We start from the raw sequence: 108,315 nt of genomic DNA, 5'->3' as shown, positions 1-108,315 counted from the left end.
TGCTCGCCGAGCGCCTCCGGCGGGAGTACGACGCCACCGGCGACCAGGCGCTGCGCGAGCTCCTCGAGGACGTCGGCGGGCAGGTCGACCGGCCGCGGGGCACGGCGGCGCTCGTCGTACCGCTCCAGCTGCGCGCCGGTGACGACACGGTGCTGTCGTTCATCTCCACGACGACGGTCTTCGGCACGCCGCGGGAGGTGACCCTCTCCGAGCTCGCGATCGAGGCGTTCTACCCGGCCGACGAGGCGACGCGCAAGATCCTCAACGGCTACGCCTGATCGTCGGCGGGCCAGCGCCCGTCGGCCTTGGCCGCGTCGACCGCCGCGCGGCCGGCGTCGGTCATCAGGCCGTCGGCCTCCAGCAGCGCGACCCGCTGCACGTTGGAAGCCGACCACTTGCTGCGCGGACCCCGCGGCGTGAACCGGATGAAGGTGCTCTCGGAGTCACGGCCGCGGGCCTGTCCGTCGATCCAGCCGAAGCAGAGCGCCTCGAGGACGGCGTCCTCGTAGGTGAGGGCGGTGACCGTGCCGCCCTTCTTGGTGAGCACCACCCAGGCGGCCGGCTCGGTGGCGTGGTGCTTCGCGAGCCACGCCCGCCACGCCGCCCGGTCAGGGAGGAGCAGCTCCTCGCCGCTCAGTCGGTGGGCCATGCTCAGCGGGCGCGGCGCGACATCCGCTCCATGTCGAGGATCACGACGGAGCGGGGCTCCAGCCGCAGCCAGCCACGGGAGGCGAAGTCGGCGAGCGCCTTGTTGACCGTCTCGCGGGAGGCGCCGACCAGCTGGGCGAGCTCCTCCTGGGTCAGGTCGTGGTGCACGTGGACGCCGTCGTCGGCGGTGCGCCCGAACCGGTCGGCGAGGTCGAGCAGTGCCTTCGCGACCCGGCCGGGGACGTCGGAGAAGACCAGGTCCGCGACGACGTCGTTGGCCTTGCGGAGCCGGCCGGCGAGCTGGGCCAGCAGGCCGCGCGCGACCGCGGGGCGGCCCTCGAGCCAGCGCAGCAGGTCCTCGTGGGAGAGCGACGCGAACTCCGCGTCGGTCACCGCCGTCACCGTCGCCGACCGCGGGCCGGGGTCGAACAGCGAGAGCTCGCCGAACATCTGGCCGGGGCCCATGATCGCCAGGAGGTTCTCGCGTCCGTCGGACGAGGTGCGGCCGAGCTTGACCTTGCCCTCGAGCACGACGTACAGCTTGTCGCCGCTGTCGCCCTCGTGGAACAGCACCTCGCCGCGGCGCAGGCGGCTCGTCGCCAGCGACGAGCGCAGGGCGGCCATCGCCTCGTCGTCGAGGGCGCTGAACAGCGGCGCCTGACGAAGTACGTCGTTGTCCACGCTTCCTCCAAGTCCGGTGGTCGCGGCCCGCCTCCGGATGGTGCCCGGGCCGACGACACGCGTCGGCGAGCATCCTAGCCAGTGGGCGATCTCACACCTAGTCGCCGCCCGGCCCGGCGCGGGTCGTCGCGCGGATGTGTGCTGTCGGCGACCGCCCGTAGGCTGTGCGCGTGCGGGAGACGAAGGCGGCCGTCCGGGTCGGTGAGGAGACCCCCACCCAGCTGGTCCGACGGGCGCGCAAGATCGACCGCGTCCTCGCCGAGACCTATCCGGACGCACGGGCGGAGCTCGACTTCGACAACGCCTTCGAGTGCCTGGTCGTGACCGTGCTGTCGGCGCAGACGACCGACAAGCGGGTCAATGCCGTCCGGCCGTCCCTGTTCGCCGCCTACCCGGACCCGGCGGCCATGGCGGCCGCCGACCGCACCCATCTCGAGCAGCTCGTGGGCCCGCTCGGCTTCTTCCGCGCCAAGACCGAGTCGCTGCTCAAGCTCAGCTCCGCCCTCGTCGAGCGGTACGACGGCCAGGTGCCCGACCGGCTCGAGGACCTGGTGACGCTGCCGGGTGTCGGTCGCAAGACGGCCAACGTGGTGCTCGGCAACGCCTTCGGCAAGCCGGGCATCACCGTCGACACCCACTTCGGCCGGCTCGCCCGCCGGCTCGGGTGGACCGACGAGACCGACCCGGTCAAGGTCGAGCACGCCGTCGGCGCGCTGTTCCCCAAGCGCGACTGGACGATGCTCTCCCACCACCTGATCTGGCACGGCCGCCGGCGGTGCCACGCCAAGAAGCCGGCGTGCGGCGCGTGCCCGGTGGCGCGGTGGTGCCCGTCGTACGGCACCGGACCGACCGACCCTGTGGAGGCGCAGAAGCTCGTCCGCACCGAGGGGCCCAACTGATGGGCGGAGCCGCCTGGGCCCGCGCCGTCGGCGTGGTCGCGGTCGCCGTGCTGCTGACCGGCTGCGACCAGGCCGAGCCGGCGCTGGCGTGCAAGGTGGAGGTCGACACCCCCGACCTGGTGGCCGACCGGCAGGCCGCCGGGATCGCCGACTGCACCGACCTGCCCACCGCCGAGGGCGCCGCCGAGCTGCCCGAGCTCGAGCTCAGCTGCCTCGGCAGCACCGAGAAGCTGTCGCTGGCCGACGTGAAGGGGCCGGCGGTGATCAACTTCTGGGCCACGACGTGCGGCCCCTGCCGCAAGGAGATGCCGGCGCTGCAGGAGTTCCACGAGCAGTACGGCGACCAGGTGGCTCTGCTGGGCGTGAACTACCTCGACACCTATCCCGGCGCCGCCATCGAGTTCGCCGAGCTGAAGGGGGTCACCTACCCCTCCGCGGCCGACGCGTGCGGCGACCTGCAGCAGACCGAGCTGGTCGTCCAGGGCCTCCCGCAGTTCGTGTTCGTCCGGGCCGACGGCACCGTCGAGCAGGTGGCCGGCGGCAAGGACGACGTCGACGAGCTGGTCGCGCTCGCCGAGGACAAGCTCGGGATCGAGCTGGAGCCGGCCGGCGGGCCTCGGGAGGGGGCGACCCGATGACCACGGAGATGCCGCCCGAGGTGCGGGCCCGGCTCGCCGATCGCGTGCCCGACGAGCTGCCACCCGACCTGCCGGACTGGCTGCGGCCCGTCGCCGAGGGCGCCCGCCGCATCGTGGGCAGCGACCTGACCCAGTTCCTCCCGCCGGAGGGCGCCGACGTGCGCCGCGGCGCGGTGCTCATGCTGTTCGGCGACGGCGACGTGCTGCTCACCGAGCGGGCCCACCACATGCGCTCCCACCCCGGCCAGGTGTCGTTCCCCGGCGGCTCAATCGATCCCGGCGAGACCGTCGTCCAGGCCGCGCTGCGCGAGGCGTGGGAGGAGATCGGCGTCGATCCCGGCGGGGTCGAGATCTTCGGCTCGCTGCCGGAGCTGTGGCTGCCGCCGTCGAACTTCGCGGTCACGCCGATCATGGGCTGGTGGCGCGAGCCCGGCCCGGTGCGGGTGGCCTCGCCAGACGAGGTGCACGAGATCCACCGGGTGGAGCTCCAGGAGCTGTTCGCCCCGGAGCACCGCATCCAGGTCCGGCACCCCGGTGGCTGGACCGGACCCGGCTTCCTCATCGGCGACGACAAGGACGTCATCGTGTGGGGGTTCACGGGCGGGATCCTCACCCGGTTCTTCTCGTTCCTCGGGTGGCTGCCGCCCGTCGACGACCCTCCGGTGCATGATCTTCCGGACTACATGCTCGCCGAGTACGCGCGTCGCGTCTCCCGAGCGCCGAGCGAGGAGGGCGACGGCATGGACCTGCTGGAGCCCGAGGACGAGGACCGACCCACGTGAACATCCTCGACTGGCTGCTGCTCGTCCTCGTCGCCGCCTACGCACTGTCCGGCTACTGGCAGGGCTTCGTGACGGGCGCGTTCGCGACGGTCGGACTGCTGGGCGGCGGCCTGCTCGGCATCTGGCTCGCGCCGACCGTGCTCAGCGGGATGGACCCCTCGCTGGCCGTCTCGCTCGGCGCCCTGTTCATCGTGATCCTCGCCGCCTCGCTCGGCCAGGCGGTCCTGCAGTACGCCGGCGCCCGGGTGCGTGAGCGGATCACCTGGCAGCCGGCGCGGGCCGTCGACGCGGTCGGCGGCGCGCTGCTCAGCGCGCTCGCGGTGCTGCTCGTCGCCTGGGCGCTCGGGGTGGCGATCTCCGGCACCAGGATCGGGCCGGTCACCTCGATGGTCCGCAGCTCCGCCGTACTGGCGAAGGTGAACGAGGCCCTGCCCGCCGCCGCCCCCCAGGCCCTGCAGGCGTTCAACAGCGTCGTCGGCACGGGGTTCTTCCCGCGCTACCTCGAGCCGTTCGCCCCCGAGAGGATCGTCGAGGTGCAGCCCGGCCCCAACCGGCTGCTGAAGGACCCCGAGGTGGTCGCGACCCGGCCGAGCGTGGTGAAGATCCGCGGCGCCAACCGCTGCGGCCGTGGCGTCGAGGGCACCGGCTTCGTCTTCGCCGAGGACCGCGTGATGACCAACGCCCACGTGGTGGCGGGCGTGGAGGACCCGGAGGTCAGCGTCGGCGGCGACACCGAGCTGGCGAGGGTGGTGCTCTACGACCGTGAGCTCGACATCGCGGTGCTGGCCGTCGACACCCGCGACGTGCCCGTCCTCGACTTCGACACCGAGGCCGGCAAGCGCTCCGGGCCGGAGGACCCGGTGGCGATCGTCGGCTACCCGCAGGACGGGCCGTTCGACATCCAGACCGGCCGGATCCGGGCCGAGCAGAACCTGCGCTCGCCCGACATCTACGGCGGCGGCGAGGTCGTCCGGGAGGTCTACTCGCTGCGCGGACTGGTCCGCCCCGGCAACTCGGGCGGCCCGATCGTCACCCCAGGCGGCCGGGTCGCCGGCGTGGTCTTCGCCGCCTCGGTCACCGACCCCGAGACCGGCTACGCCCTCACCTCCGAGCAGGTCGCCGAGAGCGCCAGCCGTGGTGAGTCGGCCGACGCCGAGGTCTCCACCGGCGACTGCGCCGCCTGACCCGCCCCCGCACCAGCGGTACGACGGGGGCGAGTCCCCGGTTGCGGTCCGGCGGCTCGCGGGTCGCGGGTGGGGCGGGGAAGGGTCCAGCAGTCGAGGGCGGTGCGGCTGGCTGGCGGTGCTACGGCATATTGGCCTCCATGACAGGGTCCGCGATGTATCCCGCCTACCCAGCGCCGAGCGAGCAGGCGGTCCGTCTCTTCGAGGAGATGAAGAGGTTCCTCGCCGAGGACGTGCTGCCGGCGGAGGAGGCCTACGACCGCTACCGGGAGGAGGTCGGCCCGGAGGACAGCACGGTGCCGCCGGTCGTGGAGGAGCTGAAGGTCAAGGCGCGCGAGCGCGGCCTGTGGAACCTCTTCCTTCCGAGCGAGTCGGGGCTGACCCAGCTCGAGTACGCCACCATCGCGGAGCTCTCCGGCTGGAGCGTGGAGATCGCGCCGGAGGCGATCAACTGCGCCGCACCCGACACCGGCAACATGGAGCTGCTCCACCTCGTCGGCACGCCCGAACAGCAGGACCGGTGGCTGAAGCCGCTGCTGGCGGGCGAGATCCGCTCGGCGTTCGCGATGACCGAGCCGGCCGTCGCCTCCTCGGACGCGACCAACATCGAGACCCGCATCGAGCGCGACGGCGACGAGTACGTCATCAACGGCCGCAAGTGGTGGATCACGGGTGCGGCCGACCCGCGGTGCAAGGTGCTCATCGTGATGGGCAAGACGGACCCCGAGGCGGCGATCCACCGGCAGCAGTCGATGGTGATCGTGCCGGTCGACACCCCCGGCGTGGAGATCAGGCGGAACTACCCGGTCTTCGGCCACCACGACCAGCACGGCCACTGCGTCATCGAGTTCACCGACGCCCGGGTGCCGGTGGGCAACCTGCTCGGCGAGGAGGGTGGCGGCTTCGCCGCCGCCCAGATGCGCCTGGGCCCCGGCCGGATCCACCACGTGATGCGCGCCCTCGGCGCCGGCGAGCGTGCCCTCGCGCTGATGGTCGACCGGGCCCGCACCCGCTCCGCCTTCGGCAAGCTCCTCGCCGAGCAGTCCTCGGTGCGGGAGAAGATCGCCGAGTCCCGGATCGAGCTCGAGCAGGCGCGAGCCCTCTGCCACCGCGCGGCGTTCGTCGTCGACTCCGAGGGCAACAAGGCGGCCCGGCACCTGATCGGCGCGGCGAAGGTCGCGGTCCCGCGCGCGGTGCTCTCGGTGATCGACCGCGCCATCCAGGTGCACGGCGCGGCGGGCATCAGCGACGCCACCCCGCTGGCCAAGCTGTACGGCTGGCACCGGGCGATGCGGATCTTCGACGGACCCGACGAGGCCCACCTGGCCACGCTCGGCCGCGCCGAGCTCATGAAGGAGCCGGCCTTCGACCTGCCGCCCACGCTCCACAGCCAGTTCCGGTGACGGGGGAGGACGCGATGACGCTCGTCCGCTACGAGCACGCCGACGGCGCCGCACGGATCACGCTGGCCGACGGCGACCGCGGCAACCCGCTCAACCCCGCCATCGTCGCCGAGCTGCTCGACGCCGTCCGCCGCGCCGGCCGCGACCGGGCGCGGGTGATCGTGCTCGCCGCCGAGGGCCGGTTCTTCTCCGTCGGAGGCGACCTCGCCGCCTTCGCCGAGGCCGACGACCGGCCGCTGCTGATCGACGACCTCGCCGAGGCGCTGCACCGGCTGGTCAGCGAGCTGCTGCGCTCCGACGCGATCGTGGTGAGCGTCGTGCACGGCACCGCCGCCGGGGCCGGCTTCCCGCTCGCCACCGCCGCGGACGTCGTGCTGGCGGCCGAGGAGGCGCGGTTCAGCCTCGCCTACACCAAGGTGGGCCTCTCGCCCGACGGCGGCAGCTCGCTGCTGGTCCAGACCCTGGGCCTGCACCGGATGCTCCGGCTGGCGTTGCTCGGCGACCTGCTCACCGCCCGCGAGGCGTACGACGCCGGGCTGGTCGCCCGGGTCGCCCCCGCCACGGAGTTGCCGGCCGTCGCCGACCAGGTCGTCGCCGCGCTCCTCGCCGGCCCCGCCGAGGCGCAGGCCGCGGCGAAGCGGCTGCTCCGCGACGCCGCGACCCCGGCGCCGGAGACCGCCCTGCGCCGGGAGACGCTGGCGATCCGGCGGCTCGTGGGCACCGCCGACGGTGCCGAGGGCATCGCGGCGTTCCTGGAGAAGCGCGCCGCGAGGTTCGGCCAGGGCTGACGCCCGCGCCGTCGGACGGACGGCGCCGTCAGACGGCTGGGGCGGTGGTCGCCGGCGGCTCCTCGCCCTGAGCGACGGCGACCAGTCGGTCGGCGGCGATCTTGGCGTACTCCACGTGCGACGCGGCGTTCTCGTCGAGCGCCGTGGTCGCCACGGTCGCGACGTTCGGGCCCAGCCGCAGGAACGTCAGGTGCAGGTGGATCGGCGAGGTCTGGCCGTCGGGGAGGGTGATCGTCCCCGCGGCGGTGAAGCCGTTCTGGTCGTCGACGCCGTCGACCGCGATGTCGGTGTCCGGCTGGAGGGTCAGGGAGTAGGCGTAGCCGTCCTCGGTCCAGGTCACGGCGTCGCAGGCCTCGATCGCCTGCTCCACGGCGTCGAACCCCTCGACGACCGCCGCCTCGTCGGGATAGGCCGAGACGCCGGCCTCGACGCTCGGGAGCCCGTCGTCCCCGTAGGCGTAGTGCGCCTCGTGCTTCGCCGACTCCTCCAGGTCCGCGGTGGCGGCGTCGATCGTGGCGAGGCAGCCGGGCCCCGGCTCCTCGTCCTCGGGTGTCACCGGCTGCTGGGCCCAGCCGGCGCCGAGGTTGTCGACCGAGAGCGTCGCCTTCTCGACCTGCGCGGCGTCCAGCGCGACCACGGGCTGAGCCTCCGTCGGGCCGTCCTCGCCGCCGCCACCACCACCCCCGCCGCCGGTGCCGCCGTCGTCGCTGCAGGCGCCGGCGAGCGCGGCGACGGTGGCGAGCGTGGCGACGCTGCCGAGCAGGGAGCGGCGAAGGGATGCGGGGCGCACGGGGCGGGACATGGGTTCCTCTCGAAGACGGGGTGGATCCGCGCCGCCGAGCCGTGCGCGGCCCACCACCTGCCCGTGCCGCCCGCCGGTCAAACCTCGCCCAGCGACCCGGCGAGGCGCTCCCGCGTCACGACGCGGCGTGCTCCGTCACGCCGCCGTCCTGGCGCAGGGCCGACACCGGGCAGCCGGCGGGCGGCTTGAAGGTGCCGAGCTCGGTGAGCAGGTAGCCGCCCGGATAGCTCTTGATGCGCGGCAGGTCCTCGGCGAAGGTCGGCCGCCGCTTCGACGGGGTGTGGCGCAGCAGCCGGGCGCGGGCCTTCATGCCGGCGAGGGTGAGCCTGCGGGCCAGCGGGCCCGGGTCGTCGTACCGGAAGGCCTCCAGCAGCGGGGCGTCCATCATCGCCCGGCTGAAGACGTCGATCGGCTTGCGCAGCGCCCGCGGGTAGAAGGTGGTGAGCAGGTCGAGCGTGGCGTCCGCGACCCGGCGGCCGCCCTCGTCGTAGGCGAAGTGGCGGCGCTCGTAGTCGTCCATGAGGTGCATGAACTCGTCGTAGGTCTCGGGGATGTCCTGGATCGCCATGTGCCGCCCCAGGGTGCGGAAGTAGTTCACGCTGGCGCGGAGCTCCTTGTCGGTGAGCTGCCGCCAGCCGTAGGCGTCGATCCAGCGCTTGGGCACGACGACGAACGTGGCCAGCACGTAGCGCATGTCGTCGTTGCTGATGTCGTACATCCGGTGCATCTGGTTGATGCGGCGGATCGCGGTCCGGCCCTCCTCGCTCTCGAACCCGTGCACGAACGGCGCCTCGAGGAGCAGCACCGTGTCGTCGTACCGCTTCTGGCAGGCGCCGGTGAACTGGCCGGTCTGGTCGAGCAGCCGGCCGATGCTCGGCACGGCGTAGGTGCGGAAGAGGGCGAAGCTCAGCGCCTGGGTGATGTCCCAGGTGAACTCGTAGAGCGAGAGGTTCTGGTAGATCTCGACGTAGTCCCGCTCGGGGTCGAGTGCCTCGTTGCGGTCCCTCCAGAGCGTCTTGGCCATGACCTGACGATAGGCCAACCGACGCACGTGTCGGTAGAGGCCCGGAGGGTGGAGGGAAGGTAGAACACGTTCCACCTTCCGGCTAGGGTGCCTCCGTGACCGCTCCGGACGTCTTCAGTCCCTTCCAGCTCGGCCCGGTGGGGCTGCGCAACCGGACGGTCAAGGCCGCGACCTTCGAGGGGCGCACTCCGCACGGCGAGGTCACCGACGAGCTGATCGACTACCACCTCGCGCCGGCGCGGGGCGGCGTCGGCCTGACCACGGTGGCCTACCTCGCGGTGGCGCCCGAGGGCCGCACCCACCGCGAGGTGATCGTGGTCGGCGACCGGACCCTGCCCGGCCTGCAGCGGATGGCCGAGGCGGTCCACGAGACCGGAGCGAAGATCGCCGGCCAGGTCGGCCACGCCGGCCCCGTCGCCAACGGGCGGTCCAACGGCGTCCGCGCGATCGCGGCGAGCCCGATGCCCAGCCCGCTGTCGATGCAGATGGTGCGTGCGGCCACCGAGGCCGACCTGGCCCGGGTGACCAGGGCGTACGCCGCCGCGGCCCGCACCCTCGTGCGGGCCGGCTTCGACGTGCTCGAGCTGCACATGGCGCACTCCTACCTGATCTCCTCGTTCCTCGCGCCGGGTCTCAACCGCCGCAAGGACCGTTGGGGCGGCCCGCTCGAGCGGCGTGCCCGGCTCGCCCGGCAGGTGGCCCGGGTGGTCCGCGAGGAGGTGGGCGACGAGGCCGCCGTCACGGCCAAGGTCTCGGTGTCCGACGGCTTCAAGGGCGGCGTGACGACGGAGGCCGGGATCGAGCTGGCCCGGCTGCTGGAGGCCGACGGCCACCTCGACGCGCTCCAGCTCTCCGGCGGCTCGTCGCTGATGAACCCGATGTACCTGTTCCGGGGCGGCGCTCCGGTGGCCGAGTTCGCGGCCGCGATGCCGCCGCTGGTCCGGTGGGGGATGCGGACGCCGGTGGGGCGGGGCTTCATGAAGGAGTACCCCTTCGAGGAGGGCTACTTCCGCGACAAGGCGCTGCAGTTCCGGTCGGCGGTGTCGATGCCGCTGATGCTGCTCGGCGGCATCAACCGGCTGGACACGATGCAGCGGGCGATGAGCGAGGGGTTCGAGCTGGTCGCGATGGGCCGTGCCCTGCTGCGCGAGCCCGACCTGGTCGCGCGGCTGCAGCAGGGCGCCGCGGAGGCGGGCGTCTGCGACCACCGCAACCGCTGCATGCCCACGATCTACTCCGGCACCTGGTGCCCGGCCTGGCGCCCGGGGCAGGAGATCCCCCTGCCGGCGAGCATGACGGCGAACGCGCCGGCGAGCATGCGGACGACCTGAGCGGGCCGCTGCGCCGGGAATCCGGGCGAGCCCTTCCCGAGAACTAGAACCTGTTCTAGGTTGTCCCCATGTCGCAGGTCATCCCGCAGAAGCCCCTCCGCGTCGTCGTCTGGTCCACCGGCACCATCGGGCGGCACGCCATCGCCGGCGTGGACGCCCACCCCGATCTCGAGCTGGTCGGCGTGTGGACGTCGACGCCGGAGAAGCACGGCAAGGACGCCGGGGAGCTGGCCGGCCTGGGCCGCGAGCTCGGGGTGCGGGCGACCACCGACCGCGACGAGCTGGTCGCGCTGCGGCCGGACTGCGTCGTGCACGGCGCGATGACCGACGACCGAGTGTTCGAGTCGATCGAGGACCTCACCGGCCTGATCCGCGACGGGGTCAACGTCGTCTCCTCCGGACCGGTCATCCTGCTCCACCGCGACGGCATCCTCCCGCCGGAGATGATCGAGGCGATCGACGACGCCGGCCGGCAGGGCGACGCCAGCCTCCACGTCAACGGCATCGACCCGGGTTTCGCCAACGACGTGCTGCCGCTGGTGATGACCTCGCTCAGCCAGCGGATCGACCACGTGAAGGTCAGCGAGATCGCCGACTACTCGACCTACTACCAGCCGGTGATCAACAAGGACTTCTTCGGCTTCGGGCAGCCGCTGGACTTCAAGGCGGTGCTCTGGGAGCCGGGCATCCTGTCCACCGGCTGGGGCCCCGTCGTCCGGGTGATCGCCGCGGGCCTGGGCGTGACCCTCGACGAGCCGCTGGTCGAGGAGGTCGAGCGCCGGCCGGCGCCCCGCTCCGTCGACACCGTCTCCGGGCCCGTCCCGGAGGGGAGCATGGGCTCGGTCCGGTTCCGCGTCGTCGGCACCGTCGACGGGGTGCCGCGGGTGACCCTGGAGCACGTGACCCGCACCGACGCGAGCACCGACCCCGACTGGCCCGTCCCCCACGAGGGCGACGGGTGCTACCGGGTCGAGATCACCGGCGAGCCGTGCATGAAGGTGGAGTTCACCCACCACGGCGAGCACGGCGACCACAACGACTCCGGGATGATCATCACCGCCCAGCGGCTGGTCAACGCCGTCCCCGCCGTCGTCGCCGCGGAGCCGGGCCTGCGCACCGCGCTCGACCTGCCGCTGGTGACCGGGCGCGGGCTGGTCACCGGCACGAGCGGAGCCGGCCGATGACCGGCGCGTCGATCCTCGACCGGTTCCGGCTGACCGACCACGTCGCCGTCGTCACCGGCGCCGGCCGCGGCATCGGCGCCGCCACCGCGCTCGCGCTCGCCGAGGCGGGTGCCGACGTCGTCATCTCCTCGCGGACCGAGGCCCAGCTCGAGGAGGTCGCTCGCCGGGTCGAGGCGGTCGGCCGCCGGGCCCTGGTCGTGCCGGCCAACCTCGCCCACACCGACGAGGTCGCCGGCCTCGCCCAGGCGGCGTACGACGAGTTCGGCCGGCTCGACGTCGTCGTCAACAACGTCGGGGGCACCATCCCCAACGCCTTCCTTGACACCGACGTGGCCTACCTGGAGGAGGCGTTCCACTTCAACGTCGCCACCGCCCACGCGCTCAGCCGGGCCGCCGTACCGCTGATGCTGAGGTCGGCGGGCACGCCGGAGCAGCCCCGGCAGAAGTCGATCACCTCGATCTCCTCGGCGATGGGCCGGCTGGCGGGGCGCGGCTACCTCGCCTACGGCACCGCCAAGGCCGCTCTCGCGCACTGGTCCAAGCTCGCCGCCACCGACCTCAACCCGCACATCCGGGTCAACGGCATCTACGTCGGCTCGGTGCTCACCAGCGCCCTGGAGTTCGTGGCCGGCGTCCCGGAGATGAAGGCCGAGCTCGAGGGCGCCACGCCGCTGGGCCGGATCGGCGAGGCCGAGGACATCGCCGCCGCGGTGGTCTACCTGGCGTCGGCGGCGGGCAAGTACGTGACCGGCAAGATGCTCGAGGTCGACGGCGGCATCCAGGAGCCGAACCTCGACCTCAAGCTGCCGGACCTGGTGCCCGGCGACGGGTCGGCCGCGACGCCCTCCTAGGGTGTCGCGGGTGAGCAGGGGAGGGGTCGAAACCGGGCACGCCGTCTCGCCGGACTCCGGCGAGCACTGGGCCGCCGAGGGAGCCTGGCAGGTCGCCGACGGGATCCACCGGATCCCGCTCCCGCTCCCGATGGACGGCCTCAAGGCGATCAACGTCTACGTCGTCGAGGGTGACGACGGGCTCACCCTGATCGACGGCGGCTGGGCCATCCCCGTCGCCCGCGACCTGCTCGACCGGTGCCTGCGCTCGATCGGCTCCGGGTTCGGCGACATCAAGCGGTTCCTGGTCACCCACGTCCACCGCGACCACTTCACGATGGCGACCGTCCTCGGCCACGAGTACGGCGCCGAGGTGGCGCTCGGCCTCGACGAGCGGCCGGCGCTGGAGCTGATGCACGGCGCGGCCGACCTGGCGGAGAGCCCGTTCCTGCCGGTGCTGCGCACCGCCGGCGCGGCGGAGATCGCCGAGCTCTGGGCGGCCGGCAACGACGGCGAGCTGCCCGACCCGAAGGACTGGGCGTTCCCGGACCTGTGGCTGGAGGGCGACCGCTCGTTCGAGATCGGCCCCCGCGTGATCGACGCCGTGCACACCCCCGGCCACACGCCGGGCCACTACGTCTTCGCCGAGCAGGAGGAGGGTGTGCTCTTCGCCGGCGACCACGTGCTGCCGACGATCACCCCGTCCATCGGGTTCACCGTGCCGCCCGCCGACCAGCCGCTCGGCCAGTTCCTCGAGTCGCTGGCCAAGGTGCGCAAGCTCCCGGACCTCCGGGTCCTGCCCGCCCACGGCCCCGTCGCGCCGTCCACCCACGCCCGGGTCGACGAGCTGCTCACCCACCACGAGACCCGGCTCGACCTCTGCCTCGAGTCGTTGCGGGCGCGCGGCCCGGTGACGGCCATCGTGGTCGCCCGCGACCTCGGCTGGACCCGCCACGAGCACGCCTTCGACGACCTCGACGTGTTCAACCGCGGGATGGCCGCGATGGAGACCAAGGCCCACCTCGAGCTGCTCGTCGCGCGGGGCCTGGCGAGCGGCACCGACCACCCCGACGGCGTGGTGTACGCCGTCTCCTGACCGCCGGGCGACCTCCTCGACCGGCGCAGCGGCGGGCGGGCTAGAGTCGGGGAACGCAAGACAGGGGAGCACCACTGACTGGGTGCTGAGAGTGCGGGCCTGGATTTCCAGCAGCCGCAGACCCTCCGAACCTGCTCCGGTTAGCACCGGCGAAGGGAGTCACCACAGATGCGCGCGCGCAGCCACCGACCGACCGCCCACCTCCTGACCGGCCTCACCGCGGCGGCCCTCCTGGCGAGCGGCTGCTCGCTGGTGGGCACCGAGGACGAGGCCTCCGACCGCAGCACCGGCGCGGCCGACCGCTCCGTCACGCTGGTGACCCACGAGTCGTTCGCGCTCCCCGAGGAGCTCGTCGCGTCCTTCGAGGAGGAGAGCGGCTACCAGCTGGAGATCAGCAAGCTGGAGGACGCCGGAGCGCTCACCAACCAGCTGGTCCTCACCAAGGACAACCCCGTCGGCGACGTCGTCTTCGGCGTCGACAACACCTTCGCCACCCGCGCCGTGGAGGAGGGCGTGTTCGCGTCGTACGACCCGGAGCTGCCGGACGGCGCCGAGCGCTACGAGCTCGCCGGTGACGACGACGACGCGCTGACGCCGGTGGACACCGGCAACGTGTGCGTCAACGTCGACGACGCCTGGTTCGAGCGGGAGGGCATCCCCGCGCCCGAGTCCATCGACCAGCTCACCGACCCCGCCTACCGCGACCTCTTCGTGATCCCCGGCGCGAGCACCAGCTCCCCCGGCCTGGCCTTCCTGCTCGCCACGATCGGCGAGTACGGCGACGGGTGGCAGGCCTACTGGGAGGGCCTGATGGGCAACGGGGCCAAGGTGGTCAAGGGCTGGTCGGACGCCTACTTCACCGACTTCACCCACTCCGGCGGCGACCGGCCGATCGTGGTCTCCTACGACTCCTCCCCGGCCTTCACGCTGAGCAAGGACAAGTCGCGGTCGACCACCAGCGCGCTCCTCGACGCGTGCTTCGAGCAGGTGGAGTACGCCGGCGTCCTCGCCGGCGAGGAGACCAACGAGCCCGGCGCCGAGGCCGTGATCGACTGGCTGCTCTCGCCGGAGGTCCAGGCCGCGCTCCCGGAGGCGATGTACGTCTTCCCCGTGGCCGCCGACGCCGAGCTCCCTGCGGACTGGGCGAAGTTCGCCGAGCGGCCGGACGAGACGGTGGAGGTCGACCCCGCCGAGATCACCGACAACCGCGCGGACTGGCTGGAGCAGTGGACGGAGATCGTGTCGCGCTGATGCACCGCGTGCCCCGCTCCACCGCGCCGGCCCGGGCCGGCGGTGCCGACGGGGCCGCCCGCGGTGGCGTGCTGGCGCGCCGCGTGGCGTACGCCGCCCTGGCCACGGTGCCGGTCGCGGTGTTCGCGGTCTTCTTCGTGGTGCCCGTCTGGGCGATGCTCGAGCGCGGCCTCCTTCCCGACGGGCGGTTCGAGCCGGGCGCCGTGCTCGAGGTGCTGGCGCGTCCGCGCACCGGCCGGGTGGTGTGGTTCACCGTCTGGACGAGCAGCGTCGCCACCGTGATCGCGGTGCTGCTCGGGGTGCCCGCCGCCTACGTCCTGCACCGGCTGCGGTTCCCGGGCCGGGGCGTCGTACGCGCGGCGCTGCTGGTGCCGTTCGTGCTGCCGACGGTCGTCGTCGGCCTCGCCGTGCGTGAGCTGATCTCGACCTCGGGACCGCTGGGCTTCCTCGGGCTCGACGGCACCCCCGCCGCGATCGTCATCGGCCTGGTGTTCTTCAACGTCGCCGTGGTGATCCGCACCGTCGGCGTCGCCTGGGAGAGCCTCGACCGCCGACCCGGCGAGGCCGCCGCCACGCTGGGCGCGTCTCCCGGCCGGGTGTTCCGCACGGTCACCCTCCCGGCGCTGCGGCCGGCGATCGTCTCCGCCGCCAGCGTGGTCTTCCTGTTCTGCGCGACCGCGTTCGGCGTGGTGCTGGTGCTCGGCGGCGTGCGGTACTCCTCGGTCGAGACCGAGATCTACCTGCTCACCGCCGACCTCCTCGACCTGCAGGCCGCGGCCGCGCTCTCCCTGGTGCAGATGCTGGCCGTCGTCGCGCTGCTCGTCGTGGTGGGCCGGCTGCGCGCCGTACCGGACCCGACCGTCCGGCGGGCCGTCGCCATCCCCGCCCGACCGCAGGTGCGCGACCTGCCCGTCGTGGCGCTGACCGCGCTGACCCTCGGGGCGGTCGCGCTGCCCGTGCTCACGCTGGTGACCGCCTCCCTCCGGCACGACGGCGCATGGAGCCTGGCCAACTACCGGGCGATGGCCGCCTCGGCCGACGGCCTGCTGCAGGTCTCGGTGGTGGACGCCCTCCTCGCGTCGCTGCGGATCGCCGTCGACGCGACCTGGATGTCGCTCGCACTGGGCCTGATCGTCGCGTTCGTCGTCACTCGTCGCACTCGCACCCGGACCGGCCGGCGGCTGCGGTCGGTGCTCGACGGGTTCTTCATGCTGCCCCTGGGCGTCTCGGCGGTGACGCTCGGCTTCGGCTTCCTCATCGCGCTCGACGAGCCGCCGCTCGACCTCCGGGCGAGCCCGCTGCTGGTGCCGGTCGCGCAGGCCCTGGTGGCGCTCCCGCTCGTGGTCCGCACCCTGGTGCCGGTGCTCGCCGGCATCGACGATCGGCAGCGGCAGGCCGCCGCCTCGCTGGGCGCCGGGCCGCTGCGGACGGTCCTGACCGTCGACCTCGCCGTCGTCTGGCGTCCGCTGCTGGCGGCCGCCGGCTTCGCCTTCGCCGTGTCGCTGGGGGAGTTCGGCGCCACCTCGTTCATCGTGCGGCCCGAGCAGCCGACGCTGCCCGTGGTCATCTACCGGCTGCTCGGCCATCCGGGTGCCCTCAACTACGGCACCGCGATGGCCGCCGCCGTCGTCCTCGCCACCGTCACGGCCGCCGTGATCTTGGTCGTCGAGCGGCTGCGCGTGCCCGGAACCGGAGCCTGGTGATGCTCGAGCTGCGCGACGTCTCGGTGACGTTCGACGGCCAGGCCGCGGTGGACCGCGTCGACCTCACGGTCACGGACGGCTCGGTGCTCGCCGTGCTCGGCCCCTCCGGCTGCGGCAAGTCCACCCTGCTGCGCGCGGTCGCGGGCCTGGAGCCGCTGTCCACCGGCAGCCTCCGGTGGGACGGCGCCGACCTCGGCGGCACCCCCACCCACAAGCGCGGCTTCGCGCTGATGTTCCAGGACGGCCAGCTCTTCGACCACCTGACCGTGGCGCGCAACGTCGGCTACGCGCTGCGTCTCCGGGGCCTCTCCCGCTCCGAGACCCGGTCGGAGGTGGCCGACCTGCTCGACCTCGTCGGGCTCGGCCGGTACGGCGACCGGCTCCCCCGCACCCTGTCCGGCGGCGAGCGGCAGCGGGTCGCCCTGGCGCGCTCGCTGGCCGCGAGACCGCGGCTGCTGCTGCTCGACGAGCCGCTCAGCGCCCTCGATGCCGGGATGCGCGAGCGCCTCGCTGGCGACCTGCGCCGGATCCTCGTGGAGTCCCGCACGACGGCGCTGCTGGTCACGCACGACCAGGCCGAGGCGTTCACCGTCGCCGACCGGCTCGCGGTGATGCGCGCGGGCCGGGTGGTGCAGGAGGGGCCGACCGAGGAGGTGTGGCGTGGGCCGGCCGACGCGGAGACCGCCCTGTTCCTCGGCTACACCCGGGTCGTGTCGGGGCCGGCGGCCGCCGCGCTGCTCGCGATGGCCGGGGGGCACGGAGGTGCCGCCGACGGGGCGTCCGGCGCGGCCGCCGCGGGGGCGCCCGGTGGGGCCGCTGTCGCGGTCCGGCCGTCCGCGGTCAGGGTCGGCCCCCCGCCCGCCGGGAGCGGCGCCGGACCCGAGCGCGGTGCGGCGGGCGTCGTACGGGCGTTCCGGCTGGCGCCGGACGCCGGGCGGGCGGTGGTGGCGGTCGACGGCGTCGGCGACCTCGACGCGCTCGCCGCACCCGGCTGGTCGGCCGAGCCGGGCGACCGGGTGGCGGTCCGGGTGGACCGTCGCGGTCTGGTGATCCTTCCCTGACCCCTAGACTCCCTCGGGTGTACCGCCGCGCCTATACCCTCCTGATCGCCACGGCGCTGGTCATGGGCGTGCTCACCGTCATCATCGCGTTCCGCTACGACCGGCCGATCCTCGACCCGGAGGGCAGCTTCCTCGGACCGTCGTACATCCGGCTGCCGCTGCTGCTGATCGGAGCGCTGCTGCTCGACCTGCTGCCGCTCACCCTGTGGCGCGCGCACGGCCGGCCGAGCCGGATCGTGCCGATCGCCCGCGAGCGGCTGCGGACGCACTGGACCCGCGAGCGGTTCACCCTCGTCGGCATCGGCGTGATCAGCTTCTACATCACCTACGTCGGCTACCGGAACATCAAGTCCTACCTGCCGTTCGTGCGCTCGGACCCCAACGCGGCCCCCGGCGAGGTCAAGGCCCTGTCCTACGATCGCGAGCTGCACATCATGGACAAGGTCATGTTCTTCGGCCACGACCCGAGCGACGTGCTGCACGCCGTCTTCGGCACCAACGTCGCCGCCCACGTGCTGTCCCCGATCTACCTCGCCTTCCTCCCGCTGGTGCCGCTCGGCGTCACCGCGTGGCTGGTGTGGTCGCGCAACCTGTCGTTCGGCTACTGGTTCGTCACCTCGCAGTGCCTGGCCTGGTCGCTGGGCACCCTGTCGTACTACCTGCTGCCGTCCCTGGGCCCCGGCATCGCCTACTGGCCGGAGTACACCGGCCTCGCCCACACCGGCACCACCGACCTGATGAACTCGATCGTCAGTGCCCGGGGCAACGTGCTCTACGGCGGCGTGACGGGATCGGTGAACTCCGTCGCCGGCTTCGCCAGCCTGCACACCGCGATCACCCTGCTCTTCGCACTGATCGTGCAGTACACGCTGCGCTCGAAGGTGCTCAAGTGGATCTTCTGGGTGAACTTCGGGCTGACCATCATCGCCACCCTGTACTTCGGCTGGCACTACGTCGCCGACGACATCGCCGGCGTGGCGATCGCGGTCGTGGCCTTCTACCTCGGCGGCATCGCCAGCGGGCAGAAGTTCGACCGCCACCTGCACTCCCACCCCACCACGACCACGTCGAAGGTGCCGATCGACGCCGACTGACGGCCCTGCAGTCAGCGTCCGGGGCGACCGACCCTTCCGGGTCGATCGCGGACGACACGCCGGCGCCCCGACCCCTACGGCAGCCGCACAGCTCGCGCCGCGCGTGGCGGGAGCGCTCTCGGCCCGGGAGGGTCGGTCGCACGGGACGCGGAGCCGCTCGGCACGGCACCTGGCGCCGGGCGCGGCCACCGAGCTCGAAAGTTACACCGCTGTAGTTCGTCAAGCCGACACGCCGGTGTCTTGTGAGAAATCTGAGATTCCTGTTCCTTCTGTGACGAATGATCACTACGGTGACGCGAGTGCTCACCTCTCGGCTCGGGACCGGCCTGCTCGCACTCGCGCTCGGCGCCGCCGCGTTGGCGCCCAGCGCCCAGGCCGAGCCGAGTGACCCGGACGCGCCGTCGGCGGGCGAGGTGCGCGCGGCGCGGGAGCGCGCGGACGCGGCGGTGTCTGACGTCGAGCGGGTGCAGCAGCTGCTCGACCGCGCCGCGGCCGAGGTGGAGGCGGCGTACGTCGCGGCCGGCAAGGCGGCCGAGGCCTACAACGGCGCGCGGTGGCGGGCTGCCGAGGCACGGCGGGACGAACGGCGGGCGGTCCGCCGCTCCGCCCGCGCCGACCGGGTCCTCGCGGCCGAGGAGGAGAGCTATCGCGACGTCGTGATCCGGACGCTCGGGCCGGGCGTCGAGCTCGGCGCGCTGGATGCCCTGATCACGGCCGACGGGGTGGGCACGCTTCTGGAGCGGTCGTCGGCCGGCGGCCACGTGCAGGCGCTGCTCGACCAGCGCCACGACGACTACGCCGCCGCCGCGGCGGAGGCGGCCGACGCGGAGAGCGCCGCCACCGAGGCCGCCGCGGACGCGGACGCCGCGCTCGACGAGGCGGCGGTCGCCAAGGAGGCGGCGGAGGTGGCCGCCGCCGAGGCGACGGCCAGCGCTGACCGGATCGAGCGCCGGCGCGAGCGGCTGGTGCGCCGGCTCGCGCGCCTTGAGGGGATCAGCGTCGAGCTCGCCCAGGAGCGGCAGGTCGCACTCGGGGCGGACCGCGACCGGGATGCCACGGCTCAGCCCGCGCAGGGGAGCGGCGGAACGCCCGGCGGTGATCCGACGTCCGACCCGACACCCGACCCGCCGGCCGGGGCGTCGACCGGGCCGGAGCCTGCCCCCGACCGGGGCAACGGGGAGCCCGAGCCGGACCCCGTCGTACCGGACGAGCCGCCGGTGAGCGACGGCGACGGCGCCGCGCGGGCGGTCGCCTACGCGCGTGACCAGCTCGGCGAGCCCTACGTGTGGGGGGCGGCCGGGCCGCGGGCGTGGGACTGCTCCGGGCTCACGTCGCGAGCGTGGGCGGCCGGCGGCAAGCAGCTGCCGCACTACTCGGTCGCGCAGTACGAGCAGGCGACGCCGATCACGGCCGGCCGGCTGCGTCCGGGCGACCTGGTCTTCTGGAGCGACGGTGGCCCGGGCGAGATCTTCCACGTCGCGCTCTACACCGGCGGCGGCCGGATCATCCACGCGCCGCGGACCGGCCGCCCGGTGACCGAGGAGTCGATGTACTACTGGCGCGCGCCGGACTTCTTCGCCCGCCCCTGACACCGCTGCCTGACCTGCTGCCTCTCCTGCCGCCTGACCCGCTGCCGCGGGCCGCGGGTCGGGACGACGGATCGGTGGGTTCGCTAGGTTCGGGACCATGCCAGACCTGAACTCCGCCGAGGAGTGGCCGACCCCCAAGGTCGACGTCGACGAGCTCACCCGCGTCCTCGACGGGAGGTACGCCGAGGTCCGCGCCGCCGTGCGCGAGGCGCTGCCGGGCTACGCCTCGGTGCTCGAGGACGCCGAGACGATGACGCAGGCGGAGTTCCGCGAGCGGGTCAAGGACGTCGTGCTCGAGCTCGCGTCGACCGGTGCGACCGGCATGGGCTTCCCCAAGGAGTACGGCGGCGGCGGCGACATCGGCGCCTCGGTCGCCGCCTTCGAGTCGCTGGCCTACGGCGACCTCTCGGTGCTGGTGAAGGTCGGCGTGCAGTTCGGCCTGTTCGGCGGCGCGATCCTCCAGCTCGGCACGCAACGCCACCACGACGCCTACCTGGCGGACCTGGTCTCCGGCAGGCTGCTCGGCTGCTTCGCGATGACCGAGACCGGCCATGGCAGCAACGTGCAGGCGCTCGGCACCGTCGCGACCTACGACCCGGAGACCGCGGAGTTCGTGATCACCACGACCGAGCCGGACGCCTGCAAGGACTACATCGGCAACGCGGCCGAGCACGCTCGGGTGGCCGTGGTGTTCGCCCAGCTCGAGGTGGCGGGGGAGCGGCACGGGGTGCACGCGCTCGTCGTACCGCTGCGCGACGAGGCGGGCGCCGTCCTGCCGGGCATCCGGATCGAGGACGACGGCCCCAAGATGGGCCTCAACGGCGTCGACAACGGGCGGATCTGGTTCGACCCCGACGGCACGGTGCGGGTGCCGCGGGAGAACCTGCTCAACCAGTTCGCCGACGTCACCGAGGACGGCACCTACGTCAGCGACATCGAGAGCCCCGGCCGCCGGTTCTTCACCATGCTCGGGACGCTCGTCCAGGGTCGGGTGTCGGTGAGCGCGGCCGGCATCTCCGCCGCCAAGGTCGCGCTCACCATCGCGGTCCACTACGGGCTGCGTCGCCGCCAGTTCGAGGCGACCAGCGAGGACACCGAGGAGCTGCTCCTCGACTACGGGCTCCACCAGCGTCGGCTCCTCCCGCTGCTGGCTCGCACCTATGCGCTGCACTTCGCCCAGGAGGTGCTCATCGACGACCTCCACGCCGTGTTCTCCGGCCACGTCACCGACGACGAGTCCCGGCGGCTGCTGGAGTCGCGCGCGGCCGGCACGAAGGCGCTGGCCACTTGGCTGGCGACCGGCACCATCCAGGAGTGCCGGGAGGCGTGCGGCGGCGCGGGCTACCTCTCGGAGAACCGCTTCGCCGCCCTGAAGGCCGACACCGACGTGTTCGCCACCTTCGAGGGCGACAACCACGTGCTGCTCCAGCTGGTGGCCAAGGGCCTGCTCACCGACTACGCGAGCGACTTCGAGGACCTCGACCAGCTGGGCATGGTCCGGTTCGTGGCCGGGCTCGCGGTGGAGACGGTGCTCGAGCGGACCCGCGCCCACCAGCTCCTGGAGGGCATCCGCGACCTGCTGCCCGGCGGTGGCGGCGGTGGCGACTGGGACACCGACGCCGGCCTGCTCGACCCCGACTACCACCTGGCGATGTACCGCTTCCGGGAGGAGCACATGATCGGCGGCGTCGCCCGCCGGCTCAAGCGGGGCGTGGACGAGGGGATGAACCCCGGCGAGGTCTTCTCCCGGGTGCAGGACCACGTGATCGCCGCGGCGCGCGCCCACGTCGAGCGCCTGGTCCTGGAGGCGTTCGTCGAGAAGGTCGCCTCGCTCGAGGACGGCGACCTCAAGCTGGCGCTGAACCTGCTGTGCGACCTCCACGCGCTGTCGGGCATCGAGGCCGACCGTGCGTGGTTCATGGAGCACGGCCGGCTCACCGTCCAGCGCTCCAAGGCGATCAGCCGCGAGGTCGGCGACCTGTGCCGCCGGGTGCGGCCGATCGCCGCCGACCTGGTCGACGGCTTCGCCATCCCGCGCGAGATGCTGCGTGCCGAAGCCCTGATCGGCGAGGGGCCGGGTGCCTGACGTGCTCGGAGGGCTGGTGTCGAAGGTGCCGGGCCTCGGCGGCTGGGCCGACGACCCGCTGTGGGCGAGCTTCTACGACTGGACCGTCGAGCACCCACGGGCCGGCGGCCTGGTGTGGCGGGTGGGCATCGACAGCGACCTCCGGTGCCTCTACCGCGCGGCCGCCGAGATCGGGCGGCAGCCGCCGGGCGCGCGGATCCTCGACATCCCGTGCGGCGGCGGCGTGGCCCTGCGCGGGCTCAAGCCCGGCCAAGGCGTCGAGTACGTCGCCGCCGACATCGCCCCCACGATGCTGGACCGGACGATGCGGTCGGCGGAGCGGCGCGGAGTCGCCGACCAGGTGCACCCGCAGGTCGCCGACGCCGGCGACCTGCCCTTCGCCGACTCCTCCTTCGACCTGGTGGTCTCCTTCACCGGGCTGCACTGCTTCCCCGACCCCGCCCGCGCCGTGGTGGAGATGGCCCGGGTGCTCAAGCCCGGCGGCGTGGTCACCGGCAGCGCCGTGCTCAACGACTCCGGGCTGCGGCACCGTCCGGTCCGCCTGGTCGGCCGCGCCGCCGGCCTCCTCGGCCCCGGCTGCACCAGCGAGGACCTCGACCTGTGGCTCGGCGCCCAGGGCATCGCCGACATCATGATCGAGATGAGCGGCGCCATCGGCTACTTCCGCGGCGTCAAGCGCGCCTGACCCCCACCGCCGACGTGGGGCTCGCGCCCCGCGAGCTGTGGCTTGCGTCCCCCGAGTTGGGCCTTACGTACGTCGACTTGGGGTTTGCGTCCGTCGAGTCCGCAGCTCGCGGGGCGGAAACCCCAGCTCGCGGGGCGGAAACCCCAACTCGCGCAGAGGGGAGGGGAAGCGAGGGGTCAGTGACCGTTGGTCTTGAAGCGCTCGAAGGAGGCCTGGACCTCGGCCTCGGCCTCGACCCGGCCGACCCAGTCGGCGCCCTCGACGGACTTGCCGGGCTCGAGGTCCTTGTAGACCTCGAAGAAGTGCTGGATCTCCAGGCGGTCGAAGTTGGGCACGTGGTTGATGTCGCGCAGGTGCTCCATGCGGGGGTCGCCGGCCGGGACGCAGAGGACCTTGTCGTCGCCGCCGGCCTCGTCGGTCATCCGGAACATGCCGATGGCGCGGCACTTGATCAGGCAGCCGGGGAACGTGGGCTCCTGGAGGAGCACGAGCGCGTCGAGCGGGTCGCCGTCGAGGCCGAGGGTGTCCTCGATGTAGCCGTAGTCGGCGGGGTACATCGTCGAGGTGAACAGGAAGCGGTCCAGGCGCATCCGGCCGCTCTCGTGGTCGACCTCGTACTTGTTGCGGCTCCCCTTGGGGATCTCCACGAGCACGTCGAACTCCAGCACTGGCTTCCTCCACTTCATGGCCTGGCACGGGGGTCCACCACGCGCGTGCAACCGGCCCCGGTCCTCTGATCGCGTCATTGTCCCGCACAATGGCCCCGGACACGCAGTCGGGGAGACTGCGAGACGCACGCACGCGAGGGGACCGTGGCCGACAAGGACGACGAGCGTCGCTCGGGGCGCCTGAGGACCGCGCTCGCGGCACTGCTCGTGGTCGCGCTCGTCGCGGCCGGTGGCCTCGCCTGGCGGACCGGGTGGGCGGGCGACGCGTGGGACCGGCTGCGTGGGCACGGCGAGCCCTCCGCCGACCCGGCCGCGATCGCGCCGCCTCCGGAGCTGGACCTGCCGGGCGTCGTACGGCCGCGGCGGCTGGCGCGCGCCGCCGACGGGTCCGGCCCGCTCGACCGCGCGGCGCTGGACCGGGCGCTCGCCCCCCTCCAGGACCCCGACCTGGGGCGGCACGTGATCGCCGCGGTCGGGCCGCTCGACGGCGACGGTGTCGCGTGGCGGGCGGCGGAGGGCGCGCGGGTGGCCGTGCCGGCGTCCACGACGAAGATCGTGACCTCGGCCGCCGCGCTGTTCCTGCTCGGCCCCGACCGCAGGTTCGAGACGACGACGGTGCTCGACACCACCGGCGCGACGCCCAGGCTGGTCCTGGTCGGCGGCGGCGACCCCTACCTCGCCCGCGAGCCCGACGACCGGGGGCGGCCGTCCGGACCGACGTTCCAGCCCGACCGGGCCGACGTACGCACGCTGGCGCGGCGCACGGCCCGGGCGCTGAAGGCCGAGGGGGTGCGGCGGGTGGAGCTGGCCTACGACGACACGCTCTTCACCGGTCCGCAGGTGCACCCCACGTGGGAGCCCGACTACATCCCCGACGACGTGGTGTCCCCGATCAGCTCGCTGTGGGTCGACCAGGGGCGCGAGGCGGACAGCTTCGACCGGGTCGCCGACCCGGCGGCCACGGCGGCGGCGGAGTTCGGCCGGGCGCTGCAGCGGTACGGCGTCGAGGTCGCCGGCGAGCCGGTCCGTGGCACGGCCCCGCCCTCGGCTGCTCCCGTCGGCAAGGTCCGCGGGCCCGACGTCGCCGCGATCGTGCAGCGGGTGCTCGAGGCGAGCGACAACGAGGCCGCGGAGGTGCTGCTGCGCCATGTCGGGCTCGCCGACCAGGGCAGCGGCTCCTTCGACGCGGGCCAGGCCGCGGTCGAGCGGGTGCTGACCGCCAACGGCATCGACGTCGCCGGCACCGTGCTGTACGACGGCAGCGGCCTCTCCCGTGCCAGCCGGATCGCCCCGTCGGTGCTCCTGGACGTGCTGCGGCTCGCCGCGTCCGAGGAGCACCCCGACCTGCGGCCGGTGCTCACCGGCCTGCCGGTCGCCGCGTTCACGGGGTCGCTCAGCGAGCGGATGGACCGGGCGCCGGCCGCGGGCCGGGGGCGGGTGCGGGCGAAGACCGGCACGCTGACCGGCGTCACCTCGCTGGCGGGGATCGCGGTCGACCTCGACGGCAACCTGATGGTCTTCGCGCTGCTGGCCGACCGGGTGCGCAAGCCGAAGGAGGGGCTGGCCCGGATCGCGATGGACAACGCCGCCGCGGGTCTGGGGGCGTGCCGGTGCGGGCGCTGAGCCGGCCCCGCAGGGTGGCGCGCCCTCACCGCCCCCGGCCTAGGCTTCCCGCATGACCGGACCGTCCGCAGAGCTGCCCTCCGTGATCGACTGGGGGTTCGCGGTGGCGCTCGGCTCCCGGATCGCCGGCGAGGGCCCGTCGGTGTCGCGGGCGGAGGCGGCCGACGCCGTCGACGAGCTGCGGGCCGGCGCCCACCGGTCGACCGGGCTGGTCCGGGAGTTCACCGGTCTGGACGCGCCCGACGGGACCGCGCCGATCCTGGTCGTCGACCGGCCGGGCTGGGTCCAGGCCAACGCCGAGGGCTTCGAGGTCGCGACCCGGCCGATGGTCCGCAAGATGCTCGAGGACAAGCAGCCGAGCGGGATCGGCCTGCGGATCGGCGCCAAGGTGACCGGCGCCGAGGTCGGCGGGCTGCTCGGCTTCCTCGCCGGCAAGGTGCTCGGCCAGTTCGACCCGTTCGGCCAGCCGGAGGCCGCACCCCACGGCCGCCTGCTGCTCGTCGCGCCCAACATCGTCCACGTGGAGCGCGAGCTCGAGGTGGACCCCCACGACTTCCGGCTGTGGGTCTGCCTCCACGAGGAGACCCACCGGGTCCAGTTCACGGCGGTGCCGTGGATGCGCGACCACCTCTTCTCCGAGATCGAGGCCATCAGCGCGACCGTCGAGCCGGCCAGCCTGCTCGAGGGCGGCCTCGAGCGGATCATCGACGCGGTGAAGGAGGGCCGCCGGGGCGGCAGCATCATCGACATGGTGAGCACGCCCGAGCAGCGCGAGGTGATCGACCGGGTGACCGGCATGATGTCGCTGCTGGAGGGCCACGCCGACGTGGTGATGGACGACGTCGGGCCGACGGTGATCCCGAGCGTCGTGGAGATCCGCAAGAAGTTCACCAAGCGCCGCCAGGGCGTCGGCACCCTCGACCGGATCCTCCGCCGCCTGCTGGGGCTGGACGCCAAGATGGCGCAGTACCGCGACGGCGCCCACTTCGTCCGCTCGGTCGTCGACAAGGTCGGCATGGAGGAGTTCAACGCCGTCTGGGCGGGCCCGCAGAACCTGCCCAGCAAGGCCGAGCTCGGCGACCCCGAGGGCTGGGTCCGCCGGGTCCTCAGCTAGCCGGTCGGGACCGTGGGTCTCCACCCCGCCGTCGCCGCCGTGCGCCAGGGAGTACGACGCTCGCTGGCGCCCCTGCCGCCCGGCAGCTCGGTGGTGGTCGCCTGCTCCGGCGGCCCCGACTCGCTGGCGCTGCTGAGCGCGGCGGTCTTCGAGGCCCGCGGCCCCGGGGTCCGGGTCATCGGCGCGACCGTCGACCACGGCCTCCAGGACGGCTCCGCCGAGCATGCCGCGCGGGTGGTGCGGCAGATGGCGGACCTCGGCGCCGACGAGACGGCCGCGACCCGGGTCCGGGTCGACCCGGCCGGGCTCGGCCCGGAGGCGGCCGCGCGGCGCGCCCGGTACGCCGTCCTCGAGCAGCTTCGTGAGCACTTCGGTGCCGCTCGGGTGCTGCTCGGGCACACGCGCGACGACCAGGCCGAGACGGTGCTGCTCGGCCTGACCCGCGGCTCCGGCGCGCGCAGCCTGGCGGGCATGCGCCGCTCGTTCGACCACTACGACCGCCCGCTGCTCGACGTGGCCCGGGCCGACACCGTCGCGGCCTGCCTCGCGGAGGGCATCGGGTTCTGGGACGACCCGCACAACAGCGACCCGGGCTTCACCCGGGTGCGGGTGCGCCAGCGGGTGCTGCCCGTGCTGGAGGAGGAGCTCGGACCGGGGATCGCCGCGACCCTCGCCCGCACCGCCGACCAGGTGCGCGCCGACGTGGAGGCCCTCGACCAGATCGCCGGGCAGGCGCACGAGGAGCTCGCGGGGCCGGCGGGCCTCCCGGTGGCGTCGCTCGCCGGACTGGCGCCGGCCGTCGCCACGCGGGTGCTGCGGCTCGCCTCGCTGGCGGCCGGGGCCCGTGACGCCGAGCTGTTCCACGTGCACGTGACCGCGCTCCACGCGCTGGTCGCCGGCGCCGGCCGCGGCGAGGTGCAGCTGCCCGGCCACGTCACCGGCGTCGTGGAGGACGGCCACCTGCGGTTCCGCCCGACCGCTGTGCCATCCTGACGCCATGGACGCATCAGACGTCGCGGACGACCTGGTCGAGGTGCTGTTCACCGAGGAGCAGATCCTCGAGCGGATCGGCCAGCTGGCCAAGGAGATCGAGCGCGACTACGACGGGCTCGACCTCGTCCTGGTCGGCGTGCTCCGCGGCGCGGTGATGGTCATGGCCGACCTCTCCCGCGCCCTCGACAAGCACGTCGAGATGGACTGGATGGCGGTGTCGTCGTACGGCTCCGGCACCAAGTCCTCGGGCGTGGTGCGGATCCTCAAGGACCTCGACGCCGACATCACCGGCCGCCACGTGCTGATCGTCGACGAGATTATCGACACCGGCCTGACGCTCTCCTGGCTCACCTCCAACCTGAGCTCCCGGGGCCCGGCGAGCGTGGAGATCGCCACGCTCCTGCGGAAGCCGGAGGCGCTGCAGATGCCGGTGGAGGCCAAGTACGTCGGCTGGGACATCCCCAACGAGTTCGTCGTCGGCTACGGCCTGGACTACCGCGAGCGCTACCGCAACCTGCGCGACATCGCGACGCTCTCGCCGTCGGTCTACTCCTGACCCGCCCGGCGCGGAACCAGGAGACGTCGCGGGACGTTGGTCCTGAGTACGGCTGCCGGCTCCGGCTGCGGGTTCACCATGGACCGGACAGAATGATGGAGTGCGACGGCGTGTACCGTCGTCTGTCCTCATCCAACTGTGGGAGCGGGTAAGTCTGTGAAGCGCGTGTTCAGGGGGCCCTGGCTCTGGATCGTCGTGGCGGTCCTGGCCGTGCTCCTCGCCCTGGAGTTCGTGGCGCCCGGCGGCGGCCACGACGAGATCCCGACCTCCCAGCTGGCGAAGTACATCGAGCAGGGCGAGGTCGACGAGATCACGTTCATCGACGGTGACCAGAAGATCGAGGCGACCCTCGACGAGGGCACCCGCGACGCGGGCGACCAGGTCATGTCCTACTACATCCAGGGCCAGCAGGAAGGGCTCATCCAGGCGGTCGACCGGCAGATCGAGGCCGGCGAGATCGAGGAGTCCGACTCCAAGAACCCCCAGCCCGGCTTCCTGAGCTCGCTGCTGGTCACGCTGCTGCCGATCGCCCTCATCATCTTGGTGTTCATCTTCCTGATGAACAGCATGCAGGGCGGTGGCCGGGGCGTGATGCAGTTCGGCAAGTCCAAGGCCAAGATGATCACCAAGGACATGCCGAAGACCACGTTCAGCGACGTGGCCGGCTGTGACGAGGCGATCGAGGAGCTCGGCGAGATCAAGGAGTTCCTCTCCGAGCCCGCCAAGTTCCAGGCGGTCGGCGCCAAGATCCCCAAGGGTGTGCTGCTCTACGGCCCGCCCGGCACCGGCAAGACGCTGCTGGCGCGTGCGGTCGCGGGCGAGGCCGGCGTGCCGTTCTACTCGATCTCCGGCTCGGACTTCGTCGAGATGTTCGTCGGCGTCGGCGCCTCCCGGGTCCGCGACCTGTTCGAGCAGGCGAAGGAGAACGCCCCGGCGATCGTCTTCATCGACGAGATCGACGCCGTCGGCCGCCACCGCGGCGCCGGCATGGGCGGCGGCCACGACGAGCGGGAGCAGACCCTCAACCAGCTCCTCGTCGAGATGGACGGCTTCGACGTGCGCGGCGGCGTGATCCTGATCGCCGCCACCAACCGTCCCGACGTGCTCGACCCCGCACTGCTGCGACCGGGCCGGTTCGACCGCCAGATCGGGGTCGACGCCCCCGACCTCGCCGGCCGCACCCGGATCCTGCAGGTCCACGCCCGCGGCAAGCCGCTCGCGCCCGACGTCGACCTGGTCGCCGTGGGCCGCCGCACCCCGGGCTTCTCCGGCGCCGACCTGGCCAACGTGCTCAACGAGGCGGCGCTGCTCACCGCGCGCAGCAACGAGAAGCTGATCACCTCCTCCGCCCTCGACGAGGCGATCGACCGGGTGATCGCCGGCCCGCAGCGTCGTACTCGCCTGATGAGCGAGAAGGAGAAGCTGATCACCGCCTACCACGAGGGCGGTCACGCGCTCGTGGCCGCGGCGCTGCCGGGCACCGACCCGGTCCACAAGATCACCATCCTCCCGCGGGGCCGGGCGCTGGGCTACACCATGGTGCTGCCCGACGAGGACAAGTACTCCCAGCCGCGGTCGGCGATGCTCGACCAGCTCGCCTACATGCTCGGCGGCCGGGCCGCCGAGGAGCTGGTGTTCCACGACCCGACCACGGGTGCCGGCAACGACATCGAGAAGGCCACCAACCTGGCCCGGGCGATGGTGACGCAGTACGGCATGACCGAGCGGCTCGGTGCGATCAAGCTCGGGGAGTCCAACTCCGAGCCGTTCCTCGGCCGCGACCTGGGCCACTCGCGGAACTACTCCGAGGCAGTCGCCGCGGTGGTCGACGAGGAGACCAAGAAGCTGCTCGTCGCCGCCCACCAGGAGGCGTTCGACATCCTCCACGAGAACCGCGACGTCCTCGACGCGCTGGTGCTGGCCCTGCTCGACAAGGAGACGCTCGACAAGGAGGAGGTCGCGGCGGTCTTCGAGCCGCTGCGCCGCCGTCCCGAGCGGCCGGCCTGGACCGGCTCCGACACCCGGGTGCCCTCGCAGGTGCCGCCGGTGGAGATCCCCGAGGAGATCCGCAGGCGCGCCCAGCAGAACGGCAACCCGGTCAACGGCGCGGAGCCGGAGTCCGACAGCGGCCAGATCCTCACCCCGCCCGGACCCGGCGGCGACGTGTACGGCGGCTCGCCGGTCGCTCCTCCGAACGACCCGAAGCCCCCGCAGCCGCCGGTCGGCAGCTGACCCGTGGCCGACCCGATCTTCGCTCCCGAGGTGGAGCCCGACGACGTCCCGCCGTTCGACCACGAGCGGGCGGAGGCGGCCGTGCGCGAGCTGCTCATCGCGATCGGCGAGGACCCCGACCGCGAGGGGCTCCTCGAGACGCCGGCGCGGGTCGCCCGCGCCTACGCCGAGCTCACGCAGGGCATCCGGATGCGGCCGGAGGACGTGCTCACCACGACCTTCGACATCGGGCACGACGAGATGGTGCTGGTGCGCGACATCGAGCTGTGGTCGATGTGCGAGCACCACCTGGTGCCGTTCACCGGCGTGGCGCACGTCGGCTACATCCCCGCCGACACGGGCAAGATCACCGGTCTCTCCAAGCTGGCGCGGCTGGTCGACCTCTACGCCCGGCGCCCGCAGGTCCAGGAGCGCCTCACCACCCAGGTGGCCGACTCGCTGATGGAGATCCTCGAGGCCCGCGGCGTGATCGTGGTGATCGAGGCCGAGCACCTCTGCATGACGATGCGCGGGGTCCGCAAGGCCGGCGCCCGCACGATCACCTCCGCGGTGCGCGGCAGCTTCCTCACCGAGCCCGCGACCCGCGCCGAGGCGATGGCCCTGATCCACAGCCCGCGAGGCTGAGCGACCGCCGCAAGACCTTTCCTGACGCGCCGCTGCCCGCCGCGAGCCGTCCGTCTCGTCTACCGCCGGGCCCCGCGCGCGGCACGAGGATCTCCAACTGACCCCTATCGGTGCGGATCAGTCGCCTGCCGCGGATCGAACGCCAACCTAGACCCAACCTCATGAGAGAACTCGTCCGTCCAGAGCCGTCAGGTTGGCGATCTCAGCATGAATCGAAGTCGTGCACCTTATGCTGGGCAGCATTGAGTGCTGTCCGTTACGTGCTTAGCGAGCCAATCTTGGGGGGAACTTCGCCGTGCGCGACCTAGATCGTCTGAACACCATGCTCCGACGCCATCGAGTGGGTGTGCTGGTCAGCACGGATGTCCTCTCCCTTGGAGCGGCCTTTGCTGGACTGTTGTACGTCCGCTACTCGGAGCCAGGGGCGGCCCCGCGAGCGTCGGCCGTCATGCTTTGCGGCGTCGCCATCGGCGCCCACCTCGGACTGGGGTGGCTGGCGAAGATCTACCGGGGCAGATCGCTCGTTGGAAATGCCGAAGAGACCGTCGCGCTTGGGACGGTAGCACTCGCAGTAGGGGCGCTGACGTACCTCGCCAACCACCTGGTTCAGCCGCAAATGGTTGCCAGAACAGTGGCGTTCGGTGCTCCGTTGGTTGGCGTGGCGCTCATGGTTCTCGCGCGGGCGGGCTGGCGTGCCTACGCGCTTCAGGCCGGTTGGGTCCGGAGCGAACAGAGCCGGCGGACGGTCATCGTGGGAGCTGGCGAAGGTGGACGGCAGCTGGTCAGCTCGATGGTCAGCACCGCCAACTCGCCGTTCCTTCCCGTGGCGTTCCTCGACGACGATCCATGGCGTCGCCACTTCCGATTCAAGGGTGTGGCCGTGAGAGGCACACTGGGCGATCTCGAATCTGTGGTTGCTCGGGACGCGATCGACACGGTGGTGGTTGCCATCCCGTCCGCTGACAGCGAACTGATAGCGGCCATCTCGGACAGGTGCGCGCGACTCGACGTCGATCTCAAGGTCTTGCCGCCCGTGGAGGACCTCTTCGAGGGCAAGGTAAGCATTCGCGACGTCCGTGACATCGATATCGCCGATATTCTGGGCCGGAGTGCCATCGAGACGGACCTAGACTCGATCGCCCATTTCTTGAACGGCAAGCGCGTGCTGGTTACCGGTGCCGGCGGGTCCATCGGGTCGGAACTGTCGCGCCAGATCTCTCGGTGGCACCCGGCTGAGCTGATGATGCTCGATCGTGACGAGTCTGGTCTCCATGGCGTCCAGTTGTCGCTTCACGGGCGTGCATTGCTCGACTCGCCGGACGTGATCCTTTGCGACATCCGCGACGCCGCGGCCCTCCAAGCGGTATTCGAGGCACGACGACCGGAGGTTGTCCTCCACGCCGCCGCGCTCAAGCACCTTCCGATGTTGGAGCAGTACCCGCTCGAGGCGGTCAAGACCAACGTGATGGGGACGGCCAACGTCCTCATGGCCGCGGAGCGCGCGGGCGTCGAAAGGTTCGTCAACATCTCCACTGACAAGGCAGCCGACCCGGTCAGTGTCCTTGGCTTCTCAAAGCGGATCGCCGAGCGGCTGACGGCCGACTTCGCGGCGCGCGCACAGGGCACCTACATCAGTGTCCGGTTCGGCAACGTGCTGGGCAGTCGAGGGTCGGTCCTGACTACGTTCGCGGCCCAAATCGCAAACGGCGGACCCGTGACCGTCACCCACCCCGACGTCACCCGCTACTTCATGACCGTCGGCGAAGCGGTGCAGCTAGTGCTTCAGGCCGGCGCGGTCGGCAGGGACGGCGAAGTGCTCATCCTGGACATGGGGGAGCCTGTCCGCATCGACGATGTGGCTCGCGAGCTCATCCGTCAGTCGGGACGGCAGATCGATCTCGTCTACACCGGACTGCGTGAGGGCGAGAAGCGAGAGGAGATTCTTCGCTCGAGAGGTGAACACGACCATCGGCCCTCCCACCCGCTCATCTCCCACGTCACCGTGCCCCCGGTGAGCGTCGAGGCGGCGCGGAGACTCCCGACAACCGGGCCCAGCGGGGAGGTGGTCGCTGCGCTTCGGAACCTCGCCTTGCAGCCGCAGGCCGCCTCCCAGGTGCGGCGCGTCCTCTGAGTCTCCGCTGCAGCGGCGTCGGTCAGGAGCCGGCGAGCGTCTCGCGGTGCTCGTGTGCTGGCACCCGTCGGGCGGAGGCTGCATGGAGGGCGACCGCCAGGAAGACCCACAGAAAACGCGAGTCGTAGTAGCTGCCGGACACCATGGCAGACGTCAGGACGACCACCGCGCACGACGCGAACAAGACAGTCATCGGATCGTGCCAGCGACCTTCCAGGATCCCGACGGCGGCGACCAGGCCGATCGTCAAGAAGATCAGACCGACGGCGCCCCCCTCGGCCGCAATCTGAAGGACGAGGTTATGAGGATAGGGATGCGGTCCCTGGGTCTGCTCCTGAAATCCTTGGAGGCCGACGCCGGTGACTGGATGCGAGGCGAACAGCATGAGCGCTTCAGAGAAGAGGGATTCGCGTCCGGAGCTGTACCCCTGCTCGAAGGTGAGGTCCAAGAGCCGATTCTCGATCGTCGACCGGACGACGTCTCCGTAGCGCAGCAACACCAGAGTCGTGCCGACAGCGAGTGATCCCAGTGCCCAGACGACCTGCCCTCGGGTGGCTCGCCGCAGGACGGGTAGGAGCACAACGGAGGCGATGACGCCGGCCAACATCGCTCCGCGGGACCCTGAAGCGACGGTCGCGGCGAGCAGGATCGGCACCGCGACGAGGAGCGCGGCGGGGGCACGCTCGAGGACGACAAGACCAACGAGAGCGATGGCCCCGATCAGCGTCATCCGGCTGAAGACGTTCGGACCGCTGCCGAACGCCATGGCGCGTTCTCCCACAGCCGAGCCGGCGAGCGCCGCGACGGCGTAGATCGCGCCGGCGACTGCTGCGCACCACAGCAGCGTGCGCGCGGTGCCGCGGGGGTCCAGGCGCATGAGCAGAATCGTCGCCGCGGTGATCAACGCCATGCAGCACAGGTCGATGATCGCGTTCCACGTTTCCGGCAGGGCGGCGCCCCACAGGCCGGTGGCCAACATGTAGAGCAAGGGAAGCTGGATGCAGATGGCGCCGGCGACGGGAGGCCGCAAGGGCGGGTTCGCTGCTGCCAGGACGATCACGGCCAGTGTGACCAACAACGTTGCCGCGAGCCGTTCGGGAATGATCAGCGGGTTGGCGAGACCCAGGTCCTCGAAGGACAGGCTGCCCGCGAGCAGGAGGACGAAGAGCAGCACGACCAGAGGTCGGTGCAGCGCGATGCGGGACGTCTCCTCAGGCATTGCGGCGACGGCCGCCATGCCTGCGACGAGAAGCCGGAGCAGGCGACGAGGCGTCCGCCGTGCTGCCCTCTGGAGAGCGGGACGCGGGGTCGATCGCACCAGGAGAGGAGCTCGGGACGCTCGCCCCCTTCGGCCTCCGATAACGCAGGACCGCGATGGCACCGCCGATCACGAGACCGAGCAGCACGCCCAGGATCGCGTTTCGTATCGGCTGCGGAGAGGCGGGCTCGGCGGGCTCGGCCGCAGGATCCAGGACTACTGCCTGCAGCACGGGACCAGCGAGTTGAGAGTCGGACTCGGTGTCGCTGACGTAGTCGACCAACCCCTCCGCGGTCAGTTGTGCGAGTTCCCGGGACGTGGTCGCGGACCCGGAGCGTGCGCGGATCGTGATGATCGTCGACCCGTCGGACACCTGGACGCCGATGACGTCGGTCCAGTCGTTCAGACCGATGTCCGTCTGGACGTCCTCGAGGACCAGTTCCGCCATGAGTTCACTCGTTACCAGCTCCGCATACAAGCCCACCATCTTCTCGGCGAGTAGCTGGCCCTGGTAGGCGTCGGTGGGCGTGTCGCTCGGCGTGGCGGCGATGAGAACCCTGGACGAGGACTCGTACTTGACCGGCGCCAGGAACGATCCCGCCAGGGCGAGACTCGCCGTCACGACGACGGCGATCAGGACCGCCCACCAGCTCCGGCGTAGCGCACGCCAATAGTCTGCGATGTCCATCCGAGAGGTCTCGTTCCTCCGTCGATCGGTGCTGACGGTCGGTGGGGAGACTAGTTGGTCTGCCACACGTTGACCCAGTCGACGTTCATCGACTGAGTGGTTCCGTAGCCTCTGGGCATCTCATACGCCGAGGGGGTCAGGCTGAGAACGAGGAACTCGGGCACGGTGGAGATCCCGCGGTTGGTGATGCGAAAGGTCTCGATCCCGTCGATCCGGTAGATGTAGTGTCGCGGAGTCCACTCCACGGAGAAGACATGGTAGGCGCCGGACCAGCTGTCCGTGGCGCTCGCCAGGGCGCGCGAAGTGTTCTTGTTGGCGCCGCCAAGGGTCACGTTCTTGCCCGTGGAGTCGAGGTAGTGGAGTACCTGCTGGATACCGCCGTCGGTGCGCCCGTCGCCGAAGTATTCGACCGTGTCGATCTCGGCGCCGGCTTGTAGGTTGGCGGCGTCGCCACCGCGCTGAAGCCAGAAACCGCCGTGCTGACCCTGCCGCTTGTGATGCTTGATTCGGGCTGCGGCGATGCCGTACTTGAAGAGGAAGCGTGGTGCCTTGACGTCGGTGCCGACGTGCCCGCTCTTGCCGGGGTAGAACGAGCCGTACGATCCTGCCTTGCAGGTCTTGCCCAGCAGCGGGTTCGGGATCACAGACAGCTTCAGCGTCTGTCCCGTCATGGCCACAGCGTCGCCGTGGCTGGGCGCGCATGGATTGCCGGTCGACCGCAGCCCCTCTTGCCGGACCGCCCACGGAGAAGGCAGGTTGTTCACGCCGCCGACGGGCTCGTTGAACTCCGAGTTGTGGACCTGGCTCCACCGGTTAGTGGCCACATCGATGACCTTGGCAGGTGCGCCCCGCCACGCCAGGGCGACGACGCGGGTGGGAACGTCAGCCAGCGCGGCTCGGAGGGTTGCGTTACCGCGACTGTCCGACCTCGTGGCGACGAGCCGCTTCCATGCTCCGTCGACCAGCTGCTCGACGACGACGTAGCGTCCCGTGCGAGCGGGTGTGATGCGTGCCGCCACGACCTCGCGGGCTCCATCGGACGAGGACGGGCTGGTTCCTTGCTGCACGATGCCGGGCAGAGCGCTGGCGGTGAGGCGCTGAGACACCGGTCGGATGGTGATCGTAGAACTCGTGAGTCCTCTACGGGAGCGCGTCGCTGGCGCGTGGACCCGGACGTAGGTCGCTCGGTTGAAGGCGGTCTTGAAGGTGTAGCGGCCCGACGAGCTGGTCCTAAGGGACTTGATCGTCACCCAGCGGCCGCTCGACTTCTTCTGGAGTCGCACGGTCCGGACGCCGGAGGGCGTGGTGAAGCCCTTGAAGGTGACAACCTCGGAGTACATGGGTGCGGTGGTGCTGGCGCGCGCCGAGATGCGACTTGCCGCGTCCGCGGACTGTGGGCTGAACATGGCCAACGTGAGTGTGAGTGCCACCGCCGCGAGTACCGCGATGCCGGTGGTCAGTCGAGTAGGCACAGCCCTGCTCCCCCATTGTCCCCATAGGAATTTCCACTCTCGAGGCTATCAGCGGTTCCGCTCTGCGTCCCCACAACGGCAGGATGGTCGCAGCGCGCCGCGCCAATGCCGTCGCGCGAGCCGCGCGTCGTTCAGTCGGGCGTAGCCAGCGCCGATGTTAGGGTCAGCGGCGCTATGCGATGGGAACAGAAGGCCTGGGTTCAGCGCGTGCTGGCGCGGACGCCTCTGATCGGCGACAGGCTGTACGTCGTGGCTCAGCGCCGCTTCGGCTCATTGAGCGTGGACGTGCACCACCGCATGCCGCATCACCTCTCCATGATGAGACTGATGCAACAGGCGGGTGTCAGCGTTCAGGGCGCTCGGGCTTTGGAGGTTGGGACTGGCCACCACCCCGTGCTGCCGCTCCTGTTCAGCCTCTGCGGTGTCGCTGAGCTGGTGACCGTAGATCTGAACCGCCGTCTCCAATGGGACGACGTCGATGACCTGATGTCGCAGCTCATCGGTATGCGTGAGGAGCTTTATCGGGAGTACGTCGAGCCCGGGCTGGTGCCGTCCGACGTGCTCGCGGAGGGATTGACACGGCTAGCGCGGTACGAGGGGCGGCCGAGGGAGTACTTCGCGGCAGCCGGGGTGCGGTACGTCGCCCCGGGAGACGCGGGCGCGCTGCCGGACCTGCCTGACGCGAGCGTCGACCTTCATTTCTCCACCAATGTGCTGGAACACATCCCGGCAGAGGTGTTGTGGACCATCTTCTTCGAAGCCCACCGGGTAGTCCGACCTGGCGGCGTTGCGGTGCACGTCGTCGATCCGAGCGACCATTTCGCGCAGTCGGACGACAGCATCTCCTTGGTGCACTTCCTTCGCTATTCGGCGCGCGAGTGGGATCGTCTCGCCGGCAACCGGTTCGCCTATCACAACCGACTGCGGGGCAAGGAGTTCGGCGCGATACTCCGCGGGACCGGCTTCGACGTCCTGATCGAGAGCTACGACGTCGACGAGCGCAGCCTGGCCGAGCTGCATGCTGGCTTCACCGTTCATCGCGACTTCGCGCACGTGCCCAGCGAAGAGCTCGCGATCAGCGACGTCCGGTTGCTTGCCCGTAGGTGATGGAGGAGGTCGGCGGCAAGAGGCGCGCCGCAATGGCGGCGCCCATCCCGTAGACCGCGGCGCTGGCCCAGGCCGCACCGTGCATCCCCCAAAGCCAGATCGCGGCGGCGTAGACGGCAAGCGCAAGTATCGCGGTGAGCGTCTCGGCGAGGCTTGACCGGCTCGGACGCCTGCTCGCCAGGAGCTGTGCCATCGCCAAGCGGTAAAGGACCAGGGTGACCGCCGCGAGGGTCAACGGCGGCACGAGCCAACGGGCCGGTGCGAACGCAGGGCCGAGCAACGGGACGACCGCGACGAAGGCGATGAGTCCGAGCACCGCACTGGCGGCAGCGAACCGGGGGATCTGCTCACGCGCGCTCCTTGCGAGTGCCCGGCGGGTCCCCTGGCCTTCCTGGCTCGTGTGCCGGTCAGCACGGGCTTGGGCCAGCCAGGCGATCGGCTCAGTGGCGGTCGCTACCGCGACGTAGTATCCGAGTTCATTCGTGGTGGCAATGATTGGAAGCAGAAGGCGTTCCGACCTGAGGACGACCAGCGACGCGACGGCTGCGGGAGCAAGGTGTAGGAAGGCGAGGCCGCGCTGGAAGGCGGCACGTCCCCTCCGCGCGACATGGGTCAGTTCCCAGATCGCGATGGCAAGCGCAGGCAGTGTGTAGGGCAACAGCCACCACGCGGTCTCCCGAACGTCGAGGAGAAAGAGGACCCCGTTGCCGACCAGGATCGTGCACTGGAACAGAGCTGACCACGCGAGATACCAGTTGATGCGCCCGCGGCTCAGTGCCTCGGCCCTGGCCATGGTCGCGTGGGCCGAGATCCAGGCGGCTGGCGCCGCGAGCCAAAGAACCTCGGACATGAACGGGACGGCGATCACCAAGGCGATGACCACCGCCGGGCCGGAGACGAGGGGCACCGTGCGTTCCCCCCGAAGGACCCCCCGATCTCGTCCGAGGATGATCAAGGGGCTTGCGAAGTAGCCCACCTGCAGTGTCAGCGCCACGGCGCCCCGCGCCTCCGGGCCGAGGGCCCGGGCGATCAGCACGTTCGCCACGAAAGCGACCGCGGCCGACAGGGCCGGGACCAGGGACGCGACAGCAACCGGCGAGCTCACCAACCTTCCGAGCAAACGGGCTCGCGTGCGGTTCATGTCGGGCTCATTCGGCTCGGACGCTTCCGGATTCAGAGCGTGTCGGCGTGTCGGTTACGATGCTGGCGCTCGCCGGGCAGGTGGGTCGCCCCGCGACCGGCGTGGGCAAGCGTAGTGACGGGGGCATGGTGATGGAGTTCTGGGTAGTCCAGGCCCAGGAGCACCCTGCGGAGCCCCGATCCGACACCAACCGGCGTGAGTGGCGGTCGAACACGCTGGCCGAGGTCCTCGCGGACCGTGGTCACCGCGTCACGCGCTGGCGTTCGTCCTTCAGTCATCACCAGAAGCGTCAGCTCACGGAGGGATCGGTGCTGCGACGGGGGGACGGCTGCGCGCTGCAGTACATCGAGGCGCGCTCGTACCAACGCCATGTCGGCCTGCGCCGGGTGCTGAGCCATCGCTCACTCGCGAAGAACTTCGCTCGCCTTGCGGAACAATGGCCGACGCGACCAGACCTCATCCATGTGGGCAACGTTCCGATCGAGCTCGGTCTGTCGGCGGTGCGGTACGGGAAGCTCCACGACATCCCGGTGATCGTTGACGTGCGGGACCTCTGGCCCGACCTCTACCTCGATCTCGTTCCCCAGCGGTTGCGGCGCACTCGATCCGTCGCGAACGCCTTCCTCAATCGCCCTGGTTCGGCAGCACGCGAGGCGCTTGCCAGCGCAACGAGCGTCACCGCCCTCACCGAGTCCTATCTCAGTTGGGCGCTCGAGAAGGCGGGGCGCGACCGCAGTGAGCTCGATGCAGTTTTCCCGATGGCGAACAGGCCGGTAGCTGTGGAGGATCTCGAGCTCGCCCGTAAGAGGGTGGAGGCCTTCCTGGGTCGCGGCGCAGCGGAGCGCGCTCTCGTCGTCTACGCCGGCAATCTCGGCGTACAGTCCGAGTTCGAGGCCGCCATTGACGGGGCACGGCTGGCGGCCGAGCGATGTCCACACCTGCTGATGGTTCTCGCCGGCGACGGCCCACAGCTGGAAGTCCTCCGCCGCCATGCGGCGGGGAGCCAAAACGTCGTGCTTCCGGGTTGGCTGCGCGGCGAGGACTTGAGTGCGTTGCTGGCGATCGCGTCGGTCGGGCTGGTGCCCTACAAGGACACGTCGAACTTCCAGCTCAACGTGCCCAACAAGTTCCCGGAGTACCTGGGAGCCGGATTGGCGATCGCCTGCTCGGTCGGGGGGGAGATGGGGCGTCTCGTGCGTGAGCACGACTGCGGATTCCTTTATCGAGGGAGCGATCCGCACGACCTCTCGAGGCGACTGGCGCAGATGTTCACCGACCCTTCGCTGCTGGCGCGGCAGCAACGGTCGGCGTCCCTGCTCCACCGCGACCGGTTCAGCAGCGACGTCGTGTTCCCTGCCTTCGCCGACCACCTGGAGCGGATTGCTGCCCGATGAATGTTGCGTACCTCAACGGCGAGCGATGCCTGGACCTCACACAAATCTCTCTCTACAACCCGTCCTTCCTCTACGGCATCAGCTGTTTCGAGGGAATTCGCGCCTATTGGAACGACAGCCAGGGCGAGATGGTCTTCTTTGATCTGGAGGCGCACCTAGACCGCCTCTACAAGTCGGCGGACGACATGCGTTTGGAGATCCCCATCGATCGTGCAGTGCTGGCCGAGCAGATTGGCAGGATCCTCGTCGAGCACCGCGTCGCAGAGGACGTGTACATCCGCGTGACGGTCTACCTCGGCGGCGACGGATCGTGGCGCACGACGGGCAAAGCCCACTATGCCGTCAGTGTGCGTTCCGCGCCTGGCGCACTGGGTTCGCGATCACCCGTGGCCCTGGGGATCAGTAGATACAGGCGGATCACAGCCGACAGCATGCCGCCACAGGTCAAAGCTGGAGCCAACTACCTCAACTCCCGGTATGCATATCTCGACGCTGTCGACCGTGGCTTCGACAATGCGCTCTTCCTCACCCATGACGGCGTCGTGTCGGAATCGACGGGGGCTGCGGTGTTCTTCGTGACGGCAGACGCGTTGGAGACGCCGCCGCTCGACTCTGATGTCTTGCCCAGCGTCACCCGTCGACGCGTCATCCAGCTGTGTCGCGCAGCGGAGATGCACGTCGTCGAGAAGAGGATCGATCCGGCGCGCCTGGGTGACTTCGACGCAGCATTCCTTGTCGGCACCTCGGTCGAGGTGACGCCGATTTCGGCGATCGAGCAGCATGTCTATCAGCCAGACCACGAGAGCATCGCACGGGTCAGCGAGCTGCTGGCGACATGGGTGGCCGCCGGTGCTCGTTGACGCCGCCGTCATCGGCTCGAGCCCCCTCATGCTGCTCGTGGCGCTGGCTGAACGTGATCGCGGCAGAAATGTCGTGGTGCTCGACCGGGAGCCGGCCGCGGGCGGCGTATGGCGCGCGGTGCCGACTGACGAGGGGCTGGATGTCGAGTACGCCTGTCACCTCGTTGAGCAATTTCCAGGCGTCTACGAGTACCTTGCCGCCGTGACGGGTGTGGCGTTTGCGCCGTTGGAGCCCCAGCCCGTTCGGGTGCTGCCAGGTGGCCGACGGTCGTCCTACGCCAGCCGCCGCATCCTTCTGGCCGCGACGACGTGGTCGTTCGCGCGGCTCCTGCAGCACCGGTTCTTGTCTCTCGTCGGTCGCCGAGGAGCCGTCGACTGGGATCGCGACGCTGTGTTCCGGCAGAAGATCAGGGACTTCCTTCGCCATCACTGGGGACTTGCGGTTCGCGGGTCGGTCATCCAGGCACCCGTCGACGGCTATGCCGCGTTCATCGCTGCGCTGGTGCGCAGATGTGTTGCCGCGGGCATCGAGTTCCGCACCTTCGACGTCGTCGCCGCTGATGACGTGGGGCGGCACTGGAGGCTGACCGCCGCCGACGGCGAGACGCTGGACGCGGTGAACGTCCGGTGCACCTGCTCGGCGGCCTTGACCAAGACGGAAGACGGCGCCTTCAAGGGCATCCCCGTTGTCCAAGTGACCACGCATTCGCTTTTGGTCCGCATCATGGAGGGCGGGCTGGCGGAGCCGGTCAGCTATGCCGCCTTCTGGGACGATCCGGAGGTGGTGCGGGTCGCGAGGATCGACCAGCCTGGACCGACGCCGGATGGCAGACTGTTCCTGGTTCAGCTGGCGGACGAAGCAGGCGCTGACCAGTCGGCCTGGACGGCCATCGTGCGTCGGGCACTGGAGGCGAGCGGGGTCACGCGGAGCGGCGCCATCACGGAGGTCCTCGACGTCATCGGCAGCAAGCGGATCCGGCACACCGAGCAGATGCCCGAGGGCATGATCGCGCCGAGGTTCCATACATACTCTAGTGCTGGAAATCTGGCGAGTGGCGTCGCGCGGTGGTTGCGACAAGGAAGGCCGTGATGGGGCAGGTACTACACGTCGTGCGGGCATTGCTGCGACGCGGACCACGGTTCCTCATCACCTACTTCCGTGGTGCGCTCTTCTGGGACCTGCGCTACCGCACGAAGACGCACCTGAGGGTGCCGAAGCCGGATGCTGACGGCGATGACGAGAGACGCGATGGTCTGCTCTATGTGGCCTCGCTCACCGGGGTGGTCCGCAGCACGCTCGACTTGGCGCGTCGTCACTGGGGTGAGGAGCGCTTCGGCTCCGCACAGTTCCTGGATTTGGGCTGTGGGAAGGGCAAGGCACTCCTGGTCTATGCCCAGGAGTACAGTCGCCCCTCCAGCCCTCGTGCTGTCGGCGTCGAGTACGACGCCGAGCTGACTGCCGTCGCGTCTGCCAACATCGCGAGAATGGGCCTGCGCGGCAGGGCAGTCGCTCACTGTGACTCAGCGGTCAACTTGGAGAGATACACCCGCCCCGGGCACTTGGTCGTCTATCTGTACAACTCATTCCAGGGAGAGACGCTGCGCAAGGTGCTCGCCGTCCTCGGCGGCCGACCGCACATCCTGGTCTACGTCGATCCGGTGGAACGCGACCTGCTCGCGGACTACGGCTATGTGATCGTCGGCGAGCGCCAAGGCCGGTACAACGCCGACACGTGGCTCGTTGCCGAGCGAGATCTGACGGGGCCATGAAGGAACCTTTGAAGCGGGCGTTCGACCTCGCGGTCGCCGTCCCGCTCCTGATCTTGCTCGCGCCGCTGCTGGCGCTCGTTGCGGCGGCCATTCGACTGGAGACCCCGGGGAATCCCGTCTTCGTCCAAGAGCGGATCGGCCGGTACGGACGGCCGTTCCGCATGTACAAGTTCCGATCCATGGTGACGGGAGCAGAGCACTCCGGCACGGGACTCTTCTCCTACGAGGACGACCCCCGCATCACGCGAGTAGGTCGCTTCATCCGGGCGACCAGTCTTGACGAGCTCCCGCAGTTGCTCAACGTCATCCGCGGAGACATGTCGATCGTCGGCCCCAGGCCCCCGGTGACCTATGAGCTTGGCCCCTACGAGGAGTTCTCCCCAACGATGAAGTCTCGGTTCGTCGTCCGGCCCGGCATCACCGGCCTGGCGCAGGTCAGCGGCCGGAATGATCTCGAATGGGACAAGAAGCTGGAAATCGATCTGCTGTACTTGCAGCGATATCGCCGTTGGGGACCCCTTTACGATCTGGTTATCCTCGCGCGCACGGTCGCAACCGTGGTCTCGGGGAAGAACGTCGTCGAGGAGCGTCGGTAGATGAGGCTCACCCACGAGCGCCTCGAGTCGCTCGCCGCGATTCACGATGACGCCTTCTACATCTTCGACGCGGATCGGTTCCTCGCCAACATTGCGGACTTCCGCAACGCGTTCCGCGGCATCTATCCCAGATCGGACATCGCCTACTCGTACAAGACCAACTACACGCCTGCCATCTGTCGATTGGTGGACGAGGCCGGCGGATATGCGGAGGTCGTCTCCGCGATGGAGTGCGAGCTCGCGGCGCGGGTGGGCGTAAGCAGCGCACAGGTCATCTACAACGGGCCGGCGAAGACTGCGGCGTCGATCCGTGGCGTCCTTGCCGGCGGCGGTGTCGTGAACCTCGACTCGGCGCGCGATGCCGACTTAATCATGGAACTGCTCAGGCACGATTCCAGCCTGTCGGGCCGAGTCGCCCTGCGCTGCAACTTCGACATCGGTGCTGATCGGGTGTCTCGATTCGGTATGGACACCGACGGGCCGGAGTTCCAGGAAGTTCTCGCCCGGGTACGGAGCATGGAAGCCCTGACGCTGGTGGGTCTGCACTGCCACTTCCAGGATCGCGACCTGCGGCTGTTCGAACGCAGAACTGCGGGCCTGCTCCGTCTCGCCAGTCGGATCTTCGACGATCGGCCGCCCGAGGTGCTCAACGTCGGAGGAGGTTTCTTCGGCGCGCTGCCCGAGGCGCTGGCGAGAACCTACCCGCAGGGCGTGCCCGGCTTCGCCGACTACGCGAGCGTCGTGGCCGGACAGGTAGCTGCGCAGTACCCGCATCCGGCCGACCAGCCGCTGTTGCTGACGGAGCCCGGAACGGCCCTGGTCGCGGACACCTTCCGGTTCGTGACACGCGTCCTAGGACGGAAGAACGTCCGCGGTCGGGACATGCTGCTCGTGGCTGGAAGCATGTTCAACACGAGTCCCTACTCCCGGGTGAACAGCCTACCGGTGGCGGTCGTGGCGCCCGAACGCATGGCGAGACCGCCGCAGACCTACGACGTCTGTGGCTACACCTGCATCGAGAAAGACGTCCTCTCGGCATCAGTCGAGCTGTCGTCCGAAGTGGGAGACTTCCTCGTCTACAGCAACGTCGGCTCGTACTCGATCGGGATGAAACCGCCATTCATCCTCCCGAATGTCCCGGTCCTCATGACTCGCGGAGACGACTGCACCGTGATCAAGCGGTCAGAGACCTTCGATGATGTGTTCCGGACCTTCGCATGCACCTGATCCTCATCACCGCGGATCCTCGGCGCGCTGCCATCGCAGCGCAGGCCGGTGTCGACCGCGTCATGGTGGATCTCGAGATGGTCGGCAAGCACGAACGCCAGGGACACCTCGACACCGTCATCTCTGGACACACCGCCGCAGACATCGGGGTGGTCCGGGCGGCGGCTCCGCAGGTCGCTCTGGTGGTGCGTACCGACCCGTGGCCCCACGCAGCCGCCCAGGTGGAGCGTGCCCTCGAGGCGGGTGCGGACGTGCTCATGCTGCCGATGTTCACCTCTGCCGATGAGGTCCGGTCGTTCGTCGATCTCGTGGATGGCCGGGCGACCACCATGCTGCTGCTGGAGACACCCGCTGCGCTGGCGAGCGTCGACGACGTGCTCGCGGTCCCCGGCGTCGACGAGATCCACGTCGGGCTCAACGACCTCCATCTCGCGCTCGGGCACACGTTCATGTTCGAGCTCGTCGCGAACGGCACAGTCGAGAAAGTCAGCTCCGCTGCACGACGAGCGGGGGTCCGATTTGGATTCGGTGGGGTGGCCCGACTGTGCGGGTCCAGCGCGCTGCCTCCTCAGCTGATTCTGTCCGAACACGTTCGGTTGGGGTCGACGCAGGTCATCCTGTCTCGCGACTTTCACGCGGTGTTCGACGATGAGGACACTGAGCGTGCGCTCGCCATCGAGGTGGCCCGGCTTCGTGGAGCTCATGAGGCTCTGGCCTTGCTCGAGCCGGAGGGCCTCGATGACAATGCCCAAGCCTTGCGTGCGGTGGTCTCCCGAATCGTCGAGGAGCGGTTATCGGACGCCGGGATGACGCCGTCACAGACGAGCCGTGGCAGTTGATGACCCGGCCGCGGCGGGACGGCCTGCGCTGCGACGTGCAAGCCATGCGCGCGCTTGCCGTTGCCATGGTCCTGGCCTTCCACCTGTTCCCCAGTTCGCTAACTGGCGGCTATGTCGGAGTGGACGTCTTCTTCGTCGTGTCCGGCTTCCTGATCACCGCACACTTGTTCCAACGGCCGCCGCTTCGGTTTCGGGACCTCCTTCAGTTCTGGGCGCGCCGGACCCGTCGGCTACTTCCGGCCTCGTTGTTGGTGTTGATGGTGACCTTGGCCGCCTCTCGGATGGTCGCTCCTGAGACGCAGTGGTCCTCCACCGCGTCGCAGGCGCGCGGAGCGGCGCTCTACGTCGTGAACTGGATGCTGGCGTCCGACTCCGTCGACTATCTGGCGGCTGACGACGCGCCGACACCGGTGCAGCACTACTGGTCGCTCTCGGTCGAGGAGCAGTTCTATGCTGGCTGGCCGCTCTTCATCGCGGCGCTGACCACTGTGGGATCGGCAGCCGCGCTGCGTCGCCACGCTCGGCCTGTGCTCGGCATCGGGGTTGCTGCGGTCGTCGTGGCGTCGCTCGCTTGGTCGGTGACCCAAACGACCGCCGATCCCGCTCGAGCGTACTTCGCGACCTTCACACGCATCTGGGAATTCGGCGTGGGTGGCATCCTCGCCTGGCTCGTGCTCAGCCCGCGGTGGCGTGCTCCACGTGGCGGCGTGCTGGTCGCGTCTCTCGGCTTCCTCGCAATGCTGGTCGCGGCCACGCAGTACCACGCCGGCACGCCGTTCCCCGGGTGGGCGGCCCTACTCCCGGTGCTCGGCTCCGCAGCAGTCATCGCCGCTGATGTGGATGCCACGTCGTGGCTGGGTCGCGCCTTGGCCATGCGCCCAGTCCAGTGGCTCGGCGACGTGTCCTACTCCGTTTACCTGTGGCATTGGCCGTTGATCGTGCTGCTGCCGAGTGTGAGCGGCCAGCTCGGCATGCTCGACAAGATCGCCGTCTTGGCGGCGACGCTCGTCCTTGCCGGAGTCACGAAGCGCTTCGTGGAGGATCCGTTCCGCAGCCCGTCCTGGCAGCCGAGGCTGAGACAGACCTATCTGCTCGCTACCGCTGCGATGGCGGTGGTGGTTGCCCTCGCGTTCGCCCAACTGGCCGAATCCAGTCAGAGGATGGACGAGGCGCGTACGGCGACCGCTGCTCGCGTGGACGACGTCTGCTTCGGCGCCGCGAGCCTTGCTCGGGACCCGGTCTGCGCCGAGGCAACCGGAGCCCCGGTGCCGGCACCGATCCTGGCGGCGGAGGACAAGTCTGAGGCCTACGAGGATGTCGGTGGATGGGACTGCTGGTCGTCGAGACCGCAGTTCCCAGCGGTCAGCTGCTCCTTCGGTCACCTCGACGGGAAGGTGCGCATCGCCCTCGCGGGCAACTCGCACGCCGGGCAATGGCTGCCCGCCCTACAGGAACTCGCCGAGCGCAACGATTGGCGAATCGATACCTACCTCGCTTCCCAATGCGCGCTCTCCGCAATCCGCCAGCAGTTCGATCCAGTAGCGCACGCCGCCGCCTGCCGTACGTGGGTTCGGCGGACGACGACGACCATCGCTGAGGCCGACTACGACCTCGTCGTTACATCGAACCGCATCTCCGTGCCGCCGTACGGCAAGACCATCGCAACCGGCCGTGCCGACTACCGTGCCGGTTTCGAGACCGTGCTTCGGGCACTCGCCAGCGCTGGTGGGTCCGTGCTGGTGATCCGGGACACCCCCGCCCCCGGGGACGGAGGGCTCCCGTCGATCCCAGCCTGCGTCGCAACGCACGGGACCGACCTCCGCGCGTGCTCAGGGCCCCGAGACACCTGGGAGCCGGACGATCCAGTGATCGAGGCGGTCGCCGACCTCGCTCATCCAAGCGTCGCGCTCGCAGATTTCAACGACCTGATCTGCGGTCCTCGGGTGTGCCAACCGGTGGTGGGCGGCGCGATCGTGTACTTCGACGGGTCACACCTCACCGCGACCTACGCGCGGACCCTCGCGCCCTTCCTGGAAGCCGAGGTGGTCGCCAGCTTGCAATGACCGAGGCACACCGCGTCCCCCTAGGCTCGCTGGCGCGATGCATTCCCGCTGATCATCGCCGCCTGCAACGTAGCGCCGCCTGACGGGTCTGCTGCGCGGTGCAAAAACAGCTTCGGTTAGGCCGCTTGTCGTGACCGAAAGTCGCATCCCGGTGTCGAGACTGGTGGTCACGGTGATTAATTCCAGCTCCGCGACGATCTCTCGGGGGGTACGCCCAAGCAAGTAGCATGCGCGCGTCATGCAGTTCTCCCTCGTCATCGCCGCTCACAACGTGGGGCGTTACCTGCCCGAGCTGATCGACTCGGTCGAGTCACAAACAATCGGCCGGGATCGCTTCGAGGTCGTGGTGGTCGACGACGGATCCACCGACGAGACCCCTGAGCTGCTGGAGCGTTGGGCGCGCACGAGCTCGGGGGCAGTAACGGTCCTGACGCAGGACAACCGTGGGCAAGCAGCGGCGCGCAACGCCGGCCTCGAGGTCGCGCGCGGAGAGTGGATCGGATTCCCGGACGCGGACGACGTCCTCCGGACGTCGTACCTCGATCGGGTGGCGCGGTTCCTCGACGATGCGCCGGATGCCGACATGGTGGCGACAAAGCGGGTGCTGCTGGACGACGCGACCGGCGAGGTCTCGGACACTCACCCGCTGACCTACCTGTTCCGTCACGGCGACGTCCTGCGCAATCTGACCATCGATCCATCCTTCTTCCATGGGAGCGCACCGGCAGCCTTCTACCGCCGTGCGCAGCTCGACGAGGTCGGCTTGCGCTTCTCGGAGGCGGTCCGGCCGAACTTCGAGGACGGCCACTTCAGTAGCCACTACTTGCTCCAGTTCCCAGAGCCGAAGGTCGGCTTCGTGGCGAGCGCGGTCTACCTCTATCGCAAGGGTCGTGAGTCTGGTTCAACCCTCCAGACCGGGTTGTACGACGAACGCCGTTACACCGACGTGCTCCGCTTCGGATACCTCGAGCTGCTCCGAGCGGCGGTCCAGACGCGCGGCACGGTGCCGCAGTGGCTGCAGAACTTCGTGATCTACGAGCTCTCGCACTACCTGAGCGCATACGAGTGGAGCAACGGCGCGGCTCGCGCTCCGGACTCCAGACTCGGTGAGTTCCACGCGTTGATGCGAGAAGTCCTAGGTCACATCGCACCGGGGACCATCGCGGCGTCGGACTATCCCCGCCTGACGCTGGAATGGCGGCTGTTGATGATGCACGGCTACCGCAACTCGGACTGGGTCGAGGAGCAGGTCGTCGTACGCGAGTTCGACCGCCCGCGGCGGTTGATGCGCCTCTCCTACTACTTCACGGGCCCAGAGCCAGCGGAGCTCTTCGAGAGCCAGGGGAGATTCGTCGACCCCTCCTATGCAAAGACCCGCGTGATCGTCTCGCATGAGAAGCCCTTGTTGAAGGAACGCGTCATCTGGCTCCCCGTGGGCAAACCGGTCCGGGTGTTTATCGACGGCCATCCCAGGCCGGTGGTGATGCAGCGTGCCGAACCCCCTCGGCACGCCGTTGGCGGTGCGCAGCTCCGACGGCTGGTGCCTGGCCGCGACGAAGTCGTCAATCGGCCCTACGAGCCGTTGACCGACTACCAGATCCAACTCCTGGCCGAGTCGACGTCTCGACGTGTCAGGGGCCGGTTCGCGAAGGCTTGGGTGATGATCGATCGCCTTCACGACGCGGACGACAGCGCCGAGCACCTGTTCCAGTGGCTGCGCGCCAACCGTCCCGAGGTCAACGCATGGTTCGTGGTGGAGGAGGAGACGCCGTCCTGGCGCCGGCTCAAGCGATCGCCGTACCGCAGTCGACTGGTGGCGTACGGGACCAGGGAATGGGAGCTCCTGATGCTGAACGCGGAGCACCTCGTCTCCTCGCACGCAGATGAGCCGATCGTGCGGCCTGCGGCCCTCTCCTTCGTGCCCGCTCCGTGGCGGTTCACGTTCCTGCAGCACGGAGTCATCAAGGACGACCTGTCGCGATGGCTGAACGGCAAACCCATCAGCACCTTCGTCACCAGCACCTTCGGCGAGCATGAGTCCATCGCAGGCCCTCGCAATGCTTATCGGTACTCGCCCAAGGAAGTCGTCCTCGCCGGCCTGCCTCGCTTCGACCTGCTCCGCGAGCGTGGCCTCCGAGTGCCGAGGGAGAAGCGGGACCTTCTCCTCGTTGCCCCCACCTGGCGCGTCTGGCTAGTGAAGCGGCTGGCGGCTGGCAGCCAGCGTCGCGAGGCCGCTGGACGCGAGGTGTTGGACTCCGATTTCGTCCAGCAGTGGCTGGCGTACCTTCACGACCCCGATCTCGCGTCCGCCGCCCATGAACGCAGACTGACCGTCGGCTTCCTGCCGCACCCCAACCTCCGTGATGTTCTCGATGCGGCAGACCTGCCGTCGTGGGTGAAGCTGTTCAAGTTCGATGACAACGATCCTCGAGAGCTTGTTGCTCGGTCCGCGCTCGTGGTCACTGACTACTCCTCGATGGCGTTCAACGCCGCCTACATCGACCGTCCGGTTGTCTACTTCCAGTTCGACTCCGACATGGTCTTGGGCGGCGGTCACGTAGGTCGACGGGGCTACTTCGACTATCGGCGGGACGGCTTCGGTCCGGTCGCCGAATCCCTGGCCGACGCCATCCGTGTGACGCGAGAGGCGCTCGCCCACGGCCCCGCGCCCGCCGCTACTTTCCAGGAGCGTATCGACGCGACGTTTCCGCTTCGCGACGGCAGGTGCCGCGAGCGGGTGGCGGATGCAATCGCTGCCTCGACTGCGCCCGGCCGTCCGTGACGTAAGACCTGGCCGGGGAGTGCTCCCTCAACGGCGCACCTCGAGCACCAGTCCATCGTTGACTGACCAGTGCGGCAGGATCTCGACCGGCCCGACCGTGCGCGGCTGCAAGGCATCCTTGACGATCGCCCCGTCGATCTTGGGGATGCGGTCCGTCGCCGAGAGCGCTCGGTGCCGAAGGGTCAGGAGGAGGGACCAGTGACCCGCAGGCAGCTCGATTACAGGCACTGTCGCGCGAAGCGTCTGACCAGTGATGTCCACCGGCACCGGGTGGCTCGTGGCGGAAGCGAGGTCGAAGAGGTTGACCTCTGCCTGGAGCTCGTCGGTCGGGTGCAGTCCGCCGAGCGCTGCGCTCCCGACCAGCTCGATCGTGCCGTCGTCGCGCCAGCTCAGGCCGCGCAGCGTCGCGGCAACGCGCACCTCGTGGCGCGCCAGCAGCCACATCTCCTCCGGCACGCCGGCGTGGAGCAGCTCGGTCGGCGGGACCAGGCGGATGCGATCACCCTCCACTGTGCGATCCAGCGGCGCACGTGGGCTCTCGAAGAGGTCAAGGGCCGTTCCGACGTCCTCCCAGTGGCCCTGTCCGACCAGCCAACCAACGACCTTGTAGCGGGGCCGGATCCCCGCGAGCGCGTCGCTGGAGGCGCGGGCGAAGAAGGTCCGGTAGGTCTCGCTCAACAGGTCGCGGTACTCGGCAGTGCCAGCGAGCGCCGGCCGGACGAACGACGCGAAGTCGGTCGCGATGCAGCGGGCGACCCATGCGTCGTACGTCCGCTGTGAGGCCTCCGCGGCCAAGAACTCGTGCGCCTGCTCCTTGACCGCAATCCGATCGCGGAGGCTTGCGATCGCCGACTTCCCCTGGCTGGTCGAGGTGCCGTCCTGGCGAATGCGCCAGTTGTACGTCGAGGCCGCGATGAGGTCGAAGCTGCGAGCCCGCACGTAGGCCATCAACATCGGGACGTGGTCCTCGTAGGTGCGGTAGGGCTCGAACGGCGGCACCCGGTCCACCCAGAACTGCCTCTTGAACACCCGGTTGCCGGCGAGGACGTCGCGGAGTGCGAGCGGGAAGTCATCGATGGTGATCCCGATCCGATCGCGGTCGTGGGTCACCTGGCTCCATCCCACAGGTGAGAAAGCGCCAGCCGACATTCTGCGAGTGCGGCCGACGCAGAAGTCCGACCCTGAGCGACGCAGTGTCGCCACCAGCCTTTCGAAGGCTGTCGGCGGGACCGTGTCGTCGGCATCTACGAAGGTCAGGAACTCACCTCGGGCCTGCCGGACGCCGGCGTTTCGTGCCGCACCCGGCCCAGCGTTCGCCTGGCGGAACGTGCGGATCCGACGGTGCCGGCCGGCGTATTGCCGAAGGATGGCGGGAGAGTCGTCGGTCGAACCGTCGTCGACAACGACGATCTCGATGTCCTTCAGCGTCTGGCCGAGCAGGCTGTCGAGACATTCGGCGAGGTAGGGCGCCACGTTGTAGACGGGGACGACGACGCTCAGCACCGGTTCCCGAGACGGTGGTCGCCAGCGCTGGCTCATCTCGATGAGCGTGCGCATGATGAATCGACTCCTTGATGTGTTGCCTTTGGTGAGACGTTACCCATTGCAGCAGTCCCGATCGCCGTCGGACCACGTGGCACAATTTCGACGGATAGCCTCGCCGCATGCCGATCCCGTCGTCGCCGCTCGTCATGGGCGTCGTCAACGTCACGCCCGACTCCTTCTCCGACGGCGGCCGCTACGCCGACCCCGAGCGCGCCATCGCCCACGGACGCGAGCTGCTCGCCGTCGGCGCCGACATCCTCGACGTGGGTGGGGAGTCCACCCGTCCCGGTGCCACCCGTCCGCTCGTGGGCGAGGAGCTGGACCGGGTGCTGCCGGTCATCGAGGCGCTGGCCGCCGACGGCGCCACCGTGTCGGTCGACACCATGCGCGCGGAGGTCGCGGCCCGCGCCGTCGCCGCCGGCGCGTCCGTCGTCAACGACGTCTCCGGCGGGCTGGCCGACCCCGAGATCCTGGACGTCGTGGCGGCGACCGGAGTCACCTACGTCGCGATGCACTGGCGGGCCCACAGTGATCGGATGCAGCAGTTCACCGACTACGAGGCGCAGGGCGGCGTGGTGCCGGCGGTCCGCGCGGAGCTGGCGGAGCGGGTCGCCGCCGCCCGGGCCGCCGGCGTGGCCGACGACCGGATCGTGCTCGACCCCGGCCTCGGGTTCGCCAAGCTCCCGCACCACAACTGGGAGCTGCTGCGCCGCCTCGACGTCCTCGCCGACCTCGGGTTCCCGCTTCTCGTGGGTGCCAGCCGCAAGACGTTCCTCGGCCGGCTGCTGGGCGACGGCACGGGCGAGCCCCGGCCGGTGGCCGACCGTGAGCACGCGGGCGTGGCGCTCACCGCCCTGCTCGCCGCAGGGCACGGCAGGGCCCCGGTCTGGTGCGTCCGGGTCCACGATGTGCGTGCCCACCGCGACGCCATCGCGGTTGCGGCAGAGTGGACGCGGCCGGTCGCCGGTCCGGGAGCGAGGGAGATGGGATGAGCCGCCACGACGAGCGGGGCGAGCAGCCGCAGGACCAGCTCGACGAGCTGCGCATCCTGGGCATCGAGGTGCATGCGCACCACGGCGTCTTCGACCACGAGCGGCGCGACGGCCAGACCTTCCGCCTCGACCTCGTCCTGGGCGTGGACACCCGCCCCGCAGCCGAGAGCGACGACTTGCGCGACACCGTCGACTACGGAAGCCTCGTCGACCACGTGGTGTCGGAGGTGTCCAGGGACCCGGTCGACCTGATCGAGACCCTGGCCCAGCGGATCGCGGACGCCTGCCTGTTGGACCGTCGTGTTGAATGGGCGCGAGTGACCGTGCACAAGCCGGATGCGCCGATCCAGGCGGAGTTCGACGACGTGCAGCTGACCATCACCCGGCGGCGTCGAGCCGCTGCCGATGGCGGCGACCAGCCGGAGAGAGAGGGCCAAGGATGACCGAGACCCCCAACCCGAACATCATCGATGCCGACACGCTGACCGGTGAGATGCGGCCGATCCGGCGCGTGGTGATCGGTCTGGGCTCCAACCTCGGTGAGCGGTTCGGCAACCTCCAGGGTGCGGTCGACGCGCTGGCCGACACCCCGAACCTGTGGCTGACCGGCGTGTCCCCGGTCTACGAGAGCGAGCCCCTCGACTGCCCGCCGGACGCGAAGAAGTTCCTCAACGCCGTCGTCCTCGCCGACACCACGATGTCGGCCCACCGTCTCCTCGACCGGGCGCTGGCCATCGAGGACGCCTTCGACCGGATGCGCAGCGAGGTGAAGAACGCGCCGCGCACCCTCGACGTCGACATCATCGTCGTCGGCGACCGGCGCAGCGACACCGACGTCCTCCAGCTGCCCCACCCGCGGGCCCACGAGCGAGCGTTCGTGCTGCAGCCGTGGTTCGACCTCGAGCCGGACGCCGAGTTCCCGGGCCTGGGCCCGGTCTCGGAGCTGCTCGCCAAGGCCGGGGCCGACGCGCTGGTCCGGCGCGACGACCTGGTGCTCGAGTTCGAGTGAGCCGCGAGGCTCCCCAGCAGGAGCCAGATCCGGCCGAAGAGCCGGACCCGGCAGGCCGGGGGACGCTCCGGCCGACGCCGCTGCCGACCCTGCTCGGGTGGGCGGTCCTCGGCCTGATCGTCGGCTGGGCGGTCCGGCCCGTCTGCGACCGGCTCGGCGTCGTACCGCCGCTGGTGTCGCTCGCCCAGCCGCTCGCGCTGGCGCTGCTGGCCGGGCTCCTCGGCTGCGCGGCGTGGGCGACCCACCGCACCGTGCACGTACGACGCGAGCTGCTCCTGCCGCAGCAGGCGGTCAACCGGCTGGTCCTGGCCCGCGCCTGCGCTCTGGTCGGCGCCGTGGTGGCGGGGGGCTACCTGGGCTATGCGCTCACCTGGATCGGGCACCCGGCCCAGCTGGCCGACCAGCGGATGGTGCGCTCGTTCGTGGCCGCCGGCGCGGCCGCGGCCGTGGTGGTGGCGGCCCTCCTCCTCGAGCGCGCCTGCCGGGTCCGCGGCGACGACGACCCGACCAAGCCCGCCTGAGCCCGCCTCAGCACGCCTGAGACCCGGGGACATGGGCCGGGAGCACTGGGGCAAATGTGGCTGCTGTGACGCGCGTGTCGCCAGCGCCCCGCCCGGCGGCGGACATAACGTGAGCCCATGACTTCCCCCGCCGGCAACCGCCGTCGCCAGCGGTCGACCCGCCTCGCGGTCGCCGTGGCCCTGCTCGTGCTCGCGGCCGGCCTCGTCGCCGGCACCGCGGTGACCGGATCGTGGCTCCTGGTCACCGTCGCCGCCGTCGTGGGCGTGGTGCTCGGCGCCGCGGCCACCAAGATCACCCACACCGAGCTGGCCGCCTCGCGCCGTGAGGCCGCCCGCGACCGCGCCGAGCAGGCGCGCTCCTACGCGGCGCTGACCGAGGTCCGCACAGCCGAGAACGTCGAGTTCGCGGCCGACATGACCGGCAGGCTGGCCAAGCGCGACGCCACCATCGCGCGTCTGGAGAAGCGCCTCGGGGCCGCCGCCGCCGAGCTCGCGGACGCGCGTCGCGACCTCGCGGAGGCCCGCGACCGGGCGAGCGCGGCGCAGCGGGAGGCGACCCGGCTCGGCGAGCGGCTCGCGGACGCCGAGGAGCGGGCCAGCCAGGCCGTGGTGCGCGTCGCCGAGCTCGAGGCCGAGGTCGACGTGCTGCGCGCGGAGTGGCAGGCACTGGAGGCCCGCCCGGGCGAGGTGCGCAAGGCGGTCTGACCCCGTCTGACCCGGCTGACCCGGCTGACCCGTCTGCGCCGCGGTCCCGACTGACTGGGCCGGCTCAGGCGTCTCCGCGCGGCGCGAACAGCGCGTCGACCAGCCGCGCCGCGGCGCGCCCGTCGTCGAGCTCCACGTAGGAGCGGCGGAACTCCTCCCGCGCGGCCGCGAACTCCGCCCGGAGCCGCGGCAGGTCCGAGATCCACGAGACCACCTCGTCCGTGGTGTCGACCAGCGGACCGGGAGCCGTCGGCTCGTAGGGGACGACGCCGCCGCGGAACCGGTGGTACTGCGCCAGGTCGGGGACCAGGAACACCATCGGGTTGCCGGTCAGCACGTAGTCGAAGCGCAGCGAGGAGTAGTCCAGGACCCCGACGTCCGAGGCCAGCATCAGGTGGTTGGGGTCCGGGTGGTCGGTCACGTCGATCAGCCGGGGCCCGGTGCGCAGCCGGTCGTCGTGGACGCGGGCGTTGAACGCGTGGCCGCGGATCAGCAGCACGTGGTCGTCCGGCAGCGCCGCCAGCGCGGCCTCGGCGTCGAAGAACGTCACCCGCCGGGCGGTGAGGTCGTCGGCGGAGAGGTAGTCGCGGAAGGTCGGTGCGTAGAGCACGGCCACCGCGCCGTCGGGGATGCCGAGCAGCGCGCGGGCCTCGCGTCGTACCTGCGCGGCCTCCGGCCGCTGGAGCACGTCGTTGCGCGGGTAGCCGACCTCCAGCACCGGGACGTGCTCCGCGCAGGCCGGCTCGAGGAAGGCGCGGCGGAGCAGCGGCGAGGCGTACCCGGCCGGCGACACCAGCGCGCTCCAGTCCCGGGTTCGGCGGTGCAGGCTGCCGACCTCGGCCGGGTCGTTGCCCATCTTGCGCCACCAGTCCTGCCCCATGATCTTGTAGGGGTAGCCGTGGAACGTCTGGATCAGCACCTGCTCCTCGGGCCGCTCGAACCAGCGCACCTGGTGCACGTCGACCATGTGGTACCTGCTCCGGGCCACGGCCTCGTGCCACGCGCGGCTGCGCTCGACGACCCCGGTGCCTCCCGGCGGCACGGCCACCGAGCGGTCGACCACCGACCACAGGAGCTCGAGGTCGCTGCCCCGCCGCACGAGCTCCTCGTGCAGGCCGAGCCCGTTGCCGTTGGCGTACTCGCCGAACATCGCCCGCAGGAACACGCTCCGGCGGTCGGCGACCGGCACCCGGGCCGCCTCGCGCAGCAGCCGCTGGTGGCGCTCGCCCCGCTCGTCGTCGGCCAGCGGCGGCGCGACGACCACGCGCACGCCCGGCCGGTCCGGCGAGAACGCCTCGACCCGCAGCCGCATCCGCTCCTGCAGCTCCTCCGCAGGCAGCGCCCGGCACAGGTCGGCCGACGGGGCGGGGACGAACCAGTCGGGGTGGCGGTCGTTGGCGAGCGAGAGGGCGTAGCGGCCCGACCGCAGGCAGGTCTCCCTGCCCCAGAGCGTGGTCCGCAGCGGCACCCGGACGCGGTGGTGGTCGCCGTCGATCCGCTCGACGGTGCCCTCTGCGACGCTGCGGCCGTCGACGACCGCGGCCCGCCACCCGGCGACGCCGGCGTCGAGCAGCACGTCCGCCTCCAGCGCCTCGCCGACGAGCCGGGCACCGGTCACCAGCGCCGCCCGCGCTCGCGGCCGGACGACGACCCGACCGCGCCGGTCCACCTGGACGTGCGGCGAGGCGGCCGTGCCGGGCAGGGCGGCGACCGGGCGCGCGGCCGTCGGCAGCCGGCCTCCGGCGTGGAGCACGTGGTCACCGGCGCCGGCCTCGAGCCGGTCGAGCGGCACCACGGCACGGCCGTCCGGGTCGCGGCCGAGCGCCGTGCGGTCGGCACCGTGCTGCAGCCAGGCCGCGCCCCCGTCGACGTCGAGGAGCAGGTCGCCGGAGCGCTCCCCGGCGCCCCGCAGCCATGCCGTCGGCGTGCGCACGTGCAGCTCGAGCCGGCCCATGTCGTCGTGGTCCACGTGGAACGCCTGCGGGCCCTCGGACCAGGCGGCGACGCCGGCCATCGCCCAGGGCGTGATGGCGACCCGTCCCGTCCGCTCGACGCCGCCGAAGCGGGCGACGGTGACCGTCGCCCACAAGGTCCAGGGGCCGTCGCCGAGCGAGGAGGTGTCGAGCCGGGCCGTGAACCCACCGCTGGTCACGTCGGCGTGGTGCAGCCCGCTGGCGACGTCGGCCTCGGTGCAGTCGGTGCGCAAGGTCCGGAGCGGGACGACCTGGCCTCCGGGACCCTCGGCGGCGAGCGCGATGCCGGGCTCCGTGCCGGCCAGGTCGACGTTGTCGAGGTAGGCCCAGCCGGTCAGCTCGAGGACGCCGGCCCCGGTCGGTCGCGCGGTGAGGACCTCGGAGCGGACCGTCAGCTCGACGTCCGCGAGCAGCCGGTGCCGCTCCTCCACCGCCCGCCACTCGGCGCCGAAGTCGACGACCGGCCCCGGCGCCTCGGCCACGAGCGGGTAGTGCCGCGCCGTCGCGCGGACGCCGCCCAGGAACCGCAGGGCCGCGGCACGGTCGTCGCCGCGGACCAGCTCGAGGAGCACCTTCTCGTAGGCCGGCACCGTGGCGGTCACCGCGTCGCCGGCCACCTCGAGCACCGGGCGCACCGACGCCACGAGCGCCTGCCAGTAGGCGTCGTCCTCGGCCCAGGCGAGCTGCACGAAGCCGGCGAGCCGGTCGGTCAGGGCCCGCGCGGCCGCGGCGGCGCGGACCCCGCCGTCGGGGAGCAGGTCGAGGCCGGCCCGGACGTCGGCGCCGGCCTCGGTCACAGCTGTGGCCGGATCGGGTGCTCGGGTGAGCGGGGACCGGTCCCGGTCGACCAGCCGGAGGGAGCCCACGTGCGGCAGCCAGTCGACCGACGACGCCGTCGTGGCCGCCTCGGCGGCGTGCCGGCCCTCGGCCGGCCGGGGCCCGTGGAACGCGAGGCCGCCGGCGTCGTACCAGGAGCGGCGGAAGACGCACCGGGACGCCGGCACCGGTCCCGCGGCCGCGACCGACGGACCGGTGAGGCGCTCGGCCCGCTCGTGGCGCGTCCGTTCCGCGTCCGGCACCTCCAGCACCCTGCCACGCCGCCAGGGGCGCTGGGCGAACACGGCGTAGTCCGACCCGGACCGCTCCAGCGCGTCGACGGCGAACCGGAGACCGTGCGGAGTCACCCCGTCCTCGGGGTCGACGAAGGCGACGTAGTCGCCGCGCGCCTCCCGGGCACCGGCGTTGCGGGCGTCGGCCACGCTGTCGGGCGCACCGGCGACGGTGCTGGAGGCGCGGACGAGCCGGATCCGGCCGTCCTCCACGCGGTGCCGCTCCACGAGCTCGGCCGTCCCGTCGGTGCTGCCGAGGTCGACCACCACGACCTCGACGTCGGCCAGCTGCTGGCGGCGCAGCGAGCGGAGACACCCGTCGAGGTGGTCGGCGGAGTCGAGCGTCGGCACCACGACGGTCAGCGCCGGGCGTCCCCCCCGGAGGCGGCGGCCGATCGCCCGGGTCAGCCGGGGCAGCCGTCCGTGGGTCATGGCGCCCGAGTCTAGGAGCCGACCGCGCGGGCGAACCGGGGGCCGCCGCGCCGGGTAGGTTTCGCCCCGATGCCCCTGCGCCTGCGCCGCCAGCCCCTGATCAGCGTGATCGTCCCGGTCTACGACGTCGCGTCGTACCTGCCCGCGTGCCTGGACAGCCTGCTCGCCCAGCGCCACCGGGAGCTCGACGTGGTCGTCGTCGACGACGGCTCGACCGACGGGTCCGGTGCGCTCGCCGACCAGTACGCCGCCCGCGACGACCGGGTCCGCGTCGTGCACGTGCCCAACGGCGGGCTCGGCGCCGCCCGCAACACCGGGCTCCGGCACGCCCGCGGCGACTACCTCGCCTTCGCCGACTCCGACGACGTGGTGCCGCCCGACGCGCTCGCCGTCCTGCTCCGCGCCCTCCGGCGCAGCGACGCCGACTTCGCGACCGGCGGCGTGGTCCGCCTCGAGGCCGGCCGAACCGTGCCGATGCCGTGGCTCGACCGGATGCACACACCGTTCGTCGGGCCGATCACCCAGCGGCCCGGCCTGCTCGGCGACGTGTTCGCCTGGAACAAGCTCTTCCGCCGCGGGTTCTGGGAGAGGGAGGGGCTGCAGTGGCCCGAGCGGATCCGCTACGAGGACCAGCCCACGACCACCGAGGCCTACGTTCGCGCCCGGGCCGTGGCCGTCGTGCCCGACGTCGTCTACCAGTGGCGGATCCGGGGCGACGGGAGCGCCATCACCGAGATGCGGTCGACGGTGGCCGACCTCCGCGACCGGTGGACCACCAAGCAGCTGGCGCTCGAGAGCGTCCGCCGCCACGGCTCCGCGGACCTGGAGCGCGTCTTCCGGGTGCAGGTGCTCCCCGGCGACCTGTGGCGCTACTTCCTGCTCGTGCCGGAGGCCGACGACGAGTGGTGGCGACTCCTGGTTGCGATGGTGCGCGACCTCTGGGGCGACGGGTCGCTGGTCGACAGCGACCTCGCTCCGGTGCACCGGCTCACCGGCTGGTTGGTGAGCCAGGACCGGCGAGCCGACGCCGAGCTCGTCATCCGGCACCTCGCCGGCCTGGCGGGCCGCCCGGTGGCCCGGGTGCCGGGCGCCGACGGGCCCCGCCTGGACGTGCCGGGCCTCGACCCGGCGACCGTCGACGCCGCGGCGCTGGCGCTGCGTCCGCACGAGGGGTGAGCCGGAAGTTAGGATCGGCCGTTCGCTCCCCTCGCCGACCGACCGAAGGACACCGACCCTCTTGGCCTACGACCGCGTCCGCACCCAGCAGGCACTGATCCGGCTCGCCAAGTCGGCGCCCGGGCGGATGCGGGGACCCGTCGGCCGGGTGACCCGACGCTTCCGGAGCGACTTCTCCGGTCCGCTGGTCACGGTCGTGCTGCCCGTCAGTGACGAGGAGACCACGCGGATCGGTCCCCTGCTGGAGGCGCTCCGGGCCCAGCTCCACCGCAACCTCGACATCGTCGTGGTGCCCTACGGGCGGCACGACCGGGTGCTCGCCGTGGCGCGGCGGCATGCCGCGGAGGACTGGCGGATCCGGGTGCGGCGGCGGGAGGAGGGGTCCTTGGCCGCGGCCCGCAACGCCGGTGTGGCCGCCGCCCGCGCGGAGCTGGTCCTGGTCGTCGCCGGAGGCGACGACCTGCTGCCCCGCAGCATCAGCCGGCTGGTGTCGGCGCACGAGGAGTCGGGCTCCCCGCTTGTGGTCGGACGGATGAAGGAGCCCGCTGCCGAGGGCCGGGTCCCGGACTCGCCGTACGACGCCGCGCACCACGTCGACCTGCGCCGCACCACGCTCGAGCGGTCGCCGGTCGCGATCACCGACCTCGGCATCGGCAACAAGCTGTTCGCGCGCAGGCTCTGGGATGACGCGGGGATCCGCTTCACCGACGGCCTTCCGAGCGGCACCGACGTGGCGGTCGGGCTGCTCCGCTCCGCGACCACCTTCGACCTGCTCAAGGAGTGGACCTACGTCCCCACCGGGCGTCAGGACGGCGTCGGTCTGGGCACCACGCCCGACGTCCTCAGCGGCCTCGCCGACTGGATCGAGCGCCACGAGCGCACCTGGCGGGAGGTGGAGGCACTCGGGCTGCCCCCGGTGCGGGACTGGTGGCTGTGGGGCGTGCTCGACGCGGCGGTGCAGCCGCTGGTCGCCGACGTGGAGCGCGCCGACGACCGGCAGTGGACGACGCTGCGCGACCACGTCAGCATGCTGCTCGCGGCGGCCGACGCCCACGTGTGGTCCACCCTCTCCGCGGAGTCGCGGGTCAAGCTGTGGCTGCTGCAGCACGACCACCGTGCCGAGCTCGAGCAGCTGGTGGCCGAGCGGATCTTCGCCGCCGGCAACCGGCCGACGGCTGTGCGCGACGGCAGGGTCTGGGCCCAGCTGCCGTTCCACGACGACGAGAAGCTGGGCGTCCCGCCGGAGCTCTACGAGATGACCGCCGACGAGACGCGGCTCCGCGCGACGCTGCGCGAGGTGCGGTGGGTCGCTCCCGAGCGGATCGAGCTGCTGGTGCTCTCGGCGATCGACTTCGTCCACATGACCGGCCTGCCGACGGTCGAGTGCGCCCTGGTCGACCGCGGGAGCGGCCGGCGGCTGGAGCTGCCGGTCCGCCAGGAGCGGGACTGGCGCGGCAACCAGGGCGGCCGCCGCTACCAGGACTTCTCCTGGGGGGCCTTCGTCGCCACCGTCCCGGTCGCCGAGCTGGTGGCGCTCACCGAGGAGCAGGGGCTCGCCGACGCTGGCCGCACCTGGTCCGTCGAGGTGACCCTCACGGTCGACGGCGTGACCCGCTCCGGCCCGATCACGATGGTCGACGACCAGGCGTCGGCCGGGTTCCTCGGCCAGAACCATCTGGCGCCGCGCCGCGCCGCCGGTGCCGTCGTGGGATTCACCCCGCCCTCGACCGCCGTCGGCCTGACCGTGCAGCCCGACGTCGGTCCGCGGCTCCGCTCGTTCGCCGTCGACGGCCGGTCGGTCTCCGGGGTGCTCGATCCCGCCGGCGTCCCCGTGGTCGCCGTACGAGCGGTCCTGGGAAGCCAGCAGGCCCGGTCGGAGGTGACCCGCGATCGCGACGGCCTGGCGTTCCGGCTGGTGCTCCCGGCCGCGGCGGCGACGCAGCGGCGCTGGTCGCTGCACGCGCTGACCGCCGACGGCCGCCAGCACCCGGTGGCCTGGCCGGAGTCGCCCGACCAGTGGCTCGGCGTCGGGGGTGGCGACGTCGTGGCGACCCGCGACGCCGCCGGCATGGTGGAGCTCCGCGACGCCCACCACCTGTTCGTCGTCGACGAGGTCGCCGTCGACGACCTCGACGTCACGGTCTCCGGTCGCTGGCTCGCTGCGCGCCCGCCGGCCGGCGCCCGCCTCGAACTCGTCGGGGCGAAGGCGGCGCCCGAGGCGGTCATGGAGCCCGCCGGCGCGGGAGTGGTGCGCGCCCGGTTCCGGCTGGTGACCGACCCGTGGGGCCTCGGCGAGACGCCGGTCCCGCACGGGTGGTACTGGTTCACCGTCCGGGACGGTGGCCAGGAGACCCGGGCGCTGCTCGGGGAGCGCGCGGTCGACCAGCTGCACCGCTTCATGATCGGCGGCAGGTACGCCGCCCGGGTCGTCCGCGCCGCCCGCGACTGCGGCATCGAGCTCACCCGGCCGCTCACCGGGGACGAGCGCGGGCCCTACGCCCAGGCGCAGCTCGAGCAGTGGTCGCGCGAGGGCGAGATCGCCCTGGACGAGCAGGCCGTCTACCTCCAGTCCTACGGTGGCGCGTCGGCCACCGACAGCCAGCTCGCCATCCACGAGGAGCTGCGGCGCACGCGACCCGACCTCACCCTCTACTGGGGCGTGATCGGCTCGCCGTCGTGGGTGCCCGAGGGCGGCGTGCCGGTCGTGATCAACAGTCGTGAGTACTACCGCGTGCTGGCGTCGGCGAAGTACCTGTGCATGAACGTCGACCCGCCACGCTGGTTCGACCGCCGGCCCGGCCAGCGGCTGCTGCAGACCTTCCACGGCTATCCCGCGAAGTCGATGGGACTGCGCATGTGGCGGGCCAAGCACTACACGCCGCGGCGCATCCAGATGGAGCTGGAGCGCACCTCCGGCGAGTGGGACCTGATCCTCACGCCGGCCCCGGAGATGGACGAGCACTACCGCCGGGAGTACGCCTACGACGGGCCCATCCTCAGCGAGGGCTACCCGCGCGACGACCTGCTGGTGTCGGAGCGCGCCGAGGAGGTTCGGACGGACACCCGCCGGCGCCTCGGCATCAAGCGCGGCCAGAAGGTGGTGCTCTACGCGCCGACGTGGCGCGACGACCTCGCCAGCAGCTGGGGCAACGCGGAGATGGTCCACCACCTCGACCTCGAGGCCGCGAGCCGCGCGCTCGGACCCGACTACGTGCTCCTGATGCGCGGCCACCGGTTCCACTCCCCGGGGTCCTCGCCGCTCAACCGGGCCGGCACCGCCCGGTTCCTCGACGTGACCGACTACCCGGAGATCAACCACCTGATCCTGGCCGCGGACGCCGCGGTCCTCGACTACTCCTCGCTGCGGTTCGACTTCGCGCTCACCATGCGGCCGATGATCTTCCTGGTGCCCGACCTGGACAGCTACGTGGGCGGCGTCCGCGGGTTCCTCTACGACTTCCGCGACTCGGCCCCGGGGCCGCTGGTCGACACCGCGGACGAGGCGGTCCGGCTGCTCCGCGACCTCCCGGGCCTCACCCGCCGCTGCGCGCCCGACCTCGCCCGGTTCCACGACACGTACAACTACCTCCAGGACGGCCACGCCGCCCGTCGGGTGGTCGAGCGCTTCTTCGCCTAGCCCGACCGGCCGGCGCCCGCGGACCCGCCGCGCTCAGCGGCGCTGGACGTGCACCACGTCGTCGGGCCCGAACGACACCTCGAGGTCCGGGCGGTCCCGGCCGGGACGGTGGAGGTCGGTCTGCCACGACCAGTTGTTGGCGGTGAACCGCAGCCGCAGGCGCAGCGACCGCGCCTCGGGCGGCAGCCCCTCGAAGACCTGTCCGAGGGAGAACCGCGAGGAGAGCCGGAACACCCCGCGATCGGGCGACTCGTCGCTGATCGGCAGGGAGACGACGTCACCGGTCTCGGTGCACACGGCGTCCAGGGTGATCACCCGGCGGTCCATGGCGTGCTTGCGCCAGTCGCCACGCACCGTCAGGGTGGCGTAGAAGTCGACCTCGTCGCCGGTCCCGACCACGCCCGAGGCGGTCCGCAGCCGGGCTCCGGGCACCAGTCGGGCCGCGGCGCGGCGCATCTTGAAGCCCGCCGGCCGGCCGACGAGCAGCCGGTGCACCTCGAGGTGCGCGGAGGCCTCGCGCAGCCGCCACCAGCGCTGCTCGACGGCCGTCTCGAACGCGTGCCGCCAGTCCCTCAGGAACCGGCGCCAGTCGTGGTCGGCGGCCTTCAGCAGCGCGTTGCGGGAGAGCTCGCGAACCAGCTCGGGCGAGTCGATCATCCGGATGCACCGATCGGCGACGGCGTCCATGTCCTCGGCGGGGACGACGAACCCGTCGACCCCGTCGGTGATCTGGTCGCGGGGGCCGTACTTGATGTCGTAGCTCACCACCGGGCAGCCGAACGCCATCGACTCCAGCGTCGCGAGCGGGTAGCCCTCGTGGGTGCTGGTCATCAGGAAGCCGGTCGCGGTGAGCAGCTCGCGCTTGGCGTCGGGGTCGAACCCCATCAGCCTGATCTTGTCGCCCACGCCGAGCGAGTCGATCTGCGCCTGCAGCTCCCGCTCGAGCTTGCCGTGCCCGTAGATGCGCAGGGTGGCCTCGGGCCGCTGCTTGACGACCTTCGCGAACGCCTCGACGGCGTGGTGGAGGCGCTTCTGCTTCTCCAGGCGCGAGACGATGACGAAGGCCGCACGCTCGCGCTCCGGCATCGGGTCGGGGAGGTCGGGCAGCTCCACCGGGTTCGGCACCACGAACAGGTTGCTCGTCGGCCCGAACCGCTGCGCGACGTCCTGCGACTGCCGCTCGGTGAGGGTGACCAGGCCGTCCAGCTGCTTGACCCGGTTGAACAGGGGCGCGTAGTCGGGGGACAGCGTGGAGTCCCAGCGCCGCTGTCCCACCGTGTGGTTGTTGTGGATCAGGTGCAGCAGGTAGAAGCGCGGGTCGGTGCGGGGCAGGATCCGGCCGAGCGCGAACCGGGAGTCGGTGACCACGAAGACGCGCTCCGCGTCCCCCGCCAGCCAGTCGAGCCAGTGCCAGTGCCAGCCGCCGATCTTCGGCCAGGCGTGCAGGGGCTGGCCGTCGTGGCCGACCAGGACGAACGGCGTGAGCGGGTACTTGTCCGCGAGCGGTCCGGCGGGCACCCGGAGGTAGACGCTGCCGTCCGCGCGGCGGTAGTCGCGGGCGACCTCCTGCTGCTCGTCGCGGAAGTACTGCGTGTAGTAGACCGTCCCGTCGGGATGCGGCTCGTCGCGGGTCCGGTCGACCCCCGGGAGCTCCGGGAGCCGGTCGCCCAGCAGGCGGGCCTCGTCGCTCGGCTCCTCGTCGCGCAGCTTCTCGTCGCGGTACCACTCGTAGACGTTGAGCAGCCGCATGCCGTCGATGAGCGCGCCCTGCTCGGTGAGCCGCTCCCGCTGCTCGGGGTAGACCGGCTTCATGTCGGTGGTCAGCACCGTCGTCGGGATGCCCGTGTGCCGCGTGATCAACCGGCTGCGCATGATCATCGCCCGGGTCTGCCCGCCGGCGCTGGCCCGCACGCTGTCGCACAGGGTCAGGTAGACCCCGTCGGGCATCTCGATCGCTGTCGACCCGCCCGCAGCATTCTCACCAGCAGCCATGCGAGGGAGCATAGGCGAGCCCGGATCCGGCGCTGTGTAGGGTTTCGGCGCACGCGTTTTCCCCGACTCGGTGGAGGAGTCCATGGCGGTATCGGCCCGTCGTCTGGTACGCCGTCTGCTCCCCTCGCGGGCGGCGGTCGAGTCCGTGACGCCGCAGGTCCGCGTCGTTCCGCCGATCCCGGTGATCGTGGGCGGTCCGGACCTGCAGGGTGGCCTCGCGGCCGAGGCGTCCGGCTACCTCGAGCGCGCCTGGGCCCTGCTCCGCGGCCTGCCCCGGGAGACCTGGGCGGTGCAGGCGGCCGACGCCTATGCCCGCTCCGGTCTCACGGTCGACCCCGAGTCCGCGCGCCGCGAGCTCCGCGCCCTGGCGGCCGACGCGCCGTCGTACGTCCCGGCGGACGCGTGGCTGGCGCTGTGCTCCCGCGTCTTCGGGTACGGCGACCAGGAGCTCGCGCGCGAGCTGTGGGCCCGGCTCGACGAGTCGGTGGGCACCCCGGCCCGCGACGGCGTCGACAAGTTCGTGGTCCAGTCCCGCGACTGGCTGCGCAGCTGGGTCGCGGCGTCCAACGAGTCGCCGGACGCGCCCGCCGCGCCCGCCGGCACGGTGTCCTACGCGGTCGTCGACTACGGCCATCCCGGCCGCGCCCGCGCCTCGGCCAACATCGGCGACCACGTGCAGACCGTCGCGTCGCTGGGCCACGTGCTCAAGCACCAGGACCTCACCTTCACCGGCGAGCCCGGCCTGGTCGACCTCGCCGACCGGCTGGCCGCCCGGGTGCGGCCCGACCGGGTCCGGCACGGTGTCTCCGGCACCGTGCAGCTGATGACGCTCGAGCGCGACGCGTCGATGTACCAGGAGATCCCGCCGGACACCTGGATGCTCGGCTTCGGGTGGTACATGCACCCCATCTTCGGGATGCGCTACGGGTTCCCCTTCCACAAGAACCTGCGGCCGCTCTTCGTCTCCTTCCACATCAACCAGCGCGAGATGCTGACGCCGGAGGCGATCGACTACCTCAAGCAGTACGCGCCCATCGGCTGCCGTGACCACACCACCGTCGACGTGCTGCTCTCCGCCGGGGTCCCGGCGTTCTTCTCCGGCTGCCTCACCACGACGGTGACGACGCTCTTCCCCGACCTGCCGACGCCGCCGCCCGAGGACGCCCTGACCGGCTACGTCGACGTCGACTCCTCGAAGGTGCCGATCGGGTCGCCGCTCTACCGGCAGAGCGCCGACGTCGTGCGGTTCACGCCCTTCGTCCGGAACATGGACATCGCGGTCGAGATGCTCGACCGCTACCGCAGCAACCACCGCGCCATGGTCACGTCGCGGCTGCACGCCTACCTGCCCGGCCGCAGCGTCGGCATCGACATCGACTTCCGGCCGGGCAACCTCGCCGACCCGCGCTTCGTCGGGCTCCACCCGCTCGACGACGAGCAGTTCGCGACCATCCGCGACGGCATCGACGCGCTGCTCGAGCCGGTCCTCGGCCTCGCCCTCTCCGGCGCCCCCGTCGACGAGGTCTACGCGAAGTGGCGGGAGCTCACCGAGCCGCTCGTGGCCCGGGCGCGCGCCCGGCTCGAGGCGCCCGCCGCCGCCGAGCCGCTGCGGACGACCCTGCCCGCTGCGGTGGCCGAGCGGGCGGTGCGCACGCCGGCCGCCGTGCCCGCGGACGCGGTCCACGCCGTGGTCCATCTCCGCAAGGGGCAGCGTCCGCTGCTGCGGCGCCTGGTGGCGTCGATCGCCCGGCACACCTCCGCACCGGTGCACGTCTGGGTGCTGCACCGCGGCCTGGACCTCCGGGTCGACGAGCTGGCGCGCCGCGGCGTCACCCTCGCCGACGTCGACCTCACCGGGCTCGGCGACGACCTGGTGCGGCCCGACGGCACCAAGGTGCCGGCCGGGGAGCTCGACCGGCTGGTCGCCCCGGCGCTGCTCTCCGACGTCGGCCGCTACGTCGTCCTGCCGCCCAACGGCGTACTCGCCGAGGATCTCGCCGGGCTCGCCGCCACCGAGCTCGACGGGCGGCTGCTCGCCGCGCCGTCGGCACTCGGCACCACCACCATGGTGAGCGGCTTCCACGTCGTCCACGCGGCCGCCCGCCGGCTGGGGGAGACCAAGGTGGCGGACCGGGCCGACCGTGCGGCCGAGCTGCGCCGTACCGTGCACCAGCGGCACGCCTTCGACTTCGCGGCCTTCGACGTCGACGTGCTCGTGGTCGACGCCGCGCAGGCGCGGGAGCGCGACCTGCTGCCCACGCTGGCGTCCGGCATCGAGCGGTTCGGGCTGACCTACCGCGGGGCGCTGCACGCCGAGATCGGTCCCGAGCGCGTGGTGCTGCCCGAGCGCTGGAACGTCATCCCCGAGCGGTCCGCCGTGACCGACCCGGCCCTCGTCCGGCTGGCGCCGGACCACGACAGCAGGAGCAAGGCATGAGCGACAACGTCCTCAAGCGGGCCGCGGGCAAGGCCCAGCGGGTCAAGGCCCGCCTCACCACGGACGGCCCGCGACCCGAGGAGCTGCACGCCGCCCGGCAGCGCAACCGCAAGCTCGCGGAGAAGGTCGAGGAGCTCAAGGCCAGCAACGCCGAGCTCAAGGAGGAGCTGGTCCGCACCCGCAGCTCGCTGCGCGACCCGCACCCCGACCTCGAGCTCGACGCCAGGGTGATGGAGGTCATCCACGGCGTCCGCGCCGAGCACCTCAGCTACCTCAGCGTGGCCGACCTCCGCGTGCTGGCCCGCGCGACGGCGTACGCCGACAGGGCGGGCCTGGAGGGCCTGATCATCGAGGCGGGGACGGCTCGGGGCGGGTCGGCGATCGCGATGGCCGCGGCCAAGGACCCCGCTCGCCCGATGAAGGTCTACGACGTGTTCGGCATGATCCCCGAGCCGTCGGAGAAGGACGGCGAGGACATCCACAAGCGCTACGAGAAGATCAAGGCGGGGGAGTCCAAGGGCGTCGGCGGCGAGACCTACTACGGCTACCGCGACGACCTCTACGCCGAGGTCACCGAGTCGTTCGCCCGGCACGGCGTCGAGGTGGCCGCGCACAGCGTCGACCTCGTGCAGGGCCTCTTCGAGGACACCATCGACCTCGGCGACCAGCCGGTGGCCTTCGCCCATCTCGACGGCGACTGGTACGACTCCACGATGGTCTGTCTGGAGCGGATCTCGCCGCTGCTCGTCCCCGGCGGCCGGATCGTCCTCGACGACTACTTCCACTGGTCCGGCTGCCGCAAGGCCGTCGACGACTACTTCACCGGCCGTGACGGCTTCCGCCTGGAGCGTCGCAGCAAGGTGCACGTGGTCCGCCTGTGACGGCCCGCAGCACCCTCCGCCGGGCCGGCGGCCGCCTGCGCCGCATGGTCCGGGCGCAGGGTGCGCCCGCGGCGCCCGAGCCGCGTCCGGAGCGGATCCCCGGCGTCGTGGAGCTGTTCACCCGACGGACCGTGATCGGCTGGGTGTCGGTCGACCCGGCCGCGCCGCCGACCCGGATCGACCTGTACGTCGGCCCGGTCCGGCTCGCCTCCACCTACGCGACGCCCGACGTCCCGGTCGTGGGCGTCAGCCACCAGCCGGACCGCGAGGTCGGGATCGAGCTGCCGACGATCCCGCGGATGATGCCGAGCCCGAAGGACCACCGGCGCAACAGCGCGCGCCAGGTCCGCACCTTCTCCTTCCGGATCCACGACCTGTGGGCGTACGCCGCCCGGCACACCCGGATCACCGTCCGGGCCGGCGGCGACCCGCTGCCCATCGTCAGCCACGGCATGTACCTCAACCCACCGAGGAGCGGCGCCCACACGCCCGCGGACCTCCAGGCCCGCCTCGACGAGGGCTACGTGCTGTCGCAGCACGGCGACATCCAGCTCTCCAAGCGCCTCGACCGGCAGTGGCAGGCCGACGTGCTGGACCTCTACGCGCGGGTCCGCGCGCTCCTGGCCGACCGGTTCGGCTACGACTTGTTCGTCGTCTACGGCACGCTGCTCGGCGCGATCCGCGACGGCGGCTTCATCGGGCACGACGTCGACTTCGACGCGTCGTACATCTCGCGGGAGACGACCGGGGCCGCGGCCGCCGCCGAGCTCGTGGAGATCGGCGTCGCGCTGATCGAGGCCGGCTACGAGGTCGAGTGCATGGTGGCGTGCCTGCACATCGCCGACCGCGGCAACCCCGACAACCGGATCGACATCTTCCACACCTTCCACGACGAGAACGGTCGCTGGCGGTTCCCCTTCGGCATCGCCGGCACGACGACGCTGACCGCCGCCGACTGGCGCGGCACGGAGGAGATCGACTTCGCGGGCGGCCGGGTGCTGGTGCCGGTCACCGCCGAGGAGACCGTGCGCCACCTGTACGGCGACGACTGGCGGCTGCCGAAGCCCGGCTTCAACTGGGCGCTGGACCGCACCGACGCCGCGACCGACGGCGCGTTCACCCCCGAGCACCGCACGAAGGTCTACTGGGCCAACTTCTACGCCCGCACCGAGTACACCCAGGGCTCGACGTTCTTCGAGTTCGTGCAGCGCTATCCCGGGCTGCCCGACACCGTCATCGACATCGGCTGCGGCGACGGCCGCGACGCGTGCGCCTTCGGCTCGGCCGGCCGCCGGGTGCTGGGGCTCGACCAGTCACCGGTCGGCATCGAGCACGCGACGAAGAAGGCGGCCGCCCTCGGCCTGGCCGACACCACGTTCCGCACCTGCGACGTGTCCGACCGCGCCGAGCTCGCCGCCGCGCTGGCGACCCTCGCCGACCGCGACGAGCCCACCGCGTTCTACCTGCGCTTCTTCCTCCACGCGATCAACGAGGAGACCCAGCGCACCCTGCTGGACGCCATCGACGCCTGCAGCCGCCCCGGCGACCTGTTCGCGGCGGAGTTCCGCACCGCCCTGGACGCCGACCAGCGCCACGTCCACGGCGGCCACTACCGCCGCTTCCAGGACGCGGGGGAGTTCCTCGCCGACCTCCGTCGCCGCGGCTGGACGGTGCTCCACGACGAGGAGGGCACCGGGCTGTCGCCGTACAAGGGCGAGGACCCGGTCCTGGCCCGCGTCATCGCCCGCCGCTGACCCACGAGGTGGCAGGTTTCGGCGCGCGAGGTGGCAGGTTCCGGCGCGCGAGGTGGCACGTTATGGCGCGCGAGGTGGCACGTTATGGCGCGCGAGGTGGCAGGACTCAGTCCCCGAGGGTGAAGGGGTCGTCCTTCCGCACGTCGTAGACATGGCCGCTCTGGTCGGAGAGCAGCACGTCGACCGAGGTGCGTGCCACGGTCTGGGAGTCGAGCAGGGTGCCCGGCGGCTCCTGGCCGAACGCCTTGGTGCGCATCGGCGTCGCGGTGCGCTCGGGGTTGATGCAGTTGACCCGCACGCCGGCGTCCGCCCACTCGTCGGCGAGCGCCTGCGTGAGGTTGACCGTGGCGGCCTTGGCCGAGGAGTACAGGCTGTAGCCGCTGCGCCCGCGGGTGTAGGAGCTCGACGTGAACAGCAGCAGCGCCCCCCGGGTCGCGGCCAGGTGGGGGAAGAACTCCTGGGCGATGAAGATCGGCGCCATGTAGTTGATCTCGGTGGCGGCGTAGATGGTCTCCTCGCTGGTGTCGAGGAGCTCGCCCCGCGGCAGCACGCCGGCGGTGTTGACAACGAAGTCGACGGACCCGGTGCCCTCCAGTGCCTGCTTGGCCGCTGCCGCGACGTCGGCGCGCCGCCCGACGTCGGTGTTGGTGGTCGACCGGCTGAACGTCACCACCTTCGCGCCGTACGACGCCGCGAGCTCGGCGATGTCGGCGCCGATGCCGTAGCTGCCGCCGAAGACCACCATGGTCTTGCCGGCGAGCGCGTCGCGGTAGCCCTCCTCGCTCAGGGAGCGGGGGAGGTCGATGCCGGTGAGCTGGAACAGCTTGTCGGCGATGAACACGTCGATCGGCTCGGTGACCTTCATGTTCCGCTCGTCGCCGTGGACCACGATGATCGGCTGGTCGGGGAGGTAGCGGAGGACCACGGTGCAGTCATCGGTCGCGGTGAAGGCGGGGTCCGCGGCCGCCTTCCGGTAGGCCTCGGCGAGCACCTCGAGCCGGAAGGCCTGCGGCGTCTGGCCGCGGCGCAGCGACGCCCGCGGCGGGATGCTGCGGATGGTGTTGTCCTCCGCCACCTCAATGATCGTGTCGGCGGACGGGATGGCGACGTCCACGGCGGGATAGGACTCGAGCGCCTCGAAGCACTCGCCGATGATCCGGGGCGTCACCAGCGGCCGGACCGCGTCGTGGAGCAGGATCCGCACCTCGGCGCCGCCCGCGGTCCCGAGGAGGTGGTCGATCGCCCGCTGGGTGGTGGCGTTGCGGGTCTCGCCGCCCTCGAGGATGCCGGTGACCTTCGGGTAGCCGCCGCCGCGGGTGATGTCGCGGACCGCGTCGGTGTGCCCCGGCGTCATCATCACCACGACCTCGTCGACGTCGGGGTGCTCGTGGAGCGCGATCAGGGTGTGCTCGAGCAGGGTCTTGCCGGCGACCTTGATCAGCTGCTTGGGGATGTCCAGGCCCACCCGGCTGCCGACGCCTCCAGCGAGGAGCACGGCCACGTTCTTCACGGGTGTCGACATCCTGGTGCGGTCCTTCCGAAGGGGTGAGCGGCCCGCCGCCGCTCGCAGGCGGGCGGGTCACAGGCTACTTGCCGGCCGGCCCGGGCGCCGTTCCGGCGCGGGCTGTGACGCAGCCCACCGGGCGGTCCGGTACCGACCCGCTGCGGGGCCGCGTACCGTTGAGGTCGCCCGGAACCCCGGGCACTCGGAATGAGCACAACGTCCGGTACCCACACCGGCTCCCGCGGGAGTGGTCGGAGGGACTGGAACGAAAGGTTCAAGATGACCCACCCTCTGCAGGTGGGCGTCGTCGGCGCCGGTCGCGTCGGCGCCGTCCTGGCCGCCGGCCTCCAGGCGGCCGGTCACCCCGTCGTCGCAGCAGCCGGCGAGTCCGACGCCTCGCGCCGCCGTGCGGCCGAGCTGCTGCCCGGCGTGCCGCTGCGCAAGCCCAGCGACGTGGCCCGTGCGGCGGACCTGCTGCTGCTGACCGTGCCCGACGACATGCTGCCCAACGTGGTGCAGGTGCTGGCCGACTCCGGCGCCCTCCGTCCGGGCCAGGTCGTCGCCCACACGTCCGGCCGGCACGGGCTGGCGGTGCTTGCCCCGGCCGCGGCCGTCGGCGCGCGGGTCGTCGCGCTGCACCCCGCCATGACGTTCACCGGCACCCACGTCGACCTGGAGCGGCTCAGTGGCTGCGTCTTCGGGCTGACCGCGGGAGACGCCGAGCGGTCGCTGGCCGAGGGCCTCGTCGCGGACCTCGGCGGCCGCCCGACCTGGGTGCCCGAGGAGATGCGGACTCTCTACCACGCCGGTCTCGCCCACGGCGCCAACCACCTCGTCACCCTCGTCAGCGAGGCGATGGGTCTGCTGGCCGCCGCCGGGGTCGACGACCCGTCCGGCACGCTGCGGCCGCTGCTCGACGCCGCGCTCGACAACGCGCTGGCGCACGGCGACGCCGCGCTGACCGGCCCGATCGTCCGCGGCGACGTGCAGACGGTCGCGGCCCACCTCGCCGACATCGAGACCAACGCCCCCGACACACTCTCGTCGTACGTCGCGATGGCCTGGGCCACGCTCGACCGCGCGGTCACCGACGGGCGGCTGCTGCCGATCCGCGCCCGCCGCATCGCCGAGCTGCTGGCCGCCCACGGCCCGCGCCGCGTCGTACACCTCGAGGAGCGCCGGGCGTGAACCTCGCGGACGCCCCGGCGCTCGGCTCCCCCGACCAACGCCGGACGGACCGGCCGGCCGTCGCGCGCACCCGGGAGGAGCTCGGCCGCCTGCTCGCGCACAGCAGCCGGCCGGTGGTGCTCGTGCCGACGATGGGCGCGCTGCACGAGGGCCACGCCAGCCTGATCCGGCTGGCGCGGGAGCGGGCCGGAGCCGACGGCGTCGTCGTGGTGTCGGTCTTCGTCAACCCGCTCCAGTTCGGGCCGACTGAGGATCTCGACCGCTACCCACGGACGTTCGAGGAGGACCTCGACCTGTGCGGTCGCGAGGGCGTCGCGGTGGTCTTCGCGCCCGTCGTCGCGGAGATGTACCCCGACGGCGTCCCCCACCCGGGCACGGCCAGCGGCGCCGTCACCGTTGCCCCGGGCCCGCTCGGGGACGTCCTGGAGGGCGCCACCCGGCCCGGGCACTTCCGCGGGGTGCTGACCGTGGTCGCCAAGCTGTTCGGACTGGTCCGACCCGACGTCGCGGTGTTCGGCGAGAAGGACTACCAGCAGCTGGTGCTGATCCGCCGGATGGTCGCCGACCTGTGCCTCGGCATCGAGATCGTCGGTGCCCCCACCGACCGTGAGCCCGACGGCCTGGCCCGGTCCAGCCGCAACCGCTACCTCGACCCGGAGCAGCGGCGGCAGGCCGTCGCGCTCAGCCGGGTGCTGTTCGCCGCGCGCGAGGCCGCGGCGGGCGAGGGCCTGGACTCCGCCATCGCCGCGGGCCGGGCCGAGCTCCGCCGGGCCGAGGGTGTCGACCTCGACTACTTCACCGTGCTGGCCCCCGACCTCGCGGAGCTGCCGGCGGACCCGCCACCCGGCACGGAGGCGCGGGCGCTGATCGCCGGCCGGGTCGGCTCCACCCGGCTCATCGACAACCTCCCGATCACCCTGCTTTCCGACGTCACCACCAAGGGCTCGACCGCAGCATCCGCTGGGGCGGGCACCGTCAACAACGAGGGAGACAGCTGATGCTGCGCACCATGATGAAGAGCAAGATCCATCGGGCGACGGTCACCCAGGCCGACCTGCACTACGTCGGGTCGGTGACCGTGGACGAGGACCTGCTCGACGCCGCCGACCTGCTGCCGGGCGAGCTCGTGCACATCGTCGACATCGACAACGGTGCCCGCCTGGAGACCTACACGATCGCGGGCGAGCGGGGCAGCGGCGTGATCGGGATCAACGGCGCCGCCGCCCGGCTGGTGCACCCCGGTGACCTCGTCATCCTGATCGGCTACGGCCAGATGACCACCGAGGAGGCCAAGGCCCACCAGCCCCACGTCGTGTTCGTCGACGCCGACAACAAGATCATGGCCACCGGGTTCGACCCGGCGGAGACCTTCGGCGACCCGACGCTGTCCCGCGGCGACGTCACCGCGACCTCCTGAGCCGTTCGATCGCTAGCCTGCAGGGATGCCAGGACCGCGTGAGGGTCGCCGGGCGACCTCCCCGACGGGCGGGAGCGCCGCCCCGGCGGCCGCCGTACGCCGCCTGCCCGGGCGGCTGACCGCGCCCGGCCCGGGCTGGACGACCCGGGCCGACGTGGTGATCGTCGGGTCGGGCATCGCGGGGCTCACCGCCGCGCTGCGGCTGCGGGAGCACGTCGATAAGGTCCTGGTGGTCACCAAGGACGTGCTCAACGCCGGCTCCACGCAGTGGGCACAGGGCGGCATCGCCGCCGCACTCGGTCCCGAGGACACTCCCGAGGAGCACGAGGTGGACACCCTCGTGGCGGGCGCCGGCGCCTGCGACCCCGACGCCGTGCGGGCGCTGGTCACCGAGGGTCCCGCTGCCGTGCACGAGCTGATCGCGCTCGGCACCAACTTCGACCACACCGCCGAGGGCGTCCTCTCGCTGACCCGCGAGGGCGGCCACCACCGCGACCGGATCGCCCACGCGGGCGGCGACGCGACCGGGGCGGAGATCCAGCGCGCCCTGATCGCCGCCGTCGCGGCCGCGCCGGACATCGAGGTCATCCAGCACGCGCTGGCCGTCGACCTGCTGCTCGGCGAGGACGAGGCGGGGGTCACCGGTGTCGCGGGGCTGACCCTCCACGTGATCGGGGAGGGCGAGCGCGACGGCGTCGGTGCCGTCCTGTGCCGGGCGGTCGTCCTCGCCAGCGGCGGCCTCGGGCAGGTGTTCTCGCAGACCACCAACCCCGCCGTGGCGACCGGGGACGGCATGGCGCTGGCGCTCCGCGCCGGCGCGACGCTGCGCGACCTGGAGTTCGTGCAGTTCCACCCGACGGTCATGTACCTGGGTCCCGACTCCCACGGCCAGCAGCCGCTGATCTCGGAGGCCGTGCGGGGCGAGGGCGCGTTCCTCGTCGACCACGAGGGCCACCGGCTCATGCAGGGCGTGCACCCGCTCGCCGACCTGGCCCCGCGCGACGTGGTGGCCAAGGCGATCATGAAGCGGATGCTGGAGACCGGCCGGCCGCACATGTGGCTCGACGCCCGGCACCTGGGTGCCGACGGGGCCAATGGGGCCGACGGGGCCGGCGACGCGGACCGGGAGGCGCGGGTCGCGCGGTTCTGGGAGCGCCGGTTCCCCACGATCCTGGCCACCGCCCGCTCCCACGGCGTCGACCCGGTCACCTCGCTGATCCCGGTTGCGCCGGCGTGCCACTACGCCTCGGGCGGGGTGCGCACCGACCTGCACGGCCGCACCGACGTTCCCGGCCTCTACGCCACCGGCGAGGTCGCCTGCTCCGGCGTCCACGGCGCCAACCGGCTCGCCTCCAACTCCCTGCTCGAGGGGCTGGTCTTCTCCCGGCGGATCGCCGAGGTGCTGCCCGGCGAGCTGCTGCCGTGGCGGGAGCCGTCCGCGGACCGTCGTACGGCGGGGCTGGTGGCCGGCGACGTGCGACCCGAGCTGCAGGAGACGATGACGTCGCTGGTCGGGGTGCTCCGGTCGGCCCCCGGCCTGGGGGAAGCCGCCGAGCGGCTCGACAAGCTCTCCCACCGCACCACCGAGGTGGTCGACCAGCAGGCCTGGGAGACCACCAACCTGCTCACCATCAGTGCCGCGCTCACCGATGCGGCGGCCCTGCGCCAGGAGACCCGCGGCTCCCACTGGCGCGAGGACTTCCCCGACCGCGACGACGCGCGCTGGGCCGGCCACTTCGACGCCCGGATGGCCGACGGCGTCACCACGGTCACGTTCGCGCCGGCCCCGGCGACCGACCCGTCCCAGCCGCAGGAGGGCCACCGATGACCCTGAGGACCACGCCGTACGCCGCCCTCCCCGGTGAGCTCCTCCAGGAGCTCGCCGACAGCGGGCTCGACCCGCGCGAGACCTACGACCTGGTGGTCGCGGCGCTGCACGAGGACGTCCCGACCGAGGACGTCACGAGCGCGGCGACGATCCCGGCGGCTCAACGGGGGATCGCCGACTTCAACGCCCGGGCGGAGGGCGTGGTCGCCGGGCTCGCGGTCGCGGAGCTGGTGTTCCGGGTCGTCCTCGGCGACGACGTCGAGGTCCCCGCACGGGCCGCGGAGGGCGCGCGGGTGGCGCCCGGCGACGCGGTGCTGACGGTCGCCGGCAGCACGCGCGGCCTGCTGACCGGCGAGCGCACCGCCCTCAACCTCGCCTCCCACCTGTCCGGCATCGCCACCGCCACCGCGGCGTGGGTGGCCGCGCTCGAGGGCACCCGGGCGCGGGTGCTCGACACGCGCAAGACGCTGCCGGGCCTGCGCGCGCTCCAGAAGTACGCCGTGACCTGCGGTGGTGGCGTCAACCACCGGTTCAGCCTCTCCGACCGGGCGATGGTCAAGGACAACCACGTGCTCGCCGCGGGCGGTGTCGTGCCGGCCTACCGGGCGGTCCGGGAGGCCTACCCGAACCTGCGGGTGGAGGTGGAGGTCACCGACCTCGACCAGCTCCGCGAGCTGCTCGACGCCGGGTGCACCGAGATCCTGCTGGACAACATGTCCGTCGAGACGATGGCCGAGGCGGTGCGGATCAACGAGCGGTCCGGCGGCCGCGCGACCCTCGAGGCGTCCGGGGGGCTCACCCTCGACCGGGCCCGCGACGTGGCGCGCACCGGCGTCGACTACATCTCCGTCGGCGCGCTGACCCACTCCGTCGAGGTCTTCGACCTCGGCATGGACCTTCGTCCGGCCGACGGGGCCTGACCGCGATGAGCCTGCTCGCCGCCGACATCGGCAACGCGCACACGGTGCTGGGGCTCGTCGACGACGGCGAGGTGCGGGCCGACTGGCGGGTCGCCACCGACGAGCGGAGGACCGCCGACGAGTGGGCGGTGCTGATCCGGGGGCTGCTCGGTAGTCGGCTCGAGGACGTCTCGGGAATAGCCGTGTGCGCCACCGTGCCGTCGGTGCTGAATGCCTGGCGGGAGATGTTGGCGCGGCATTTTCCCGACGCCCCGCAGGTGATCGTCGAGCCCGGCATTCGCACCGGAGTGCCGATTCTGGTCGACAATCCGCGGGAGGTGGGCACCGATCGCATCGTCAACGCGCTCGCGGCGGCGGCGGACTATTCCGGTCCGGCGATCGTCGTCGACTTCGGCGGGACCGCCACCACCTTCGACGTGGTCGACGACCAGGGCCGCTATGTCGGTGGCGCGATCACACCGGGCATCGAGATCTCCCTGGAGGCGCTCAGCCGCGGAGGTGCCCAGCTGCGGATGGTGGAGCTGGTGCGTCCGCGCGGTGTGATCGGCAAGAACACCGTGGAGGCCCTGCAGTCGGGCATGGTCTTCGGTGTGGCCAGCCAGGTGGAGGGGATGGTCGACCGGCTCGTCGCGGCGCTGGGCTGCCCCGCCGAGGACGTCCGCGTGATCGCCACCGGATACCTGGCGCCGCTCGTCGTCGAGGAGTGTCGAAGCTTCACCGACCACGCGCCGTGGCTGACGCTGCTCGGCCTGGAGAAGGTGTTCTCGCGCAACCAGCGGTGAAATAGCCGCCGACTTACCGCGGAATATCGGTCGGCGGGCGAACCCTGCGCATTTCATCGTTTTCCGGTGTGCCATTATCAGCGGTGCGGGTCCTCGGGCCGCGCCCACCATAATCCCTTGATAGGAGATATTCCTGATGGCGCAGAAGGTGCACATCGTGCTGGTCGACGACATCGACGGCAGCGAGGCCACCGAGACGGTGATGTTCGGCCTCGACGGCACCAGCTACGAGATCGACCTGAACGACAAGCACGCCTCCGAGCTGCGCGACGCCCTGGCGCCGTACCTCGGCCACGCCCGGAAGGCCGGGCGGGGCAGCGGCGGCGGTCGGCGCGGCCGCGGCTCGTCCGGGTCCGGCTCCGCCAACGCCGGCACCTCGGCGAAGGAGATCCGCGAGTGGGCCCGCTCCAACGGCTACAAGGTGCCGGAGCGCGGCCGGATCCCGGCCGAGGTGCGTGAGGCCTTCGAGTCGGCCAACTGACGTCGCCTCCCCCTCCCGCGGGGGACGTCGACTTCCCTCGGGCGGGGGTGGTGACCGGCCCCCGCCCGCGTGGATCGTGAGCGCATGAGCACGACGAAGCAGGCGCTGGCCGCCGTCCCGGTCCGGTTCCTCCTGCTGGGTGGGGTCGCGGCCCTCGGCGCCCTCTGGTTCACCATGTCGGTCCCGTGGCACCCCACGGACCCCGAGGCGTACTTGGGGCCCCGCTCGTTCGCGGCCCGGCTGGTGTCGGTGCCGGGCATGATCGCGCTGGTCTGGGCCGCGGTGCCGCTGGTGGCACTCCGGTGGCCGGCGGTCGCCGCCGGCGTCGGGCTGTTGCCGTTCGGTTTCTTCGTGGCGGTGCCCTTCACCGATTCGTGGCCGTTCGGCCTGGTCGTCGCCCTGGTCGGCGCCGGCATGGTCGGGATGTGGGAGCGGCCTCGACAGGGCCTGGTGGCGGGCTCCCTCGCGCTGGTCCCGGTGGTGCACTGCGCGCTCGGCGAGTCGGCGATGCTGCTGCCCGACGGCTACACGATCCGCTCCTACGACGGCGTCGCGCTGTCGATGGCTGCGGCCTACGCGGTGGTCATCGCCGCCCTCCTCGGACTCGCCTGGTGGATGCGGCAGTCGGTGCTGGGGGAGCGCCGGGCCGCGGGCCTGGAGGCGCGGGCCGCCGAGGTCGAGCGCACGTCCGCGGTCGTCGACGAGCGTGCCCGACTGGCCCGGGACCTGCACGACGTCGTCGCCCACCACGTCTCTCTGATCGCGGTGCGCGCCGAGACCGGCCCCTACACGGTGCCCGACCTGCCGCCTCCCGCGCGGGAGCTGCTGGCCGAGATCGCCGGTGACGCCCGCAGGGCGCTCACCGAGCTGCGCAGTGTGCTGGGCGTCCTCCGACGGTCGGCCGAGGACCCGGAGCTGGGGCCCCAGCCGACAGCCTCCGACATCGCCGCCCTGGTGGCGCAGTCGACGGCCGTCGGTGACCGCGTGGCCTGGACGCCCGCTGACCTGTCGGGCGTGCCGCCGACCGCCGGGTACGTCGCCTACCGCGTCGTGCAGGAGGCGCTGACCAACGCGCGCCGGCACGCCCCCGGCCAGGAGGTCCGCCTCCGGACCGAGCCGGTCGGGCCGGTGCTGCTGATCGAGGTGAGCAACCGGGTGGCCGACCCGGCGGTCGTCACCCGCCTGTCCGAGGGAGGTGGGCTCGCCGGGATGCGGGAGCGCGTCACGTCGATCGGTGGCACGCTCGACGTGCGGGTCGTCGACCACGAGCTGCAGCTCACCGCGTCGGTCCCCGCGGGTGCCGCCGGATGAGGGTCGTGGTGGCCGACGACCAGCCGGTGATCTGCGCCGGGTTCGCCGCGCTGCTCGCGGCCCAGCCGGACATGGAGGTCGTCGGGACGGCCTGCGACGGGGCCGAGCTGGTGGCGCTGGTGGCTGCGGAGGAGCCCGAGGTCGCGCTGGTCGACGTCCGGATGCCGGTCATGGACGGGATCGAGGCGACCCGGCGGATCACCGACGGCTTCGCGACCCGCGTCCTGGTGCTCACCACCTTCGACCTCGACGACTACGTCTTCGAGGCCATCCGCGCCGGCGCCAGCGGCTTCCTGCTCAAGGACGTCACGGCCGAGCGCCTGGTCGAGGGCGTGCGGCTCGTCGCCGACGGATCGATGCTGCTGGGACCGAACGTGACCCGCAGGCTCGTGGAGGACTTCGCCCGGGCGCCGTCCCGGCGGGGCACGGTGCTGCCGGGGTCGCCTGGGTCGTCGGCCTCGTCGGCGTCGTACGGGCTGACGCCCCGGGAGCATGAGGTGCTGCTCGAGCTGGGGCGTGGCCGTTCCAACGCCGAGATCGCGGCCGACCTCCACATCTCGGCGGAGACGGTCAAGTCCCACGTCGCCGAGGTGCTCCGCAAGCTCGGTCTGCGCGACCGGATCCAGGCCGTCGTCCATGCCTACGAGCACGGGCTGGTGCGTCCCGGCGAGGAGGGCCGCGCGGGAGGGTGACCGTACGGTGCCGTACGCCACCCGCCGACCCGCCAGCTCACCGCGGGCCCTAGTCCCGGGCCGTGGCGCCCGGGCTGTTCGCTCACAGCGGAGCGGCGCGGAGGCCCTGGGGGGAACGCGTAGGCTGTCTGCGGGGTTGTATCCCCTGACGAACAGCCCCGTGAGCGTGAGGAGCGACAGGTGTTCGAGCGGTTCACAGACCGAGCCCGTCGGGTGGTCGTGCTGGCCCAGGAAGAGGCCCGCATGCTCTCCCACAACTACATCGGGACCGAGCACATCCTGCTCGGCCTCATCCACGAGGGTGAGGGCGTCGCGGCGAAGGCGCTCGAGTCCCTCGACATCAGCCTCGAGGCCGTGCGGGCCCAGGTGGAGGAGATCATCGGCCAGGGCCAGCAGGCCCCGTCCGGCCACATCCCGTTCACCCCGCGCGCCAAGAAGGTGCTGGAGCTGTCCCTGCGCGAGGCGCTGCAGCTCGGGCACTCCTACATCGGCACCGAGCACATCCTGCTCGGGCTGATCCGGGAGGGCGAGGGCGTGGCCGCCCAGGTCCTCCAGAAGCTGGGCGCCGACCTCAACCGGGTCCGCCAGCAGGTCATCCAGCTGCTCTCCGGCTTCCAGGGCAAGGAGTCCGGCCAGGCGGCCGCGGCGACCGGTGCCAGCGGCAGCGACGCTCCGTCGTCGTCCCTGGTGCTCGACCAGTTCGGCCGCAACCTGACCCAGGACGCCCGCGAGGGCAAGCTCGACCCGGTCATCGGTCGCGAGCAGGAGATCGAGCGGGTCATGCAGATCCTCTCGCGGCGCACGAAGAACAACCCGGTGCTGATCGGCGAGCCGGGCGTCGGCAAGACGACCATCGTCGAGGGCCTGGCGCAGGACATCGTCAAGGGCAACGTGCCCGAGACGCTCAAGGACAAGCAGATCTACACCCTCGACCTGGGCGCGCTGGTGGCGGGCTCCCGCTACCGCGGTGACTTCGAGGAGCGCCTGAAGAAGGTGCTCAAGGAGATCCGCACCCGCGGCGACATCGTGCTGTTCATCGACGAGATCCACACCCTCGTCGGCGCCGGCGCGGCCGAGGGCGCGATCGACGCGGCCTCCATCCTCAAGCCGATGCTGGCCCGCGGCGAGCTGCAGACGATCGGCGCCACCACGCTCGACGAGTACCGCAAGTACCTCGAGAAGGACGCCGCGCTCGAGCGCCGCTTCCAGCCGATCCAGGTCGCCGAGCCGTCGATCGCGCACACGATCGAGATGCTCAAGGGCCTGCGCGACCGCTACGAGGCGCACCACCGGGTGACCATCACCGACGAGGCGCTGGTCTCCGCGGCCACCCTCGCCGACCGCTACATCTCCGACCGGTTCCTGCCGGACAAGGCGATCGACCTGATCGACGAGGCCGGCTCGCGGCTGCGGATCCGCCGGATGACGGCGCCCGCCGACCTGCGCGAGTACGACGACAAGATCGCCGAGGTCCGCCAGCGCAAGGAGGCGGCGATCGACGGCCAGGACTTCGAGGCCGCCGCGCGCCTGCGCGACGAGGAGAAGCAGCTGATCCTCGCCAAGTCCGAGCGCGAGAAGCAGTGGCGCGCCGGTGACATGGACGAGGTCGCCGAGGTCGACGAGGAGCTGATCGCCGAGGTGCTGGCGGTCGCGACCGGCATCCCGATCGTGAAGCTCTCCGAGGAGGAGTCGACCCGGCTGCTCAAGATGGAGGACGAGCTGCACAAGCGGGTCATCGGCCAGGACGAGGCGGTCAAGGCGCTCAGCCGCGCGATCCGTCGTACCCGTGCCGGGCTGAAGGACCCCAAGCGTCCCGGTGGCTCGTTCATCTTCGCCGGCCCGTCCGGCGTCGGAAAGACCTGGCTGTCCAAGACGCTGGCGGAGTTCCTCTTCGGCGACGAGGATGCGCTGATCCAGCTCGACATGTCGGAGTTCGGCGAGAAGCACACCGTCTCCCGGCTGTTCGGCTCGCCTCCGGGCTACGTCGGCTACGAGGAGGGTGGCCAGCTCACCGAGAAGGTGCGGCGCAAGCCGTTCTCCGTGGTCCTCTTCGACGAGGTGGAGAAGGCGCACCCCGACATCTTCAACAGCCTGCTGCAGATCCTCGAGGAGGGTCGCCTGACCGACTCGCAGGGTCGGGTGGTCGACTTCAAGAACACCGTGATCATCATGACCACCAACCTCGGCACCCGTGACATCGCCAAGGGCATCAACCTGGGCTTCAACCAGGCCGGCGACAAGGCGGGCTCCTACGAGCGGATGAAGAGCAAGGTGTCGGAGGAGCTCAAGCAGCACTTCCGGCCCGAGTTCCTCAACCGGGTCGACGAGATCATCGTCTTCCCGCCGCTGTCGGAGGAGCAGATCGTGGCGATGGTCGACAACATGATCGCCGCGGTCGAGGTCCGGCTGCGCGACCGCGACATGCAGATCGAGCTGACCACGGCCGCGAAGAAGCTGCTCGCCGAGCGGGGCTTCGACCCGGTGCTGGGTGCCCGGCCGCTGCGCCGCACGGTGCAACGCGAGATCGAGGACGTGCTCGCCGAGAAGATGCTCTACGGCGAGGTCGGCCCCGGTCAGATCGTGCTGGTCGACGTCGAGGGGTCCGGTCCGGCCGCGACCTTCACGTTCAAGGGCCAGAAGGTCGCCGAGCTGCCTGACATGCCGCCGCTGGAGACGGTGTCGGAGGGCTCGGTGGACCACCCGGCCGAGGCGTCCGGCGAGGGCGGCCCGACCGACGTCCCGCGCGCCAACGGCGAGTGAGCCGGCGCCCCGCGACCGACCGCTGATCCGCGCCTCCTCCGCCTCCGGGCGGGGGAGGCGCGGTGCGTTCTCGGCGAGGATGTCGGGGCGTCGGCGGGCCTGCTGGTCTCAGAGGCGCACGCGTAGGTGCAGGGCCAGCGACGCGGCGGCCGGGTCGTCGGCGTCGACCACGGCCAGCAGCCCGACGCCGCCGTCGTACGACGCCAGCCGGGTCAGGCCCTCGACCTTGGCCACCGCGCCGGCGACCGGGGGAAGCGCCGCCGCGTCGACGACGTCCTCGCCGTCGATGCGCACCAGCGCCGACCCGACGACCGGGCCGTCGTCACGAGGGTTGGGCGTGTCCTCGGCGGCCGCGCTGACCACGACCGTGCCGTCGGGCAGGGCGACGGCGTCGGTGATGCCGAGGCCCACGCCCCGCACCTCGCCCAGCCGGTACTTCCGGCGGGCACGCACCGTCACGGCCTCGGTCGGCGCGCGGCGCAGGGCCACGTCGACGACGGTCGCCAGGTCGAGGTCGACGCTGCCGGACGGCAGGCCGGCCGAGGGCAGGCCGCGGTGGAACCAGCGCAGGGCGTCGCCGACCACGCAGCAGCCCTCCAGGTTGAGCACGTCGTCGGGGACGCCGAGGGCGGCGGCCACGTCGGCATAGACCGGCGCCGCGTCGACCACCGTGGTCCGCACCGTGTCATTGGCGAGGCGGGCGAGGCACCACCGGGTCCGCGCGGACGAGGAGCCGGAGCCCAGCGCCAGGACACCCGCGGCGCCGTCCACGTCGACCGCGCACGCCGCCTCGAAGTCCGGCTTGAGGTGCTTGGTGCCGGCCGCCTCCGCGAAGGTGTCCAGGCCGGCGACCGGCGGCAGCAGCCGCACCGGGGTCGTGGATCCCGCGCGCAACCACGCTCCGTGGGTGCCGTCGTCCTGCAGCACGAGCACCCCGTCGCCGAACGGGGCCACCGCCGACGCGGCGCGGACCGGCGACCCGTCGGCGAACCGCAGCCGCTCCCGGCGGTCGACCTGGATCTCCACGGCTCAGCCCTCCGACGGCGCTGTGTCAGGGGAGCGCGTAGCGCCCGGCGTCGTCGACCACGGCCAGCCCGTCGGCCACCAGGGACGCCAGGGCCCGCTCGCGCTGCACCGGCTCGTCCCACGCCTGGTCCAGCCGCGCCCGGCTGACGGCTCCGGGAGCGTCGCGCAGCACGGCCAGCAGCCGGCCGCGGCACTGCCGGTCGGTGCCGGCGTAGGCCTGGACCGGCCGCGGCGGGCCGGCGTGGGCCGGTGCGCCCGCCCGCTGCCAGGCGCAGGCGTCGCGCACCGGGCAGGCCGCGCACCGAGGCCGGTCGGCCGTGCAGACCAGCGCGCCGAGCTCCATCACGGCGACCGACCAGGTGGCGGCGGTGGGCGGGTCGTGCGGCAGCAGCGCGGCGCCGAGGTCGCGCTCCGCCCTGGTCACCGACCGGGGTGGGAACTCCACGCCGGCGACCGTCCGTGCGAGCACCCGCCGGACGTTGGTGTCCAGCACGACCTGCCGCTGTCCGTGGGCGAACGCCGCGACGGCGGCCGCGGTGTAGTCGCCGACGCCGGGGAGAGCCCGGAGTGCGTCGTACGACGCCGGCACCCGGCCGCCGTGCTCGGCGGTGACCGCCACCGCCGCCGCGTGCAGCCGGAGGGCACGGCGTGGATAGCCGAGCCGTCCCCAGGCGCGGACCGCCTCGCCGGGTGTCTCGGCGGCGAGCGCCGCGGGGGTGGGCCAGCGGGCGAGCCACTGCTCGTGCACAGGGAGCACCCGGGCGACGGGGGTCTGCTGCAGCATGAACTCGCTGACCAGCACCGACCAGGCGGACGCCTCGGGGCGGCGCCACGGCAGGTCGCGGGCGTGCTCGTCGTACCAGCGGAGGATCGGCTCCACCAGCTCACCGGGCGGGGCCGGCACGACCGGCCGGTCCGCAGCGCTCGTCGACATCGGCCCCATTGTCGCTGCCACACCCGGTGGCCGTCGCCCGCGGGGTGATCTCCCGCGACCTCGGCGGGGCAGCGGCGTTCCGCGCCGCCCACTGGCTACCGTCTGCGCCATGTCCACCCCGCCTCGTCCGAGCAGCGCCGGGGGCGGTCCGGCGCGGCGGCCGTCGCGTCGGCTGCCCGCCTCGGTGTACTGGCGCCGGCGGATCTTCGTGCTCGGTCTGGCCGGGGCCCTGGTGTTCCTCACCGCCACCTGGCTGACCGGCGGCAGCGACGGCAGGTCGACCGAGACGCCCACCGCGGAGCAGGCGGGTGCCGAGGTGCCGGTGACCGGTGCCGCCACCGGCGCGGCCACCGGGGACGCCAGTGCCGGCCGGGCGACCGCGGGCCCGACGGCGCCGAGCGGACAGGCCCGGGGGAAGCGCAAGCGGACGGCGCGTCCCACGCCGACGCTCGCGGCGCCCGAGGGCACCTGCGAGGCCGCCGACGTGCGGGTCACGCCCAGCGTCGACGAGTCGGCCGTCGCGGGCCGCGACGTGGCCATCGCGCTGTCGCTGCAGACCATCGCGGCCGAGGCGTGCACGTGGAAGGTCGCGCCCGACACGATCACCGTGCGGATCGCCCGTCCCTCCGGTGCCCTCTGGACCACCCAGCACTGCCGCAAGGCCGTGCCCACCGAGTCCGTCGTCGTACGGCGGGCCGTGCCGACCGTGGTGCGGCTGAGCTGGAACGCCCGGGAGTCCGCGGAGGGCTGCCGCCGCGCCACCGAGTGGGTCCTTCCCGGGGACTACACCATCGCGGCCGCCGCGCTCGGCGGTGAGCCGGTGGAGACCGACTTCTCGCTCGCGTCGCCGGCGCCGAGGACGATCGAGGCCACGCCGAAGGGCAAGCGGGGCAAGGCCAGGAAGTCGCGCTGAGCGCTCAGACGTAGCGCTCGAGGATCGTCGACTCCGCCAGCCGGCTGAGGCCCTCCCGGACGCTGCGCGCGCGGAGCTCGCCCACGCCCTCGACGGCCTGGAGGTCGTCGATGCCCGCCGAAAGCAGCTTCTGCAGGGTGCCGAAGTGGTCGACCAGCCCCTCGATGACCGTCGCGGGCAGGCGGGGGACCTTCGTCAGCAGCCGGTAGCCGCGCGGCGCGACCGCGCCGTCGAGGTGCTCGCCGCCGCCGATGCCGAGCACCTTGGCCACCGACGCGGGGTCGACCAGGTCGGTCGCGGAGAGGCCCTCGAGCTTGACCAGCTGCTCGTTGGGGTCGCGGCTGCGGCGGCGGGACGGCACGTAGTCGCGGATCACCAGCTCGCGCTCGGTGTCCACGCCCGTGATCAGCTCCTCGAGCTGGAGCGCGAGCAGCCGACCGTCGGTGCCGAGCTCGAGCACGTAGTCCTCGATCTCGCGGGCGATCCGGGTCACCATCTCCAGCCGCTGGGCCACGACGGCGACGTCGCGGACGGTGACCAGGTCCTCGATCTCCAGGGCGGACAGCGTGCTGGAGACCTCGTCGAGCCGCAGCTTGTAGCGCTCGAGCGTCGCGAGCGCCTGGTTGGCGCGGGAGAGGATCTGGCCGGAGTCCTCCAGCACGTGGCGGGTGTCGCCGACGTACGCGGCGATGATCTGCATCGACTGCGACACCGAGATCACCGGGTGACCGGTCTGCTTGGCGACCCGGTCGGCCGTGCGGTGGCGGGTGCCGGTCTCGTCGGAGGGGATGCTCTGGTCGGGCATCAGGTGCACCGCGGCGCGGATGATCCGGGTGAGCGCGCTGTCGACGATGATCGCGCCGTCCATCTTGGCCAGCTCGCGCAGGCCGGTGGCGGTGAACGGTACGTCGAGCTCGAAGCCGCCCGTGCACAGGCTCTCCACGAGCTTGTCGTGGCCGAGCACGATCAGCGCGCCCGTGCGGCCGCGGAGGATGCGCTCCAGGCCGTCGCGCAGCGACGTGCCGGGCGCGATGGACGCGAGCGTCTCGCGGAGCCGGGGATCGGCGTTCCCGTCGGTCACCACGGCACTCTCCCTGCTGGTCCTCGTCGCCGACCGGCGGCGCCGGTCGGTCGTACCCTATCCGTGACCCGGACAGCCCACACCGCCGTTTCCCCGATCGCCCGCCTCAGCCCTCGTCGGCGCCGTCCACCACCTCCAGCGCGTGCTTGGTGCGGCGGTCGAGGTGGAGCAGCCGGAGGGCGGTGGCCACGTCGGGGGCCTCGACCACCCGCATGCCGTCGACCGTCCGGTCGCTGCTGCTGCGGCGTACGCCCTGGGCGGTGCCGGGATCGGCGGGCACCACGGCCATCGCGAAGCCCAGCCGCGCCGCCTCCGCGAGCCGCAGGGGGAGGTCGCGGACGCGGCGCAGCTCGCCGGACAGCCCGATCTCGCCCATCGCCACCACCCCTGCGGGCGGCGGGCTCACGAACGTCGCCGAGGCCAGCGCCACGGCCACCGCCAGGTCGCTGCCCGGGTCGGTCAGCCGCGCGCCGCCGACCGTCGAGGCGAAGACGTCGTGCTGGTGGAGCCGGACGCCGCAGTGCTGCTGCAGGACCGCGAGCACCATCGCCAGCCGCGAGCCGTCGAGGCCGGAGGTGGTGCGCCGGGGCCGCTCGGTGGGCGACATCGTGACCAGCGACTGCACCTCGGCCAGCAGCGGACGGCGCCCCTCCATCGTCACCGCGACGCAGGTGCCGGGGACCCGGCCGTGGTGGCGCTCCACGAAGATGCCGGTCGGGTCCTCGACCGCCGTGATGCCGTCGGGGCCCAGGTCGAAGCAGCCCACCTCGTCGACCGGGCCGAAGCGGTTCTTGACCGCGCGAAGCATCCGGAACCGGGAGTCGCGGTCGCCCTCGAAGTGCAGCACGACGTCGACGAGGTGCTCGAGCACCCGCGGGCCGGCGATCGAGCCGTCCTTGGTGACGTGGCCGATCATCACGACGGTGATGTCGCGGGTCTTCGCCACCCGGACCAGGGCCTGGGCGACCTCCTTGACCTGGGTCACCCCGCCGGGCACGCCGTCGACGCCGGAGGCGCCGATGGTCTGCACCGAGTCGACGACGACGAGCGCGGGTCGGGTCTGCTCGATGTGGGTGAGGACGGCGCCGAGGTCGGTCTCGGCGGCGAGGAAGAGCTCGTCGTGCACGGCGCTGGTGCGGTCGGCGCGCAGCCGGACCTGTGCGGCCGACTCCTCGCCGGTGACGTAGAGCGTGCGCTGTGCGCGCTGGGCGGTGCGCGCGGCGACCTCGAGCAGCATCGTGGACTTGCCGACGCCCGGCTCGCCGGCCAGCAGCACGGCGGCTCCCGGCACCAGCCCGCCGCCGAGCACTCGGTCGAGCTCGGGCACGCCGGAGGGTGAGTGCACCGCCTGGTCCGCGGAGACCTGCCCGATCGGCACCGCCGGCGCGGTGACCGGGGCCGCGGTGGTGCGCCCGCTGGGCGTGGCCGCCGCGGCGGCCGCCACCTCCGCCACCGACCCCCACGCCTGGCACTCCCCGCAGCGCCCCGCCCACTTCGCCGTGCTCCACCCGCACTCGGAGCAGCGATAACTCGAACGTGTCTTCGAACCGGCCATGCCCCGACCGTAGGCCACCCGACCGACACAGCCCCGTCCGCCACGCGAGGTGGCAGGTTCCGGCGCGCGAGGTGGCGGGTTTCGGCGCGCGAGGTGGCGGGTTTCGGCGCGCGAGGTGGCGGGTTTCGGCGCGCGAGGTGGCGGGTTCCGGCGTACGAGGTGCGAGGATCGAGCGGTGGAGGACCCTCGTCTGCCGCCGACGCTCGCCGACGTCGCCGAGCGTGCCGGGGTGTCGCGGCAGACGGTCTCCAACGCGATCAACAATCCCGACCTGCTCCGTCCCAGCACGCTCGCCCGTGTGCAGGCCGTGATCGACGAGCTCGGCTACACGCCCAACCAGGCGGCCCGCCACCTGCGCACGCGCTCGTCCAGACTTGTCGGGCTGCGCCTCTCGCCGGCGCAGGAGTTCACGGCCAACACGGCGATGGACCGTTTCGTCCGCGCGCTCGTCGAGGCCTCGCACCGGGCCGGCTACCACGTGCTGCTGTTCGCCGGCCCCGGCCTGGACCCGGGCGAGGCGCCCGACCCCATGGCCGGGTACGACGACCTCCTCCGCTCCACGTCCGTCGACGCCTTCGTGGTGACCGACACCTACCTGGGCAACCCGCAGGCCGTCGGCCTCGCCGCACGCGGCGCGCCGTTCGTCGCCTTCGGCCGGCCGTGGGACGACCCGGGTGCCACGCATCCGTGGGTCGACGTCGACGGATCGGCCGGCGTACAGCTCGCCGTCGAGCACCTGGTCGCCCTCGGACACACGCGGATCGCGTGGATCGGTTGGCAGCCGGGGTCGCGGATCGGCGAGGACCGGCGTGCGGGTTGGCGCCGGGCGATGGGCGCACACGGCCTGCCGGTCACCGGCCTGGAGGCTGCCGTCGACGACACCGTGCGCGCGGGTCGGGAGGCGGCGGCGTCCCTCCTGGACGTCGTACGACCGTCGGCGTTCGCGTGCGCCTCCGACACCCTCGCCGTGGGAGTGCTGCACGCTCTCGCCGACCGCGGGCTGCGCGCCGGCCGCGACGTGGCCGTCGCCGGCTTCGACGACAGCCAGGTCGCCCAGGTGGTGCCGCCGGGGCTCACGTCGGTGCGACAGCCGCTGGAGGACGTCGCGGTCGAGCTGGTGCGCGCGCTCGCGGGCATCCTCGGCCCCCGCCCGTACGACGCCCGCGGGGTGCTCCTGGAGCCGACGCTCGCCGTACGCGCGTCGACCGCGCCGTAGCCCGCCACCTCGTGCGCCGGAGCCTGCCACCTCGTGCGCCGAAACCTCCCACCTCGTGCGCCGAACCCTCCCACTTCGCGCGCCGAACCCTCCCACCTCGTGCGCCGAACCCTCCCACTTCGCGCGCCGAACCCTCCCACCTCGTGCGCCGGAACCTCCCACCTCGTGCGCCGAAACCTGCCACCTCGCGCGCCGAACCCTCCCACCTCGCGCGCCGGAACCTCCCACCTCGTGGGGTCAGAAGGAGCGGGTCCAGAGGTTGACGGCGTAGTCGACCTCGAGGCCGGGGTGGTGGCGGAGGATCTCCTCAGCGGTGTCGGTGGGGAGCTCGATGCGCACCACGGCCTCGAGGTCGGCGCGGGTGGCGAAGCGCCAGCCCATGTCGACGCGGTCGAGGGTCCAGCCGCGCATCGTGAAGAACCGCTCGATCTCGGCAGGCGGGGGGAGGTGGGGGAAGCCGCGGCGGAACCAGGCGCCGAAGGTGGAGCGGGAGCCGTCGTTGTCGATCACCATCGCGGTGCCGCCGCGGCGGACGACCCGCTCCAGCTCGGCGAGCCCGGGCTCGCAGCCCGGGCCGAAGAAGTAGGCCCACCGGGCGTGCACGACGTCCACGGACGCGTCGGGGAGCGGCACCGCCTGGGCGGTGCCGAGCAGCACCTCGACGTTCGGCAGGGCTCGGCAGCGGCGGGCGGCCAGGCGTTGGAGCCCCGGGTGCGGCTCCACGCCGACCACGCGCGCGGCGGACTCGGCGAAGCGCGGGAGGTGGAAGCCCGAGCCGCAGCCCAGGTCGAGCACCACGCGTCGGTCCCACGACGCCCGCCGCGTCATCGCCTCCCAGAGCCGCCCGTCGGGGTCGGCGGCGCGGTTCTCCAGCTCGTAGGTGGCGGTGTGCTTCCAGATGTTGGGGCTGGGGATCGCCCCGGCGACCGGCCTCAGATCCGGACGATGCCGCGGGGCGTCTGGACCTGCGCGGCGAGGATGCCCGGGGTGCCGTGCGGCGCCACCCACTCGACCTTGACGTCCTCGAGCGGCGCCTCGACGGTCTCGCCGAGCCACTCGCTGACCCGGCGGGGGTCGCCGGCGATCTCGATCCCGGCGAGCGACACCGAGCCGTCACCGCCGGCCGAGGGGTGTAGCTCGTCGGGGATGTCCCACTCGATGAAGAACGGCAGCTGCGGGTCGGCGATCAGGCCGTTGACGCCGATCTGCTTCCACAGCAGCTTGGTGCCGTCGGGGCGGTGCCGGCTGCCGAGCGCCGCCTCGCGCCCGAGCCGCTGCTCGACCACGCTGATGTCCGGGACGGCCACGACCCAGCCCAGCCAGCCGCCGCCGAGCGCGGAGCGCGCGCGGACGGCCTGGCCGAACGGCGCCTTGTCGGAGGCGGGGTGGTCGAGCACCTCCACGACCTCGAGGTAGGTCCGGTCCGCCAGGGGCAGGACCATGTTGCGAGTGCCGAAGCGGGGGTGCACCCCGCCGTCGAGGAACTCGCGCCCGATCGCGGCACCCAGCCGGGCTGCGGTGCTCTCGAGGCCGTCCGGCCCCGCGGCGTAGGAGAGGTGGTCCAGGCGCATGTCGACATTCTCGACCCGCCCGCCCGCCGCCCCTGCGCCGGGGTCCCGGTCTCTTGACGTCGAGACTCGGACCGGACGACCGCCGGTCCGGTCGAGGGGGGTCAGCGCGGGTCGGCCGGATGCAGCGCCAGGGCGCTGCGCGAGCGCAGGTGCGCCTCGCAGTGGCGCACCAGCTCGTCGTACGCCGCCTGTCCCATCAGTGCTACCAGCTCGGCGGCGTTGGTGACGTAGACGGGCTCCACCGCCACGTGCGCCTCGGTGTTGCCCGAGCAGTACCAGTCCAGGTCGTGCCCGCCGGGCCCCCAGCCGCGGCGGTCGTACTCGGTGATGCAGACCTCGGTGTAGCTGGTGCCGTCCATCCGCTCCACCTCGCGGAAGGTACGACGGATCGGCAGCTGCCAGCACACGTCCGGCTTGGTCTCCAGCGGGTTGCGCCCCTGCTCGACCGCGAGGGCGTGCAGCGCGCACCCCGCGCCGGCGGCGAAGTCGTTGCGGTTGGCGAAGACGCACGAGCGCTGGCCGTCGACCACGTGCATCCGGGTCTTCCGCTCGCCGTCCTCGTCCTTCTCCACCCAGTCCTTGCGGCGCACCGGCCGGCCGGGGTGGGCCTGCCAGTGCGCCGGCGTGAGCTGCTCGACGAACGCCTCGACCCGCCGCTCGTCGTCCTTGTCGGCGAAGTGCGCGCCGAGGGTGCAGCAGCCGACGTCAGGGGCGTCGGCGTAGATGCCGGCGCAGCCGCTGCCGAAGACGCAGGTGAACGACGACGTCAGCCACGTCAGGTCGCACCGCAGCACCTCGCTGTCGTCGGCGGGATTGGCGAACTCCACCCAGGCGCGGGGGAAGTCGAGCGGGACCTCGGGCACCGGCCCCATGGTAGTTGAGCCACGGCGCCCGGTCGCATCGCTGCTAGTACCGTGGACCCATGCGGCTGGGCGTGCTCGACATCGGTTCGAACACCGGTCACCTCCTGGTGGTGGACGCCCACAGCGGGGCGGCCCCGCTCCCCGCCTACTCCTACAAGGAGCCGCTCCGCCTCGCCGAGCACCTCGATGCCGACGGACACGTCTCGCAGACCGGCGTCGACGCGCTGACGGCGTTCACCTCGCAGGCCGTGCGGGTCGCCGAGGAGAAGGGCTGCGAGGAGATGCTGTGCTTCGCGACCTCGGCGGTGCGCGACTCCGGCAACGCCGAGGCCGTCCTGGCCCACGTCGAGGACCGGACCGGGGTGCGGATCGAGGTGCTGCCCGGTGAGGACGAGGCCCGCCTCACCTTCCTCGCCGTACGACGCTGGTTCGGCTGGTCCGCGGGGCGGCTCGCGGTCTTCGACATCGGTGGCGGCTCGCTGGAGATCGCGGCCGGCACCGACGAGCGGCCCGACGTCGCGTGGTCGCTGCCGCTGGGTGCGGCCCGGCTGGCGCGCCAGGAGTTCGCCGAGCAGCCCGACGACGAGCGGCTGCGCCAGGTCCGCCGGCGGATCCGCGCCGAGATCGCCCGCGACGCCGGCCACCTGCTGCGTGCGGGCACCACCCACCGTGCGGCCGCCACCTCGAAGACCTTCCGCTCGCTGGCCCGGATCTGCGGCGCAGCGCCGTCCGACCACGGGCCGCTGACGCCTCGGGTGCTCCCGCTCGACGAGCTGCGGCGCTGGATACCCAAGCTGGTGCAGATGGCTCCCGAGGAGCTCGCCGCGCTGCCGGGCGTCTCGGCGAGCCGTGCCCACCAGATCGTGCCGGGCGCGCTGGTCGCGGAGGCGTGCATGGACATCTTCGACCTCTCCGAGCTGGAGATCTGCCCCTGGGCGCTGCGCGAGGGCGTGATCCTGGAGCGGATCGACAAGCTCGGCTTCCTCGACGAGCCGTGAGCGCCGATCCCGCTGCCGGCCGGCCCCGGATCGGCCTCTCCACCAGCTCGGTCTATCCCGAGTCGACGGCGCACGCCTTCGGCTACGCCGCCAGCCTCGGCTACGAGGCCGTCGAGGTGATGGTCGGCATCGACGCCCTCTCCCAGCAGACCGACGCCGTCCGCGAGCTGATGGACCACCACGCGGTGCCGGTCAGCGCCGTCCACGCGCCCACCCTGCTGTTCACCCAGCGGGTGTGGGGCCTGGAGCCGTGGGGCAAGCTCGAGCGCTCCGCGGAGATGGCGCTCGCGGTGGGTGCCGAGGTGGTCGTGGTGCACCCGCCGTTCCGCTGGCAGAAGGAGTACGCCCGCGACTTCCTCAACGGCATCGCCGCGCTCGAGGAGTCGACCGGCATCGCCTTCGCCGTCGAGAACATGTATCCGTGGCGCGCCTCCTCGCGGCGCTACCTCGAGATGTACCTGCCCGGCTGGGATCCCTCCGACGAGCCCTACGCCAACACCACCATCGACCTGTCCCACGCCGCCATCGCGCAGTCGGACCCGATCGCGATGGCGCAGCGCCTCGGCGACCGGCTCCGCCACGTGCACCTCACCGACGGCACCGACTCCGCCAAGGACGAGCACCTCGTGCCGGGCCGTGGCGAGGTGGGCGCCGCGGCGTTCCTGCAGCACCTGGCGCGCACCGGCTTCGCCGGCGAGGTCGTGCTGGAGATCAACACCCGGCGGTGCACCACGCGCGAGGAGCGCGAGGCCGACCTGAGGGAGTCGCTGGAGTTCGCCGTGGAGCACCTCAGCGGCGTACCGGCCGGTCCCGACGCGGATCCGGCGTGACCGCGCCCGCCCGCGGCCGGCGGCGGGGCAGTCCCGACACCCGCGCCGCGATCCTCGCGGCCGCCCGGCGGCGGTTCGCCGACGCCGGCTTCTCCGGTACGACGATCCGCGCCGTCGCGCTCGACGCCGCCGTCGATCCCGCCCTGGTGCACCACTACTTCGGCTCCAAGGACGACCTGTTCGTGGCTGCGCTCGACCTGCCGGTGGACCCGCGGGCGGCGATCGCCGAGGGGATCGCGAACAGCGACCCGGCCACCGGCCCAGGGGAGCGGGTCCTGCGCGCCTTCCTGCGGGTGTGGGACGACCCCGCGCTGCAGCCCGGGCTGCTCGCGGTGGTCCGCCGCCTCCTCGAGCCCGGCGGCGCCCGGCTGGTCACCGAGGGCTTCCTCCCCGTGGTGCTCCAGCCGGTGGGCGAGCTGCTCGGCCTGGACGAGCCGGCCCGTCGGATGCCGCTGGCCGCCAGCCAGATCCTCGGGCTGATCCTGGTGCGCTACCTGCTCCGGATCGAGCCGGTCGCCTCGCTGGCCGCCGACGACGTGGTGGCGATCTACGCGCCGGTGCTGGACCGGCTCTTCACCGTCGACCTCCCGTAGGGCACCTCGGGGTCTTGCGCGGGGGCCTTCGCAGGCGCATTATTCAACACATGATGAATTACGTGGTCGAGGTCGCGGGCCTGCGGGTCGTCCGCGGCGGTCGGGTGGTGCTCGACGGTCTGGACCTGCGCATCGGCACGGGTGTCACCGGCCTCCTCGGCCCGTCGGGCTGCGGCAAGTCCACGCTGCTGCGCAGCGTCGTGGGCGTGCAGCGGGTCGCGGGCGGGCGGGTGACCGTGCTCGGGGAGCCGGCCGGCAGCCCGCCGCTCCGCGACCGGATCGGCTACCAGACGCAGTCCGCCAGCGTGTACGACGACCTGTCGGTCGCCGAGAACCTGCGCTTCTTCGCGCGGGTGCTGGGCAGGCCGGCCGCCGCGGTCGACGCGGCCCTCGACGCGGTCGACCTCGGCAGCCACCGCGACGCGGTGGCGGGCCGGCTCAGCGGCGGCCAGCGGTCGCGGGTCGGCCTCGCGGTCGCCCTGCTCGGGGAGCCGGCGCTGCTGGTGCTCGACGAGCCGACGGTCGGGCTCGACCCGGTGCTCCGCCGGGACCTGTGGGCGCTCTTCCACCGGATCGCCGAGCGCGGCACCGCGGTGCTGGTCTCCAGCCACGTGATGGACGAGGCCGAGCGGTGCGACCAGCTGCTGCTGATGCGTGAGGGGCGGATCATCGCCCAGGACTCCCCGGAGGCGGTCAAGCGGCGGGCCGGGGCCGCCGACGTGGAGACGGCGTTCCTCGCCCTCGTCGACGGGCACGCGGCATGAGCGCCCGGGTCACCCTCGCGGTCGCCGGGCGGGTGCTGGTGCAGCTGCGGCGCGACCACCGCACGCTGGCGATGCTGCTGGTCCTGCCGTGCCTGCTCCAGGCCCTGCTGTGGTGGATCTTCGACGCCACCCCCCAGGTGTTCGACCGCGTGGGGCCGGCGCTGCTGGCAATCTTCCCGTTCTTCGTGATGTTCCTGGTGACCAGCGTGACCACGCTCCGGGAGCGGTCCGGCGGCACCCTCGAGCGGCTGTTCACCATGCCGCTGGGCAAGCTGGACTTCCTGGTCGGCTACGCCCTGGCCTTCGGTGTGGTCGCCGCCGCCCAGGCGGCCCTGGCCGCGGGGGTCTCGGTCGGGCTGCTCGACCTGGACCTGCGGGGACCGGCGGTGCTGCTCGGCGTCGTCGGCATCGCGGACGCCGTGCTCGGCACGGCCCTCGGCCTCTTCGTCTCCGCCTTCGCCCGCACCGAGTTCCAGGCCGTGCAGTTCCTGCCCGCCGTGGTGGTGCCGCAGATCCTGCTCTGCGGCCTGCTCGTCCCGCGCGACCGGCTGCCCACCGTCCTGGAGTGGACCTCCGACGCGCTGCCCCTCTCCTACGCCGTCGACGCCATGCAGCACCTCGCGACGAGCGAGAGCACCGGCGAGGTGTGGGCCGACGTCGGCATCGTCGCCGGGTTCGCCGTGGCGGCGCTGGCGCTCGGCGCGGCCACGCTGCGGCGTCGTACCGACTGACGGGCGCGACGCGGGCCGCCGTAGGTTTGCCCCATGCGACCCGTCCGGGACTCCCTGCTCCTGCTGTCGCGCAGCGCCGCGGTCAAGCGGATCGTCACCACGCTGCCGCTCTCGGCCGCGATGGTGCGCAGCTACGTGCCCGGGGAGGACGTGGCCGACGCCGTCCGCGCGGTGCGGGAGCTGGCGGCGGACGGGATCGAGACCACGATCGACTTCCTCGGCGAGGAGACGCTCGACGAGGCGCAGGCGAACGACACCGTCCAGGCCTACCGCACCCTCCTCGCCCGGCTGGTCGATGCCGGCCTCGCCGACCGCGCCGAGGTGTCGGTGAAGCTGACCGCGATCGGGCTGCGCCTCGACGATGGCGAGCGGGTGGCCCTGGGGAACGCCCGCGCGATCTGCCGGGCCGCCGCGGGCGCCGGCACCACCGTCACCATCGACATGGAGGACCACACCACCACCGACGCGACGCTCGCGATCGTGCGTGAGCTGCGCCGGGACTTCCCCGGCACCGGCGCGGTGCTGCAGGCCTACCTGCACCGCACGGAGGACGACTGCCGGGCGCTCGCCGGTCCCGGCAGCCGGGTGCGGCTGTGCAAGGGCGCCTACGACGAGCCGGCCGAGGTCGCCTACACCGACCCCGCCGAGGTCGACCGCTCCTACGTCCGGTGCCTGAAGGTGCTGATGAGCGGCGAGGGCTACCCGATGGTCGCGACGCACGACCCCCGCCTGGTCGAGATCGCCACGTCCTTCGCCTCGCGCTACGGCCGCGCGCCGGGCAGCTACGAGTTCCAGATGCTCTACGGCATCCGCCCCGCTGAGCAGCGGCGGCTGGCCGACGCCGGCGAGCGGATGCGGGTCTACCTGCCCTACGGCGGCGAGTGGTACGGCTACCTCATGCGACGACTGGCGGAGCGTCCGCAGAACCTGTCACTGTTCCTCACGTCGTTGATCTCCAAGAAGTGAGCCGGGGGCGAGCACCGTGAGTGACCTGAGGCGGACCGCCGTGATCGGCGCCGGCGTGATGGGCGAGACCCTGCTCTCCGGCCTGATCCGCGCCGGCCGCGGCCTCGACCAGCTCGTCGTCGTCGAGAAGCGGCCCGAGCGCGCCGCCGAGCTCAAGGACAAGTACGGCGTCGACGTGGCCGCCGACACCGCGGCCGCCGCCGCGGCGGAGACCGTGCTGCTCGTGGTGAAGCCGCAGGACATGGCCGACGTGCTGGCGGAGATCGCCCCGGCGCTGCGCCCCGGCCAGCTGCTCGTGTCGCTGGCCGCGGGGATCACGACCGCGTTCATCGAGTCCCGGGTGCCGGACGGGGTCGCCGTCGTGCGGGTCATGCCCAACACCCCGGCCCTGGTCGACGAGGGGATGGCCGCGATCTCGCCCGGCACCCACTGCGACGACGCGCACCTCGCCGAGGCCGAGGAGCTGATGGCGTCGGTGGGCCGGGTGGTCCGCGTCCCGGAGCGGCAGCAGGACGCGGTGACCGCGATCAGCGGCTCCGGTCCCGCCTACGTGTTCTTCGTGGTGGAGGCGATGATCGAGGCCGGCGTGCACCTTGGCCTGCCGCGCACCACGGCCCACGAGCTGGCGCTGCAGACCGTCGTCGGCTCGGCGGCGATGCTGCGGGAGACCGGCGAGCATCCCGCCGTGCTCCGCGAGCAGGTCACCTCGCCCGGCGGGACGACGGCGGCGGCCCTGCGCGAGCTGGAGGTGCACCGGGTGCGCGCGGCGTTCCTCGCCGCGCTGGAGGCGGCGCGCGACCGGTCGCGCGAGCTCGGCTCGTAGCCGCCGCCGCAGGACAACCGTCGCTCAGCGGGCGACGGCGGCCCAGGTCAGCTCGTCGAGCCCGCGCACGGTGTCGACGCGCACGCCGGCGCGGTCGGCGTCGTACCACCCCGGGCGGTCGAGCAGCAGGGCGCTGAGCCCGGCGCGGGTCGCCCCGACGACGTCGTGGCGCAGCGAGTCGCCGACCATCAGCGTCGCGGCCGGGTCGACGCCGAGGGCCGTGCAGGCGGTGAGGTAGGCGCGCGGGTCCGGCTTCGCTGCCGGCAGGTGGGAGGACGCGAAGACGGGCACGTCGTCGCGCAGCAGGCCGGTGCGGCGCAGCTTCTCGGTCTGGATGGCGCGCTCGCCGTTGGTCAGCACGCCCACCCTCAGGCCGCCGGCGAGCGCCCGCTCGACCACGGCGGACGCGTCGTCGAACGCGCGCCAGGCAGCCTGGTAGCAGCCGAGGAAGCCGGCGAAGACGTCGTCGGCCAGGGCGTCGTCGGCGAGGTCCCAGCCGGGGAGGAACTCCCGGATCCGCACCCGGCGCTGCTCGGCGTGGCTCAGCTCGCGGCGCTGGGCGCGCTCGTAGTGCCGCGCCTCCAGGGCGAACCACCGCTCCACGTGGGACTCGAGGTCGGACGGCGTCTCGGCCAGGCCGAGCCCGGCGAGCCACGTCCGAAGGCCGCGGTCGGCCGCCCCCCGGTGGTCGACCAGGGTGTCGTCCAGGTCGAGGAGCAGCGCCCGGATCGTCATGCGGTGCAGTGTGCCAGCGGCCTCCGACAGCGCCCCGTCGCGGGGGCGCTCACCACCGGCCCGGAGCCACCCGGCCCCCCGGGGGCCGCCGGGTCACCGCCGGTACGCCAGGCGCAGGGAGTGGCTGCCGCTGACCACGGCCGAGGCGTCCCACGTGGAGCTGCGGACGACCAGCCGGGTGCGGGCCGGGATGGTCGCGGTCACCTCGACCCGGTCCTGCCGCGGCTCGGACGCGAGTGCCTGGAGCATCTCGTCGAAGGTCCTGGGCTCGGGGGTGTCGGCGATCTCCCAGCCCTCGTCCTCCTCGTCATACCACTCCTCGGGGTCGTCCCAGAAGGAGCCGCCGTGGCCGTGGACGACCAGCTCGCCGTTGCCCATGGCCCCACGCGGCACCCTCACCCAGAACGCCTTGCTCCGCGGTGCCAGGCCGGTGGCTCCCTGGGCGCTGCGGAGGTTGACCCGCACCTTGAGCACGCTGCCCGGGCGGACGACGAGCCGCTGGCGGTCGCGCACCCGCACCCAGCGGTGGCCCCGGCGCACCTCGACCCGGCCCAGCTCGTAGGCCCGGTAGACCCGGGAGACGTCCTGGTGGACGCTCACCCCGGTGACGGTGACCTGCTCGAACGGGTTGGCCAAGATGGTCTCGAGGTCGCCGGCCACGTCGCTGGGCACCTCCTCGGCCACGGCGTACCGGCTCGCGTACCGCTGCGACCGGCTGAAGGTGCCGGGCGTCCCGTCGGCGCGCAGGTAGTCGATGGACCACGCGACCGTGGCCTCGCCGCCGGCCGACTCGTCCAGGGTCAGGACCGCGTCCCGGTAGGCCTGGTTGGCCACCAGGTAGGGAAGCGCTTCGGGGTCCACGACCTCCGAGCTCGTGGACCGGGGCTTGGGCCCCTGGGTGGTCACGCCGACCGACGCCGAGTCGGGCAGCGGTCCCAGGCGGCCGGTGATCCCGTTGAGCCTGTCGTGGAGGAGCTCGCCGACCGGGGCGCCGAGGTTGGTGATCTTGAACGACCAGGCCCCGTCCTCCTGGACGAACACCGTCGAGGCGCCGTGGATCGTCCGCGGCGCGGGCGACCACTGGTCCGCGTGGCCGTAGCCGATCACCACGCCGTCGCAGACGGCGGCCGCGGTGCCGACGGAGTACAGCGCCAGCGACCCGTGGCTGTGGGCTGCGGCCACGTTGCCGCCGGGCACGATCTCGATCGGCTCCGCCTGGCTCCCGCCGCCGCCGACGGCCCGGGGCAGGGCGACCCCCGCCTTCCGGGCGATCGCGCGCAGCATCCGCTCCTCGAGCCGGCTCCCGAGCCCGGCGACCTGCGTCTCGGGGCTCAGCCGCACCGCGCCGGCCGACGCGGTCGCCGACGGCATCCCCTGGCGAGCCAGCATCCGGAGCTCGGACTCGCCCGGCACGATCCGGGTGGGCTCCGCGGCCGGAGCGGCGGGCTCCAGCAGGTCGTAGAGGTCCGCGGCGGGCGTCACCCCGGCGAACACCGAGGCCTGGTTGCTGCCGAAGCTGTAGGACACGGCCCCGACGAGGCGACCGTCGGCGGCGTATAGCGGCGAGCCGGAGATGCCGGACCAGACCCCGGCGTCGACGGTGCCGTCCGGGCGGGTGATCCGCGACCCCTCGAGCTCGAACACCAGGAGGTCCCCGGCCGGGTCCTCGATCGTGCCGCGGTAGAAGCCGGAGAACGCCTCAGGCGTGACCCGCGAGTCGTGCTCCACGCCGGCGCGGCGGTAGCTGCCGGCCGTCGTCGCGCCGGTCACCTGCTGGCCGAGGGCCAGGTCGGCCGCGGGGTACGCCGCCGGGCAGGCCGGGTCGTCCCCGGGCGCTCCGACCGCCGGGTTCGGTGCAGCGACGAGGCCGGCGGCCAACAGCGCCGCCCCGGTGGTCGTGCCGAGCAGCACGCGCAGCGGGCGTGCGGTCCATGGGGACATGGGGGGTCCTTTGCTGAGAGGGCAGCGCCCGAGGTCTGGCCGCTGCCCGGAGCGTACGGTCGGATCGGCCGGACGGTGGGTGGAACGGCCGGAAAGGGTCGCCGGGCCGCCGGGTACGTTGCGGGGCATGACTGCGCACGAGGTCGCCTGCTCCGGGCCGTCGAGCGTGGTGTTCGACCCCACCCTGACCGAGTACGACTTCGGGCCCGACCACCCGATGGCGCCGGTGCGCGTCGACCTCACCATCCGGCTCGCAACCGAGCTGGGCGTGATCGGACCCGAGGGGCTGCGCTGCGTCGACGCCCCGGTCGCCACCGACGACCAGATCGTCACCGTGCACGACCCGGCGCTGATCGAGGCGGTCCAGCGGATGGGGGCCCGGCCGGCGCCGGGGGAGGAGCGGTTCGGGCTCGGCACGGAGGACAACCCCGTGTTCCGCGGCATGCACCACGCCGCGGCCCACGTCGTCGGCGCCAGCCTCGAGGCGTTCCGGCAGGTGTGGAGCGGTGAGAGCGTGCACAGCGCGAACATCTCCGGCGGCCTGCACCACGCCATGCCCGACCGCGCGAGCGGCTTCTGCATCTACAACGACGTCGCGGTCGGCATCCAGTGGCTGCTCGACCAGGGCGCCGAGCGGGTGGCGTACGTCGACGTCGACGTGCATCACGGCGACGGCGTCGAGCGGATCTTCTGGGACGACCCCCGGGTGCTCACCATCTCGCTGCACGAGTCCGGCCAGTTCCTCTTCCCCGGCACCGGGTTCGCCAAGGACGTCGGCGGACCGGACGCCGCCGGCTCGGCGGTCAACGTCGCGCTGCCGCCCGGCACGGGGGACAGCGGGTGGCTGCGGGCCTTCCACGCCGTCGTGCCGCCGCTGCTGCGGGAGTTCGCCCCCGACGTGCTGGTCACCCAGCACGGCTGCGACTCCCACGCCGCCGACCCCCTCGCCGACCTGATGCTGAGCGTCGACGGCCAGCGCGCGGCGTACGTCGCGCTCCACGGGCTGGCGCACGAGGTCGCCGGCGGGAGGTGGGTGGCCACCGGCGGTGGCGGCTACGCGCTCGTCGAGGTGGTCCCGCGGGCGTGGGGCCACCTGCTCGCCGTGCTGGCCGGCCGTCCCCTCGACCCGACCACGCCACTGCCCGGCGCGTGGCGGGCGCACGTGACCGAGACGCTGCGCCGTACCGCGCCGTTCCGGATGACCGACGACAAGCTCACCGACCACCGGCCCTGGGAGGAGGGGTTCGACCCCGACCGCTGGCTGGACCGGGTGGTCCACGAGACCCGGACGGCGGTGTTCCCGCTGCACGGACTCGACCCGCTGCCGTGACCGATCGAGCCTGTCGGTCAAGCGGACACGCCGCGTCCCAGAACTTTCATTGGTGAATCTCTTCCCCACGAGTCACATTGGGCCCTATTCTCACCGCTGAGGCGTCCGCAGGATTCACAGCTGGGGAAGGCGGTGACGGACGCGCAGAAAGAGTGGTTGGCCATGGCACCCTCGTCGCGCGAGCGCACCGAGTCCCTACCGGACCCCAAGTTCCTGACCATTGCTGAGGTTGCCTCGATGATGCGGGTCTCGAAGATGACGGTCTACCGCCTCGTCCACAACGGCGACCTGCCCGCGGTCCGCGTCGGACGGTCGTTCCGGGTGACCGAGGACGACGTCAACGACTACCTCCGGAAGTCCTTCTACTCCGCTGGCTGACCACTCCGCTGGCTGACCCTGGCCGGCGGCCGCGTCGGGCCGGGTGGGCGGGCAGCCTTCAGGAATCACCGGTCAACCGGTGATTCCCGCACTTCTCGGCCATTGCAATGCCCGAGAGGTGGCAGAACCGGCCGGGGTGCTGTGACGGCTGTGGCTGGAGGGACGCGCCCCGGTCGCCGGGCCGGGGTGGCGGCAGGGCGCCCGAGGAGGCCCGGCCCACCGGCGCCCGTCCCACGGCGGACGCTGATTCTTCCGGCCTCGCACCGCCCCGATAGGCTGACGCCGTGCTCCGGCCACCGCCGGAGCGTCGTACGTCAACGCCGGGCGAGGCTGTCCGGCGGACTGGAGAGGTCCACGTGGGTTCTGTCATCAAGAAGCGCCGCAAGCGCATGGCGAAGAAGAAGCACCGCAAGCTGCTGAAGAAGACGCGGGTGCAGCGTCGCAAGCTCGGCAAGTAGGCACGCAGTCGCGCCGGCGCCCCTGACGCGCGCCGGCTGAGGTCCGGAGGAGTTCGCTGGCGATGGGCGCAGGGCGCACGGTCCTGGTCACCGGGGTGTCCCGGGACCTGGGTCGGACCTTCGCGCGCACGCTCGCCACGGACCCCGCCGTCGACCGCGTGATCGGCGTCGACGTCAGTCCGCCGCGCGGCGACCTCGGCGACGTCACGTTCGTCCGCGCCGACATCCGCAACCCGGTCATCGCCAAGGTGATCGCCCGCGAGGACGTCGACACGGTCGTCCACATGAGCGTCATCGCCACCCCGGGCTCCGGCGGAGCACGCGGCACGATGAAGGAGCTCAACGTCATCGGCACGATGCAGCTCCTCGCCGCGTGCCAGAAGTCCGAGCAGGTGCGCCAGCTCGTCGTGAAGTCGTCGACCACCGCGTACGGCGCCAGCAGTCGCGATCCCGCGATGTTCACCGAGGAGATGGAGCCGCGCCGCCCCGCGCGCAGCGGCTACGGCAAGGACGTCACCGAGGTCGAGAGCTACGTCCGCGGCTTCGCCCGGCGGCGCCCGGACGTGACGGTGACCCTGCTGCGCTGCGCCAACGTCATCGGCCCCCAGGTGGTCAGCCCGCTGACGTCGTACTTCCGGCTGCCGGTCGTGCCCACGGTGCTCGGCTTCGACCCACGCCTGCAGTTCCTCCACGAGGACGACCTGCACCGGGTCCTGCGCCACGCGGTCCTCCGCGGCACGACCGGGACCTTCAACATCGCCGGCGACGGCCTGATGGTCCTCTCCCAGGCGCTGCGCCGGGCGGGCAAGGTGACCGTGCCCCTGCCCGGGTTCACCTTCGGCGGCCTCGGCTCGACGCTCAAGTCGGCGCGGGTCGCCGACCTCTCGCCCGAGCTCGTCGCGTTCCTCACCTACGGGCGCGGCGTGGACACCACCCGGATGCGCGAGGTCCTCGGCTTCGCGCCCGAGCACACCACCGCCGAGGCGTTCGCGGCGTTCGTCTCCACCCTGCCGCCGGCACCGCACCGCACCGACCGGGTGCTCGCCGCGCTCGCCGACCAGCTCCCGCCGGTCGAGGAGCCCCCCGCCCGGCTGACCGTCGCCGGAGGACCGCATGGGTGACGCCGAGATCATCCCGATCGGCACCCGCGGGCCACAGGGCCGCGGCACGGGCACCCGGCCGTCGGCCGCCGCCCGCGGCCTGGCCGGCGGCAAGGGCAACGGCGCGGCGAAGAAGCGACCCGCGCCGGGGCCGGACGGACGTCAGCCGGCCGCGCCGCCCGAGCCGACCGCCTCGACCGACGCCGGTACGACGAGCACCGGGCCGGCGGCCCACCCCGAGCCCGATGCCCCGCGCAGCCCGCGGCGCGCCGCGAACGGGCGGCCGGCTTCCGGCGGTCGCGACCGGTCGTCCGCGCACGAGGAGCCGCGAGCCACCTCGGAGGGGGCGGAGGTCGTCGTACCCCCGGCGGGAGAGTCCGGTGGCGCGACCGACCAGCTCGCCGAGTCCGCCGAGTCCGCCGCGCCCCCCCGGGCCACCGCGGCCGCGGGCGGGCGCCCGCCGGTGCGCGTCCAGGAGCAGGGCCCGCTCGCCGGCATCCCGGTCGGCGACTGGCTCGCCGCCTTCCAGCACGCGAGCCGGGAGCTCTTCGGCGACCAGTGGGAGCCGCAGCTCGCCCGCATGCTGGCCTTCCTGCGCCGCCGGGTGACCGGCGACTACGAGATCGACGAGTACGGCTTCGACCAGGAGGTCACCGAGCGGTTCTTCATGGCCGCGCTGCGGCCGATCGCCCAGAAGTGGTTCCGGATCGAGGTCCGCGGCGTCGAGAACATCCCGACCGACGGGGGCGCCCTGGTGGTGTCCAACCACTCCGGCACGGTGCCCGTCGACGGACTGATGACGATGGTCTCCATCCACGACCACACCGGTCGCCACCTCCGGCCGCTCGGTGCCGACCTGGTCTTCCGGCTCCCCGTCGTGGGTGCCCTCGCCCGCAAGGGCGGCGCCACGCTCGCGTGCAGCGAGGACGCCGAGCGGATGCTGCGCGGCGGCGAGCTGGTCGGTGTGTGGCCCGAGGGGTTCAAGGGCATCGGCAAGCCGTTCTCCGACCGCTACAAGCTCCAGCGGTTCGGTCGCGGCGGCTTCGTGTCCGCGGCGCTGCGCACCGGTGTGCCGATCGTGCCGCTGTCGGTGGTGGGTGCCGAGGAGATCTACCCGCTCGTCGGCAACGTGCCGTCGCTCGCGCGGCTGCTGGGCGTCCCCTACATCCCGATCACGCCGCTGTTCCCGCTGCTCGGCCCGCTGGGGCTGGTGCCGCTGCCGTCGAAGTGGCTGCTGGAGTTCGGCGAGCCCATCCGCACCGACGAGTACGACGCCGGGGCCGCCGAGGACCCGATGCTGGTCTTCGACGTCACCGACCAGGTGCGCGAGACGATCCAGCAGACCCTCTACCGGCTGCTCGTGCAGCGGGAGTCGGTCTTCCGCTAGCCGGCCCGGCGCCGTACGACGAGCGCGCCGGCCGCGCGCGTACCGAGCGCCGCGGGTGCCCGCCGCGGCGTGGGGAACGCGTCGCGACGAGGCGGGGGCGGAGGTCCGCCCCAGCGGTCAGCGCAGCAGGCCGCCGAGGACGCCGGTGACGCCGTCGACGAGGGTGCCGGTCAGCGAGGTGCTCTCGTCGGTCGTGCCGCCGGACGGGCTGGGCGCGGGCGTCTCGCCGAGGCCCAGGTCGCTGGTGACCTTGCCGACCCTGTCGCGCAGCTTGTCGCCGGGCTTGGTCGGGCCGTCCGAGGGATCGGCGGGCAGGGTGGGCGTCTCGTCCGGGGACACCGGCGCCTGGCCGGTCTCGGTCTCGGTCTCCTTGGCGGGCGCCCGCCGCTCGGCCTTGCGCACCGGCTGGGTCACCGACGCCTGGTCGGGGATCTTGCCGCTGAGGACCGCGCTGAGGGGCTGCGTGGCGAAGTCGGGCACCTCGGTGACCGCGCCCTCGGCGCAGGTCGGGCAGGCCTCCCACGCGGCGGTGTCGACCTGGTGGACGGTGTGGGTGGCGGTGATCAGCACCGGCCGGACCGACGTCGGCACCACCGGCCGGAGTGCGGCCAGCACGTCCATGCTGTCGGCCGCGAAGGCCCGCAGCTCCGCGATCGGCTCGGCCTTGCCGGTCGCGGCGTAGTCGTCGAGCGCGAGCTCGGCCGCCTGCTCGGTCTGGACGGTGAAGTCCTCGAGGGTCGCGGCGATGACGTCCGCGTCCGCCCCTCGGGCCGTCAGCTTCTCGACCTCGCCGAGACGCGACTCGGCGTGGGTGAGCAGGCTCTCCGCCTTGGACGCCGGGTCGGCCTGGAAGTTGGTCTGGGCGTTCTCGATCGCTCGCTTGACGGGGTACAGCGCGTCACCCGGGAGGGCGCCCTGCGACGCCATCGCCATCGACCCGGTGGCGGAGACCACGGCGAAGCCGCCGACCACGGCGGCCAGGCGGCGCTCGCGGGAGCCGCGGCGCTGCCGGGGGGTGAGCCGGGCGGCCAGCTCCTCGTCGACCCGGGCGGGCTCGCGCTCGGCGGCCGCGACCAGCTGGGTGCGCAACGAGGCGACGAACTCCGGACGCGCCGTCACGGGCGGCACGGCACGCAGCGCGGCGACCAGCTCGAGCAGCTCGGCGTGGTCCTCGCCGGCACCGGCCTTGCCGGAGACGAGGGCGTCGAACTCCTCGGCGCGTCGCGACCAGGCGTTCCCGCGCATCACAGCGTCCGTCCTCGTGTGGGGATGTGGGCGAGCCGTCCATCGACTCGCGAATTCAACGAGGAGGCGGTCCCGAAGGTTACGGTCCGGAACGCGCCGGTGACGGGGCGGTGGACGCTCATCGCAGGCCCTCCGGCATCAGCTTGGCGAGGTTGCGCACGCCCCGCAGCTGGAGCTGCTTGATCGCGCCGTCGCTGCGCCCGAGCGCGGCTGCGGTCTCGGCGATGCTGAGGCCCTGCAGGAAGCGCATGATGAGGCAGTCGCGCTGCTCGTTGGGCAGCTGGGTGAGCGCCTCGAGCAGGATCTCGTTGGTCAGACTCGCCAGCACGGCGTTCTCGGGGCCCTCGGTCGCGTCGTCGTGCTGGCCCATGTCCTCGGTCGTCATCTCGAGGCGGGTCCGCCCGGCCTTGAAGTGGTCGGTCGCGAGGTTGCGGGCGATGGTCATCAGCCAGGCGCCGAAGTCCTTGCCCTGCCACCGGAACGAGGACATGTTGCGCAGCGCGCGGAAGAAGGTCTCGGAGGTGAGGTCCTCGGCCACCACGACCGAGCGTGTGCGGTAGTAGAGGAAGCGGTAGACCGACGGCTGGTAGTGGTCGTAGAGCAGTCCGAACGCCTCCGCGTCGCCGCCGCGAGCCAGCTCGACGAGGCCGATCAGCCGCTCGCGCTCGTCCGGGGAGTCCTCCGACGAGGTGGCCAGCGTCGCGTCGCCGTACGTCGTGGGGCCGCCGAAGCCGTCTCCGGACCCGCCCTCGGGGCGAGACTCGGTGAGCAGCCATCCGTGCGCACCGGGACGGCCGACGTTCGTGCGCGGGCCCGCCGGGGCGCCGGCGAGGGCGAGCGCGGGAGTGGGCTCGAGGGCGGCCAGGACGGCGCGACGAAGGGCATCCAGCCCCATCGCGACGTCAGACCGCACCCAGGTCATGCCTGTCCCCTCCCTAGCGTCCCCCGGGGCCGATCCTACGGCCGAACCTCCCCGAGCGGAACCGGAACGGCAGAACCCGCGCCCGCCGCCGGTGGCGGACCTCAGAGGAGGTGGCGGCGCAGCTGCTTCTTGACGAGGGCGCCGGTCACCACCGCTCCCGTCGCGGCGCCGCCGGCGACCAGGCCGAGCCGCGCGGCCTTGCGGCCGGTGCGGTAGTCGCGCACCCGCCAGCCGTGCGCCCGGGCGTGGGCGCGGAGCCGGGGGTCCGGGTTGATCGCGCACGGGTCGCCGACGAGGCTGAGCATCGGCAGGTCGTTGTAGGAGTCGGAGTAGGCCGAGCAGGCCGAGAGGTCGAGCCCCTCGCGGTCGGCGAGCGCCTGCACGGCCACCGCCTTCGCGGGGCCGTGCAGCATGTCGCCGACCAGCCTGCCGGTGTAGACGCCGTCGACGTGCTCGGCCACGGTGCCGAGCGCGCCGGTGAGCCCCAGCCGCCGGGCGATCAGGCTCGCGATCTCGATGGGGGCGGCGGTGACCAGCCACACCCGCTGCCCCTCGTCGAGGTGCATCTGCGCGAGTGCCCGGGTGCCGGGCCAGATCCGGTGGGCCATGGCCTCGTCGAAGATCTCCTCGCCGATCTCCTCCAGCTCCTGCACCGTGTGGCCGGCGATGAACGCGAGGGCGGAGTTGCGTGCCTCGGCGACGTGCTCGGGATCCTCCACGCCGACGACGCGGAAGTAGGCCTGCTTCCAGGCCGCCCCGACGATGTCGCGGGTGGTGAAGAACTTGCGACGGTAGAGGCCGCGGGCGAGGTGGAAGATGCTGGCGCCCTGCATGACGGTGTTGTCGACGTCGAAGAAGGCCGCCGCCCCCGGGTCCGTCGGTGTGCGGAGCGCGGTCTCCACCTCGGCGGGGGGCGCGGGCGCCCCGCCCCCCCCCCCCGCACCCATCGCGAGGTTGAGCTCAAAGTGCCTCTCCCCGCACCGGGGCCCGGCCGCCACTGTAAAGAAGTAAC

93 protein-coding genes, 1 pseudogene and 1 riboswitch are annotated in these 108,315 nt (G+C 72.3%); of the genes and pseudogenes, 69 read left to right on the top strand and 25 right to left on the bottom strand.

Annotation, left to right across the window (positions count from 1 at the left end; all coding sequences use genetic code 11):
* Positions 1-278, top strand: a pseudogene (locus ACPOLA_RS10970) (transcriptional regulator); the annotation flags it as partial.
* Here ACPOLA_RS10970 and ACPOLA_RS10965 read toward each other — a convergent pair.
* Positions 269-649 carry a YdeI/OmpD-associated family protein gene (locus ACPOLA_RS10965; RefSeq protein ID WP_435770464.1) on the bottom strand — a complete coding sequence of 127 codons (381 nt, stop codon included), beginning with the start codon at positions 647-649 and terminating at the stop codon, positions 269-271. The pseudogene ACPOLA_RS10970 and the gene ACPOLA_RS10965 overlap by 10 nt on opposite strands.
* A 2-nt stretch (positions 650-651) precedes the next feature.
* The gene (locus ACPOLA_RS10960; protein ID WP_435770463.1) at positions 652-1,329 is read right to left on the bottom strand and encodes a Crp/Fnr family transcriptional regulator; all 678 of its coding nucleotides are present in this window, start codon (positions 1,327-1,329) and stop codon (positions 652-654) included.
* A gap of 170 nt (positions 1,330-1,499) precedes the next feature.
* Between ACPOLA_RS10960 and nth the strand changes: the two genes are divergently transcribed.
* The 6 genes from nth to ACPOLA_RS10930 all read left to right on the top strand — a co-directional run bounded on the left by nth (position 1,500) and on the right by ACPOLA_RS10930 (position 7,023).
* On the top strand, positions 1,500-2,228 hold the full coding sequence (gene nth / locus ACPOLA_RS10955; protein ID WP_435770462.1) for an endonuclease III: 729 nt from the start codon (positions 1,500-1,502) through the stop codon (positions 2,226-2,228).
* Positions 2,228-2,866 (top strand): TlpA family protein disulfide reductase, encoded by a 639-nt coding sequence (locus tag ACPOLA_RS10950; RefSeq protein ID WP_435770461.1) that lies wholly within the window; start codon positions 2,228-2,230, stop codon positions 2,864-2,866. Before nth ends, ACPOLA_RS10950 begins: the two co-directional genes overlap by 1 nt.
* On the top strand, positions 2,863-3,648 hold the full coding sequence (locus ACPOLA_RS10945) for an NUDIX hydrolase (protein ID WP_435770460.1): 786 nt from the start codon (positions 2,863-2,865) through the stop codon (positions 3,646-3,648). The genes ACPOLA_RS10950 and ACPOLA_RS10945 overlap by 4 nt, the downstream gene beginning before the upstream one ends.
* Positions 3,645-4,832, top strand: a complete 1,188-nt coding sequence (locus ACPOLA_RS10940) for a MarP family serine protease (protein ID WP_435770459.1) — start codon at positions 3,645-3,647, stop codon at positions 4,830-4,832. Before ACPOLA_RS10945 ends, ACPOLA_RS10940 begins: the two co-directional genes overlap by 4 nt.
* A 140-nt stretch (positions 4,833-4,972) precedes the next feature.
* The gene (locus ACPOLA_RS10935) at positions 4,973-6,235 is read left to right on the top strand and encodes an acyl-CoA dehydrogenase family protein (protein ID WP_435770458.1); all 1,263 of its coding nucleotides are present in this window, start codon (positions 4,973-4,975) and stop codon (positions 6,233-6,235) included.
* Positions 6,232-7,023, top strand: a complete 792-nt coding sequence (locus ACPOLA_RS10930; protein ID WP_435770457.1) for an enoyl-CoA hydratase/isomerase family protein — start codon at positions 6,232-6,234, stop codon at positions 7,021-7,023. Before ACPOLA_RS10935 ends, ACPOLA_RS10930 begins: the two co-directional genes overlap by 4 nt.
* A 28-nt stretch (positions 7,024-7,051) precedes the next feature.
* Here the strand turns inward: ACPOLA_RS10930 and ACPOLA_RS10925 are convergent, their stop codons facing one another.
* Positions 7,052-7,825 (bottom strand): hypothetical protein, encoded by a 774-nt coding sequence (locus tag ACPOLA_RS10925; RefSeq protein ID WP_435770456.1) that lies wholly within the window; start codon positions 7,823-7,825, stop codon positions 7,052-7,054.
* A 115-nt stretch (positions 7,826-7,940) separates the two neighbouring features.
* Positions 7,941-8,849, bottom strand: a complete 909-nt coding sequence (locus tag ACPOLA_RS10920) for an oxygenase MpaB family protein (RefSeq protein WP_435770455.1) — start codon at positions 8,847-8,849, stop codon at positions 7,941-7,943.
* Between the two features lie 95 nt (positions 8,850-8,944).
* Here ACPOLA_RS10920 and ACPOLA_RS10915 point away from each other — a divergent pair, with 95 nt between their 5' ends.
* From ACPOLA_RS10915 to ACPOLA_RS10865, 11 genes are all read left to right on the top strand, one after another.
* Positions 8,945-10,180, top strand: coding sequence for an NADH:flavin oxidoreductase (locus tag ACPOLA_RS10915; RefSeq protein ID WP_435770454.1), 1,236 nt, complete (start codon positions 8,945-8,947; stop codon positions 10,178-10,180).
* A 68-nt stretch (positions 10,181-10,248) separates the two neighbouring features.
* On the top strand, positions 10,249-11,364 hold the full coding sequence (locus tag ACPOLA_RS10910) for an NAD(P)H-dependent amine dehydrogenase family protein (protein WP_435770453.1): 1,116 nt from the start codon (positions 10,249-10,251) through the stop codon (positions 11,362-11,364).
* Positions 11,361-12,215, top strand: coding sequence for an SDR family oxidoreductase (locus ACPOLA_RS10905; RefSeq protein WP_435770452.1), 855 nt, complete (start codon positions 11,361-11,363; stop codon positions 12,213-12,215). The genes ACPOLA_RS10910 and ACPOLA_RS10905 overlap by 4 nt, the downstream gene beginning before the upstream one ends.
* Before the next feature lie 10 nt (positions 12,216-12,225).
* Positions 12,226-13,290 (top strand): MBL fold metallo-hydrolase, encoded by a 1,065-nt coding sequence (locus ACPOLA_RS10900; protein WP_435770451.1) that lies wholly within the window; start codon positions 12,226-12,228, stop codon positions 13,288-13,290.
* Between the two features lie 52 nt (positions 13,291-13,342).
* Positions 13,343-13,465: riboswitch (TPP riboswitch) on the top strand.
* A complete protein-coding gene (locus ACPOLA_RS10895) occupies positions 13,459-14,541 on the top strand; it encodes a thiamine ABC transporter substrate-binding protein (protein WP_435770450.1) in 1,083 nt (360 codons plus the stop codon). It overlaps the preceding riboswitch by 7 nt.
* Positions 14,541-16,244, top strand: coding sequence for an ABC transporter permease (locus tag ACPOLA_RS10890; protein WP_435770449.1), 1,704 nt, complete (start codon positions 14,541-14,543; stop codon positions 16,242-16,244). The genes ACPOLA_RS10895 and ACPOLA_RS10890 overlap by 1 nt, the downstream gene beginning before the upstream one ends.
* Positions 16,244-17,305 (top strand): ABC transporter ATP-binding protein, encoded by a 1,062-nt coding sequence (locus ACPOLA_RS10885; protein ID WP_435770448.1) that lies wholly within the window; start codon positions 16,244-16,246, stop codon positions 17,303-17,305. The genes ACPOLA_RS10890 and ACPOLA_RS10885 overlap by 1 nt, the downstream gene beginning before the upstream one ends.
* A gap of 17 nt (positions 17,306-17,322) precedes the next feature.
* Positions 17,323-18,399 carry a phosphatase PAP2 family protein gene (locus ACPOLA_RS10880; RefSeq protein WP_435770447.1) on the top strand — a complete coding sequence of 359 codons (1,077 nt, stop codon included), beginning with the start codon at positions 17,323-17,325 and terminating at the stop codon, positions 18,397-18,399.
* A gap of 299 nt (positions 18,400-18,698) precedes the next feature.
* Entirely contained in the window at positions 18,699-19,988 is a 1,290-nt protein-coding gene (locus ACPOLA_RS10875) for a C40 family peptidase (RefSeq protein WP_435770446.1), read from the top strand.
* 97 nt (positions 19,989-20,085) lie between these two features.
* Positions 20,086-22,074, top strand: coding sequence for an acyl-CoA dehydrogenase family protein (locus tag ACPOLA_RS10870; RefSeq protein ID WP_435770445.1), 1,989 nt, complete (start codon positions 20,086-20,088; stop codon positions 22,072-22,074).
* Entirely contained in the window at positions 22,067-22,759 is a 693-nt protein-coding gene (locus tag ACPOLA_RS10865) for a class I SAM-dependent methyltransferase (RefSeq protein ID WP_435770444.1), read from the top strand. The genes ACPOLA_RS10870 and ACPOLA_RS10865 overlap by 8 nt, the downstream gene beginning before the upstream one ends.
* A 176-nt stretch (positions 22,760-22,935) precedes the next feature.
* Here the strand turns inward: ACPOLA_RS10865 and ACPOLA_RS10860 are convergent, their stop codons facing one another.
* Positions 22,936-23,445: an inorganic diphosphatase gene (locus ACPOLA_RS10860; RefSeq protein WP_435770443.1), complete on the bottom strand. Its 510-nt coding sequence runs from the start codon at positions 23,443-23,445 to the stop codon at positions 22,936-22,938.
* Between the two features lie 126 nt (positions 23,446-23,571).
* On the opposite strand from ACPOLA_RS10860, the gene dacB reads away from it, so the two are divergent.
* From dacB to ACPOLA_RS10825, 7 genes are all read left to right on the top strand, one after another.
* A complete protein-coding gene (dacB, locus tag ACPOLA_RS10855) occupies positions 23,572-25,050 on the top strand; it encodes a D-alanyl-D-alanine carboxypeptidase/D-alanyl-D-alanine endopeptidase (RefSeq protein WP_435770442.1) in 1,479 nt (492 codons plus the stop codon).
* A 52-nt stretch (positions 25,051-25,102) separates the two neighbouring features.
* On the top strand, positions 25,103-26,164 hold the full coding sequence (locus ACPOLA_RS10850; protein ID WP_435770441.1) for a zinc-dependent metalloprotease: 1,062 nt from the start codon (positions 25,103-25,105) through the stop codon (positions 26,162-26,164).
* A gap of 12 nt (positions 26,165-26,176) precedes the next feature.
* Complete coding sequence (tilS, locus tag ACPOLA_RS10845) at positions 26,177-27,157, top strand: tRNA lysidine(34) synthetase TilS (RefSeq protein ID WP_435770440.1); 981 nt, start codon at positions 26,177-26,179, stop codon at positions 27,155-27,157.
* 4 nt (positions 27,158-27,161) lie between these two features.
* Positions 27,162-27,713, top strand: coding sequence for a hypoxanthine phosphoribosyltransferase (hpt, locus tag ACPOLA_RS10840; protein ID WP_435770439.1), 552 nt, complete (start codon positions 27,162-27,164; stop codon positions 27,711-27,713).
* Positions 27,714-27,869: 156 nt separating this feature from the next.
* The gene (gene ftsH / locus ACPOLA_RS10835; protein ID WP_435770438.1) at positions 27,870-29,945 is read left to right on the top strand and encodes an ATP-dependent zinc metalloprotease FtsH; all 2,076 of its coding nucleotides are present in this window, start codon (positions 27,870-27,872) and stop codon (positions 29,943-29,945) included.
* A 30-nt stretch (positions 29,946-29,975) separates the two neighbouring features.
* Positions 29,976-30,569 (top strand): GTP cyclohydrolase I FolE, encoded by a 594-nt coding sequence (gene folE / locus ACPOLA_RS10830; protein ID WP_435770467.1) that lies wholly within the window; start codon positions 29,976-29,978, stop codon positions 30,567-30,569.
* Between the two features lie 346 nt (positions 30,570-30,915).
* Entirely contained in the window at positions 30,916-32,700 is a 1,785-nt protein-coding gene (locus tag ACPOLA_RS10825; protein ID WP_435770437.1) for a polysaccharide biosynthesis protein, read from the top strand.
* 22 nt (positions 32,701-32,722) lie between these two features.
* On the opposite strand, the gene ACPOLA_RS10820 is transcribed toward ACPOLA_RS10825, so the two are convergent.
* From ACPOLA_RS10820 to ACPOLA_RS10810, 3 genes are read right to left on the bottom strand one after another with little or no spacing between them, the layout of a single operon-like run.
* A complete protein-coding gene (locus ACPOLA_RS10820; RefSeq protein WP_435770436.1) occupies positions 32,723-33,937 on the bottom strand; it encodes an O-antigen ligase family protein in 1,215 nt (404 codons plus the stop codon).
* Positions 33,912-34,646 (bottom strand): YveK family protein, encoded by a 735-nt coding sequence (locus ACPOLA_RS10815; protein ID WP_435770435.1) that lies wholly within the window; start codon positions 34,644-34,646, stop codon positions 33,912-33,914. Before ACPOLA_RS10815 ends, ACPOLA_RS10820 begins: the two co-directional genes overlap by 26 nt.
* A gap of 50 nt (positions 34,647-34,696) precedes the next feature.
* Positions 34,697-36,052: a glycoside hydrolase family 16 protein gene (locus tag ACPOLA_RS10810; protein WP_435770434.1), complete on the bottom strand. Its 1,356-nt coding sequence runs from the start codon at positions 36,050-36,052 to the stop codon at positions 34,697-34,699.
* Between the two features lie 240 nt (positions 36,053-36,292).
* Between ACPOLA_RS10810 and ACPOLA_RS10805 the strand changes: the two genes are divergently transcribed.
* The gene (locus tag ACPOLA_RS10805; protein WP_435770433.1) at positions 36,293-37,225 is read left to right on the top strand and encodes a methyltransferase domain-containing protein; all 933 of its coding nucleotides are present in this window, start codon (positions 36,293-36,295) and stop codon (positions 37,223-37,225) included.
* On the opposite strand, the gene ACPOLA_RS10800 is transcribed toward ACPOLA_RS10805, so the two are convergent.
* Positions 37,194-38,366, bottom strand: a complete 1,173-nt coding sequence (locus tag ACPOLA_RS10800) for a lipopolysaccharide biosynthesis protein (RefSeq protein ID WP_435770432.1) — start codon at positions 38,364-38,366, stop codon at positions 37,194-37,196. The genes ACPOLA_RS10805 and ACPOLA_RS10800 overlap by 32 nt on opposite strands.
* A 47-nt stretch (positions 38,367-38,413) precedes the next feature.
* Between ACPOLA_RS10800 and ACPOLA_RS10795 the strand changes: the two genes are divergently transcribed.
* The 9 genes from ACPOLA_RS10795 (at position 38,414) to ACPOLA_RS10755 (ending at position 49,897) form a co-directional block, all read left to right on the top strand.
* A complete protein-coding gene (locus ACPOLA_RS10795) occupies positions 38,414-39,760 on the top strand; it encodes a glycosyltransferase family 4 protein (RefSeq protein ID WP_435770431.1) in 1,347 nt (448 codons plus the stop codon).
* On the top strand, positions 39,757-40,620 hold the full coding sequence (locus ACPOLA_RS10790; protein WP_435770430.1) for an aminotransferase class IV: 864 nt from the start codon (positions 39,757-39,759) through the stop codon (positions 40,618-40,620). Before ACPOLA_RS10795 ends, ACPOLA_RS10790 begins: the two co-directional genes overlap by 4 nt.
* Positions 40,610-41,710, top strand: a complete 1,101-nt coding sequence (locus ACPOLA_RS10785) for a hypothetical protein (RefSeq protein WP_435770429.1) — start codon at positions 40,610-40,612, stop codon at positions 41,708-41,710. The genes ACPOLA_RS10790 and ACPOLA_RS10785 overlap by 11 nt, the downstream gene beginning before the upstream one ends.
* Positions 41,710-42,390: a class I SAM-dependent methyltransferase gene (locus tag ACPOLA_RS10780; protein ID WP_435770428.1), complete on the top strand. Its 681-nt coding sequence runs from the start codon at positions 41,710-41,712 to the stop codon at positions 42,388-42,390. Before ACPOLA_RS10785 ends, ACPOLA_RS10780 begins: the two co-directional genes overlap by 1 nt.
* An 8-nt stretch (positions 42,391-42,398) precedes the next feature.
* Entirely contained in the window at positions 42,399-42,986 is a 588-nt protein-coding gene (locus ACPOLA_RS10775; protein WP_435770427.1) for a sugar transferase, read from the top strand.
* Complete coding sequence (locus ACPOLA_RS10770; RefSeq protein WP_435770426.1) at positions 42,987-44,213, top strand: type III PLP-dependent enzyme domain-containing protein; 1,227 nt, start codon at positions 42,987-42,989, stop codon at positions 44,211-44,213.
* Positions 44,204-45,052, top strand: coding sequence for an aldolase/citrate lyase family protein (locus ACPOLA_RS10765; protein WP_435770425.1), 849 nt, complete (start codon positions 44,204-44,206; stop codon positions 45,050-45,052). The genes ACPOLA_RS10770 and ACPOLA_RS10765 overlap by 10 nt, the downstream gene beginning before the upstream one ends.
* 44 nt (positions 45,053-45,096) lie before the next feature.
* Positions 45,097-47,115, top strand: coding sequence for an acyltransferase family protein (locus ACPOLA_RS10760; RefSeq protein ID WP_435770424.1), 2,019 nt, complete (start codon positions 45,097-45,099; stop codon positions 47,113-47,115).
* Between the two features lie 238 nt (positions 47,116-47,353).
* A complete protein-coding gene (locus ACPOLA_RS10755; RefSeq protein WP_435770423.1) occupies positions 47,354-49,897 on the top strand; it encodes a bifunctional glycosyltransferase/CDP-glycerol:glycerophosphate glycerophosphotransferase in 2,544 nt (847 codons plus the stop codon).
* A 27-nt stretch (positions 49,898-49,924) separates the two neighbouring features.
* On the opposite strand, the gene ACPOLA_RS10750 is transcribed toward ACPOLA_RS10755, so the two are convergent.
* On the bottom strand, positions 49,925-51,454 hold the full coding sequence (locus tag ACPOLA_RS10750) for a glycosyltransferase family 2 protein (RefSeq protein WP_435770422.1): 1,530 nt from the start codon (positions 51,452-51,454) through the stop codon (positions 49,925-49,927).
* Positions 51,455-51,561: 107 nt separating this feature from the next.
* Here ACPOLA_RS10750 and folP point away from each other — a divergent pair, with 107 nt between their 5' ends.
* The 5 genes from folP to ACPOLA_RS10725 all read left to right on the top strand — a co-directional run bounded on the left by folP (position 51,562) and on the right by ACPOLA_RS10725 (position 54,669).
* The gene (folP, locus tag ACPOLA_RS10745; RefSeq protein ID WP_435770421.1) at positions 51,562-52,434 is read left to right on the top strand and encodes a dihydropteroate synthase; all 873 of its coding nucleotides are present in this window, start codon (positions 51,562-51,564) and stop codon (positions 52,432-52,434) included.
* A complete protein-coding gene (folB, locus tag ACPOLA_RS10740) occupies positions 52,431-52,877 on the top strand; it encodes a dihydroneopterin aldolase (RefSeq protein ID WP_435770420.1) in 447 nt (148 codons plus the stop codon). Before folP ends, folB begins: the two co-directional genes overlap by 4 nt.
* Complete coding sequence (gene folK, locus ACPOLA_RS10735; protein ID WP_435770419.1) at positions 52,874-53,443, top strand: 2-amino-4-hydroxy-6-hydroxymethyldihydropteridine diphosphokinase; 570 nt, start codon at positions 52,874-52,876, stop codon at positions 53,441-53,443. Before folB ends, folK begins: the two co-directional genes overlap by 4 nt.
* Positions 53,440-53,964, top strand: a complete 525-nt coding sequence (locus ACPOLA_RS10730) for a DUF3180 domain-containing protein (RefSeq protein WP_435770418.1) — start codon at positions 53,440-53,442, stop codon at positions 53,962-53,964. Before folK ends, ACPOLA_RS10730 begins: the two co-directional genes overlap by 4 nt.
* A 117-nt stretch (positions 53,965-54,081) precedes the next feature.
* Positions 54,082-54,669 carry a hypothetical protein gene (locus tag ACPOLA_RS10725; protein WP_435770417.1) on the top strand — a complete coding sequence of 196 codons (588 nt, stop codon included), beginning with the start codon at positions 54,082-54,084 and terminating at the stop codon, positions 54,667-54,669.
* 64 nt (positions 54,670-54,733) lie between these two features.
* Here the strand turns inward: ACPOLA_RS10725 and ACPOLA_RS10720 are convergent, their stop codons facing one another.
* Positions 54,734-58,183 (bottom strand): bifunctional glycosyltransferase/CDP-glycerol:glycerophosphate glycerophosphotransferase, encoded by a 3,450-nt coding sequence (locus tag ACPOLA_RS10720; RefSeq protein ID WP_435770416.1) that lies wholly within the window; start codon positions 58,181-58,183, stop codon positions 54,734-54,736.
* 69 nt (positions 58,184-58,252) lie between these two features.
* Between ACPOLA_RS10720 and ACPOLA_RS10715 the strand changes: the two genes are divergently transcribed.
* Entirely contained in the window at positions 58,253-59,359 is a 1,107-nt protein-coding gene (locus ACPOLA_RS10715; RefSeq protein WP_435770415.1) for a glycosyltransferase family 2 protein, read from the top strand.
* A 61-nt stretch (positions 59,360-59,420) separates the two neighbouring features.
* On the top strand, positions 59,421-62,996 hold the full coding sequence (locus tag ACPOLA_RS10710; RefSeq protein WP_435770414.1) for a bifunctional glycosyltransferase/CDP-glycerol:glycerophosphate glycerophosphotransferase: 3,576 nt from the start codon (positions 59,421-59,423) through the stop codon (positions 62,994-62,996).
* Positions 62,997-63,029: 33 nt separating this feature from the next.
* On the opposite strand, the gene ACPOLA_RS10705 is transcribed toward ACPOLA_RS10710, so the two are convergent.
* Positions 63,030-64,988 carry a glycosyltransferase gene (locus ACPOLA_RS10705; RefSeq protein WP_435770413.1) on the bottom strand — a complete coding sequence of 653 codons (1,959 nt, stop codon included), beginning with the start codon at positions 64,986-64,988 and terminating at the stop codon, positions 63,030-63,032.
* Positions 64,989-65,070: 82 nt separating this feature from the next.
* Between ACPOLA_RS10705 and ACPOLA_RS10700 the strand changes: the two genes are divergently transcribed.
* Genes ACPOLA_RS10700 through ACPOLA_RS10690 form a run of 3 tightly spaced genes read left to right on the top strand, consistent with a single transcriptional unit; the run spans position 65,071 to position 70,060 of the window.
* Positions 65,071-67,425, top strand: coding sequence for a hypothetical protein (locus ACPOLA_RS10700; protein ID WP_435770412.1), 2,355 nt, complete (start codon positions 65,071-65,073; stop codon positions 67,423-67,425).
* Positions 67,422-68,306: a TylF/MycF/NovP-related O-methyltransferase gene (locus tag ACPOLA_RS10695; RefSeq protein WP_435770411.1), complete on the top strand. Its 885-nt coding sequence runs from the start codon at positions 67,422-67,424 to the stop codon at positions 68,304-68,306. Before ACPOLA_RS10700 ends, ACPOLA_RS10695 begins: the two co-directional genes overlap by 4 nt.
* Complete coding sequence (locus tag ACPOLA_RS10690; protein WP_435770410.1) at positions 68,303-70,060, top strand: class I SAM-dependent methyltransferase; 1,758 nt, start codon at positions 68,303-68,305, stop codon at positions 70,058-70,060. Before ACPOLA_RS10695 ends, ACPOLA_RS10690 begins: the two co-directional genes overlap by 4 nt.
* A 106-nt stretch (positions 70,061-70,166) precedes the next feature.
* Here the strand turns inward: ACPOLA_RS10690 and ACPOLA_RS10685 are convergent, their stop codons facing one another.
* A complete protein-coding gene (locus ACPOLA_RS10685) occupies positions 70,167-71,582 on the bottom strand; it encodes an SDR family NAD(P)-dependent oxidoreductase (protein WP_435770409.1) in 1,416 nt (471 codons plus the stop codon).
* A gap of 261 nt (positions 71,583-71,843) precedes the next feature.
* Here ACPOLA_RS10685 and ACPOLA_RS10680 point away from each other — a divergent pair, with 261 nt between their 5' ends.
* From ACPOLA_RS10680 to ACPOLA_RS10635, 10 genes are all read left to right on the top strand, one after another.
* Positions 71,844-72,752 carry a Rossmann-like and DUF2520 domain-containing protein gene (locus ACPOLA_RS10680; protein ID WP_435770408.1) on the top strand — a complete coding sequence of 303 codons (909 nt, stop codon included), beginning with the start codon at positions 71,844-71,846 and terminating at the stop codon, positions 72,750-72,752.
* Positions 72,749-73,750 carry a pantoate--beta-alanine ligase gene (gene panC, locus ACPOLA_RS10675; RefSeq protein ID WP_435770407.1) on the top strand — a complete coding sequence of 334 codons (1,002 nt, stop codon included), beginning with the start codon at positions 72,749-72,751 and terminating at the stop codon, positions 73,748-73,750. Before ACPOLA_RS10680 ends, panC begins: the two co-directional genes overlap by 4 nt.
* Positions 73,750-74,169: an aspartate 1-decarboxylase gene (gene panD, locus ACPOLA_RS10670; protein WP_435770406.1), complete on the top strand. Its 420-nt coding sequence runs from the start codon at positions 73,750-73,752 to the stop codon at positions 74,167-74,169. The genes panC and panD overlap by 1 nt, the downstream gene beginning before the upstream one ends.
* A 25-nt stretch (positions 74,170-74,194) precedes the next feature.
* Complete coding sequence (locus ACPOLA_RS10665) at positions 74,195-75,997, top strand: L-aspartate oxidase (RefSeq protein ID WP_435770405.1); 1,803 nt, start codon at positions 74,195-74,197, stop codon at positions 75,995-75,997.
* Positions 75,994-76,917 carry a carboxylating nicotinate-nucleotide diphosphorylase gene (nadC, locus tag ACPOLA_RS10660; RefSeq protein WP_435770404.1) on the top strand — a complete coding sequence of 308 codons (924 nt, stop codon included), beginning with the start codon at positions 75,994-75,996 and terminating at the stop codon, positions 76,915-76,917. Before ACPOLA_RS10665 ends, nadC begins: the two co-directional genes overlap by 4 nt.
* A 5-nt stretch (positions 76,918-76,922) precedes the next feature.
* A complete protein-coding gene (locus tag ACPOLA_RS10655; protein WP_435770403.1) occupies positions 76,923-77,699 on the top strand; it encodes a type III pantothenate kinase in 777 nt (258 codons plus the stop codon).
* Between the two features lie 136 nt (positions 77,700-77,835).
* Positions 77,836-78,180, top strand: coding sequence for a histone-like nucleoid-structuring protein Lsr2 (locus tag ACPOLA_RS10650; protein ID WP_435770402.1), 345 nt, complete (start codon positions 77,836-77,838; stop codon positions 78,178-78,180).
* Between the two features lie 84 nt (positions 78,181-78,264).
* Entirely contained in the window at positions 78,265-79,491 is a 1,227-nt protein-coding gene (locus ACPOLA_RS10645) for a sensor histidine kinase (protein WP_435770401.1), read from the top strand.
* Positions 79,488-80,183, top strand: coding sequence for a response regulator (locus ACPOLA_RS10640; RefSeq protein WP_435770400.1), 696 nt, complete (start codon positions 79,488-79,490; stop codon positions 80,181-80,183). Before ACPOLA_RS10645 ends, ACPOLA_RS10640 begins: the two co-directional genes overlap by 4 nt.
* A gap of 180 nt (positions 80,184-80,363) precedes the next feature.
* Positions 80,364-82,943, top strand: a complete 2,580-nt coding sequence (locus ACPOLA_RS10635) for an ATP-dependent Clp protease ATP-binding subunit (RefSeq protein WP_435770399.1) — start codon at positions 80,364-80,366, stop codon at positions 82,941-82,943.
* A gap of 108 nt (positions 82,944-83,051) precedes the next feature.
* On the opposite strand, the gene ACPOLA_RS10630 is transcribed toward ACPOLA_RS10635, so the two are convergent.
* Together ACPOLA_RS10630 and ACPOLA_RS10625 are read right to left on the bottom strand one after the other, a co-directional pair.
* Entirely contained in the window at positions 83,052-83,969 is a 918-nt protein-coding gene (locus tag ACPOLA_RS10630; protein ID WP_435770398.1) for a DUF6910 family protein, read from the bottom strand.
* Between the two features lie 25 nt (positions 83,970-83,994).
* The gene (locus ACPOLA_RS10625; protein WP_435770397.1) at positions 83,995-84,903 is read right to left on the bottom strand and encodes an HhH-GPD family protein; all 909 of its coding nucleotides are present in this window, start codon (positions 84,901-84,903) and stop codon (positions 83,995-83,997) included.
* A gap of 109 nt (positions 84,904-85,012) precedes the next feature.
* Here ACPOLA_RS10625 and ACPOLA_RS10620 point away from each other — a divergent pair, with 109 nt between their 5' ends.
* Entirely contained in the window at positions 85,013-85,816 is an 804-nt protein-coding gene (locus ACPOLA_RS10620) for a hypothetical protein (RefSeq protein ID WP_435770396.1), read from the top strand.
* A gap of 4 nt (positions 85,817-85,820) precedes the next feature.
* Here the strand turns inward: ACPOLA_RS10620 and disA are convergent, their stop codons facing one another.
* Positions 85,821-86,897, bottom strand: coding sequence for a DNA integrity scanning diadenylate cyclase DisA (disA, locus tag ACPOLA_RS10615; RefSeq protein WP_435770395.1), 1,077 nt, complete (start codon positions 86,895-86,897; stop codon positions 85,821-85,823).
* 106 nt (positions 86,898-87,003) lie between these two features.
* Positions 87,004-88,452, bottom strand: a complete 1,449-nt coding sequence (gene radA, locus ACPOLA_RS10610; protein WP_435770394.1) for a DNA repair protein RadA — start codon at positions 88,450-88,452, stop codon at positions 87,004-87,006.
* A gap of 175 nt (positions 88,453-88,627) precedes the next feature.
* Here radA and ACPOLA_RS10605 point away from each other — a divergent pair, with 175 nt between their 5' ends.
* Positions 88,628-89,668: a LacI family DNA-binding transcriptional regulator gene (locus tag ACPOLA_RS10605; RefSeq protein WP_435770393.1), complete on the top strand. Its 1,041-nt coding sequence runs from the start codon at positions 88,628-88,630 to the stop codon at positions 89,666-89,668.
* 237 nt (positions 89,669-89,905) lie between these two features.
* Here the strand turns inward: ACPOLA_RS10605 and ACPOLA_RS10600 are convergent, their stop codons facing one another.
* The 3 genes from ACPOLA_RS10600 to ACPOLA_RS10590 all read right to left on the bottom strand — a co-directional run bounded on the left by ACPOLA_RS10600 (position 89,906) and on the right by ACPOLA_RS10590 (position 92,102).
* Positions 89,906-90,541: a class I SAM-dependent methyltransferase gene (locus tag ACPOLA_RS10600; RefSeq protein WP_435770466.1), complete on the bottom strand. Its 636-nt coding sequence runs from the start codon at positions 90,539-90,541 to the stop codon at positions 89,906-89,908.
* Positions 90,542-90,600: 59 nt separating this feature from the next.
* Complete coding sequence (locus tag ACPOLA_RS10595) at positions 90,601-91,239, bottom strand: VOC family protein (protein WP_435770392.1); 639 nt, start codon at positions 91,237-91,239, stop codon at positions 90,601-90,603.
* A gap of 101 nt (positions 91,240-91,340) precedes the next feature.
* Entirely contained in the window at positions 91,341-92,102 is a 762-nt protein-coding gene (locus ACPOLA_RS10590; RefSeq protein ID WP_435770391.1) for a DUF3109 family protein, read from the bottom strand.
* A 59-nt stretch (positions 92,103-92,161) separates the two neighbouring features.
* Between ACPOLA_RS10590 and ACPOLA_RS10585 the strand changes: the two genes are divergently transcribed.
* The 7 genes from ACPOLA_RS10585 to proC are packed head-to-tail and all read left to right on the top strand — an operon-like array spanning position 92,162 to position 97,807.
* On the top strand, positions 92,162-93,100 hold the full coding sequence (locus ACPOLA_RS10585) for a Ppx/GppA family phosphatase (RefSeq protein ID WP_435770390.1): 939 nt from the start codon (positions 92,162-92,164) through the stop codon (positions 93,098-93,100).
* Positions 93,097-93,930 (top strand): sugar phosphate isomerase/epimerase family protein, encoded by an 834-nt coding sequence (locus tag ACPOLA_RS10580; RefSeq protein WP_435770389.1) that lies wholly within the window; start codon positions 93,097-93,099, stop codon positions 93,928-93,930. Before ACPOLA_RS10585 ends, ACPOLA_RS10580 begins: the two co-directional genes overlap by 4 nt.
* On the top strand, positions 93,927-94,523 hold the full coding sequence (locus tag ACPOLA_RS10575; protein WP_435770388.1) for a TetR/AcrR family transcriptional regulator: 597 nt from the start codon (positions 93,927-93,929) through the stop codon (positions 94,521-94,523). The genes ACPOLA_RS10580 and ACPOLA_RS10575 overlap by 4 nt, the downstream gene beginning before the upstream one ends.
* Positions 94,524-94,573: 50 nt before the next feature.
* Positions 94,574-95,287, top strand: coding sequence for an ABC transporter ATP-binding protein (locus tag ACPOLA_RS10570; RefSeq protein ID WP_435770387.1), 714 nt, complete (start codon positions 94,574-94,576; stop codon positions 95,285-95,287).
* Positions 95,284-96,018: an ABC transporter permease gene (locus ACPOLA_RS10565; protein WP_435770386.1), complete on the top strand. Its 735-nt coding sequence runs from the start codon at positions 95,284-95,286 to the stop codon at positions 96,016-96,018. Before ACPOLA_RS10570 ends, ACPOLA_RS10565 begins: the two co-directional genes overlap by 4 nt.
* A 33-nt stretch (positions 96,019-96,051) precedes the next feature.
* Positions 96,052-96,984: a proline dehydrogenase family protein gene (locus tag ACPOLA_RS10560; protein WP_435770385.1), complete on the top strand. Its 933-nt coding sequence runs from the start codon at positions 96,052-96,054 to the stop codon at positions 96,982-96,984.
* Between the two features lie 16 nt (positions 96,985-97,000).
* Positions 97,001-97,807, top strand: a complete 807-nt coding sequence (gene proC / locus ACPOLA_RS10555) for a pyrroline-5-carboxylate reductase (protein WP_435770384.1) — start codon at positions 97,001-97,003, stop codon at positions 97,805-97,807.
* Between the two features lie 24 nt (positions 97,808-97,831).
* Here proC and ACPOLA_RS10550 read toward each other — a convergent pair whose 3' ends face one another.
* Both ACPOLA_RS10550 and ACPOLA_RS10545 read right to left on the bottom strand, forming a co-directional pair.
* Positions 97,832-98,542, bottom strand: a complete 711-nt coding sequence (locus tag ACPOLA_RS10550; RefSeq protein ID WP_435770383.1) for an HAD family hydrolase — start codon at positions 98,540-98,542, stop codon at positions 97,832-97,834.
* A 93-nt stretch (positions 98,543-98,635) separates the two neighbouring features.
* The gene (locus ACPOLA_RS10545; protein ID WP_435770382.1) at positions 98,636-100,483 is read right to left on the bottom strand and encodes a hypothetical protein; all 1,848 of its coding nucleotides are present in this window, start codon (positions 100,481-100,483) and stop codon (positions 98,636-98,638) included.
* Between the two features lie 127 nt (positions 100,484-100,610).
* On the opposite strand from ACPOLA_RS10545, the gene ACPOLA_RS10540 reads away from it, so the two are divergent.
* The 5 genes from ACPOLA_RS10540 to ACPOLA_RS10520 all read left to right on the top strand — a co-directional run bounded on the left by ACPOLA_RS10540 (position 100,611) and on the right by ACPOLA_RS10520 (position 105,136).
* Entirely contained in the window at positions 100,611-101,813 is a 1,203-nt protein-coding gene (locus ACPOLA_RS10540; protein ID WP_435770381.1) for an acetoin utilization protein AcuC, read from the top strand.
* Between the two features lie 162 nt (positions 101,814-101,975).
* Entirely contained in the window at positions 101,976-102,191 is a 216-nt protein-coding gene (locus ACPOLA_RS10535) for a helix-turn-helix domain-containing protein (protein ID WP_435770380.1), read from the top strand.
* Between the two features lie 356 nt (positions 102,192-102,547).
* A complete protein-coding gene (locus tag ACPOLA_RS10530; RefSeq protein ID WP_008356322.1) occupies positions 102,548-102,649 on the top strand; it encodes a 30S ribosomal protein bS22 in 102 nt (33 codons plus the stop codon).
* A gap of 62 nt (positions 102,650-102,711) precedes the next feature.
* A complete protein-coding gene (locus ACPOLA_RS10525) occupies positions 102,712-103,770 on the top strand; it encodes an NAD-dependent epimerase/dehydratase family protein (protein ID WP_435770379.1) in 1,059 nt (352 codons plus the stop codon).
* Positions 103,763-105,136, top strand: a complete 1,374-nt coding sequence (locus ACPOLA_RS10520; RefSeq protein ID WP_435770378.1) for a lysophospholipid acyltransferase family protein — start codon at positions 103,763-103,765, stop codon at positions 105,134-105,136. Before ACPOLA_RS10525 ends, ACPOLA_RS10520 begins: the two co-directional genes overlap by 8 nt.
* 117 nt (positions 105,137-105,253) lie before the next feature.
* Here the strand turns inward: ACPOLA_RS10520 and ACPOLA_RS10515 are convergent, their stop codons facing one another.
* The 3 genes from ACPOLA_RS10515 to ACPOLA_RS10505 form a co-directional block, all read right to left on the bottom strand.
* Positions 105,254-106,381: a DUF5667 domain-containing protein gene (locus tag ACPOLA_RS10515; RefSeq protein ID WP_435770465.1), complete on the bottom strand. Its 1,128-nt coding sequence runs from the start codon at positions 106,379-106,381 to the stop codon at positions 105,254-105,256.
* A 118-nt stretch (positions 106,382-106,499) separates the two neighbouring features.
* Positions 106,500-107,303, bottom strand: a complete 804-nt coding sequence (locus ACPOLA_RS10510; RefSeq protein WP_435770377.1) for a sigma-70 family RNA polymerase sigma factor — start codon at positions 107,301-107,303, stop codon at positions 106,500-106,502.
* A 101-nt stretch (positions 107,304-107,404) separates the two neighbouring features.
* Positions 107,405-108,205, bottom strand: coding sequence for an HAD family hydrolase (locus ACPOLA_RS10505; RefSeq protein ID WP_435770376.1), 801 nt, complete (start codon positions 108,203-108,205; stop codon positions 107,405-107,407).
* Between the last annotated feature and the right edge of the window lie 110 nt (positions 108,206-108,315).

It is taken from the genome of Nocardioides proteolyticus (genome assembly GCF_051280635.3).
Lineage (GTDB): Bacteria > Actinomycetota > Actinomycetes > Propionibacteriales > Nocardioidaceae > Nocardioides.
The sequence above is the reverse complement of the archived record's forward strand: the minus strand, read 5'-3'. Positions and strand labels throughout refer to the sequence as shown.

Bases quoted from the DNA above. Each gene is read 5' to 3' on its own strand.
- ACPOLA_RS10560 (WP_435770385.1), top strand. From the start codon at position 96,052: ATGCGACCCGTCCGGGACTCCCTGCTCCTGCTGTCGCGCAGCGCCGCG.
- ACPOLA_RS10545 (WP_435770382.1), bottom strand. From the start codon at position 100,483: ATGTCCCCATGGACCGCACGCCCGCTGCGCGTGCTGCTCGGCACGACC.
- ACPOLA_RS10695 (WP_435770411.1), top strand. From the start codon at position 67,422: ATGAGCGACAACGTCCTCAAGCGGGCCGCGGGCAAGGCCCAGCGGGTC.
- nadC (WP_435770404.1), top strand. From the start codon at position 75,994: ATGACCCTGAGGACCACGCCGTACGCCGCCCTCCCCGGTGAGCTCCTC.
- ACPOLA_RS10925 (WP_435770456.1), bottom strand. From the start codon at position 7,825: ATGTCCCGCCCCGTGCGCCCCGCATCCCTTCGCCGCTCCCTGCTCGGC.
- ACPOLA_RS10750 (WP_435770422.1), bottom strand. From the start codon at position 51,454: ATGCGCACGCTCATCGAGATGAGCCAGCGCTGGCGACCACCGTCTCGG.
- ACPOLA_RS10895 (WP_435770450.1), top strand. From the start codon at position 13,459: ATGCGCGCGCGCAGCCACCGACCGACCGCCCACCTCCTGACCGGCCTC.
- ACPOLA_RS10705 (WP_435770413.1), bottom strand. From the start codon at position 64,988: ATGGCTGCTGGTGAGAATGCTGCGGGCGGGTCGACAGCGATCGAGATG.
- ACPOLA_RS10640 (WP_435770400.1), top strand. From the start codon at position 79,488: ATGAGGGTCGTGGTGGCCGACGACCAGCCGGTGATCTGCGCCGGGTTC.
- ACPOLA_RS10920 (WP_435770455.1), bottom strand. From the start codon at position 8,849: ATGGCCAAGACGCTCTGGAGGGACCGCAACGAGGCACTCGACCCCGAG.
- ACPOLA_RS10595 (WP_435770392.1), bottom strand. From the start codon at position 91,239: ATGCGCCTGGACCACCTCTCCTACGCCGCGGGGCCGGACGGCCTCGAG.
- ACPOLA_RS10715 (WP_435770415.1), top strand. From the start codon at position 58,253: ATGCCCCTGCGCCTGCGCCGCCAGCCCCTGATCAGCGTGATCGTCCCG.
- ACPOLA_RS10870 (WP_435770445.1), top strand. From the start codon at position 20,086: ATGCCAGACCTGAACTCCGCCGAGGAGTGGCCGACCCCCAAGGTCGAC.
- ACPOLA_RS10700 (WP_435770412.1), top strand. From the start codon at position 65,071: ATGGCGGTATCGGCCCGTCGTCTGGTACGCCGTCTGCTCCCCTCGCGG.
- hpt (WP_435770439.1), top strand. From the start codon at position 27,162: ATGGACGCATCAGACGTCGCGGACGACCTGGTCGAGGTGCTGTTCACC.
- ACPOLA_RS10790 (WP_435770430.1), top strand. From the start codon at position 39,757: ATGAATGTTGCGTACCTCAACGGCGAGCGATGCCTGGACCTCACACAA.
- ACPOLA_RS10945 (WP_435770460.1), top strand. From the start codon at position 2,863: ATGACCACGGAGATGCCGCCCGAGGTGCGGGCCCGGCTCGCCGATCGC.
- ACPOLA_RS10965 (WP_435770464.1), bottom strand. From the start codon at position 649: ATGGCCCACCGACTGAGCGGCGAGGAGCTGCTCCTCCCTGACCGGGCG.
- ACPOLA_RS10685 (WP_435770409.1), bottom strand. From the start codon at position 71,582: ATGTCGACACCCGTGAAGAACGTGGCCGTGCTCCTCGCTGGAGGCGTC.
- ACPOLA_RS10680 (WP_435770408.1), top strand. From the start codon at position 71,844: ATGACCCACCCTCTGCAGGTGGGCGTCGTCGGCGCCGGTCGCGTCGGC.
- ACPOLA_RS10805 (WP_435770433.1), top strand. From the start codon at position 36,293: ATGCGATGGGAACAGAAGGCCTGGGTTCAGCGCGTGCTGGCGCGGACG.
- ACPOLA_RS10755 (WP_435770423.1), top strand. From the start codon at position 47,354: ATGCAGTTCTCCCTCGTCATCGCCGCTCACAACGTGGGGCGTTACCTG.
- ACPOLA_RS10565 (WP_435770386.1), top strand. From the start codon at position 95,284: ATGAGCGCCCGGGTCACCCTCGCGGTCGCCGGGCGGGTGCTGGTGCAG.
- ACPOLA_RS10935 (WP_435770458.1), top strand. From the start codon at position 4,973: ATGACAGGGTCCGCGATGTATCCCGCCTACCCAGCGCCGAGCGAGCAG.
- ACPOLA_RS10910 (WP_435770453.1), top strand. From the start codon at position 10,249: ATGTCGCAGGTCATCCCGCAGAAGCCCCTCCGCGTCGTCGTCTGGTCC.
- ACPOLA_RS10625 (WP_435770397.1), bottom strand. From the start codon at position 84,903: ATGTCGACGAGCGCTGCGGACCGGCCGGTCGTGCCGGCCCCGCCCGGT.
- ACPOLA_RS10905 (WP_435770452.1), top strand. From the start codon at position 11,361: ATGACCGGCGCGTCGATCCTCGACCGGTTCCGGCTGACCGACCACGTC.
- ACPOLA_RS10720 (WP_435770416.1), bottom strand. From the start codon at position 58,183: ATGACCCACGGACGGCTGCCCCGGCTGACCCGGGCGATCGGCCGCCGC.
- ACPOLA_RS10765 (WP_435770425.1), top strand. From the start codon at position 44,204: ATGCACCTGATCCTCATCACCGCGGATCCTCGGCGCGCTGCCATCGCA.
- ACPOLA_RS10815 (WP_435770435.1), bottom strand. From the start codon at position 34,646: ATGGACATCGCAGACTATTGGCGTGCGCTACGCCGGAGCTGGTGGGCG.
- ACPOLA_RS10650 (WP_435770402.1), top strand. From the start codon at position 77,836: ATGGCGCAGAAGGTGCACATCGTGCTGGTCGACGACATCGACGGCAGC.
- ACPOLA_RS10620 (WP_435770396.1), top strand. From the start codon at position 85,013: ATGTCCACCCCGCCTCGTCCGAGCAGCGCCGGGGGCGGTCCGGCGCGG.
- ACPOLA_RS10535 (WP_435770380.1), top strand. From the start codon at position 101,976: ATGGCACCCTCGTCGCGCGAGCGCACCGAGTCCCTACCGGACCCCAAG.
- ACPOLA_RS10570 (WP_435770387.1), top strand. From the start codon at position 94,574: ATGATGAATTACGTGGTCGAGGTCGCGGGCCTGCGGGTCGTCCGCGGC.
- ACPOLA_RS10655 (WP_435770403.1), top strand. From the start codon at position 76,923: ATGAGCCTGCTCGCCGCCGACATCGGCAACGCGCACACGGTGCTGGGG.
- radA (WP_435770394.1), bottom strand. From the start codon at position 88,452: ATGGCCGGTTCGAAGACACGTTCGAGTTATCGCTGCTCCGAGTGCGGG.
- panD (WP_435770406.1), top strand. From the start codon at position 73,750: ATGCTGCGCACCATGATGAAGAGCAAGATCCATCGGGCGACGGTCACC.
- folK (WP_435770419.1), top strand. From the start codon at position 52,874: ATGACCGAGACCCCCAACCCGAACATCATCGATGCCGACACGCTGACC.
- ACPOLA_RS10760 (WP_435770424.1), top strand. From the start codon at position 45,097: ATGCGCGCGCTTGCCGTTGCCATGGTCCTGGCCTTCCACCTGTTCCCC.
- ACPOLA_RS10780 (WP_435770428.1), top strand. From the start codon at position 41,710: ATGGGGCAGGTACTACACGTCGTGCGGGCATTGCTGCGACGCGGACCA.
- ACPOLA_RS10550 (WP_435770383.1), bottom strand. From the start codon at position 98,542: ATGACGATCCGGGCGCTGCTCCTCGACCTGGACGACACCCTGGTCGAC.
- folB (WP_435770420.1), top strand. From the start codon at position 52,431: ATGAGCCGCCACGACGAGCGGGGCGAGCAGCCGCAGGACCAGCTCGAC.
- ACPOLA_RS10890 (WP_435770449.1), top strand. From the start codon at position 14,541: ATGCACCGCGTGCCCCGCTCCACCGCGCCGGCCCGGGCCGGCGGTGCC.
- ACPOLA_RS10885 (WP_435770448.1), top strand. From the start codon at position 16,244: ATGCTCGAGCTGCGCGACGTCTCGGTGACGTTCGACGGCCAGGCCGCG.
- ACPOLA_RS10810 (WP_435770434.1), bottom strand. From the start codon at position 36,052: ATGTTCAGCCCACAGTCCGCGGACGCGGCAAGTCGCATCTCGGCGCGC.
- ACPOLA_RS10540 (WP_435770381.1), top strand. From the start codon at position 100,611: ATGACTGCGCACGAGGTCGCCTGCTCCGGGCCGTCGAGCGTGGTGTTC.
- ACPOLA_RS10860 (WP_435770443.1), bottom strand. From the start codon at position 23,445: ATGAAGTGGAGGAAGCCAGTGCTGGAGTTCGACGTGCTCGTGGAGATC.
- ACPOLA_RS10510 (WP_435770377.1), bottom strand. From the start codon at position 107,303: ATGACCTGGGTGCGGTCTGACGTCGCGATGGGGCTGGATGCCCTTCGT.
- ACPOLA_RS10520 (WP_435770378.1), top strand. From the start codon at position 103,763: ATGGGTGACGCCGAGATCATCCCGATCGGCACCCGCGGGCCACAGGGC.
- ACPOLA_RS10585 (WP_435770390.1), top strand. From the start codon at position 92,162: ATGCGGCTGGGCGTGCTCGACATCGGTTCGAACACCGGTCACCTCCTG.
- ACPOLA_RS10525 (WP_435770379.1), top strand. From the start codon at position 102,712: ATGGGCGCAGGGCGCACGGTCCTGGTCACCGGGGTGTCCCGGGACCTG.
- ACPOLA_RS10515 (WP_435770465.1), bottom strand. From the start codon at position 106,381: ATGCGCGGGAACGCCTGGTCGCGACGCGCCGAGGAGTTCGACGCCCTC.
- ACPOLA_RS10645 (WP_435770401.1), top strand. From the start codon at position 78,265: ATGAGCACGACGAAGCAGGCGCTGGCCGCCGTCCCGGTCCGGTTCCTC.
- folP (WP_435770421.1), top strand. From the start codon at position 51,562: ATGCCGATCCCGTCGTCGCCGCTCGTCATGGGCGTCGTCAACGTCACG.
- ACPOLA_RS10950 (WP_435770461.1), top strand. From the start codon at position 2,228: ATGGGCGGAGCCGCCTGGGCCCGCGCCGTCGGCGTGGTCGCGGTCGCC.
- ACPOLA_RS10800 (WP_435770432.1), bottom strand. From the start codon at position 38,366: ATGAACCGCACGCGAGCCCGTTTGCTCGGAAGGTTGGTGAGCTCGCCG.
- ACPOLA_RS10725 (WP_435770417.1), top strand. From the start codon at position 54,082: ATGACTTCCCCCGCCGGCAACCGCCGTCGCCAGCGGTCGACCCGCCTC.
- ACPOLA_RS10850 (WP_435770441.1), top strand. From the start codon at position 25,103: ATGACCGGACCGTCCGCAGAGCTGCCCTCCGTGATCGACTGGGGGTTC.
- ACPOLA_RS10820 (WP_435770436.1), bottom strand. From the start codon at position 33,937: ATGGCGGCCGTCGCCGCAATGCCTGAGGAGACGTCCCGCATCGCGCTG.
- ACPOLA_RS10665 (WP_435770405.1), top strand. From the start codon at position 74,195: ATGCCAGGACCGCGTGAGGGTCGCCGGGCGACCTCCCCGACGGGCGGG.
- ACPOLA_RS10770 (WP_435770426.1), top strand. From the start codon at position 42,987: ATGAGGCTCACCCACGAGCGCCTCGAGTCGCTCGCCGCGATTCACGAT.